Source organism: Methanoculleus sediminis, assembly GCF_001017125.1.
Taxonomy (GTDB): Archaea; Halobacteriota; Methanomicrobia; order Methanomicrobiales; family Methanoculleaceae; genus Methanoculleus; species Methanoculleus sediminis.
The window spans coordinates 116,422-203,960 of record NZ_JXOJ01000001.1 but is presented as its reverse complement, the minus strand read 5'-3'; the positions used below and the strand labels follow the sequence as shown (position 1 = coordinate 203,960).

Below are 87,539 nucleotides of genomic sequence, written 5' to 3'. Positions count from 1 at the left end.
TCGCACCTGCGGTGCTCGAACTCCTGTCGTCCCGACAGTCGCGAGTCGCACCTGCGGTGCTCCCGCTCCGTTCCTATCGGAACGTCGCGTCGTGCACACAAACACTTTGTCCCCCAACAACAAACGGTACACCAGAGTGCTGAATATGAGGGATACGAGGTGAAAGAAGTCACCGGCAGTTATAACCCGCGCGAGGTCGAAGCGGGAGTCCAGGACTACTGGAAACGGGAGAACACCTACGCACGCGTCCAGGAACTTCGGAAGGATGGAAAAGCGTTCTTTTTCGTCGACGGGCCGCCGTACACCACCGGCCACATCCATCTCGGCACCGCCTGGAACAAGATCATAAAAGACGCCATCCTCCGCTACCACCGGATGGGGGGCAGAAACATCGTCGAGCGGGCCGGCTACGACATGCACGGCCTCCCTATCGAGGTGAAGGTCGAGCACCAGCTCGGGTTCACCTCCAAGAAGGACATCGAAGATTACGGGATCGCCGCGTTCATCGAGCAGTGCCGGACGTTCGCCGTGACGCACATGGAGATCATGAGCGACCAGTTCCGGCAGCTCGGCATCTGGCTCGACTTCGACGACCCCTACCAGACGATCAAGGAGGAGTACATCGAGTCCGCGTGGTGGGCGCTCCAGCGGGCGGAAGAGCGCGGGCTGCTCGAGCGCGGCCACCGGGTCGTGAACTGGTGCCCCCGGTGCGAGACGGCGATCGCCGACTCGGAGGTGGAATACTGGGACGAGACCGACCCCTCCATCTTCGTCAAATTCCCGATTACCGGGCGTGAGAACGAGTACCTGGTGATCTGGACGACCACGCCGTGGACGCTCCCCGCGAACGTCGCGGTGGCGGTCAACACCGGGTTCACCTACGCGCGGGTGGCGGCGAAGAAGGACGGCCGCGAGGAGATCCTCTGGATCGCCGACGAACTCGTCGAGTCCGTCCTGAAGATGGGCCGCTACCAGGACTACACCGTCCTTGAGCGGGCGAGCGGCAGCGACCTCGTCGGAACGGAGTACACGTCGCCGCTCGCCGGCCAGGTCCCCCGCCAGGCGGAGATCCGGCACCGGGTCGTCGCGGCGGACTACGTCGCACTCGAGAACACCGGTCTCGTTCACATCGCTCCCGGGCACGGGTGGGACGACTACCTGGTCGGCATCCAGGAAGGGCTCGAGGTCTTCTGCCCGGTCGACGCCGGCGGGTGCTTCACCCAGGAGGCCGGGGCGTTCGCCGATATGTACGTCCGGGACGCAAATGATCTCGTCATCGACGCGCTCGGCGACTATCTCCTCGCCCGGCGGACGATCACCCACCGCTACGGCCACTGCTGGCGGTGCAAGACCCCCATCATCTACCGCGCGACCGCGCAGTGGTTCCTGAAGGCCACCGAGATCCGCGAACCGATGCTACAGGAGATCGCGAAGGTGAAGTGGTACCCCGAGTGGGCGGGAAGCGCCCGGTTCCACGACTTCGTCAGGGACTCCCGCGACTGGTGCATCTCCCGGCAACGCTACTGGGGCATCCCCATCCCCATCTGGCAGTGCGAACGGTGCGGCGAGCGAACCGTCATCGGCACCGTCGCCGAACTCGAGGAGCGGTCGGGCGTAAAGGTTCCCGACCCACACCGGCCCTACGTGGACGAGATCGTCATCCCGTGCTCCTGCGGCGGGGAGATGCGCCGGGTCGCCGACATCTTCGACGTCTGGTTCGACTCGGCGGTCGCGTCGTGGGCGACCCTCGGGTTCCCCAGGGAGCGCGAGGCCTTCGACCGCCTCTGGCCGGCGGACTTCATCACCGAAGGCCAGGATCAGACCCGGGGCTGGTTCTACTCCCAGCTCGGGGCGAGCACCGTGGCGTTCGGCCGCGCCCCCTACAAGAGCGTCCTGATGCACGGGTTCGCTCTCGACGCCGACGGGCGCAAGATGAGCAAGAGTTTCGGCAACGTGGTGACGCCCGAAGAGGTGGTGAACCAGTTCGGCGTCGACGTTCTGCGGTTCTACGTCCTCTGGGCGAACGCTCCCTGGGACGACCTGAAGTTCAACTGGGACAGCGTAAAGACCATCCACCGGACGCTCAACATCCTCTGGAACGTCTACCGGTTCCCGCTCCCCTACATGGTTCTCGACTCGTTCGAGCCCGCGGCAGGCGACGGCGGCCTCTGGGACGACTCGTTCGTCCGGGCCAATATCAACGGTATGCCCCAGGAAGACCGCTGGATAATCTCCCGGCTAAACTCGCTCGCCCGGACCATGGCCGAGGACATGCGGGAGTACCACCTCCATAAGGTGACGCGGACGCTCGCCGCCTTCATCCTCGAGGATCTCTCCCGCTGGTACGTCCAGCTCGTCCGGCCGAGGATGTGGCTCGAGGAGGATTCGCCGGAGAAGCGGTACGCCTACGAGACGGTATACTACGTCATGCGTCGCCTGACCGCGCTCCTTGCGCCGTTCACGCCCCACATCGCCGAGGAGATCTACGGCAACCTCCGCCTTGCGGGCGACCCGAAGAGTGTCCATATGCTCGACTGGCCGGAGGCGGACGATCTCCTGATCGCGCCCGACCTCGAGAGCGCCATGGAGGTCATCCGGTCGTTCGACGACGCGGTCGCCACCGCCCGGCAGAACGGGAGACGCAAACTCCGCTGGCCGGTCTCCGAGACCGTCGTGGTCACCGGGAGCGACGGGGTGAAGACGGCTCTCGAAAACCTGAACGAACTCGCCCTGAACCGGGCAAATTCCCGGGCGGTCAGGGTCGTTACCGGAAGGTGGGACCGGATCCTCTGGCAGGCCGAGCCGGTGATGCGGGCGATCGGCCCGGAGTTCGGCAAGGAGGGCCCGAAGGTCAAGGCGCTGATAGAGAGCGCGGACGGCACCGCCCTGAAAACCGCCATCGAGCGGGACGGAAAGGCTCAACTCGACGGCTACGAGATCGCCGAACGCCACGTCACCTTCGCGGAAGCCCTTCCCGAGGGCGTCTTTGCCGCGCCCATGAAGGACGCGACGGTCTACGTCGACGTCACCCTCACCCCGGCGCTGGAGGCCGAGGGATACGCCCGCGAGGTGATCCGGCGGATCCAGGAGATGCGCCGCCAGCTCGACCTGAACGTCGACGACTTCATCGTCGCGGCCGTGGACGTCGCCGACGATCGGGTGGCCTCGCTCATCGCAGAAGAGGAGTGGCAGAAGGAGATTGCCGGGGAGGTGCGGGCGGCAGCCCTCACCGTCGGCCGCAACGGGGAGAAGCCGGCGGAGCCCTTTGCGCTCGAAAAGGACTGGGACGTGGAAGGCGTGCAGATGCAGATCGGCATCTCACGCGCCGGTGAGTGACCGTATCAGGGCCGCGCCCTCCTCCGTGGAGAAGAGGGGCGTCTCCTCCGGTTCCCGGATGCAGGCCCGTACGGCCTCGACGGTCTCCCCCGTCACGGGGTTATACCCCTCTTTTATGCACTCGTCCCGGTAGAGGAGCGTTCCCCGCCGCTGCCACGCCGGCGTTGCCGCGAGGTTGACGCCCCGCTCGAACATCATCTCGTGCATGGCTTCAGACTGCATCCCCCGGAGCGCCGCGGCGGCCTCCCGGGCGGTCATCCCCTCCTCGACGAGGGCGTTCTGGCAGTAGGCGTTGATGTGGTTGCGCCACGCCTCGTTCTGGCGCGAGACCAGATACTCGATCGCAAACTCCCCCGCCGCGGGGATCGTCCGGGCGTCGAACGCAAGGGGCTCCGTGCACCTAAGTTCGATCGTGAGTTTGCTCGCCGCAGCCGCGGCGATCACGGAGTCGAGCTTCTCCACCCGCCCGGAGAACGGCAGCGTCGAGAAGTAAAGGCTGATCTCGTCGGAGAAGGTGTAGGCAAACGCGGGAGAGAGGCCGCTTCCGGTGAGGAGGTAGCGGCAGACCGCACGCATGCTCTCGTTGAAGGCGGGATCGAACGGCTTTTTGAGATGAAGCGCACGTGCCAGGCGGTGGAAGGCACGGCCGTCGAGCCGGACAAAAACAGGGGGGAATATCGTGAGGGTCGAGAATATCTCACGGTCTTTCATATCCATATTCTATCGTCAGGGAGCCCCGGAAAGAGCGGGCATCGCGCTCAGTCGTCTTTTGCCGGCAATTTGAAGAGCCCGGGGATGTGGCGGACGATGACGATATCCCCGACGCTCTTTACGACGCGGAAGGGGATCTGCAACCCGGTGTAACCCTTTACCTCTCCGATCTCGGGGTTGAGCTCGCCGACTGCAAGGGCGTCGACCTTTTTCTGGTCCACATCAAGCACGACATCGTCAACGTTCCCGATAAAGACAGCTCTGTCGGTATAGACGCGTAATCCGAACATCTCTGTGATCTGTGTTCTCATCGGTATCCTCTGAAGGTATATTACTATAAATGATAAAAAGATACTCCTTTTCATGGAAGCGTCGCTACAGATTGGAACCCTGGCCGGGATTCCGGTCAAACTGCACTGGAGTTTTCTTCTGGTGATCCCCCTCTTCGCATGGATCATCGGGAGCCAGATTCTGCTCACGACCGGGTTGATCGAGGTCCTCTTCGGCGTTCCAATCGACACGACACTGATTACGGAGGGGTTCAACCCCTACATCCTCGGAATCGTCGTGGCGCTCGGCCTCTTCTTCGGCGTCTTCATCCACGAGATGGCCCACTCGCTCATCGCGAAAGCGAAAGGAATTGAGATCCACAGCATCACGCTCCTCATTCTCGGCGGCGTCTCCCAGATGGAGGAGACGATGCCGGACCCGAAGATCGAACTGCCCATGGCGCTCGCGGGGCCGCTGACGAGCCTTGCGGTCGGCATCGTCTCCGCCGCCCTCGTCTACGTCGTTGCGGCGATCAATCTGGATCCGGGAGTCGCCGGCGTCCTGATCTTCACCTTCGGCTACCTCGGGCTCCTGAACGTCCTGCTCTTCGGGTTCAACCTCCTCCCGGCGTTTCCCATGGACGGCGGGCGCGTGCTGCGGGCATGGCTCGCCCGCCGGATGCCGCTCTCCCGTGCGACCCGGATCGCCGCCGACGTCGGGAAAGGGTTCGCCGTCCTCTTCGGGATCGTCGGGCTCCTGCTCCTGAATCCTATCCTGATCATCATCGCCTTCTTCATCTACATCGGAGCGAACCAGGAGGCCACGTTCCTCCGCTACAACGTCCTGCTGCAGGACGTCACCGTAGCTGACGCGATGAGCAGCCCCGTCGTCACTGTGGAACCGACGATGCCGCTGCCCCGGGTGGTGGACATGATGTACGAAACGAAGCACCTCGGATTCCCGGTGGTGGAGAGGGGATCGCTCGTCGGGATCATCGCCCTCGCCGACGTTCACAAGATCTCGCCGATCGACCGGGAGGCGATGCAGGTGCGCGACGTCATGACCCGGGACCCGACCACCCTCCTGCCGTCGGCGCCGCTCATCGACGCGCTCCGGATCATAACAGGTCAGGAGATCGGGAGGATTCCCGTCGTCGAGGACGACACCCTGGTCGGGATCGTGACCCGGACGGACGTTCTGCGGGTGATGGAACTGCGGGAAGAAGAGTAGCATAGGAGATGTGAAGGGAGAGTCGGCCTTACGCGAAGTACGAGTCGCCAAGGGGAAGTCGTCAGCACCCGTCTACCGAACTTCGCGTTCTTCGCGGCTTCGCGCGAGGGATCGGCTACTCCATACGCTGCTAACTCGCGCGAAGCCGCGAAGGCCGCGAAGAGAGCACTCTAAAACACCATCACGTCCTCGATCCCCGTCTCCCCGGCGACCTCCCGGAACTCTTCGGGGCTGCTAAAAGGCCGGCGGGCGGCGATCGTCGCGGCCCTCTTCTTGCCCACCCCCGGGATCCACCGGAGCGCCGCGACCGGCAGGGTGTTGACCTCCACCGGGCAGGGGAGGGCCGTCACCGACCGCATCCCCCAGTCGACCACGACGGCGTCGAGCACCGTCCTTTCCGCGAGGTCGAGGGGGATCCCGACGAGGATGGGGTATGAGCCCATCTGCCGGCCGAACGATGGTTTTCCAGGAAGTTCGACGACGACCTCCGGAAGGACGGTGCCGACGGGGAAGACACGGCGGAGCATCGGCTCGTCGAACTCCTTCCGCGCCCACTCCTTGAAGGAGCGGAACCGGGCGTCGTGCTTCCCGAGGGTGTTCTCATCGTAGGCCTCTGTTCCCTCGAACGGCATCAACTGCCGGATGTTCACCCGCCGGACGAGAAGACCGGCGTCGAGCACCCGGCGGAGGAACGCCTCGTTTGCGTCGAACGTCACCGGCGTCTCCCCCGCGAGGCCGACGATGAAGTTCAGGCCAGGAAGGAGCTCGGGGACGCCCTTCGTCCGCTTCCCCCCGACCTCGTTCACGACCTCGATCGCGCGGAAGACATCGTCCGGCATGGCCTTGAGGTTGTTCGCCGCGACAACCGCCGGATCGGCGGTCTCCATCCCGAACGCCGCGGTATCGCCGGGGGTGTGGCCGGCGACGATCGCCTCGAGCGCCGCCCGTGCCGCGTCCTCGTGCCGGGCGATGGTGCCCGGATTGATGTTGTCGATGTGCAGGGTTTTGAGGTCAGGGGCGTTCTCCCGGACGGCCGAGAAGAGTTCTTCGAGTGCTCCGGGGCGCGGAACCGGGAACTCCCCGCCGCCGTTGCTGTTGTAGGCGAGGAGATCCGGCTGCCGGCCGAGCCTGAAGTGGCGGGCGCCAGCGGTATGGAGCGCCGCAACCTCCTCTGCTATCCCCTCGATGCTCCGGTAGCGCGGGAGCCCGTAGAACGGCTCGGTGCAGAACGAGCACCCTCCGACCGTCGCCCGCGAGCACCCGGTCGCGGTCTCGAGTTCGCACATTACGTAGGGGAATGCCGGGTGCTGCGATATGATACCGGCACCCGCTGCAGCCCAGGGATCGGTCAGGGAGTAATCCCCCGTGCCGGAAGGTTCCCCGCCCGAGAGCCAGTTATCCAGCGCGACCGCGGGTGAGCCCGAGAGCGTGACGCCGAACCCGGCGATCGCCTGCCGGATCGCCCTCTTCCCGCCTCCCGGAGCGTAGCCGAAGGCGATCGGCCCGCCGATCGCCGTGGTCGGCTGCCGGAGCAGGATCCCGAGCTGCTGGATCTCCGTCAGGGTCGCGGGTTTCCCGCCGATGTATGCCCCCGGCACCGTCAGGCCGGCGATCATCACCACGAGGTCGCCGCGTCCGTAGCCGGCGGCGAGGGTGGGATCGGCCCGGATCTGGTCGATGGTGACGTAGCGGGCCGCGTATCCGTGCCCGGCAAGGGCACCGGCGACCTCGCGGATGTACGGGGAGATATAGGGCGCGACGCCGAGGCACGCAGGCTCGTCGACGTAGCCGTCGATGATGAGGGCGTTAGTTGACTCTGGCATGTGTTATCTCACTCCTCCCGGTAGCATTTGAACCGTTGCCTCACGCGAAGAGCGCGAAGCCGCGAAGACCATGTGACTGAACCCCCTTGTCCCTTCCCTTCGCGTCCTTCGCGGCTTCGCGTGAGTCTAGATCAATGGTTTACTGGAGGTCATACCCGATCAGGCGCAGGAGTTCCCCCGCCCAGTAGAGTTTCCCCCGCTTGAGGGGATCGACATTTCTGTCGGCGAGATCGAACCCGACGATCCGGACGCTCGCCGCCCCGAGTTCGTCGGCGGCAAAGACCGCCCGGTCGCCGTCGGTGAACCCGCCGAAGTTGTGGACGTGAGGGAGCGGTGCCGCCTGCGTGGTCGCGACGAGCGGCCCCGGGATACGCGGAACCCAGTGGCGGAGGAGCGGGACGTTGTCGCCGTGGGCGTGCACGACCATCACCGTCCCCTGCTCCGAGAGGTCGATGAAGACGTCCGTCGCCCCGTCGAGGTCGGTGAAGACCGCGTCCGGCCGGATACCGTGATCCGCGAGCACCTCCGCCGCCGCATCGGCGGCAAGCACCGTCCCCTCGATCCGGTCGAGTTCCCCGGGGAGGGATGGGGCGTTCCCGCAGACCGTCACCGGCCTCCCCCGGAGGAGCGTTTCAAGCAGCCCGACGTCGTCGCGGTCGGCAAGATCCGCGAGCACCCGGGCGGCCGCCTCGTCCGCCTCGCGCTCGAACCCGAAATACGCTAAAATTGCAGTGTAGTGAGGCTCCCAGTCTGAAAACCTCATTGTCCGTCCTCGTCGTCCAGGCCGACGATGCTCGAGAACCTCTTCAGGATCGGATCGATGATCAGCTCGAGCAGACCCTCCTTCTCCTTCGCCATGGAGAAGTAGTTGAGCGGAATCAGGGCGGCCGCCATCGTGGCGTGCCCGCCGGCCTCGCCGATAGGCCCGAACGCCTCGGCCATCACGTTGCCGAGATGGAGCCTGATATCCTTGTTCCGCGCCGAGATGATGATGTTCTGGTCGCTGATGCCGTAGACCAGCGCCGTGTTCACGCCCTCGAGATGGATCAGCATATCGGCCGCCTGCGGGAGAGCGTCGCGGTTCCTGATGTAGCCGACGTTCGAGAAGAGGTAGCCGCTCTTGAGCCGGCGGTTCCGGATGGCGTTCCCGATGATCTCCAGTGTCTCGAGCGACATGGAGGGAGAGGTGATCTTGTCGAGAAGGTCCGAGTCGGTCAGGGGAAGGAGGAACGCCGCGTAGTTGAGGTCCTGGGGGGTGACGTTCCGCTTGAAGTCGCGGGTGTCGGCCCGGATACCGTACAGGAGTGCGGTTGCCACCGACTTGTTCACCGGGATATCAAGCTCCATCAGGTACTGGGTCATGATGCTCGCCGTGGCGCCGACTCCCGGCCGGATGTCGATGAAGTCGGCGACGGTGGACGGATGCTCGCCGTTCTTATGGTGGTCGATGATGATGTTGACCCGGGTCGACCTGGGGAGCTCGTTGTTCACGCCGGGCCCGGACGAATCGACCAGGGCGATGTAGTCACACTCCTCGAGTATCTGGGGGGTGAGCCGCTCCAGTTTGATATCGAGAAGATTGATGAACGCCCGGTTCTCCTGGTGCCCGATGTCCCCTTCGTAGACGATGCGGCAGTTGAGCTTGTTGCGGCTCGCGTGCCGTGCAATCATCGAGAGCGCCATGGCGCTCGATATCGAGTCGGGATCGGGGTTCAGGTGAGTGACGATGCAGAGCGTCCCCTCCCAGGAGGCGAGCATGTCGTAGAGCCGCAGGGCGAGCCGTGACGAGTGCAGTTTCCGGATATGGTGGATGGCGGTTCTCGCGACCACTTCCTGCGGGTAGAGGACGATATCGGCGCCTTCCTGCTGGAGGAGGTCGACGCTGACCGGGTCTGTGGCGCGTGCGATGACGTAAGTCGCCGGATACCGGTTCTTGACGGTCTTGAGCGCGGTCAGGTTGGCTTCCCGATCGTTCGCGAGGATGAACGCGACCTCCGGCACGGGCAGCCCTTCCATGAAGTTCGGGTCACGGAGGTCGCGGACGAGCGCTTCGTACTTCTGATCGCGAAGATCCTCCACCCGCTTCTCGTCCTTATCGACGATGATGAGATCTTCGTTCTCCTGCTCGAGCTCCTCGGCGACATTGTAGCCGGTGCTCCCGCACCCAAGAATGATGTATTTGATACGTTCTTTCGAAACGTTCTGGACCGCCTCAGGCATGCGTACAATGGTGTAACTTCTCATGGTATTAAGGGATTCCATTTCGGCGATTTTCGGGGAGATTCCATAAAGTTTATACCGCTTCCCATGCAACACTATTAGGTCAGATACATGGGCCTGTAGCTTAGTTCGGCAGAGCGACGGACTCTTAATCCGTAGGCCAAGGGTTCAAATCCCTTCAGGCCCGTCGAACACCCGATTCTTTCCATCCTTTGTACCCGAGATCGATTCTTTGTTTACTTCAGGTTGCGACCGTCCGGTTCGCGCGATCATGCTCCGCAGAGCGGTTTCTCCATTGCGGTCGGGACGCCCCGCCGTCCGGTCAACCCCCACCGGCCTCCGCCCGCGCCGGAGTTTCTCACGGAAGGCCGGTCGTTGCAACGGAAACGGGATCGTGAAGGCACATATATGCCGCTGCTATATAAATCCTGCCCCGGCGGAAAACCCGCAAGAGCGTTGCGCGGGGAGGGGAGACCCGGAGACACCCCGTTCCATACCGCTCCCGCAGTTAAGGCGGCAGGGTCAAAAAAGAGCGGATTCCCGATACGCTGTGCCCGTAGAAAAGGGGCCGGGCTTACCGCCCGATCTTCAGGAGCATCTCCTCGAGCGTCGGGTAATGCGACTCGATCCGCTCGATCGTCGCACCGTCGGCCGCAAGCGCCGCGGTCGTCCGGTTCAACTCCTCTACGGAACGCGCCTCGGCAAGGTACCGGCCGTCGGAGGCCGAGTAGCCGACCGATGTCGCGAACGCCGCCGGGTCGGGAACCCGGAAGAAGACCTGGTAGGTGAGCGACCCGAAGGTCTCCCGGAGTTCGGGCATGGTGCCTTTCGCCACCACCTTCCCCCGGCGCAGGATCAGGACGAGATCGCAGGCCTCCTCCACCTGGAAGAGGTTGTGGGCGGAGAAGATCACCGTCTTGCCCCGGGCGCGGAGATCCTTGACGTAGTCGAGCACCGACCGCGAGGTCATGGGGTCGAGGCCGGAGGTGGGCTCGTCGTAGATGAGCAGCCCCGGGTCGTGCATCAGCGATCGCGCAATCGCGACCTTCCGCTTCATCCCCTTCGAGAGTTCCCCGATCTTCTTTCCATCCGCATCGAGCGCGAGCGAATCGAGGAGTTCGTCGCGCCGCTCCCGGATGGCCGGTTTTGAGAGACCGTAGATCTCCCCGAAGAACGCGAGATACGCGTCCGTGGTCATCGTCTCGTAGAGCCGCGACTCTTCGGGGAGGTACCCCAGGTTCTGTTTCAGGTCGAGCGGCCTTCTGACAACGTCAACCCCGTCGACGACGAGGCAACCCGACGTCGGCGAGATAAGGCCGGCCATGATCTTCAAGAGCGTCGTCTTCCCGGCGCCGTTATGCCCGATAACCCCGAGTATCCGTGCATCGTCGAGGTCGAACGTGACGCCGTCCAGCGCCGGGAAGTCGCCGTAATGCTTGACGAGAGAGCGGGCCGTGATCATCCGGTATCCCTTATGTCTCCGATGCCTACTAATAGGTTGCTGCACAGAGATATGGTTCTCCGAAGCCTTCAGGGATTACCATGAGTCTCGCCTCCTCCATCCGGACGATTGCCGCCTGGGAGATGAACCGATCGATGACCACGATGGGGAGAAGCGTCCTCCCGCTTGCGGCGGGGCTTCTCGTCCTCCTGGTGCTGGTGACGGCATTTGCCGCCCAGAGCGGCGTCCATATGCAGGACGGCATGTACCGCATCGGCATCGACGACCCCGAGATCGCCCGGATCGTCGCTCCCGACAGCCGTTTTACTACATATCTCGATAGCGGGGCGGCCCTCTGGGAGAGCCGGTTCGCGTACGACATCGTCGTCCTGCAGGGCGAGGTCTACGCCGCCGATACGGACAAAGGGCGAGCGGCCTTAAAGACGCTCGAACGCGACTACGAGAGTTACGTCTCCCGCGTGGCCGCCGGAGAACCCGACCTCTTCGCCGCCTACCCGCTCTGGATCGACCTCCAATACGTGAAGAGCGAGATCGACTTCCTGGCGACCCAGAGCGGGCAGCAGGTCGGCGCCCCGGCGGACGCCGGAAGACCGCCGGTCCCCTCGGGCCCGGTCGAAGCGGTGACACCGCCGGCGTCGGCAATGCCCATCTCCGAGGAGACCCTCCGGGAGCACCTCGCCGACACGGGGAGCGGGCATCCCCTCGAGCGCTACACCGGTGTCATCTCGGGCGGTTCCGCCATGGAGCAGTTCAGGACGCCCTCGGAACTCTCCCCACCGCTCCCGTTCGATGCAATCATCCTGGTATTCGTCTTCATCTTCCCGCTCTACTTCACCTCGCAGTTCTTCATGATGAGCGTGATGAACGAGCGGGTGGGAAGGGCCGGGGAGGCCCTCCTCTCCACCCCCGTCCGGCCGGCCGCAATCGTCGTCGGCAAAGCGCTCCCCTACTTCACGATCATGATCCTCATCTCGGCCGTGATCACCCTCTCTGCCGGGGCGCCGATGACCATCCTCCTCCCGCTCGTCCCGGTCATCCTCTTCTTCCTCGCAAACGCCCTGATCATCGGGATGGCCTCACGGAGTTTCAAGGAACTCTCGTTCGTCTCGATCTTCTTCTCGACCCTCGCCACGTCGTACCTCTTCTTCCCGACGGTCTTTGCGAACACCCACGTCATAAGCATCATCTCGCCCCTCACCCTGGTCGTCCTCGATATCCAAGGCGACGGGTTCACCGCCATGCAGTATGTCTACTCGACCGTGCTCTTCTTTGCGACGAGCATCATCCTCTTCTACGTCGGCATCACGAACTTCCGCGAGGAGCGGCTCTTCTCGCAGAAGCCGCTCGCTTCAAGGCTCGCGGACTTCGTCTCGGCCGGGATAAGCCGGGATCACCCGCACCTCTCGCTCTTCCTGCTCGCCGGCTTCACGATACCGTTCGTCTTCATGGCCCAGATGCTGACGCTCGTCCTCTTCTTCAACATCCCGATGCCGCTCTCCCTTGTTCTCCTGACCGTCTCCGCGGCGTTCATCGAGGAGTTCGCGAAGTCGATCGGGCTTTACGCGGTGGCACGGGAGCGGCCCGGGTTCCTGACGCCGAAGAACCTGCTCATCGGTGCGGTCGCGATCGGCTTCGGGTTCCTGGCCGGTGAAAAACTCCTCCTCTTCGCCACGCTCGCCCAGATCACCGAGTCGATCTTCGGGAGCGTCCTCTTCCTCTCCCTCCAGGTGCTCTGGATGCCGCTCCTCCTCCACATCGCGGGCGTGCTCGTCACCGGCGGTTTCCTCCTGCTCTGGGGGCGGCAGGGTTACGGGCCGGGGCTCATCGCGGCGTGCATGGTGCACAGCCTCTACAACCTCTACTTCCTGATGGGGGCGCTCCTGTGAAGACACGAAATATCGGCCTTATCGCGAAGAAAGAACTCCTGGGACTCTCGTCGGAGAAGACGATCGTCTTTGCGATCCTCCTGCAGGTCTTCATCGCGATGTTCTCGTCGTTCCTGATGGTGGGGCTCACCGCCATGTACGACCCGGAGGCGATCGAGGGCTACTCGACGACCACCTACGGCGTCGGCTACGCCGGAGCAGACTCACCCCTCATCGACGAGTTCGAGAAGCGAGACGACCTCATCCTCCACAGGATGGATCTCAGTCAGGCGCTTGCGGCGCTCCGCGAACGAAAGATCTCTGCGGTGGTCTACGTCCCGGACACCCCGCCCGACGCAGAGAAGCCGGTCACGGTCACGCTCTACCTCATCCAGAACGACCTGCAGTCGAGCGTAATCAACGTCAAGGTAAAAGAGGTGCTCCAGGGTTACGAGAAGGAACTCCGGGAGGTCCGGGCCGACCGGATGACCGCCTTCCCGGTCTCGCTGAACTTCCCCGAGTCCGGCGGCGGCGAGAACTTCTTCGAGTTCGTCTACGGCCTCCTCATCCCGCTGCTCGTCCTCCTCCCGGCGATCGTCTCGGCTGCCCTGATCATCGACCTCATCACCGAGGAGTACCAGCGCCAGACGCTCGAGACGCTCATGTCGACACCGGTCACGTTCGCGGAGATGGTCTGGGGGAAGGTTGCCGCCTGCGAGGTTCTGGTTCCGGTTCAGGCCGGAGCCTGGCTCCTCCTCCTCGGGTTCAACGGCATCGCGGTCGATAACGCCGCCGCAATCCTCCTCCACGCCTCGGCGGGTGGGCTCTTCCTCATCCTGCTCGGGGCTCTCGTCGCGCTCCATTACCGCGAACGGACGAGCGCCCAGTTCATCTTCTCGACCGCACTCGTCGTGGTCTTCCTCCTCGTCATGGCCGTCCCATACAACCCCTTAAACCTCATGGTCAGGCTCGCGGTGGACACCGCCGGTCCCGTTCACTGGCTGATCCTCGCGCTGGTCGCGGGCGCGACGGTGCTCCTCGGGTGGGCCGTAACGGCCTACGCCCGCCGGGTCGGGGAGGCAGCCCCCCTGGCCCGGTGAGCGGGAGGGGGTTACGGCGTAGCCGTCATCTCGCCGCATTCTATCGTGGGCAAAATATATATCGGAGGATATGCAATTCAGCCCATCGATGACCCACCTCCGTCACCTCAATACCACCTGTGCAGTCTGCGGCGAGGCCTGCCGGTTCACCATTCCCGAGGCCACGGGCTGCGTCGGGTCGCGCGACCTCGATACCCGTCCCGCCGAACCGCTGCGGTCCACTATCTACGCATGGGTGAAACGGTGCCCGTCCTGCGGCTACTGCGCACCCGATCCGGGCAAGGCCCCAAAAGGAGCAGCCGACGTGGTGAAACTCCCGCGCTACCGGTGGCAACTCGACGCCCGGAAGTTTCCGAATATTGCAAACACCTTCCTCTGCTGGTCGATAATCCAGGAAGATCTCGGTCTTTTGGCCCAGGCTGCATGGGCATCCCTCCACGCTGCATGGGTCTGCGACGACGAGGGGAAGGATGTGCCCGCCCGGATCTGCCGAAAACGTGCCGCCGACCTCCTGCGGCGGGCGAGGGAGAAGGGCGAGCGGCTGGCCACCCTGGAAGGGGCGGACGAAGCCGTCCTCGTCGACCTGCTCCGCAGGGCAGGAAGGCTCCGGGAGGCCCGCGCCGTTGTCGCGGAGACGCTGGAGAAGAACCCGCTACCCATCATCGCCGACATCATGCGGCTCCAGGCCAGGCTGATCGCCGCCTCGGACCGGGGCGCCCATACCGTTGCCGAGGCCCGGCGGTTCAGGCGGCCCGTGCCGCTCTGACCGGCAGATCCCCACCTTTTGTATACTGTTCCGGCGATACTGTATCATGGAGATCACGATCCTCTCCCCCGGCATCTACACCTACGGCGCCATGCTGATCGGCGGTGTCCTCCGTGACGCGGGTCATCGGGTGACGCTCACCCGGGCACCCGCCGTGCCGGCCAATCCGGTCCTGCTCATGAGCCTCTTCTCGACCCAGCACCTCCTCGACCCCGCGATCCGGGATCTGATCCGGACTCACCGCGAGCGCGGAGGGGTGGTCTACGTCGGGGGGCCGGTCTCGGCCGCACCGGAGATGGTGCTCGGGGAGCTCGCCCCCGACGCGGTGGTCGTCGGCGAGGGCGAGGAGACGGTGGTCAGGCTCGTCGAGGAGGGGGTCTCGCCCGATCTTTCGGGGATCGCGTTCCTCGACGCCGGCCGGCCGGTCGTGATGCCCCCTGCCCCTCCGGCGTCGATGGATCGTCCGCTCCCCCTGATCCCGGACGACATCGGGAGCCAGAGCGTCAGGGGGGCGAGCGCCTACATCGAGACCCACCGGGGGTGCATCGGGGGATGCACCTTCTGCCAGGTGCCCCGGTTCTTCGGAAGGACGATCCGGAGCCGGCCGCTTGATCGCATCGTCGAGGAGGTGAAGGCCTTTGCGGCGCACGGGGCGACAAGGCTCTCGGTCTCCGGGGGGACCGGATCGCTCTACGGCTCCACCGGTGGTGAGATGAACCCGGAGGCCTTCATCGCCCTCCTCCGTTCGATGGCGGAGGTGATGGGGCAGAAGAACGTCTCCTCCCCCGACATCCGCGTCGACTGCATCACCGACGAGATCCTGGATGCCGTCCGGCAGTACACCATCGGGTGGGTCTTCTTCGGGATCGAGTCGGGGAGCGAGCGGGTGCTCCGGATGATGGGCAAGGGCGCGACCGTCCGGCAGGTCGAGGAGGCGGTGGAGCGGTGCCGGGCGCACGGCCTTCGGGTTGCAGGAAGTTTCATCGTCGGCTACCCCGGGGAGACGGAGCGGGACTACGAGGCGACGAAGGACCTCATCGCCGCACTCTCCCTCGACGACGTCTTCGTGAGCAGCGCCGAGCCCATCCCGGCGACACCGCTCGCCGACCTCGCGGTCAGGACGCCACGCGATAAGAATCCGGCGTTCGTACCGCATACCGGGGAATACCGGGCGCTCGATCTGACCGAGAGCGAGGCCCGGTGCTTCGACCTGATGATGCATGCCGATCTCTTCCGCCCGCAACTGCGGCTCGTGACCGACGAGGTCTACAACACCTACCTCGCCGAGGCAAGGAAGCAGGGGCGGGACATCAGGGCGGCGACCGAACTCATCCTCCGATACGCCCGGGCGTAAGGTTCGGGCCGGCATCCTCTCCCTTTCTTCTTTTTACCGCCGGACACCGCCCGGTCTACGCGAGCCGGAAACCCTTAAGTATCCTCGAACATCTACTCCCCCGCCTTGAAGGGATAACCTCTTCGAGAAAAACGAGTTGGAGGGAGATACGATGGCTGAACAACAGATGGGATCGGTGCTGGAGACCCGGCCGGGACGGGAAGAGACGGTGAACCTGATGCGTGCGCACGACATCCGGGACATCAAGGTGCGAAACCCGGAAGGAGAGAACCTCGGCGATATCAGCGATGTCGCGATAGACCGCGACAGCGGCTGCATAGCGTACGCCGTACTCTCCTACGGCGGAATCCTCGGATTCGGCGAGAAACATTTCGCCATTCCCTGGGAGGCTGTTCGCACCCGCACCGGGGAGAGAAGCGTTGTCGTGGATGCGGATAAGCGGACGCTGGATAGTTCTCCGGGGTTCTCCCGGGACAGGATGCCGCGCGAGGCGAACTGGAATCTGGTCAGGACATCGCCCCCGGCACGTGCGGCAGCGGAGCCCGCGGCCCCGGTAACGGAGAGGGAGGTTCCGCCGTCACGAGGGGTGGGCACGGCTGCAGCAGCGGCCACCGGCGCAGCAGTGGCAGGCGCAACGAGACCGGTGGAGACCACGTCCCCTGCCGGAGAGAGGGTCGTTCCGACGCCGCCGCCCGTTCAGACGGTCGCACGCGGCTGGGGAGAGCAGCCGACGACGCAGCCCGTCGAGGAGCGGCCGGTGACAACGGAGGCCCCGCCCCCCCGGGAGTCCGGGGTCAAGCCGGTTCACAGGGAGCGCATAGTCGAGACCGCGCCCCGCGAGACCGTCGTCGAGGAGGTCAGGAGGGAGCCGCCGGCCGCGATGGAGACCCGGCCGGTGACGGAGGCCGAACGGTCGCTTATGACACCGGGACCTTCCGCCGGGCGCCTCTCGGCCGCCGGCCTGCAGACCTATCTTGCGGGAATGAACTATCCGGCAGGCAAACAGGATCTCGTTTCCCGTGCCCGGCAGAGCAATGCGCCGCAGAGCGTGATCACGGAACTTGAGAACTTCAACGACCGTACATACCGTTCGGCCGCCGACGTGAGCGCGGAGTTCGGCAGCGAGGCCCGCACCCGGCAGCCGACCGGGATCGAGACGCCTGCAAGAGAGGTTCGCGAAACCACCGTGGAAGAGGCATACGAGACTACTGCCATGAAGGAAGTACGCGAAGAGGCACCCGCGACCCGGAGGACGGTGCCGCCTCGCATCCGCCTTTCCGCCGCCGACCTGCAGGTCTACCTCAAGGGCATGGACTACCCGTCAGGGAGGCAGGATCTCATCACCCATGCCCGGAAGAACAACGCTCCGGATGACGTGATGACGGCAATCGAGGGCTTCTCCGACCGGACGTATCAGTCCGCCGCTGATGTGAGCACGGAGTTCGGCAGGGAGACCCGTGGCGAGCAGCCGACCGGGATGGAGACGCGGCGGGAGGAGACGATCCGGCCTGAAACCGTCACCGAGGAGGTTCGAAGAGAGACCATCGTCGAGGAGCGGCCCGAGACCCGGACGAGAGCGCCTTCCCTCACCCGTCTCTCCGCCGCCGACCTGCAGGTCTACCTCAAGGGCATGGACTACCCGGCGGGCAAACATGAGATCGTCGCCCAGGCACGGAAGAATAACGCCCCACAGGACGTGATCACGACGATCGAGGGGTTCTCCGACCGGACGTATCAGTCCGCCGCAGATGTGAGCTCGGAGTTCGGAAAGATCAGGTGACGGGGAACCCGCCTGCGGGTGGGAGCCGGGAAACACCCCTCCCGGCCTCCCCCGCATGCCCATTTTACGCCGGATAACGCTTCGCCGGTACCCCGGTGCCGGAACCGGGGAACTGTTAAATAGTCACAACACGCATCGCCCGCTCTGCGCGAAGGTGAAGATCGCCTTCGGATGCACGCCAGGGATATGGTGGTTGCAATGGCTGAAACGATTCTGGAGCAGCAGGTGCGAAGGACGGAGGGGCAGGATTTCTTCTCATCCGAAGACGTCGTAGGGAAGCGGGTGAAGAACCCGGAAGGTTATGATCTCGGCGAGATCTCGAGCCTGCGGGTCGGCCTGCCCACGGGAAGAGTGGCGTACGCGGTGCTCAGGACGGGCGGCATGTTCGGCCTCGGAGCGAAGCACTTCGCGATCCCCATCGAGGCCATGGTCTACCGGCCGGGGGACGATGTCTTCGTGGCGAACATCAGCAAGTACCGGCTCGACAACGAACCCGGGTTCTCGGAGGGGGATTGGCCGAGAGAAGCGAATTGGAGCCTGATCGAGTCGAGACGTCCCATGGGCCCCCCGAGCCAGGAGGAGGCCCGGGCCGTGACCCGAACGGAGCCGCCGCCCCGCGAGGTCGTCACGACGGAGCGGGTGGAGGTGCGGGAGCGGGCACCCCGGGAGGAGATGCCGATACGGGCCGAGGAGGTGGAAGAGACCCGGGCACGGACGGCGGTGCCCGTAACGACGGCCCCGTCCCGCGAGACCGTCGTCGAGGAGGTGGAGACCCGGCCGGTGACGGAGGCGCATGCGCCGACGCTCGAGTCCATGATGAAGGCCGAGGACGTGGAGAAGGGCAGGGTCGAGACGGTGGTGCCCGGTGCCGGGACCGCGCCCCGCGAGACCGTCGTCGAAGAGGTGGAGACCCGGCCGGTGACGGAGGCCGAACGGCCCACGACGACGGGGGCGGCTCCCGGACACCTCTCGGCCGCCGGCCTGCAGGTCTACCTCAAGGGCATGGACTACCCCGCAGGAAAGCAGGATCTCGTAACCCACGCCCGGAAGAACGATGCCCCGGAGAGCGTGCTCACGACGCTCGAAGGGTTTCCCGACCGGACCTACCGTTCGGCTGCCGACGTGAGCGCGGAGTTCGGCGGCGAGGCACGCACCCGGCAGCCGACCGGGATCGAGACGCCTGCCGGGGATGTTCGCAAGACCGGGACGGCGGCACCGTCGCTTACGCACATCTCGGCCGCCGATCTGCAGGTCTACCTCAAGGGCATGGACTACCCGGCGGGAAGGCAGGACCTCATAACCCATGCCCGGAAGAACGACGCGCCGGAGGGCGTGATCGCGGCACTCGAGCTGTTTGAGGACCGGAGTTATCGGTCGGCCGCAGACGTGAGCACCGAATTCGGGAAGGTCAGATAACCCCACTATTTTTCAAGAAACCGAACGGGCAGTTACGGGAAGAGTTTCGTCTGGATAGTGTCCCGGTCGCCGAACGTGAGGTGGCGCGCGGCGGCCTTCCCCCGGACACCGGCACGCGCAAGGTCGGCCGGGGAGGCGAACGGCCGCACTCTTCGCAGGCCGAGGATCCGGTCCGCGGCCTTCGGCCCGATCCCGGGGACGCGGAGGAGGTCGCGGCGCGGGGCGAGGTTGACGTTCACCGGCATCCTCCCGGCCGCAAGAACAACTTTCGGGTCGCGGTTTGCGAAGAAACCCCTCTCGTCGAGAGCAGCCCGGAGCTCGTCGGCCGTGATCCCGTAGTCCCGGAGCAGGAAGTCGGCCTGGTACCACCGCTGCGCCCGCCATGCCGGCGTATCGGGGTGCGTTGCGAGGGGAGTCCGGGGGAGGGAGCGGAACGCCGAGAAGTAGACCCGGGAAGGCCGGACACGTCGGTACTGGTCGGCAAGGCAGGAGAGGATCTCCGCATCGGTCTCGTCCGCAGCCCCGACAACGAGCTGCGTGGTGTGGCCGCCGGGCTTCTCCTCCGCCACCCATGACTGGCGCTTCAGGATATCCTGCCGGTAGTCCTTCACCCCGGCGATGCCCCCGAGGCGGTCGGGCGACGTCGTCTCCAGGTTGATGCTGATCCGGTCGGCCACGCGAGCGGCGTCGTGGATATCCGCCCGGGTTGCGCCGGGAAGGATCTTCAGGTGGAGATACCCGCCGTAACCCCGGCGGCGCAGGGTCTCCCCCGTCTCCACGAGGTCGTGCATCACGTAGTCGACGTCCCGGGGGATGCCGGAGCTCAAAAAGAGCCCTTCGACGAGCCCGTCCTGCCAGAGGCGGAGGAAAGTGTCGGCGAACTCCCGGGGAGAGTAACTCACCGGCTCCCGCTGGGTACGGACGGGGCAATAGGCGCAGTCGTAAGCGCAGGTGCCGTTGAGAAGCATCTTGAGCATCCGCCCGCACCCCCCCGTCCGGCGGTTGTAGGAGATATAGGGGGCGACCGTTCGCGGAGCGGGAGCCTGAGAAACTTCCCGGGTCCCGGTTGCGGCCGTGCGGGAGGTGGAAACCGGGGGATCCGGTATTTCCTGCGAGTTGCGGAAATTTTCGAGCGGAACAGGCAGAATTTCCGGAGCGGAAGAGGCCTTTCGGGTCTCGACTGCGACCGGGAGAAGTTGAAGGCACTCGCCCGGGCTGCAGATATCGAACCGCCCGGCAGCGGTGAGATAGGCAAGTTTCTGCTCCGCAACGGACATACGGGTAGCATCGGCCTGCGAGTAAAAGAGCCTGCTCCGCGGAGTGTGAAAGTGTCCGGGGGGCGGTCTCCACTCCCGGGGGAAAGAGATATGGTCTGCGCCGGAATCTATCACCGCAAGGAGAGAGGAGATGAAGGGTCGGCCCGAATACGATGCGGTGGTCGTCGGCGGCGGGCCCGCCGGGAGCACCGCCGCCTGCCTGCTCGGGGAGTCCGGGCACAGCGTGGCGCTCCTCGAGCGGCGGGCGTATCCGCGGAACAAGGTCTGCGGGGGCTGCCTCAGCCAGAAAACCGTCCGATTTCTCGACCGGGCTTTTTCTCTCCCGGTCGCTGCTCTCCGGCGGGAAGGGCTGCTCGACTTCGCCGGGACGGGGTACGCACTCTACATCGGGAGCAGGCGCATCCTCGCCGAAGACCTTGATGAGCCGGTCTACTTCACCGGCAGGGAACGCTACGACGCTTTTCTTGCAAAGATGGCGGCACGGGCAGGGGCGGAAGTCCACACCGGCGCGGAAGCGGCAGAGATCGACCACGCCCGCCGGACCGTCACGACATCGGACGGCGACCGGTATTCAGCCCGGGTCATCATCGGGGCGGACGGAGTTCACAGCCGGGTCAGACGCACCCTCCCACAGAGCGTCGTCGACAGGAAGCGATGGCACAACAACCTCGGGTGGACACTGGAACTTGTAATCCCCCGCAGGGAGGCAGAGGCGCTCGTAAACCAGGACGGCCCGATCCGCCTGGATAACGGCCTCGCGACGCCCCACCTGGCCCTCGGCGCCTGCCGGTGGGGCTACGGGTGGGTCTTCCCGAACAGGGAGGCGATCATCGTGGGGATCGGGGGGCTGCTATCGGTGAACAGGAACGGTCTCCGCAGGGAACTCGAAGCGTTCCTGAAGTCAGTCGGGCTCTCCGCGTTCGCTGACCGGAAACCAGCGGGATACCTCCTGCCGCTCGGGAACTGCATCCCCTCCCCGGCGCACGGGGAGACGGTTCTCGTCGGCGACGCGGGCGGGTTTACGGGCCCGCTCCTCGGGGAGGGGATCTTCTACGCCCACCGGACGGCGGAACTCGCCGCCCACGCCGCCGACCGCCACCTTACCGCCGGAGCACCGCTCGCCGCGACCTATACCGCCCTCCTCCGCCGGCGCCTCATCCCCGAACTGCGGGCGGAGACAGCGCTCCGGAACTTCGTCTACCGCTGCCTCGACGCCCGGATGCACGCGCCGCTCGCGGCGTTCATGCGGGCGACGAACACCCTGGTCATCGACGCGGTGCAGGGCACCCGGTCGTTTCGGGGGTTTTTCCGTGACGACGACCTCCACTCCGGTGTGTGGTGAAAACGACGGGCCGCAGGGCCGGAGTTCGAGAAAACGCTTCGCGTTTTCGAAGGACGACTCCCCCGCAGGGTGCGACGGGCCGCAGGGCCGGAGCGTGAGCACCGCCAGGTGCGAGCAGCGACCTCCCCACAGGAGCGAAGTCCGGCGGATACCATTATCCATCCATACGTTCAGAACGCCGCAGTCATGAACACCCCACGCCACCCCGCCCTCTACGAGGTCAACGCCCGCGTCCTGCTCCGCCGCCTCGGCAGAGAGGCCGGGCGCCGCCTCACGCTCGACGACATCCCCGATTCCCGGCTCGCGGAACTGGCCGGGTGCGGCTTCTCCCGGGTCTACCTCATGGGGGCCTGGGAGACCGGGGAGGCCGGGCTCCGGGTCTCCCGCTCGAACGAGCAGTGGCTCGCCGGGTACCGGTGCCTGCTCCCCGATCTCGACGAGGAGGACATCTGCGGCTCCCCCTTCGCCATATCAGGCTATCTCCTCCACCCCGAACTCGGGGAGCCGGAGGCACTCCCCCGGTTCCGCGACCGCCTGCACCGGCACGGAATCCTCCTCTTGCTCGACTTCGTCCCGAACCACACCGCTCCAGACCACCCCTGGGTGCGGAATCACCCGGATTACTACGTTCACGGCACGGAGGAGGAACTCGCCCGCCGGCCGCAGGAGTTCACCCGGGTGAATCTTCCCGACGGCCCGGCCGTCTTCGCCCACGGCCGGGACCCCTACTCCGGCGGCTGGCCCGACACCCTGCAGCTCGATTACGGCAATCCGGCCTTGCAGGAGGCGATGATCGCCGAACTGCAGAGGATTGCGGGGCAGTGCGACGGTCTCCGGTGCGATATGGCGATGCTCGTCCTCCCGGTGGTCTTCCGCCGGACCTGGGGGCGGGAGATGGAACCCTTCTGGCCCCGGGCGATCGAAGGCGTCCACAGAGAGCACCCGGGCTTTCTCTTCATGGCGGAGGTCTACTGGGATCTCGAGTGGACGCTCCAGCAGCAGGGGTTCGACTACACCTACGACAAACGGCTCTACGACCGGCTCCGGAACGGAGCGGCAAGGCCGGTGCGGGAGCATTTTTGGGCTGACCCGGAGTATCAACGGAGATCCGTCCGGTTCCTCGAGAACCACGACGAGAACCGGGCGGCGGCGGTCTTTCCACCCGACCGCCATCGGGCCGCCGCCGTCCTCGCCTTCCTCTGCCCCGGCCTGCGGTTCTTTCACCGGGGGCAGCTCTCCGGGCGGCACAAGAAGATCCCCGTCCACCTCTGCCGGGAACCAAGGGAGCCGGCCGACCGGGCCATAGAAGAGTTCTACCGGGGGCTCTTGACCTGCCTGCGCCTGCCGGTATTCCGGGACGGGGAGTGGCGGCTCCTCGACTGCAATCCCGCCTGGGAAGGCAACCCCTCCCACGACGGGTATGTCGCCTTCGCCTGGGAACACAGAGGAGAGCGCTCTCTCGTCGCCGTCAACTACGCTCCCGACCGGGGGCAGTGCTACGTCCCGTTCCCATGGGCGGACCTCGCGGGGAAGGCGGTCCGGCTCCGGGACCTCATGGGGCCGGCGCAGTACAACCGGGAAGGGGGAAGCCTCCTCTCGCCCGGCCTTTTCCTCGACATCCCCGGGTGGGGCTGCCACGTCTTCGAGGTCACGGGAGAGTGACCGCTCCCTTCAGGGAGACGGGGGAAGGTCTTCCACCGGGAACTGGACCTCGGTCAGGAGGTCCTCCTCTGGCACCTCGGCAGGGTCGTTGAGGTAGAGTTCCCGCGAGGGGCCGGCCAACGCCAGGCGGCGCTCGCCCATGTAGCCAAAGAGTCGCTCGTAAGCCTTCCCCACCCCGGGGTAGGGGCCCGTGTGGAGCACCGAGACGAACCGGCCGCCCGGAAGGGTCACGACCCCGGCGGCCGTCCCCTCGAGGTTGACCGACCCGGTGATCGGGATCGCCACCTCGATATCCGCGTCCGTCTCCCGGTACTCCTCGTCGTGACAGATGAACATGATCGGCCCGGCAATCCTTGCAGCCGGCTGCCGTCCTCCCTCAGGACAGACGTAACCGAATAGTTCCCCGATCATTCTCGGGATCGCCTCCTGGTAAACACCCCGCTCCCTGAGGCTGAGCGCCCGCACGGCGGGGATATCCTTGATAACAGGTTCGGTAATCGACATACTGAATCCTCCGTTGAACGGGTCCTGCTGCTGTTTGCGCAGGGCCTCTGCAATCGCATGCAGCCGGCCGGCCTCCCGCTCGGTTGCGGCGAGACGCCGTGCGAAGTGCTCCCGGATCGTTGCGGCATCGCCGCGTTCCCGCGCCTCGAGGATGGCTTCCACCTCGGAGAGGCCGAACCCGAGCCAGAGCAGGTTTCGGATACGGATGCCCCGCTCGACCTGGGGGCAGGTGTAGTAGCGGTATCCCGTGCAGATGTCTCTCGCCGCAGGGGCGAGGAGCCCCCGCTCGTCGTAGAGGCGGAGCGCTTTCTGCGAGAGATGGGTGATACGCGAGAAGGTGCCTATGGGAATCTGATCGACCGGCATGGATTACATCCACCTGTTGGCGTCGCCGGGTAATAGACGGTCGGAGTCTCCCCCGGGGGAGAGTTCCCGGCGCCGCGACTCATGGTTGGACGGCCCTCACCACTTCTGGATGAGGGAGAGGAGCATCTTTCGGACCTGTCCGGTCAGTTCGCAGGAGGGATTTATCTCGAGCGCCTTGTCGGCGCACGCAAGCGCGTGCCGGTACATCCCGAGGTGGTAGAGGACACTGCACTTCATGCTCCACCCGGCGGCATACTTCGGGTCGATCGAGAGGACCTGATCGAAGCATTCGAGCGATTTGCGGTACTCCCCGAGCGCGTAGAGGGCGCCGCCCTTCAGGCTCCAGACCCGAACGCTTCCGGGATCGTCGGCGATGGCGCGATCGTAGCAGGCGATTGCCTCCTCGTGCCGGTGCCCGAGGAAGTGAGCGTAGCCGAGATCCGTCCAGGCCGCCACGAAGTGGGGGTCGATCGCGAGAACGCGCTCGTAACAGGCGACCGCATCGTCCAGGCGGTGCATCGCGACGAAGACGCCGCTCCGGTTGTACCAGGCGACCGTGGAGTCCGGATTGAGCTCCACCGCCCGGTTGTAGCAGGCGAGCGCCTCCTCGAGCCGGTTGCGGCGCCGGTGCAGCATCCCCCGGGAGACCCAGGCGGGAGCAAAACCCGGGTCGATCGAGAGCGCCTTCTCCCAGCAGTCCAGAGCATCCTGGTCTCGCCCCAGAAGGTCGAGAAAGACTCCTTTGTTGTTCCACATCTTCACGTTCGCCGGGTCAGTTTCGAGCACCCGGTCGAAACAATCGATCGCCTCGCGAAACCGCCCTTGCTGCGCAAGGGAGACGGCTTTTCTGCTCACTGTGGTATCGGTGCAGGCGCCTTCCCGGTCTCCGGGTTCGCTCCTGCCGAAGAGCCTCTCTGTAATGCTCACGCCGGACATTCCCCCCATGGTCACGCAACTGGTAGCGCGCATATAATATAACCGTTACCCCCGCAACCGGACCCGGCAGGTAGACCTGTCGGGTTTCGGGAGGGTCCTGCCGGGTGTGTCACTCCAAACGACACCGTGCTACCGGAAGCACCCGCGCCACCCGTCCGATCCCTCCCTCGCGGCGGAGCTCGGTATGCACCCGGGCATGGCAGATGCCGCAGAGCGTGATGAGGTTTGACGGATCATCGTTCGTGGGATCGCGGTCGATATGGTGGATATGGAGGTCCTCTCCCCCGCCGCAGACGGTGCACCGGTTCCCGTCGCGCTCAAGCACGGCGTTGCGAATCTCTTTCCACCCCGAAAGACCGTACTTCTCCCGCGCCCGGATGGGAGTCTCGAAGCGTTCGCAGTAGATGAGGCCGCCGCTCCTCACGGCAAAAGCGCACCGGCAGCAGAGCCGGCGAAACCCGTTCCGGGCGGGATCGTCCCCGCAAAGAGGGGGGCGCGAACGATCAAACGCATCCAGGCAGAGTTGAATCTCGGTGCTCACGATCTAAAGAAGGTGGGTCGTGGAACGGGATAAGTGGTTGTCCACCCATCCCGCGGATCACGGCGGCGTCGGGACGGGCGTCGCGGGGGCCACGGACGTCCGGCTCTGGTGCAAAATGTCGCCTGCAGTGTTCCGGATCTCGATCTCAAGCGCTACGCGGTCAAGGGGATCCTCGCGCGGGATGACGATCTCGATGGGGTTCGCACGGGAGATACCCTCATATCGCACGTTCTCCCGGGTCTCGATGGTGGTGCCCCATGAGACGTCACGCTCGATCGTGCAGGTTGCGCTGTAGGTTCCCGGATCATCGGAGTCCGGGACGAACCGGAACTCCACACGGTCGTCGTAACCGGAGGTCTCGCTCCGGAACTCCGTGACTGCCTGCCCCATGGAAGACTGCTCTTCTCCGGTGCACCCGGCGGAGAGGAGCACCGCCGCTATAAACAGGCAAGCGAGAATCAGGCGCATCGTCGTTGTAGTCGTCATTAACTGCCTCCTGTCCGGCACGGCCGCGGACTGCGGCGCGGACAGAGAAGTGTTGGCATCGGGACATAGAAATTGCTTTTGCGAGGGATGCGGCAAGACGTCACCCCTTCTTCTCTTCGCGGTAGGGGATCGGGACGTAGGCGACCGACGGACGGCGGGGCATCGCCTGGGGGAAGAGGTCCATCAGCCGGTAGATACCGGCGGGCATGCCTGAAGTGACGGGGAGCCCGAGTTCCCGGGCCTGCTCGAAGGTGATCGGGTAGTCGTGCGTCCACGTCCCCCCCGAGAGCAGACGCGCGAGGCTGTCCGCCCGTCCGGCGTCCATCTTTTCCCGGAGGAGATCGGCCACGAACTCCCGCATCTGGGTCTGGGCCTTGGCCGCGATGTCGACCAGGATGAACGTCTCGTCGTCGATCTCCTCCGGGGGTTTCAGACGCGGAACACGCAGGAGCGAAGCCGCCGGGTACTCCCCGATCCGGGGGTCGACCGGGCCGAGCACGGCGTTCTCGTCCATCGCCACCTCGTCCGCCGCGAGGCAGATGAGCGTCCCGCCCGACATGGCGTAGTGCGGGACAAAGACCGTCACCTTTCCCTTGTGGCGCCGGAGGGCCATCGCGATCTGCTCCGACGAGAGGACCAGGCCGCCGGGGGTGTGGACGATGAGGTCGATCGGCATCTCAGGTGAGGTGAGCCGGATCGCCCGGAGAACCTCTTCGGAGTCGTTGATGTCGATGTAGCGGAAGAGCGGGATGCCGAGAAACCCGATCCGCTCCTGCCGGTGGATGAGGGCGACGACCCGGGTATGCCGCTCGGCTTCGAGATCCCGGATCGCCCGCAGGCGGCGGGCACGGGTCACCTGCTGCTGGACGACCGGCACCGCGAAGAGGAGAATGACGACGGCGACCAGCAGCACCGTCCAGATATCGGGCATACCGGCACCATGGTGCGCACCCCCGATAAAGAACGTTCGCTTCGCAGGATGGTTCAGGAGAGAAACTCGTCGATCGACGCCTGCCGGGTGCGCCCGCCCTCGAGCGCCGAGAGCCTGACCCCGATAAGGCGGACGGGCTCGCCGTTGAGAAACGGCAGGAGAAGGCCGGATGCGGCCCGCCGGATCGTCCCCGGATCGCTGGTGAACCGCGGGAGCGTCCGCGACCGGGTATGCGTCTGAAAGCCGCGGTACCGGACCTTGACGGTGACGGTCCGGCACCGGAGGCTCTCGGCACGGAGCGTCCCGGCGACGTCGTCCGCAAGTTCGGCGAGGGTTTCCGCGAGGACGGGTGGATCGGCGGTGTCCGCTTCAAACGTCGTCTCCCGGGAGATGGATTTGCACCCCTCCCGGCCCTGAACCTCGCCGTCGTCGATCCCCCGGGCGAGGCGGTGTACCCGGACGCCAGGTCTCCCCATCCGGGCGATGACCTCCTGGACGTCGCGGCGTGCAAGGTCGCCGACGGTCAGGATGCCCATCTGCCGGAGATCCTCGCCGGTCTTCTTCCCGATCCCGGGGATTTTTTCCACCGGCAGGGGGGCGAGGAACCCGGCGACCTCGTCCGGACGGACGACCGTCAGCCCGTCGGGTTTGTCATAGTCGGAGGCGATCTTCGCCACCGCCTTGCCCGGGGCGACGCCCACCGAGCAGGTGAGCCCCGTCTCTTGCCGGATCTCCTCCTTGATCCGGGCGGCGAGCGCTTCCGCTGCCGGGAAACTGCCGGCACCGCCGACATCGAGGTAAGCCTCGTCGATGCTCACCTGCTCGATGCGTCCGGTGTGCCGGGAGAGGATCGCCATGATCTCTTCCGAAACTCTGACATAGAACGGGCGATCCACCGGGAGGTAGACGCCGTGCGGGCAGAGGTCGTATGCCCGCGAGATCGGCATGCCGGAGTGCACCCCGTAGCGGCGGGCTTCGTAGGAACAGGTGCTCACGACCCCGCGGCCCGCACCTCCCTTCGGGTCGGCACCGACGATCACCGGCCTCCCGGCAAGGGACGGGTCGCGGCGGACCTCGACGGAGGCGAAGAAACTATCCATATCCACGTGCAGGACGATCCTGCCGCCGGTTGTCACTCTTTGAAGTCCTCCCGGTTTCTTACGGGAGTGTTGGGAGTCCGGTGGTATAGGGGTTTGGTGGCGCGGGGCGAAAGTGCAGGGGTGAGAGAGGGTCTGCATGGGTGCCGGATATGGGACGGGAGCGGCTTTCCTGGATCATCACAATGGCTATATAAAAACCCGAAAACGGCTCCCTACAACAACCGGGCACGTTAGATCCGTGGAAATACTCCATGCACTGGACCGTGGGGGTATCGCCACGCACTGCCCCCGCCCCCTGGAGCGGGGTGCGACGGGCCATGGGCCGGAGCATGAGCACCGAAGAACGATGTTCCATCAGGAACGGAGTTCGAGCACCGCAGGTGCGAAGGTGCGGGGGAGGAGGCCGGAGGCCGGGCGGGGTGCGACGGACGGGACGTCTGGAGTTTGAGAAGACCGAAGGTCTTCGAGTGGGGTCAAAGGTAGAGCCTTACGGGGTAGAGACAGGGGAGGGGGGATGCTCCCCCTTCGCACCTGGCGGTGCTCAAACTCGCTTCGCTCGCACTCCCCGTCAGCCCCACCCCAATGGCGATATCCCTTGGAAGCCGTTTTCCGGCTTTAGTCTCCGATTCTCAAACTTGCCCGGATCCCCAGGCACCCCCGAGTATAGAGCATCTCTGCAACAGGGATTTCACCCACCAACACCACGCGCCCCGCCCCAACCCCCGCGCGCCTCCCGCCGGCCGGGGCGGGCATCATGGCGACCGGAATGACCGGTAGTGCGAACAAATTACTAAAAACAAGCAGACTTCGTGATATGAATGTGTGGGCTCATAATACGTGGGCGAGTGAGAACCACTCGCTCCACCTTCTCCAGCTGATCGGCAGGAATGTTTGCGATCGCGGATTATGAGGACGTGCAAATAAAAGGGGTTATGGAGTTGTTTACCGCGCCGGGATGATGAGCGAGCGCTCGCCGGCGGGCATGAACTCGCGGATGGCACCCTTCGCGAACTCGCGGCGGGGCTCGGCGAAGTCGAACCTCAGGCTCGGGTCGGCGAAGCAGACCTTCACGAGCGGGCTGTAGCAGAACGCGTCGCCGCGCCCGTAGTGGGAACCACCGACGATAGCGGCGTACTCGCCCTGGTGTCCGACGTTCATCGCGTAGTTCGGGTAGTTCGGGCCACGCAGTTCTCCCATCAGACCGCGGTCGGACTCCATGGAGAGGGAGTTCGCGGAACCGCACTGGTCCTGGAGGTCGTAGCCGAAGAAGCCGAGACGCGACCATCCGTCCTTGTGCAGGAGCATGGAGAGGTACCATCCGTTCAGACCGGCGTTCGAGTTGCCGGTACCGATGGAACAGGTCAGACCGGATGCGGCGGCGATGACACCGGCACGCTGGGAACCGCCGAAGTGGTCCTCCATCATGGTCGGGAACTGTTCGTACTGCTCCATGGCGTTGAGGGTAACCTCGGTTGCGAGGTCGTTGACGATCTCCTGGGTCGGCTTGATCTTGTCCTTCGCGCCCGGGTTGCGCCAGTCGACCTTGTACTTGTCCTTGATGTAGTCCATACCGTAGTAGGTGAACTCGTCGAGGATGTTGTCGGTGTAGGCCGCGGTTGCGTACTGCGTGAATCCGACACCGCCGGACATGTAGGAGCCGAGCCAGATCTGGTCGTAGAGCATGGTTCCGGCGCCGACGACCTCAAGGGCAGCCTTCGCGGGGTCGTTGGGGTACTTGCGGTTTGCCTGGACGATATCCGAGAAGACACCGAACTTGATACCGCCGGGCTCGTTCGGGCCACGGGCACGCCGGGCGGGCAGGACGGAACCCATGTTGACGACGCCTGCGTGCTTCGCAGCGTAGGAGAGGTCGGCGACGGCTGCTTCGCCGGCGCACATGCGGTAGGCAGCGATGAAGGACATACCGATCTGCATCGCAGACCACCGGGAGGTCGTTCCACCGTCGCAGGTCCTCGAGACCGCGGTCGGGATGTGGATTGCCTGGTACATGCTCTTGCCGACTTCGGCCTTGAGTTCCTCGGCCTGCTTTGCGGGGAAGAGCTTCTCGATGTTCAGGAGGAACTGGGGCTCGATGTCGTCTGCGAGCTCCTGGTCGCCGGTGAAGACCTTGACGTAACAGTCGTCGACGAGGCCGGGGTGGGTCTCGACCATGTGTTCCTGGACGACGGCGCCGCCGGGCATCGCGTGGTTCAGGATGTGGAGGTACTCGTTGATCGTCTCGGGAGTGACCTCTTTACCCAGACGCTTCTGCAGGGTCTGGTGAGCAAGGTCCATTCCGACGATGACGGTCCTGCGGATATCGTCCCACATCTGCTGCATCGCAGAGTTGTTGACGAAGTGCAGGTCGTCACCCTCCACAAAGACGCCGGTGCCGGAGACCTCGTAGGTCATCAGCTGGCGCTGGCCCATCGGGATACCGCCAAGGTGGCAGCGCTCGGGGTCGTACATGGCGATGCCACGGTCCATCTCGACGGCGCGGCTCGCCTTCATGAACTCCATCTTACGGGGAGACTGGCGGACACCGTTGAACTTGTAGAACTCGGCGGTCTCAGACTCGACGTCCTGGCCCTGGAACTTCTCCTTGAGAGCCTTCAGGAAGAGCTTCTGGGATCTTTCAATCTTTGCCATTGTAATCACTCCTCTTTCGGCATGAAGCCGTATTTCGTTCTCAGCGAGTGGATGCGCTGGACGTATTCGATGTACTCGGTGTCGTCACGGTAGGGGGTTCCTACGAGCGAGTGGTAGATCGTCGTGTGCGCCTTGAGCCACTTCTGGTCCATGGGCTTGCCGACGGCAACCGCACGGTCGAGAGGCTCGCCGATCTGGTTCTTGACGTACTTGACGATGCCGTCATCGCCGAGGACGTTCCTCTGGAGCATGTCGAACATCATGCCGTCTTCGGCGAGACGGAGCGAGTGGCCGTGCACGGTCGCACCGCGGATGCCGACGAGGGCAGGGTCGAACATCTCGGTCTCGATGAGTTCCTTGGAGTACTTCTCCAGGTCACGCTCGCGGCACTCGACGATCTGACGGCCGGAGAGCGTACCGGGGTCGATACCACGGAAGCGGTACATCTCGGTGTAGGTCCGCTGGTAGGGCTGCGAGGGAGCGTTGAACATCGAGTCCGCGAACTGGATGTAGCGGACGCGGTCGCCGGCCTTGGCACCCTCGGTGGGCTTGACGAGCTTGCGCATGGGGCAGTTGGGCTCCTGCTGCTCGGCGAGCGGGGGGTGAGCCGTCGGGTATGCCGATCCGGGAGCCCTGTGGCCGAGGATCAGCACGATGTCCTCATCCGTTACGGAACGAACCTTCTCAAGCTTCTGGTTGGGGTTCATCTGTTTGCGCCGGTTCTCGGCGACAACCGATGTCCCGGGACCGTACTGGGGCTTGTATGCCATTTTCATTCACCTCAAAGTGATTGATATCTTATCCATTTCCTGTCTTGAATGAGTTACAGCCATATTTCCGGATTTTATGCGCCTCGTGTCACTGTTCCGTCCGGATAACCACCGGTTTCTCCCCATTCCGGGGATCCGTGAGACCGACGAGCGATGTATCGGCGTCCGGCCCATACTTCGCGTAGTCCACGAGCGTCGGGGCGGTCTTCATGAACCTGCCTTCCTGGAGCAGGTAGGGGAACTCCACAAAGAAATCGTCGCAGAGCGATCGAATCTCCTCGATAGCGGAGGCGTCCTCGACTTCCAGGATGACCGTGCCCACCTGGACGCGCAGCGCAATCTCAGCGTCGGCGACGCGGATCGCTTTGCGGTCGGAGTGAGGGTTCGGGCTTCCCCGTGCCGGCCCGTACGGGACTTTCTTCGGGAGGCCGGGCCCGTGGATCATCATCCGGCGGATACCGGCGATGCCGGCAAGCATATTGAGCAGGCGTTCTGCGGTCGCGGGCTTGAGCATCCGTATGGGCACAATCCGGACCTGCGGAAATGCGGCGTTCGTCATTCGAATCTCTGCTCGCTCAGGCTCCGTTTGCGATCTGGTCGATCGGCTTGTTGAAGACGTCGATCTTACCGTAGGTGTCGGCAAAGAGCTTGGAGGTGCTCTCGGGCGAGAACATCTGGGTTCCGGCGTCGAGTGCCGCCGCAGCGACCACACACGGGATAGCCACGCCGTTGGCGTGCCGGGTCACGACGTGGTTGCCGTTGAAGATACCGGGGCCGCCACCACCGTAGATCGAGTGGCTGAAGAACGAGAACCCGACGGCGGTACCCATGACACGGCCGTAGTCGGTGCTCGGGAGACCGGTCTCGTGCTCGAGCAGGTCGTTGAAGTAGAGGAGCGTCGCGGAGACCGCCTGGGCGAACCGTCCGGCACCACAGTTGACGATGGTGGCTGCCATGGTTCCTGCGGCTGCGTAGGCGTTCCAGAGCATGGGGTCCTTCGTGTCGTAGAACTGGAAGTACCCGCCCTTCTTGCCCGGAGCGATGACCTTGTCCTCGATGGCGCGCTCGACCAGGCTCTGGACGACCGTACCAACGGTTCCCGTCTGGCCGTTTGCCTTGACGAGATCATAGACCATGTTGTTCGCGTTCAGGCCCTGGTAGGCGTAGGCGAGCAGCTGGGCGCGCTCGAACGGCCCGACAGCGGATCCCATCTCGAAGATACCGGCGGTCTCGAGGGTGGACGAGAGTGCTGCACCCTGCAGAGCGTTCCTGCCGGTCATCATGACCGTGTGGTTGACGGGGATGTTCCGGAGCGCGTAGCCGATACCCTCGTTGTTCTGGGGGATCGTCAGGATCGACGTGACAAGCGCACCTTCCATGTCCTGCGTGTGGGGGTAGCCGCCCCAGCAGGCCGCCTTGACGGTGGATGCATTGAAGGCGTCGATGTTGAACTGGTCGACGATCGAGAAGGTGGTCGCGGCTGCAACCGAGGTGATCGCGGCGTCGTAGGTGGACGCGTTGACCAGGCGCTTCGTCGGAACCTGGACAAGCAGAAGCTTTCCACCGTTGAACTCCATGATCTCGGTGTCGTCACCCTCCTCGACCTGGATCATCTCCTTGATCTTGGCGACGATCGCGTCCTTGTTCTCCATGATGGGGAGGTCGAGTTCTCTTCCCTTGATCTTGCCCTTTCCAAGCTTGCCAACCTTGAGTGCATCCTGGATGCCGCCGAGGTTTACGCTGATTGTCCTCTTGGTCAGGTCGATGATCTTACCTGTGGCCGGGTTAACCAGCGGGCTGATTCTGTCGAGGGTGACGCCGCTCTTGAGCAGCTTCCCGTCATCAGAATAGAGATCGATTGTTTCCGTGTATTTAGCCATAGTATTTCATCCTTTTACCCTTGTTCAATACGTTCCGTTCATGCAAGGGATCATGACAGTCATCTGTTTTAGATCCCTGAAGGCCGCTACTGCACGTCCCAAAAGGGACTATAAGAGTAGAAGGAGAGCTATTAATAAAATTTGCGAAATAAGGCGGATTTTTTTGCAAAAAGTAATATTAATATCAAATATATTCCCAATTGGATATTTTAAAATCGGGATTCAATAGTTCAAATAATTGAACTCAATCATTAAAAAGGGTTTCTCTCCGCTGCCCGTCAGGAGTTGTCCCCCGGGAAAGAAGGGCTGCAAAAGAGACATATTAAATATTACATAGAACAACACTAATAGCAATAATTAAAGTTACCAGTCCTGAAAAGTATTCAACTGTACCTGATTACCTAGGTAGGACGTAAAAATATATAATCCTACCCTTCTCCGGGGGGGATTTCCGGAGAACCAGATATCCAGACAGTCTTTTCTTAAATATCCATACCAGCGACCAGAAGGAAAAAGGATGTAATTATATACCTCCCCCACAATCAGGCCTATCCAGGACGATGAGAAGGGCATTCCACTTTCCCGCCTCTCTGGGGCTTCCATCCTGCGGTTCCCGCACCACCGACCGGCAGCGCCCTGTGCAGCGACCATTCCGCAATATATCGCGGATCAACCCACCCGGTAAAAAATAACCGGTTTCAAACACCCCGATGTAAAGCCTGTAATCTTTAGTTGCTTACAAATTCGGAATGGTTAAATACAAAACATTACAAGTTATGACAAAACGATCCGCCCGGTGCTCCGCCCGGATGTTTCGTTTCCTCGGGCGAGCAGATCCGCACCATGCCGGAAGGTTCTGCTCGCCGGGCACGGAGAATCCCGGCAGATCCTCCCAGAACGGAGTACCCGATAACGGGCGTTGCCGGGGTTCCCGCACCCTCTGCGGCCGGTCTCCCGAAAACCCGGAAGGCCGGCCTTTCCAACTACATCGAGGCAAAACCATGGCGAACAGGATTACATTGAACATGATCACCCAGCGCTCCATCGAAGAAGGCGTTGCGATGGAAAAGGGCAAAACGACCCCGGAATACTTCGAGGCCTGCTCCATCATCGAGATGCACGACGACGACGTCAGGGCGCTCGGCCTGGTTCCGAACCAGCTGGTACGGGTGACGAGCGAGTGCGGAAGCGTGGTCGTCAAGGCCGTCAGGGGGCGTCAGTCGCTTTACCCCGGCCTTGCATTCATCCCGCAGGGCGTCTGGGCAAACCAGGTGGTACCTCCCCGGACCCAGGCCACCGGGGAGCCGCAGTACAGCGGTTTTCCCGTGACGGTCGAGCCGGTGAACGGCGAGCGGCGCAAGAGTGCGCTCGAGCTCGTCCAGGGGGCTGTCGGCCTGTGGAGAGGTGATCAGTAATGCCAAAGAAGATTGAGAACGTCGGATGCCCCTACTGCGGCGTCTGCTGCGACGACCTTGTCGTGACCGTATCGGACGATGGAAAACAGATCCTCGAGGTGGAGAACGCCTGCGCCATCGGCAACCAGATCTTCCACCACGCGACAGGCAGCGAGAGAGTCAGGCTCCCCCGTCTCCGCCAGCCGGACGGTACCTACAAGGATATCTCCTACGACGAGGCGGTCGACTACGCGGCGAAAGTGCTCCACAATGCAAAGAAGCCCCTGATCTACGGGTTCGGATCGACCAACTGCGAGGGCATGGCCGCCGCGGCCAAGGTCGCCGAGAAGGCAGGGGCCGTGCTCGACAACTGCGCGTCCATCTGCCACGGAAGCTCGTTCCTGGCCATATTCGACAACGGCTACCCGAGCTGCACCCTCGGCGAGACGAAGAACCGGGCGGACGTCATCGTCTACTGGGGCGCAAACCCGGCCCACGCCCACCCGCGGCACATGTCCCGCTACTCGATCTTCCCCCGCGGTTTCTTTACCGGCAAGGGTCACAAGAGCCGCAAGATCATCGTCATCGACCCGCGGCACACCGATACCGCCCAGGTGGCGGACATCTACCTGCAGGTGAAGCAGGGGCACGACTACGACCTCTTCGACGCGTTCCGCACCGCCGCCCGGGGCCACGAGATCCCCGAGGAAGTCGCCGGGATCAAGCGCGAGAGGATCCTCGAGGTTGTCGAGATCATGAAGAAGGCCCGGTTCGGCACCATCTTCTACGGCATGGGCCTCTGTCACTCCGATGGCCGGAACCACAACGTGGACATCGCCATCAGCCTGACCCGTGACCTCAACGACTTCACCAAGTGGACGATCATGGCGATGCGGGGCCACTACAACATCACCGGGCCGGGCGCTGTCTGGTCATGGCAGTACGGGTTCCCCTACTGTCTCGACCTGACGAAGAGGGATATAGCCCACATGAACCCCGGCGAGACGAGCTCCGTCGACCTTGCCATGCGCGACGAGGTCGACGCCTTCTTCAACGTGGGAACCGACGCGGGCGCCCACTTCCCGATCGAGGCGGTCAAGCACCTCAAGAAGCACCCCTGGATCACCGTCGACCCGAACATCTGCATGGCCAGCGAGATCTCCGACCTCCACATCCCGGTTGGGGTCGTCGGGGTCGAGGTTCCGGGCATCGTCTATCGGATGGACAACGTCCCGATCCAGTACCGCAAGGTCATCGACCCGCCCGAGGGCGTCATCAGCGACGAGGAGCTCTTCGAGCGCATCCACAAGAGGCTCTGCGAGCTGGAAGCCGAAGAGGCTGCGAAAGGACCTGCAAAGGCCACGCCGGCCGGTGTCCGCGCGGAGGAGTGAAGCATGAGCGAACTACTGATCAGGAACGGATTCGTCTTCGACCCCCTGCAGGGGATCAAGGGCGACCGCATGGATATCGGAGTCAAGGACGGCAAAATCGTCGAACCGGGCACTCTCAAGAACGCGAAGACGATCGACGCGGCCGGCATGACCGTGATGGCGGGCGGCGTCGATATCCACTCCCACGTGGTCGGGCCGAAGGTGAACGTCGGCCGGCTCTTCCGGCCGGAGGACAAACTCTTCAAGAGCCCCTACAAATCCCCTACGTGCAGCCGCATGGAGATGGGCTCCTCCGTCCCCTCCACGTTCAAGACCGGCTACGACTATGCGCGGATGGGCTACGTCTTCGTCAACGAGGCGGCGATGCCCCCGCTCCATTCCCCGCACGTCCACGAAGAGATCCGCGATACCCCGATCATCGACAACGCCGCGATGCCGGTCTTCGGGAACAACTGGTTCACCCTTGAATACCTCAAGAACAACGAGATCGAGAACAACGCAGCATATACCGCCTGGCTTCTGCGGGCAACCCGCGGGTTCGGCATCAAGGTCGTCAACCCCGGCGGCTCCGAAGCCTGGGGATGGGGACTGAACTGCGTGAACATCCACGACCCGGTCCCCTACTTCGACATCACGCCGGCGGAGATCGTGAAAGGCCTCATCGAGACGAACGAGTTCCTCGGCCTGCCCCACTCGGTGCACCTGCACTGCAACAACCTCGGGAACCCCGGCAACTACGTCGACACGATCGAGTCGCTCAAACTCGCCGAGGGCTACGCCCCGAAGAACGACTTCGGCCGTGAGCAGGTGCTGCACCTCACGCACCTCCAGTTCCACTCCTACGGCGGCGACTCCTGGGGCAACTTCGAGTCCCGGGCAAAAGACGTGATGGACTACGTCAACGCCCACGACAACCTCACCTTCGATATGGGCCAGGTGACCCTCGACGAGACCACCACGATGACCGCCGACGGGCCGTTCGAGCACCACCTCTGCTCCCTCAACCACCTGAAGTGGGCGAACGTGGACGTGGAACTCGAGACCGCTGCGGGCGTCGTGCCCTACATCTACAGCCCGAAGGTCAAGGTCTGCACCATCCAGTGGGCCGTCGGCCTGGAGCTGGCCCTCTTCTCGAAGGACATGATGCGGACGTTCATCACGACCGATCACCCGAACGCGGGGCCGTTCACCCGCTACCCGCAGGTCATCACCTGGCTGATGAGCAGGGCTGCGCGTGACGAGACGATGAAGACGTTCAAGTGGCTTGACAAGACGATCGACGCCACCTCCATCGACAGCATCGACCGCGAACTCGATCTTTACGAGATCGCGCAGATGACCCGTGCAGGGCCGGCAAAGGCGCTCGGCATCAGCAACACCTATGGCGGGCTTGCCCCCGGCATGGATGCCGATATCGCCGTCTACGCCCTCAACCCCGAGAATATGCCCTCCGACCCGACGGATATCGAGAAGGCTTTCTCGCGGTGCGCCTGGCTCGTCAAGGACGGCATCGTGACCGTCCGGGACGGCGAAGTCATCGCGGAGCCCGCGAAGCGGACGGTCTGGGTCGACGTCAAGGTCCCGGAGAACGCGCAGGTGCAGAGAGATATCTACGAGCACTTCCTCCGGCACTACAGCGTGAAACTCGACAACTACTCGCTCTTCGACGAGCACCTCCACAACCCGCGGGTGATCGAGGTCGATACGACACAATGAGGTGATGAGAAGCATGAAGACAGTAACCCTCACCCTGACCAACTCCCCCGAGCTCATGCTTGAGGGGCAGAACATCACTCCGGACAACTTCGCAGGCAAGAAAGCCGCCGAGATAGCTGCCCTCGATGTCTGGGAAGGCAAACAGAAGAGCCCGCTCGGGAAGTACTTCACCGTTGAAGGCGACGGTGCAGCGACGGCTGAAGAGACGAAGATCGTTCTCCGGGGAGACTGCACCCGCGTAAAAAGGATCGGGCAGCAGATGACCGCCGGCGAGATCGTCATCGAAGGCAACGCCGATATGTACATCGGCGGCTGGATGAAGGGCGGGAAGATCCACGTCAAAGGGGACGTCGACTCGTTCTGCGGCATCGGGATGGAAGGCGGCGAACTCGTCGTCGACGGAAACGCCAAGAGCCACCTGGGCTCATCCCCCCGCGGCGAGTGGCGCGGCATGCAGGGCGGGCTGATCCGGGTCGCCGGAAGCGTCGCGAACGATACCGCCACGTTCATCAACGGCGGGACGATCGTCATCGGCGGCGACGCGGACATCCATGTCTCCACCCACGGCGAAGGTGGCACCGTCATCATCAAGGGCAACGCTAAAGGCCGTGTCGGCGGACAGATGGTGAAAGGCGACATCTACGTCTACGGAACGATCGAGAACCCGCTCCCGGGATTCCAGATGGTCGGCGAGGTCGAGCAGGAGGTCGACGGCGAGACCGCCCGATTCGCCCACTACATCGGGGACCTCGGCGAACGCCATCCGGTCTCCAAGGGCAAGACGGTGTATGCGAACCTCTACACCCGAATCTAACTTTTTTTACAGGAACTGCCGGCGCCGCCGGGAAGAGACGATGATATGGGCGTAACGTTATGGTGAGACGGCGCCTCGCGTCAAAACCGCTTGCACAGGTCAGGGAGCTGCTGCGTTCGGCCTTTCCGTGCCCCGACGGGACTGTCACCCTCCCGGTTGCCGGGGCGGCCGGACGGGTGACGGCGAAACCCGTCTGCTCGCTGCTGACCGTTCCGGAAACAGATATCGCCGCCAGAGACGGTTTCGCCGTCGAGAGCGGCGCGACACCCGGGACGGGCGGCGGAAGCCCCGTCCCGCTCAAAAACCCGCACCGGGTGAACACCGGGAACGCAATCCCCACCGGCTACGATGCGGTCGTCATGATCGAGGACGTCGTCGAAAAGGACGGGAACTGGTATACCGACAACCCGGTGCTCCCCGGAGAGCATATCCATCCGGCCGGCTCGGAGATCCGGCGGGGTGAGCTGATCCTCCCGGCCGAACACCGGATACGCCCCTGCGATATCGGGGCGCTCCTCTCCTGCGGGATCGCCATGGTGGACGTGCGGGAGGTGAAGGTCGGCCTCATCCCGACGGGGAGCGAACTGGTACCGGCAGGCGAGTGCCCGGGGCCGGGAGGGGCCGTCGAGAGCAACACCGCCGCTAGCGCGGCACTGCTCGGAGAGGCCGGCGCCACCTGCACCCGCCACGCAATCGTCCACGACGATCCCGTACTGCTCCGGCAGGCCATCACTGACGGCATCCGGGAAAACGATCTCCTCCTGATCTCCGCCGGGTCGTCGGCAGGCACCCGGGATTTTACTGCCGCCATCATCGGCGACCTCGGCGAGGTGCTCGTCCACGGCATCGCGATTAAACCGGGTGAACCGGCCATTATCGGCCGTGTCGACGGCAAACCGATCATCGGGCTCCCGGGATACCCGATCGCCGCCCTGACAGCCGTACGGGAGCTCGCCCTCCCCCTGCTCGCGGCGTGGGGATTTCACCCCCGGCCGGCGGAGCGCCTCCGCGCCCGGCTCGACAGGACGATCACGGCAGATCCCGGCTACGACGAGTTCGTTCTCCTCACCGTCTCGCGGGCAGGCGATCGCTACACCGCGACTCCCCTGCGCCGGGGAGGCGGCACGCAGATGGCATTGGTGCGTGCAAACGCTTACCTGCACGTCCCCGCAGGCACCAGCAGCATCTGCGAAGGCACGGTGATCGAAGCCCTGCTGACCGGGCCGTACCGGGAGGCGGACGAAGCCTTCGAACCCGCGCCGGAGTGTTCGGTGCGGAGAACGGCACTTCCGGTGAAGGACTGCCAGTAACGGGACTCCCGCGCTCAGGTTCCCGCCGTACCGTCGGTCGCGTTTCCGGCCGAACCGTTCCGGCAGCCCCCCTCCTCGCTCTCGCAGGTCTCCGTGAGGGTGCGGATGCGCTCTTCGAGATGCGGGAGATTCTCCTGGAACTCCCGTGCGAGCAGGAACGTCCGGACGGCGTCGCCCATCCCCCGGTGGGCGGCGAGGAGGTGGCGGTACTCCCGCGGGACGGGATACCGGAAGTGCGTCGAGGCGACGGTGGAGTCGTCGGCGGAAAAATCGATGAGCCGGGCGAGGCGGTCGAGGGAGAGGACCTGTTTCATCTGGAAGCGTCGCCGGATCTCCCGCTGGAGGTCGACCAGCACGCACCCGTCGAGCGAGAAATCTGCGGCCCGGAAGGCTCGCTTCTCCATATCCGCAGCAAAAACGACTATCGCCGGGGCATCCCCAGACGAGACGATCGAATCCATGAAGAGCCGAAGATCGGCAAACGCTTTTTTTGCCGTCGTCTTTGCCGCGGGCACCCCGTCGCCCGGGATCCGGTAGGAGTGATCGTAGGGCATCCCGTACTCGCCGCGCCCCATGTTTGCCACGGTCGTCGCGACACCGACGGTCTTGCCGCACTCGTCGGTCACTTTCTTCCATATCTCGACGTCGATATCATAGCGGAACTGCTCGCCGACGTAGCGGACGCTATCTTCCCCTGACCGGTGAACGACCGCACCGATCTCGATCGGCATCATGACCTCCCGACAGGTGCCGTAGACGTACCCGAACTCGATGTCCAGATAGACACGCCTGCCCGCCTCGTCCGCTGCCGGCTGCACCACGAATAAGATCTCTCCGGCGGCAACGAAAAGGTTTCCCGGATGTTCCGTCTCCGGCAAAGGTTTATCCGGCAGGACATAAGCCATTCTATAGAGAAGAGCAGCAGGACGTCCTGCACCCGACGGACATGAAACTCTCCACCATCTGGACCAGATTTCGTATCGGCAGCCTTTGCAGGAGAAGGCTCCCCCGGCGCCCGGAGCCCGGCGCCCTCGACCGGGAGGCGGAAGTGCGTGCGCTCCTCGCCCGCCCCCCGTTCGGGATCACCGACGTCGCGGACGCCGCCCTTTCCCTCTACGACCGGGCGCTGACCCACCGGTCGTACGCGAACCGCGGGGAGTACCCGGCAGCGACGTTCGAGGACAACGAACGACTCGAGTTTCTGGGGAACTACGTCCTCGACTTCGTCATAGCCGACCACCTCTACGGCGAGTACGATCTCCCGCCGGGCGAGATGAACCGGAGGCTCCAGGTGACCAGGAACACGAAACTCGCCGAGATCGTCCGGCGGCAGGGCCTCGGCATCGACGGCGCCGTCAGGCGGCGCGGGCAGCCGCCGACCGACTCGATCGTCGCCGATGCCTTCGAAGCCCTGATCGGCGCGATCTACCTCGACCGCGGCCTCGACGTCGCCCGGGATGTGGTGCTCGCGATCTTCGAAGAAGAGATCGCGGAGTGCGACACCCACAGGAACTATCGCGGAAGGCTCCAGGAGTACGTCGCACGGGAGAACCTCGGCGACCTCGAGTACGCCTTCCGGCAGACCGGCCCCGGGAACTGCCCGGTCTGGGCCGCCCGGGTGACGGTCGGGGGAATTCCGTTCGGAGAGGGCGAGGCAAGAACCAAACAGGGCGCGGCGATGCTCGCGGCAAAAGAGGCGCTCGGCCGCATCGGGAGGGGATGAGATGCGGCCGGCCGGCCGGGACGCGACGGTCGCGGTCGCCCGGTGCGACGACTACGCGCCGGGGAAGGTCGATGCGGCCGTCCGCCGTGCGGTCGACCTCGTCGGTGGCATCGGGAGGTTTGTGTCGCCGGGAGAGAGCGTCCTCCTCAAGCCGAACCTCCTGCAGGGGCAGGAACCGGAACGGTGCGTCACCACGCACCCGGCGGTCGTCGCTGCCGTCGCCCGGCTTCTTACGGAGCACGGATGCCGGGTCGTCATCGCCGACAGCCCCGGGGCGGGGATCGTCTACAGCGAGGCGAACCTGCGGCGGGCATACGCGCGGTCGGGGTTTGCCGCGGTGGCCGAAGAGACCGGCACCGCCCTGAACTACGACACCGGCTCGCAGATAGTACCGTTCTCGGAAGGCGAGGTGATGAAACAGTTCTCCATCATCACCCCCGCCGTAGAGGCCGACGCGATCGTGGTCGTCTCGAAAGCCAAGACCCACATGTGGACGCGGATGACCGGTGCCGCAAAGAACCTCTTCGGGATCATCCCGGGACTCGAGAAACCGGTCTTCCACTTCCGGTTCCAGGACGAGTACGCCTTCGGCCGAATGCTCGTCGACCTCAACGAATGCGTGAAACCCCGGCTCCAGATCGTGGACGCGGTCATGGGGATGGAGGGGGACGGCCCCCAGGCGGGCAGCCCGCGAACGATCGGGGTCATCCTTGCCGGGAGCGATTACGCGGCCGTGGACACCGTCCTCGCGCGGCTCATCGGCATGGACCCGCTCGAGATCGGAAGCACGAGAATCGCGGCCGAGCGCGGGCTTCTCGATCCCGGGACCGTCAGGACGATCGGCGACGACCCGGCGGAGTTCGCGGTCCCGGACTTCCGGAAACCCTCGACCTATACCGGGGGCAGGGCGGGCGTCTGGCGGCGGGTGATGCTCGCCGTCGTCCAGCGGTTCGGGCGAACCTACGCCCCCCGGCCCGGCGTGATCGCGTCTTCGTGCATCGGCTGTGGGAAGTGCGAGCGGATATGCCCCGTGCACGCGATCACCGTCGCCGAAGGTAAGGCGACGATCGATCTGTCGCGCTGCATCCGGTGTTACTGCTGTCACGAGATGTGCACCGAGCGCGCCATCGCCCTCTCCCGGGGCCTCACCGGGAAACTCCTCGCCCGCCTGCTCGGGTGAAGACACCCCCGCCAAAACACTCATGGCCGATCGGAGAAAGAGCAGGGGCCATGTCATGCCCGTTCTGCAACCCGGCCCCCGAGGATATTGTTGCCGCTAACGACCTCTGCTACGCCCGCTACGACATCCACCCGGTGAACCCCGGCCATCTGCTCGTGATCCCCTTCCGGCACGTCGGGAGTTACTTCGATACGACCGATGAAGAGAGGACGGCCCTCGCCCGGCTCATCGACGACTGCAGGAGGATCACCGACCGCGACCGTCACCCCGACGGCTACAACATCGGCGTCAACGTCGGGGAGGCCGCGGGCCAGAACGTCATGCACGTCCACATCCACTTCATCCCGCGCTACCGGGGCGATGCCAGCACGGAGGAGGCGTTCGGGGCGTGATACCGTGCGAACCGGAGTAGCGGCGATCCCCGATATCCGGGCATGGTTTCCGGGGATGTCGTCGTGTCCCCGTGCCCGGCATAGCGGCAGCAGGCATGCACCGGCCGATGCCCCGGGTGCTCATTTGGAATGATTAATTATGCAAGTAGGGCATAGGTACCCTACGAGGGACAATAGTGCAGACGCTGCTCTTCCTAATATTATTCCCCATCCTCGTCGCGTGCCTTTTATTGTTCGTGAAGCGGACGACGCTGCGCTACGCGGTGGTCGCCCTCTCGGCTCTCGCTATCGGCGGGGCTTCGATATACCTGCTTATGCGGTATGCGCTCGAGGGCGCGGTCTATTTCGCCGCGCCGTCGGAGACGGTCAGCCTCGCCATGGTAGCCATCGAGATGGGTCTCGCGCTCTTCATCATCTACATGGGCGCCAAGTTCAGGAATTACCCGGCAATCGCGCTGGCCGTCATCCAGGCGGCGCTGGTGGTATACCTCGAGGCCACGTTCTCGGGGAGCCTTCATGCGGTCAACAACCTCTTCATCGACCAGTTCTCCATCATCATGGCCCTGATCATCGGGATCATCGGGAGCCTCATAGCCGTATACGCGGTCAGGTACATGGAGACCTATCACCACCACCACCCGGAGGTGCGTAACCGGCAGAAGATGTTCTTCTTCGTCATCTTCGTCTTCCTTGCCGCGATGTTCGGCCTGGTCTTCTCGAACAACCTCATGTGGGTCTTCTTCTTCTGGGAGATCACCACAATCACATCGTTCCTGCTGATCGGCTACTCGGAGACCGAAGAAGCGACGAATAACGCCTTCCGCGCGCTGGTGATGAACCTTCTCGGCGGGGTCGCGTTCGTCGTCGCGCTCATCATCCTCGCCGCAACCGAGGCGACGAGCGGCGGCATCGATCTCGCCCGGGTGCTCGCCTCCAGTGATGCGGCCATCATCCTGCTTCCGGCCGCCCTGATCGGGTTTGCCGGGATAACGAAAGCCGCGCTGATGCCCTTCTCCTCCTGGCTTCTCGGGGCGATGGTGGCCCCGACCCCGGTCTCGGCCCTGCTCCACTCGAGCACCATGGTCAAGGCCGGCGTCTACATCCTGGTCAGGTTCTCGCCGGTCTTTGCCGGGACGCTTGCCGGGTTCTCCATCGGCCTCGTCGGCGCCGTGACCTTCGTCGTCGCATCCGCTATCGCGATATCGCAGAACAACGCAAAACTGGTTCTCGCCTACTCGACGATAGCGAACCTCGGCCTGATAGCCGCCTGTGCGGGTGTCGGAACCTACATGCTCGTCTGGGCCGCCATTCTCCTGATCATCTTCCACGCCGTCGCGAAGGCGCTTCTCTTCCTCGGGACAGGGGCGATCGAGCACCGGATCGGGAGCCGGGACATCGAGGATATGGAGGGCCTGATCGTCCGGATGCCCAGGATGGCGGTGATGATGTTCATCGGGATCGCCGGCATGTTCCTTGCGCCCTTCGGTATGCTGATCTCCAAGTGGGCGGCGATCGAGGCGTTCGTCCAGGTCCAGGCTCCCTTCGGCCTGATCTTCATCGCGCTCCTCGCCTACGGGAGCGCCATCACGGTCTTTTTCTGGGCTAAATGGATGGGCAAACTCGTCGCGGTCACCAGGAACCAGGAGCGGGTGGAGAAAGGGTTCTTCGAGGAGTCCTGGGGCCCCCTCTATATCATCACCGGCCTCGTGATAGCGGCCGTTCTCCTCTTCCCGGTCATCTCCTCGATACTGATCGAGCCGTACGTCCTTGCCATCTACGGGGTTACGGCGCTCATGGCGCAGGCGAACGTCGCCATCATGCTCCTGATGATGGCCCTCCTGCTGATCCTCCCGGTCTCGTTCCTCCTCTTCAGGAGAAGCGCGAAGCGCCTCCCGGCCTACATGGGCGGGAGGCCGGCGACGCCGGATCTGCACTTCGCCGGATCGCTCGGCCTGACCCGGGAGGCACAGACCCGGAACTACTACCTCGCCGAGTACTTCGGCGAGGCAAAACTCTTCCTCCCGGGAGCAGTGGTCTGCACCGTCCTGATCCTGGCATCGTGGGTTCTCGCGGGGGTGGCGCTATGACCTGGACCTGGCTGATAGGAGCGGTACTCTTCCTCGTCCTCGCCCCCGTCGTCGGCGGCCTCATCGCGGGAGTCGACAGAAAGATCACCGCACGGATGCAGGGGAGGGTCGGGCCGCCGCTCCTGCAGCCCTTCTACGACGTAGGGAAACTCTTCGAGAAGGAGAGTGTCGTCGTCACGACGGCGCAGAACTTCTACGTTCTCGCCTACCTGATCTTCATCGCCCTCTCCGGCGCGCTCTTCTTCGCGGGAGGGGACCTCTTACTGATCATCTTCGCCTTCACGCTCGCCCACGTCTTCCTGGTGCTCGGGGCCTACGCGGTTCACTCGCCCTACAGCCACATCGGGGCGGAGCGCGAACTGATCCAGCTGATGGCCTACGAACCGATGATCATCCTCGCGGCCGTCGGGCTCTACATGATCACGAACAGTTTCTACGTCGCCGATATCGCCGTGACGACCATACCGGCCATCCTCTACCTGCCCGGCGTCTTCCTCGGCTTCGCGACCATCCTCACGATCAAACTCAGGAAGTCGCCCTTCGACATCTCGACGTCGCACCACGCGCACCAGGAGATCGTCAAGGGCATCACGACGGAGTTCTCGGGATCGACGCTCGCCCAGGTCGAGATCGCCCACTGGTACGAGAACGTCTTCCTGCTCGGGTTCGTCTACCTCTTCTTTGCCTGGAACCCCGTGATCGGGATCATCGCGGTCGTGGTGACGTATCTCGCCGAGATCTTCATCGACAACGTCACCGCACGGGTTCGGTGGCAGGCGGCGCTGAAGAGCGGGTGGTTCGCCGCAGTGATCGGCATCGTGAACCTGGCGATCCTCGCCTATATCCTCGGATATATGATGACTGGAGGTGCATGAGTACCATGGCATTCCTGAAGCGATCACCCTGGATCCTTCACTACGATGCATCAAGCTGCAACGGGTGCGACATCGAGGTGCTTGCGTGCCTCACACCGCTCTACGACGTGGAGCGGTTCGGCATCATCAACACCGGAAACCCGAAGCATGCCGATATCCTGCTGATCACCGGCGGGATCAACGCGCAGAACCGGGAGGTGGTCGAGAACATCTACGAGCAGATCCCCGAGCCCAAAGTCGTCGTTGCGGTCGGCGCCTGCGCCGCAACCGGCGGCGTGTTCCGGGAGTGCTACAACATCGTCGGCGGCATCGACAAGGTTATCCCCGTCGACGTCTATGTCCCGGGATGCGCGGCAAGGCCGGAACAGATCATCGACGGCGTCGTAACCGCGCTCTCGATTCTCGAGGAGAAACGGGCGAAGATGACCGGGGCGGCGCGGATAAAAGAGGATGCGCGGCACGCGGAACAGGCAGGTGAGAGCACATGACAGTAAAAGAGGAGCAGACAATCATCGACGTCGCGCTGGAGAACCTCACGTCAGAGGTCGAAAGGGTTCATGCCGACGGGTACCGCCTCGTCCAGATCGGGTGCACGGACATCGACGGGTCGTACGAGGTCAACTACTCGTTCGATAAGGGCTACCAGTTCAAGAACCTCCGCCTGACGATCGGACCGGAGACGGAGGTGCCGAGCATCTCCGGGATCTACTGGGGAGCGTTCGTCTACGAGAACGAGATGCATGACCTCTTCGGAATCCCGGTCACTGGGATCAACATCGACTTCAAAGGAACGTTCATCAAGACGGCGGAGAAGTATCCGTTCAGCGTCACGAGAGCAGGAGGCGACCGATGCCGGAACGTATAATTGTACCGTTCGGACCGCAGCACCCGGTGCTGCCGGAACCGATCCACGTCGACCTCGTCCTCGAGGACGAGAAGGTGGTGGAGGCGATCCCCTCGATCGGTTACATCCACCGGGGGCTCGAGCAGCTCGTGCAGAAGCGCGAGTACACCGAGTACGTCTACGTGGCGGAACGGATCTGCGGGATCTGCAGTTTCATCCACGCGCTCTGCTACAGCCAGGGCATCGAACATATCATGGGGGTCGAGGTCCCGGACAGGGCACGCTACCTCCGGACGATCTGGTCGGAGTGCTCGCGTCTTCACTCGCACCTTCTCTGGCTCGGGCTCTTTGCGGACTCCATGGGCTTTGAGAACCTCTTCATGAGGTCCTGGCAGCTCCGGGAGAGCGTGCTCGACGTGCTCGAGGACACCACGGGCGGCCGGGTCATCCAGGGCACCTGCAAGGTCGGCGGGGTCAGGCGCGACATCGGGCAGGAGAAACTCGACGAGATGCACCGTGCGCTCGATCCCTTCGAGCAGAACTGTCGGGATCTCGGCGACGTCTTCTTAAACGACGATACGGTGAAATACCGCCTCCAGGGGCTCGGGGTCATCACCAAGGACGAGGCCTACGATCTTGGTGCGGCCGGGCCGACCGCCAGGGGGAGCGGGGTCGCGATGGATCACCGCGAAACAGGCTACGCCGCCTACGGCGATCTCGGCTTCAAGCCGGTCGTCGAGACGGCCGGCGACTGCTACGCCCGGTGCGCCGTCCGGGTCAAGGAGGTCTACGCTTCCATCGACCTGATCCGCCGGGCGATCGAGGAGATGCCCGGAGGACCCATCGACGTGAAGGTCAAGGGAACGCCCGACGGCGAGTACTTCTCCCGCGCCGAGCAGCCGCGGGGGGAGGTCGTCCACTACCTCAAGGGCGACGGGAGCAAGCACCTTGCCCGGGCCAGGATAAGGACGCCGACGCTCGCGAACATCCCGCCGCTCGTGAAGATGCTCCCCGGCGCCCAGCTCGCGGACGTCCCGGTCGTCGTCCTCTCGATCGATCCCTGCATCAGCTGCACGGAGAGGTGAAGTGGGAATGGGCATATTTCAGATGACAAAGACGGTTATCCGGAACCTTCTCGGGGGCCCGGCCACCCGGCAGTATCCGGCGGTGCCGGCGCGGACATCCCCTCTCACCCGGGGGCACGTCGCCTTCGACCCGTCCACCTGCCGCTCCTGCAGCCTCTGCTCGAAGCGGTGCCCGTGCGAGGCGATCCGTCTCGACAAGGAGGCGAAGGTCTGGGAGATCGACCGGATGCGGTGCATCGCCTGCGGCGACTGCGTCGAAGGCTGCCCGTTCGGAAGCCTCACGATGGAGCAGGCCTACCTCCCGCCGGTGGTGGAGCACGTGGTGGAGCGCTACACCATCACCTACGTGAAACCCGAGAAGCCGGCGAAGAAACCGGCCGAAGAGAGCGCCGGCGCGTGAAGTGGGGGGCCGGGACCCGAACCCCCCGGCAAGAACTTTTTTCGAACGCCAATTACAGATCACTCACGCGAAGACGCGAAGGCGCGAAGTCCAAGATAAACTTCTTTCTCCCTTCGCGTTCTTCGCGCCTTCGCGTGAGGCCGTATCACTGTCCCCTACAACCAGCTCTCACGCGAAGTGTGCATCAAGCATTCCATCGGTTTCGTGTCCGGGCATGGATCTGGATGGCACGAAGATGATGCCTCACTTCCTCACCAGCGGATGCACCATGTGGATGATGTCGTAGGTGTTGCTCGGGTAGGCCCACGGAATCGCATCGAGCGTCAGATCGTCCACCGTCAGGCCGTGTTTGATCGCGAGAGCGAAGATGTTGATCACCTCCTCGACGTGCGGCCCGATGAGGTGGGCGCCGAGAACCCGGCGGGAGTCTTCGTCGACCAGGAGTTTGTAGCCGGCGTGCTTCTGGCCGACGCCCCGATTCGTGAACCGCCCGGAGAGGTCGCCGGCGTTGGCGATGTAGGAGATCCCCCGCTCCTTCGCCTTCTCCTCCGTGAGCCCGACGGAGGCGATGGGCGGATTCGTGAAGACGGCGCTCGGGACGACGGTGTAGTCCGCGACGCGGGCGTCGCCGCCCAGGATGTTGTCGACGACGATGTGAGCGTCCGCCACCGCCACCGGCGTCAGCTGCGGGCTTCTCGGGTTCGCATCCCCGGCAACGTAGACCGCGGGATTCGAGACGCTCCGGAGACGGTCGTCGACGACGATCCCCCGGCGGTCGGTCTCGACGTTCCCGGCGGCGGGGTCGAGTTCCCCGACCGCAGAAACCCTGCCGGCGCCGTGGACGACCATATCGGCACCGAAGGTCTTCTCCTCCCCGCTCTTTCCGGCCCGCACGCGGAGGGCGGCGGCGCCCCTCTCGACAGAGACGAGCGGCATGTTCATCTGCACGTCGATCCCCGCCTCGACAGAAGCCAGCAGCAGCCGGTCGACGATATCGGGATCGAATCCTGAGAGAACCCGGCCGCTCCGCTGCAGGATGGTCACCGCCGACCCGGCAGCGGCGGCGACGTGGGCGAATTCAAACGAGATGTAGCCCCCGCCGACGAAGACGATCCGTTCGGGGAGCGCTTCAAGGTAGAAGAAGTCGTCGCTCGACGTCATCAGATCCTCGCCCGGGACGCCGATCGGCCGGGCACGCGCACCGGCGGCGACCACGATGTAGCGGGCGACGAGCGTATCGTCGCCGACCGCCACCCGGTCCGGGCCGGCAAAGCGGGCAACCCCGTGGTAGGTATGGATCCCCGCCCCCCGGAAGCCTTCCTCCTTCCGCCGGGGAATGGGATCGGTGAAGGTCCTCTCAAAGGCAACGAGCTGCGGCCAGTCGATCGCGACCGCGCCCCGGATACCGTTCCCCTGCTGGTCACGGACACGGGAAACCACTTCCGCGGCACCGGCAAGCACCCTTTTGGGGACACAGCCCCGCAGGGCGCACGTCCCCCCGTATTCCCGGGAATCAACGATCGCTACTTCCATCCCGGTCTTTCTGCAATGCCAGGCGATGTCGGAACCGGCAACCCCCGTCCCGATAACGACGACATCGTAATCCCGCTCCATGGTGAGGCTACGGTTGCTGCAGGGCGTCATAAAGGTTTACCCCGGGCGCGAGAAAGGCGCGAGATCAGAAGTAGAGAAGAGAGACGACGCCGACGGCGATGAGGATGAAGACGATCGTCATGACGCTCCCGGGCACGATGTAATCCCGGGTCCGGTAGTTCCCCGGACCCATCAGGAGGGCGTTCACCGGGTGCGTCGGGAGGAGGAAGGAGTTGGAGGTGCAGATCCCGACGAGAAGCGCAAGGCCGCGGGGATCGAGCCCGAACGAACCCGCCATAACCAGCGCCAGCGGGACCAGAAGGACGGTGGCGGCGATATTCGACATGACAAGCGAGAAGGCGGTCGCGAGGACCGCAACCGCGACGAGGATGAGGGGCGTCGGGTATCCGGCGACCAGGCCGGCCGTCTGGTCGGCGATGAATCTGGCTGTCCCGGTCGTCTCCATGGCGATGCCGAGGGGAAGAAGCCCGGCAATCAGCGTGAGCGTTCGCCAGTCTATCGCCCGGTAGACCTCGCCGATCGGGACGACCCGGAGGAGGATCATCGCGAGCACTCCCGAAAGAAGGCTCGTCGCGATCGAGAGCCCGGTGTAGGTGAGGCCGACGGCAGCAAGAAAGCAGATGACGGCGACGGGCGCGCCGCGCTCGCGAACCCCCGCACGCCCCTCGACGGGAGTCACCATGACAAAGTCCCGGTTCGTGGCGAGCGCCCGGAGCCGTTCCCACCGCCCTAAAACGACCATCGCGTCCCCCGCCTGCAGCGGGCGGTCGGCAAGGTTCTGCCGCTGCTCCTCGGTTCCGGAGAGGAGGATCAGCACCTCGACGCCGTAGGTCACCCGGAACTCGAGGTCGCGAAGTGTTTTGCCGACGATCTCTCCATACGGGCGGACAATCACCTCCGCAAAACCCACATTCGGGTCGGCCATCACGTTCGCGGTGCTCTCCCCCGCCCGAACCCACTCGAGCCTGAAATCTTCTATGAACCCCCTGACATCCTCATCCTGTCCGAGAATGCCGAGTTCCTGCCCGGCGGCGAACCGGGTGTAGCGCCATGGGGTGTAGACGACTTCGCCCCGCTCGGCGAGGGAGATGAGATGGAGGTTGTAGCGCGAGATCATGTGCGCCGCCTCCCGTGTCATCCCTACGAGCGGGCTTCCCGCCGGAACCCGCAGATAGAATATCAGGCAGGGGGGGCACCAGGTCCGGATGAGTTCCTCCTGTGGGCTCAGCCGCGCCTTCTCGCGCCGGGGGAGGACCCGGTCGCCGAAGAAGCAGAAGAAGGCGATACCGGCAAGCAGGAGCGGCACGCCGACGGGCGTGACGGCAAAGAGCCCGAAGGGGGCATACCCCTGCTGGGAGAGGAGATCGTTGAGGATGATGAGGGTGCCCGCCCCCACCATGCTGATGGTGCCCCCGAGGATCGCGGCATAGCCGACGGGCAGGAGAAGCCGCGACGCCGGAACCCCGGAAAGCGACGATACCCGCAGGAGCGAGGGGAGGAAGACGGCGGTCGCTCCGACACTCTGCATGAACGCCGAGAGCGAGCCGGCGACGATGGATGCGGCGGCGATGAGCCGACGCTCGCCGGTCCCGGCTAACCCTACGATCGCGCGGGCAATGCGGATCGTCACCCCGGTCCGGTCGAGCCCGCGGCCGAGCACCATCACCGAGAGCATCGCGATGACCGCGCTGCTCGAAAACCCGGAGAGGGCCTGTGCCGGCGTGACGAGCCCGAGCCACGCGAGTGCGAGAGTCACGAGCACGGCGGCGACGTCGACCCTGACGGCGCCGGAGATGAAGAGGACGGCAGTGCCGGCCACCACCAGCAGGGTGAGGAGGACCTCGGTCTCCATCGGGCACCCGGGGGTGAGCGGAGCAGAAAAAGGTGCGGGCGAACGGTCTCGAAACCGGCCGGAGCGTTACTGCCCGTACACGTCGCGGGTGACCCGGTGCGGCTCAAACCGCCCGCGGTGGAAGACCCGGACCTCGACCTCCGCACCCTTCCTGAAGTCCCGCATCAGGAGGTCGTACGTCCGCCGGACGTAGCGGAGGCCCTCCCGGGCAAAGAGGTCGCGGAGAGCCTGCCGGAACCGGATCTCCTGCTCGAGAAACGCCGCCTCGTAAGCCCGGGTCTCCCGGACAATCCGGGCGCACTCGGCATCGTCGATCGGGTTGTTGTAGGACCCGTGCTTGTTCAGACCGCCGATCTGCCGCCAGTCGACGGTGCCCTTCTCGTCGGCCTCCCGGTGGAGCATGTAGGGGTAGACCCGGCAGATGGCGAACCGCCGGTCATAAATGCTGCACCTGCCGCCCTCGAGGAAAATGCAGGAACCGTCCGGTTTCGTCCGGAGGGCGTATCCCGAGACGTAGAACCTCTCCTCCTGATCGCAGGCATCGAACGCGGGCGCCGGGACGACGGCGTCCGGCAGGATCGAGCGGACGCTGTCGGTATCCTCCTCCAGCAGAAAGACGTGGCCGTTGAACTCCCGCGTGCAGCACCGGCCGCAGCAGTCGCAGGAGAACCCCACCTCCCGGATGATCGCGATGAACTCGTCTTCCGGGAACCTGATAAGCCTCTCCCGTTCCGCTTCAAGGGCAGCAATCTGTTCGTCGAACGTGAACGTAACCGGCAGCCTCCATTGTCCCCCCGGCACGAAGGCCGGGACGCTTGTTCAGGTGTTGGACGGGAAGGGGGATATGTACTTCGGCACCCGCCGGTTCACGGTTTTTTCCCGACGGTCGCAACGTAGATCAGGAACTGGCGTTCGCCGTCGATGTCGAGCAGCAGGTTCATCGCCGCGTCGTCGAAGGCGGCGATCGCACAGACCCCGCACCCGACGCCCGATGCCGCGAGGTAGAGGTTCTGGCAGACGTGGCCGGCGTCGAGATGGAGGTAGCGGTAGCCGCGCTCGCCGTAGCGCCACGTCATCCGATCCGGGACGGCAGTCCAGAGGAGGGTGACGGCGCTCTCGAGCACATGCGGCTGGTTCAGGCACCCCGCCGCAATCTGCCGCGCGACGCCGGGATCGCGCGACTCTTCGGCAAGGCGGTGCTCCAGCGCGAGGTAGCGGTAGAGACCCGGCGGGACACCCTCGACCCGGTTGACCAGCAGGTAGGTCTCGAGCGCGTGCCGTGCGCCCGCGGACGGGACGGTGCGGAGGGTGAACGTTCCGTCGACGGCGCGCCTGACCCCCTGGGTGCACCAGAGGAGGAACGCAGTCTCCGCAAGCGTGAGCGGTTCCGCCGCGTAGTTCCTGACGCTCTCCCGCTGCTCGATCGCGTCCCGGAGATCGACGGCAGGAATGACGATATCGTCGGGCGCAGGCAGCGGAACGACCGTCTTCGCCTTCGTGTACGGGACCTCGAGAGGAGGAGGCGGACGGCCGAGCATCTGATCCGACGGCGGCTGGTTCCCGAACTCCGTCCTCTGCATGAACTCTCTTCCCGCTCCGTGCAGGAACCTGGCTCCCGGGGTGAACATGGCGGTTCGGTGGATCATGAGAGAGATAACCCTTTGCCCGGCACACCGCTCGGATTCGGAAACGTATTAGCAGACCGCATCCAACGTAGATCACCACTTCCGAGGCATCTTCGTGATCGTGACCATTCTGATACTCGCCGTCGGCATAGCTCTCCTCGTCAAAGGGGCCGACCTCTTTGTAGGCGGCGGAAGCGGCCTGGCACTGCGGTACAGCATCTCCCCGGCCCTGATCGGGTCCACGATCATCGCGTTCGGCACCTCGCTCCCGGAACTCGTCGTCAGCACGAACGCCGCAGCCACGGGGAACTCCGAAATTGCGCTTGGAAACGTCATCGGGAGCAACATCGCGAACATCGCTCTCGTACTCGCTCTCTGCACCTTCATACGGCCCGGCATGGTCGCCGCATCCGGGGCGTCGCGCTCATCGCTCGTCCGGCACACCATGCTGATGCTCGCCGCGACGGCAGCCTTCGCTCTCTTTGCAATAAGAGGCACGCTCGACATCGTCGCCGGAACGGTCTTCCTCCTCCTCTTCGTAGCAATCCTCGTCATTCTCCTGCGGGAAAGGCGCGAGGAGGGGGAGGTCGAGATCAGGTCCCACGGCTGGGCCGACGCCCTCTACATCGGCCTCGGGCTCGTCGCCGTCATCGTCGGGGCGCAGCTGGTCGTCGACGGCGCCGTCACGCTCGCGGAGGCGTTCGGGATCCCGGCGTTCGTCATCGGCGTATCGGTCGTCGCCGTCGGCACGTCGCTTCCGGAGCTCGCGACCTCGTTCGTGGCCGCCGTGAGAGACGAGGGCTCCATCTCCATCGGCAACATCCTCGGGAGCAACATCTTCAACCTCCTCCTGGTCCTCGGGATTAGCCTCCTCCTCGCCCCGGCCACCATCGGGTCGCCCGTCGACATCATCGTCGTCGTCCTCTTCTCGGTCGCGATCCTCCCCCTGCTCTTTGCCCGTCCCTCCGTCGTCCGGGGCTGGTCGGCCCTCCTGCTCCTCGCCTACGCCGCCTACATCGCCTGGAGCTTCGGGGCGGTGCCGATCGGGTGAGAGGATGTTCAGAACCGTCGTTCTTCGCGTGAGCACCGAAGGTGCGAAGGGGGGTTACAGGTAATTAGGCCAAACTTCGCGTCCTTCGCGGCTTCGCGTGAGTGAATTGGGGGATATCGACAGAACTTCACGCGAAGAACGCGAAGCCGCGAAGGGGAATTTTTCACCTTTCTACCGAATTTCGCGTTCTTCGCACCTGCGGTGCTCACGTTCCTGCCCACGCATCTCGCACCTCCGGTGCTCGAACTCCGTTCCCATGGAACGTCGTTCCTACCGGCGCTCAAGCTCCCTCCCCGCAGGGGAGGTCGCACTTCGCATCACCCGAAGACTTCGAAAATATTCGTAGGTTACGCAAACCTGAAGCATAGGGACGTGCATCTCCCTCTATCGGAAGGTGAACGGATATGTGGAACCGAAAAGCGGTGCTGGTCGTCGTCCTCGGGTGTCTCGTGATCGCCGCGATCATCGGGACCGCCCTCGCGTCGGAGGACGCCGGGAACGAGACCCTGGGAGATCTGCAGAAGTTTTCATCGAAAGAAGAGATCGAGGCGTTCTTAAAGGAACACGCGCAGGGAGTGGAGCACGGTAACGGCTACTCCTGGCTGCCGGGGTCCGGCGGACAGGAGACCGCCATGGACGCGCCTGCACCGACGAGCGCACCGCCCGCCCCGACGGCCGCCCGCGATTACTCAACCACGAACGTGCAGGTAGAGGGCGTGGACGAGGCCGACTTCCTGAAGAACGACGGAAAGTACATCTACGTCATATCGGGCGAGACACTTGCGATTCTCGAAGCGTTCCCGGCAGAGGAAGGAAAGATCGTATCCGAGACCCGGATCGACGGCATCCCGACGGCGCTCTTCCTTGCCGGCGACCGCCTGGTGGTCTTTGCCTCCGGAACGGAAGAGAGCATGACCACCGTGAAAGGGAGCATAACACCCGTTCCCATCCAGCGGACGGTGACGCATGCATACATCTACGATATCGCCGACCGGAGCGAGCCCGACCTGGTCCGGACCCAGACGTTCACCGGCAGTTACTACGACGCCCGGATGATCGGCGACGACGTCTACGTCCTCACGCGGGAGGCCCCCGTCTGGATACGGGACGAGATCGTCCTCCCCGAGGTGCGGACGGACGGCGGCGAGCCCATCCTGCCCGACGTCTACCGCCCCGGAACCCCGCTGCAGAACTACGTCTTCTACACCGCAAGCGCCTTCTCCGTCAAGAACGACAGGGACACCCCCGACGCCGAGACGTTCCTCCTCGGCTACGACACCACCCTCTTTGCATCGCAGAAGAACCTCTACATCGGCTACCGCTACATGGGAACCGCCTATTCCGGCCCGGTCGCCGCAACGATGCCCGACTACGCCGGCAGCCGGGAGGAGACGATCGTCCACCGGTTCGCGATCGGTGACGGAAGGATCGACTACAGGGCTATGGGCAGGGTTCCCGGGCACCTCTTGAACCAGTTCTCGCTCGACGAATACGGAGAGAACCTCCGGGTGGCGACGACCGTCGAGGGCTGGACACGTGAGGGGTCGGTCCAGTACAACAACGTCTACGTCCTCGACCCCGCGATGGAGACCATCGGGACGCTCGAGCATATCGCGCCGGACGAGCGGATATACGCCGCACGGTTCATCGGCGACCGGCTGTATCTCGTGACGTTCAAGCGGATCGATCCTCTCTTCGTCATCGATCTCTCGGACCCGAAACACCCGGGCATCCTCGGGAAACTCAAGATCCCCGGCTACTCCGATTACCTCCACCCCTATGACGCCGACCACATCATCGGCATCGGCAAAGAGACGAGCGAGAACGATTGGGGCGGCGTCTCGGTGGAAGGCCTCAAGATCGCGCTCTTCGACGTCTCGAACGTGAATAATCCGATCCTGATCGACAGCATCGTGATCGGGGAGCCCGGAACCGACTCGGAGGCTCTCCGCGACCACAAGGCCTTCCTCTTTGCGAAAGAGAAGAACCTCCTCGTCATCCCGGTGAGCGAGATAAAGCGGGTGGAGAACCCCGAATCGAAGTATCCCGGCTCCTACGGCACCACGACCTGGCAGGGCGCCTACGTCTACTCGGTGACCCCGGAGGAGGGGCTCACCCTGAAAGGCACGGTCGCCCACGCGGAGAAGGGATCCCCCTACACCTGGGACTCGCCCGAGGCCGTGCGCCGGTCGCTCTTCATGGAAGACACCCTCTACACCGTCTCGGCAAGGAGCGTCGTCATGACCGATCTCGCCGACGGCAGCCGGGTGAACGAGGTCTTCCTCCCCTACCGGTGGGGGGTCTCCCCGCCCCCCTACCCGGTCCGGTGACCGGGAGGACGGTGTCTCCGGACCGCCTTGAAGATCTCCATCACGACCACAACCGACGAGGCGAGGGCGAGCAGTACGAGCCACTCGACCAGGGAGACGGGCTGCAGCTGGAGGACGTCCTGGAGGAAGGGGACGTAGAGCGCGAGGATGTGGATGCCCTGCGCGGCAATGACGCCGGCAATCAGGAAGTAGTTGCGGCTGATGGGGACACGGAACGCGGAGAGGTACTCCGACCGGCAGTTGAAGACGTGGAAGTTCTCGAAGAGTACCACCAGCAGGACGACCAGGTTCCGGGCCGCGAACTCGTCCCACCCGTTTGAGAGAAGCCAGTACCAGGTCCCGAGCGCAACCAGCGCGATGACCGTGCCCGAGATCACCGTCTCCTCGATCATCAGCCGGTTGAAGATCCCCTCCTCCGGCCGTCGCGGCGGCCGGTTCATGACGCGGGGGTCTCCGCCCTCGAACGCCAGCGCCACGTCCTGGATGCCGTTCGTCACCAGGTTCAGCCAGAGGAGCTGGACCGCGAGAAGAGGGAGCGGCAGGCCTATCAGGAGGGCAATCAGGAAGAGGAGGACCTCCGCAAACCCGGTCGAGACCAGGAGGTAGACGACTTTGCGGACGTTGTCGTAGGCATACCGGCCCTCCTCGATCCCGGCGACGATCGAGGCGAAGTCGTCGTCGGTGACGATCAGCGACGCCGTATCCTTGGCGACGTCGGTCCCGGAACCCATCGCGACCCCGATGTTCGCGCTCCGGAGCGCCGGCGCGTCGTTGACCCCATCCCCGGTGACCGCGACGTATGCCCCGCTCTCCCGGTAGGCCTCGACGATCCGGAGTTTCTGCAGCGGCGTCACCCGCGCAAAGACCCGGGCGCCCTGCACCCGGTCGATGAACTCCGAGAACGTCGGGATCTCGTCGTCGCCCAGTTCCGCGCCGGTGACAACTTCGTCGGGGGAGTCGGTGATCTCGAGCTCCCGCGCGATGGCGAGCGCCGTTGCGGGGTGATCCCCCGTCACCATCACCACGTCGACCCCGGCATCGCGGCACCGCCGCACGGCGTCGGGCACGTCGGGCCGGATCGGGTCGATGAATCCGACCAGGCCGAGGAGTTCGAGAGGAGGGAGCTCTGGGTTCTCCGCGGAAACCTCTCCTTCCGCCCGACCGTGAGCCACGGCAAGAACCCGATAGCCACGGGAGGTGAGGCTGTCGAGGTCCTCCTGCACCCGGTCCGGGTCGAGCGGCACCTCCCTCCCCTCTCCCGCGGTCATGGTCCGGCAGAACGGGAGAACGGTCTCGACGGCCCCCTTGACCGCCACCAGAGTCTCCTCGCCCTCCCGATACCAGACGGCGGCATACCGCCGCTCGGACTCGAAAGGAATCTCGGCGACGGCGGGCGCCCTCTCGCGAATACCGGCGGGGTCGAGCCCCAGCTTGTAGGTGAGCGCGAGGAACGCCACGTCGATCGCGTCGCCCCGGTGCGTCCAGTCCCCTTCATCGGTCCGCTCCAGGGCAGCCTCGTTGCTGATCGTCGCGGCCCGGGCCAGGTGCTCCAGCCGGCTGCGGGCGGGACCGGATATGGGGCTCCCCTCCTCGCTAACAACCTCTCCCTCGCCCGCGTACCCGGCCCCGGTGACCGAGAACATTTCGCCCGTGGGCAGGGCGACGACCCGGGCGGTCTGCTGGTTCACCGTGAGGGTGCCGGTCTTGTCGCTCGCGATCAGCGTGCAGCTCCCGAGACTCTCCACGGCCGCGAGGAACCGGACGATGACGTTCCGTCCGGCCATCCGTGACGTCGCGATCGAGAGGGCGACGGTCAGGGCGACAGGCAGGCCCTCGGGGATCGCCGAGACCGCGAGCGCGACGGCGAGGAAGAAGACTTCGAGCGGGGGCACCCCCTGGCCGAGGACGATGATCGCAAGCACCCCGGTGGCGACAAGGACGGCGATGCTGATCTTTTTGGAGAAATCTTCCATGCGCAGGACGAGCGGGGGTTTGCCCATCTCGGAAGCCGTGACCGTCTCGGCGATCTGCCCGATCTCGGTGTTCCGGCCGGTCGCGACCACGACTCCCGTGGTCCGGCCGCTCATGATAGTGCTGCCGGCATAGAGCATATTCAGACGGTCGGCCAGGGGCAGCGAGGCATCGAGGGCATCCGGACGCTTTTGAATCGCATGCGATTCACCGGTCAGGAGCGACTCGTCGACGGCGAGCGATTGCGCCCTGACGATGCGGACGTCGGCAGGAACCCGGTCGCCCGACTCCAGGACGACGCGGTCGCCGGGGACCAGATCCTCCGCCGGGACAGTCGCCTCCCGGCCGTCCCGCCTCACCCGTGCATAGATCTTGAGCATCTGCTGCAGTGCCGTTGCGCTCCGTTCCGCTTTCACCTCCTGGAATGTCCCGATGACGGCGTTAATCAGGATGACGATGAAGATGAAGACCGCGTCAGTGAAGTCGGCGAAGAGGATGGAGATGATCCCCGCAGCAAGGAGGACGTAGATGAGCGGGCTCGTGAACTGGCGGAGGAAGACCTCGAGCACCGTCGGAGGCCGTTTCTGCGGGAGGGCGTTCTCCCCGAAGATCCCGCGCCGCCGGGCGACCTCCGCGTCCATAAGGCCACCGTCCGGCGAGGCGAGCTTTTCGGCCGCATCCTCCGCCTGTAGGGCGTGCCATGCCGTCGTCCGCGACTCTTCGGGGGAGAGGGATGTATCCATACGATCATCTCACGGATCTGCGGTGCAGGGTGCCCCGGAAGAACGGATATGCCCGGCTATGCCGGACGATTCATATCAGCACTGGATGACCGGATGGTGAAGTCTTCCCGTTCGGCGGGGTCTGGAATGCCGTCAACACCGATCTCCCGGAACCTACCGGGGAGGGGATCCGTCGCCCGCATATAAAAACATGCAGACCTGTTTTGAGAGCAGCCTTCTTCCCGGGGATCATGCATGGATCATCGTCAGCATCATCTTGAACCGGGTGACGGCGTGAACCGCATGGGGGATCGTTGCCGGCATGATGATCAGGTTGCCGGCCGTCACGGAGTACTCCTTGCCCGCGATGGTGACGAGGGCCTCCCCGTCGATGACCTGGAGGACGGCATCGTAAGGCGCGGTGTGCTCCGAGAGGCCCTCGCCCTCGTCGAAGGCGAAGATCGTGATGGTGCCGGACTTCGTGTAGGCGAGCATCCGGCTGACAATCGAGCCCGGCTGGTAGGCGACGAGGTCGCGCGGGTCGATGACCTGCTCGGCGAGGCTCTCTTTCTTTGCTTCAGGCATAGGAGTCCGTTCTCACTGCACGGTATTCTGTCTTGCGGCCCGGGGAGAGGCCACATCCTCACCTTTTTTTCATCCGGCCCACAAAATAGTAAGAGACCCTCTGTGTATTACCACCTCATCCTGACCGACAACTGCAACCTCTGCTGCACCTACTGCCGCGGAAAGGCGTTCACCGTCGAACCGCCGGAACAACCCGATATCGCCGTCGACGAAAACCTCCCGATCGACCTCGATATCGATCTCGCCGACCTCTACCGGTTCCTTGAAAAGGACCCCGAGGCCGTGCTGACCTTCTACGGCGGGGAGCCCCTGCTCGCCGCCGACCTCGTCCGCGAGATCGCCCGCGACGCCCCGGTATCGGCGCTGATCCTGCACACCAACGGCACGCTCCTCGACCGTCTCGAACCGGCGACCGCGAACCGGTTCGACACGATCCTGGTCTCGATCGACGGACCGGAGGAACTTACCGACGCTCACCGCGGAGAGGGGACGTTTCGCCGGATCACGAAAAACCTCGACGGCCTCGCGGTGGGGGGGTTTGCGGGCGAACTGATCGCCCGGATGACCGTGACCGAAGACACCGATATCGTAAAGGCCGTCCGCTACCTCACGGCGAACGAGCGGTTCGCCTTCCCGGCCGTTCACTGGCAGATGGATGCAAACTTCTGGAGCGACTACCGCCTCCGCGATTACGCCGCATGGGTGGAGGAGAGTTACAACCCCGGCATCCGGTCGCTCGTCGCGTTCTGGGTCGAGACGATGCGGGCCGAAGGCCGGGTGCTCCGGTGGTATCCCTTCATCGACCCGGTGGAGGATATGCTGTTATCGCGTCCAACCATGCTCCGGTGCGGGTGCGGCCACGCGAACTACAGCATCATGACCGACGGGCATATCGCCCCCTGCCCGATCATGGTCGGGATGAAGGACTACTACGCCGGGCACATCGCCACCGCAGACCCCCTCCGCCTCCCGGTGACGGAGATCGGGGGCGCCTGCACGGCGTGCGATATCCGCGACTTCTGCGGCGGCCGGTGCCTCTACTCGAACATCACCCGCCCCTGGCCGGAGGAAGGCCGGCGAATCGTCTGCGGGACTGTCAGGAACCTCTATTCGGCGCTCTCGGCGGCGCTCCCGGAGGTCAGGACCCTCATCCGGGACGGAACAATCCGGATGGAGGACTTCGCCCACCGGAAGTACAACAGCTGCGAGATTATACCCTGAAAAAAGGTTCTGGAGAGAGCGAGACTTATTCGGCGGCGTCAAGGAGTTCCCGGGCGCCGTCCACCATGGCACGGGCGGCTTTCGCCTTTGCCTTCACGATGGCGTGGTTGCCGTCGTCGAGCGCCGCTTCCGCCTCCAGGTAGAGGGTCTCGGCCCGGTCCGTCCGCGTCCGGGGCTTTTTGACGTCCTGTCCCTCGGCGGCCGCGAGCTCGATCTCCTCCTGGACGGCGAGGAGGTCGCCGTAGAGTTCTTCGAGATGTTCGCGCAACTCTTCGGTCCGGGCCTCATCGTCCTCCCGCTTCTGCCGGCCGCGCTCGCGGAGAGCCTCGCGAGCCGCCTCCTGCCCTTCGATGATCGACTGGAGTTCGTCCTCGACGTCTTTGACCGCCTGCGCGAGCACCTCGGCGAACGCGGTCCTGTCCTCGCGGGAGGACTCGTAGCCGTCATAGGCACCGTACGCCCCGCCGGCCGCCGCGCCCCCGAGGGCACCGCCGATGATGTCGCCGACGTCCCGGTCGCCCCGGATGATGCCGCCGAGGAGACCGCCGAGGCCCGCCCCGGCGACGGCTCCCGCGATCCCCTTCCTGACCTCTTTGCGCTCCCGGTCGACGGTGTAGCTCACCCGGACGTTCTCGCGGTCGACCGTGATCTCCATGTGCCCCTCTTCGCCGGTATGCCGGACGTCCATCCGCGAAGACGCATCCCCGATATTCTGGTGCGTGATCTCGGTGCCTCTGAGCGCGAGCTGCGACATCAGCCGTTCCACAAAATCGCCGTAAAGAGACGATACTCCCTGCCCATAGTAGATAAACGCCATAAAATCACCCGTTACGGTTTCCGATTGTAGAAGATCGTTTTGTATCCAATAAAAACCTTCGCGGACGTCCCTGAAGAGAACGCCGGCACAGTTGTGGCTCACGAAAAGGAGAAGCCAACATTCATCCGTCCGAAGGAAGATTATCTGCAGAGACCCATGACGGCCATCGGACAGATCCTCTGCAGAATCGGGCTCCACCGGTGGGGTAGGAAGCGGGGATACGACGAATACTCCTCGAACGTCATCGAGTGGGAGCAGCGGTGCGAACGGTGCGGTAAGAGAAAGCGGTGGGTCGAGGTGAAACGGGACCGCCGGCGGTGACGGGGCGGCCCTTCCGGAAAAAATTATTTTTTGAACTCTTTGCCCGCAGAGAAGGCCTTCGCGAGGACCTTCCCGAACCCATAGTATTCCTGCCGCATCGAGTCGTAGGCGAACGGCCGGATCTTCTCGATATCGGGCTTGCCGTCCTCACCGAGGACGCTCTCTTCCACCTTCACGTCCAGGATCTCCCCGATGAACTGGGTATGCACCCCGATCTCGACCGTCTGGAGGAGCCGGCACTCGAGGACGACCGGGAACTCCCCGACGTACGGAGCGTTCACCAGGTCGCTCTTCACCGGCGTCAGGTTGGTCGCGGCGAACTTATCCTCGTCACGGCCGGAGACGATACCGAAGTAGTCCGCCTCGCGGACATACTCCGTCGAGGGGACGCTGATCGTGAACTCGCGCTGCCCCACCAGGTTCGTGTAGGTCTGCCGGGCCTTCTGCACCGAGACCGCCACCGACGGCGGACGGGACGAGCAGATGCCGCCCCACGCTGCGGCCATGGCGTCCGGACGGCCGGAAGCGTCATAGGTTCCGATGATCAGGTCCGGATGAGGGTAGAGGAGGGTTCGGGGACCGATTGAACGTTTTGTCATGGCCGTATAGTTCGTCTCCATACCCGGATAACCTTTTCGAACCACGAAGCCGGCACGAGAGAGGACGCCGGGAGCCCGGGGGCCCGGTTACGCGGCGCCCGCCGGCCCCGTCTTCTGCTCCTGCACCGAGCGGTAGAGGAAGTAGCCGACGATGGCGAACGTCGCTATCGGCGAGAGCCAGGCGGGGATGTGGAACCCGAAACTGTCCGCCAGCATGATCGTCCCGAGCACCAGGATGGAGTACATCGCCCCGTTCTTGAGGAAGCAGTAACTCCGGATCCGGTCGACGCCGCGGACGGTCAGCTCCCTGACCACGACCGCCCCGATGCCGTTGCCTATCAGGATGAGCGGAACCGAGAGGGTGAAGGCGAACGCACCGATGACGCCGTCGATCGAGAAGGTCGCGTCGAGGACTTCGAGATAGGCGATCTTCGAGAGGTCCGACATACCGGGTTTCCGGAGCCGGGCCTCCTGCACCTCGGCGTTCTGCCTGAACCCGTGGACGATGAAGAAGGCGGTCGAACCGAGCACGGCCGCGAACCCCATCAGGACGTTGATCTGCAGGGCGAACCAGACAAGGATCGCAAGCAGGATCGAGACGACAGCGTAGAACCAGACGCTCTGCCGGGAGAAGAACCGTTCGCTCCGGAGCCCGCAGGTCTTCTCCTCCACGAAGAGCCAGTGGAAGAAGAGGAAGACGAGGAACGTCCCTCCGAAGATCAGGAGGATCGGGGCCGACTCCTCGATCGCCTCGGTGACCGCGGGATCGCTTGAGAACGTCGCGAGCAGCGCATCGACAGGACCGAGCGACGGGTTCGTCGCCCAGACGATCAGCCACGGCAGGAGCCCGCGGACGACGAAGACCGCTGCGATCAGGCCCCAGAGGAGGAACCACCTGCGGGCCTTCTCTCCCATCGTCGCGAGAACGTCGGCGTTGATGATGGCATTATCGATGCTTGAGACGATCTCGAAGACCGAGAGACCCGCTACGGTGAGAACAATCAGCAGCCAGTCCATTTTGTGTGGTGTATGCTCTGTCGCCGATTGTATATAAGGTGAGAAGACCGGGCCGGCGGATCCGGGTTACGTTCATATACCATACCGGCATGAGTCAGTCGTCGCAACGGAGGAAACGTATATGGGACTTGTGAAGTGCTGCCGCGAGCAGGTGGTCGCCGTCTCGCCGGACACGCCGGCGGTGGAGGTGGCGAGGATCATGGGGGAGAAGAACGTCGGAAGCGTCGTCGTCGTTACGGGAGACAACCGGCCCACCGGCATACTTACCGACCGTGACCTTGCAATCAGGGTCATGGCGCAGGAGAAGAACCCGGGCGAGGTGCGGGCGGGGGATGTCCTGACCCGGGACGTGATCACGTTCCAGGACAGCATGGGTATCTACGAGGCCATCCAGAAGATGACCAACGAGGGTATCCGGAGGATGCCGATCATCGATGACGCCGGGAAACTGATCGGGATCGTCACGATGGACGATATCGTCCGGATGCTCGGGGAGGAGATGGCCGCAATTGCAAAGAATATCGAGAAACAAAGCCCCCCCATGCAGGAAGCAGGCGCTCCCATACCCATGTAGGGGGGCCGACACCCCCTTTTTGGTGCAGGCCGCAGGTTCGGCCCCCTATCCCATGGCGAAGACTACGGCCTCCCCGGACTGGTTCAGCGACCCGTTCATCGCCCGGACCATCTCCTCCCAGGTCGCCCCGGGCGCGAGCGCAAGATCGAGGTCGAGCGCGTAGACCCTGAAAAGGTAGGCTTCGGCCCTTCCGGCCTCCGGGCAGGGCCCCCGGTAACCGAGGGTGCCGAAATCGTTTGTGCCCTGTACGGCGTGGAGCGGCGACTCCACCGTTCCTCCTTCCGGGAACCCCTCGGGGATCAGGGAGACGGCGGGAAGATTCCAGAGAACCCACGCGACTTTTGACGGCCCCTCCTCGGGGCTCGTCGTCGCGAGGATCGCGAGCGATTTGATATTCGGGAGAATCCCTTCGACCCGGATAGCAGGCGACCGGTTCGCTCCCCTGCAGGTGTAATCCTCCGGGAACTCTTCGAAATCCAGGTTGACTACCAGTTTTTGCGTCATGCCAGGCTCCGTCGACACTCATCTTCGAAAATCATGGTATAAAAATGGTGCGTGCGGTCACCGGGAGTACATGGCGACGGTCTCGCCGAACCCGAGGACGTGGCCCCGCATCGCATCGATGAGGTCGTGCTTGCCTGCGCCGGGCGCGAGATCGAGCATGGCATCGAGCCCGTAGACCTTGAAGAGGCAGCGGTGCGTCTCGCCCGGAGGAGGGCAGGGGCCGCGCCACCCGGTGGACCCGTAATCGTTCGTCCCCTGGACGGCATTCACCGGAGCCGTCACGACATCCTGCGGCGGGATACCCTCCGGGACCAGGGGCGACGGCGAGAGGTTCCAGATGATCCAGGTCGTGAAGGAGCACCCGGGTTCGAAGGGGTTCAGCGCAAAGACCGCCATCGAACGCATCTCATCCGTTAGACCGCGGATCCTCAGCTCCGGCGAGAGATCGGGGCCGTCGCAGGTGCTCCAGACAGGAAGTTCCGCCGAACGGAGGGATACGATCAGGTTTGCAATGCCGGGGTTCATGCGAGGGTTTTCGGCGCAGGGCAATAAAAAAGTATCACCGTTAAGCGCTCCACCGCCATACCGCGACTCTCAGAAGAGTCCCATGTCCCGGGCCTGGACCAGCAGTTCCTGCACTTCCCGGTCGGCGATATCGTGCCACCGCTCGTATGCCTGCGCCACCGCAAAGGTGCGGCTGGTTCTGACGTTCAAGCAGACGACGAGATCCGCCTTCCGGGCTATGAAGGTGACGGCGTGGAGAGAGCCGGTGGGAACCGCTACAATGATCTCGCGGGGGGACACTGCCCGGGCAGCCTCGATTGCGGCGAACATCGTATACCCGGTTGCGAGGCCGTCGTCGATCAGGATCGCCGTCCGGTCCTTGATCCCCGGCTCTTCCCGGCCGCCGGCGAATCTCGCTATCCGCTCTTCCACGTTCTTTTTAGCCTTCGCGACGGCAGCGTTCACTTCGGCTTCCGAGAGATCGAGAGCGTTCATGAGAGACTGATTCAAAAAGACTCGCCCGTTCCAGGTCACGGCACCGAACCCGGCCTCCGGATCCCAGGGAACCTGCACCTTCCGCACCACCGCCATCCGGAGCGGGGCCTTCAAGGCCCGCGCCACCTCAAGCCCCGGGGGAACCCCTCCGGCAGGGATGGCGCAGATCACCGGTTCGGCGGCCATCTCCAGCGACGAGAGGGGCGCCGCAAGTTGCCTCCCGGCATCGGTCCGGTTCTCGAAAACGCTCAACCTGTCGCGCATCGCTCTATCCTCAATGATCCGGCCCGAATCCAGCATGGGCCCGCCTTTACTGCGCCAGGATATTAACCTTTTGCGGTGGACGGGCCGCCTGCTCCGGGGAACGATACCAATAACTCTCAAAAGATCGATGATCAACCGAAAGATGATGTGGAGAGAGACAGACCGGAGGGGGCTTCGGTGACAAAAACCGATGCGGTGACGCTGTATACCGACGGTGCTTCACGGGGTAATCCTGGAGACGCCGCCTGGGCATACGTGATCGTGCGGGACGACTCCGTCGTGGCCGGCCGTTCCGGCTACATCGGAACCGCGACCAACAACGTGGCCGAGTACCATGCCGTCATAAACGGTCTTGACGCCGCACGGGAGTTCACGAGCGGCAGGCTCACTGTCAGATCGGACTCGGAACTGGTCGTGCGCCAGCTCACCGGCCGGTACCGCATCACCAAAGAGCACCTTGCCGATCTCGCAGAGGAGGTGCGGCGGCGTATGCGCCATTTCGCGGAGATCGGGTTCGAGAGCGTCCCGCGGGAGCACCCCTGCATCCGGGTCGCGGATCGCCTCTGCAACGAGACGCTCGATGCAAAGAGACGGGGGAGGCGATAGCGGCATGGCTGCGATCGAGTGCATCCCCATCGGCGTCGTCCGGTCACCCTACCGGGATCGGGGCGACGCCCCCCGGCAGGGCCGCCTCGCGGATACCGTCGCGGAGATCCACGTCCTCGACGCCTACGTCCCGGGGCTCGAAGGCGTGGAGCGGAGCAGCCACCTCATCATCCTCTACTGGCTCGACCGGGCGGAGCGCGGGCTGCTCTTCGCGAAACCGCCGGGCGAGACACGGGAGAGAGGAGTCTTCTCCACCCGCTCGCCCGCCCGGCCGAACCCGATCGGCCTCGGGATCGTCGACCTCGTCCGCCGGGAGGAAAACGTCCTGGTGGTCAGGGGGCTCGACGCCCTGGACGGGACGCCGGTGCTGGACATCAAACCCTACTCCCCGGAGATCGACTGCATCCCCGAAGCGACGGGCGGGTGGCACATCAAAAAGTAGGCAGCCCGGCATCTCCGGATCCGGCGACGGCGTTCACCCCCGCCGGCGGGGCGGGCCTCATGCCCGAAAAAGGTTTCCCGGTGGCGGAACGGGATTATTTGCCACCACCTATATCTTTTTGTGGCATTTAACGTTAATATATAGTAGCTCTAGATCCTTCTCTAGAAGGATACTATACCGCAGAGGATACTTCTCATGACTCAGACAAACGAACCCGATAAGGAAACCTGCACCGGGAACTGCTCCAGCTGCCCGTCTACGACCAAGTGCGACGACCCGAGAAACGCCGACGCCCAAAAGGGCCTCCCACCGAAGGCCGATGTCAGCGTCAAGCATGTCGTCCTCGTCCTCTCCGGGAAAGGCGGCGTCGGGAAGAGCACGGTCTCGGCAAACCTCGCCTACGCCCTCGCCAACCGCGGCTTTAATACGGGGCTCATCGACCTCGACATCCACGGCCCGGACATCCCGAAGATGCTCGGGATCGAGGAAGCCCGCCTCCAGTCCTACGACGGGAAGATCATCGAACCGGTCAAGGTCACCGGCAACCTCGCGGTCATCTCCATGGCGTTCCTCCTCCCGGAGCGCAACACCCCCGTGATCTGGCGCGGACCGATGAAGATGACGGTCATCCGGCAGTTCCTCGAGGACGTCAACTGGGGCGATCTCGACTACCTGATCGTCGATCTTCCGCCCGGCACCGGCGACGAGGCGCTCACCGTCGCGCAGCTCGCCCCGAACATCGCCGGCGCGGTCATCGTCACCACCCCGCAGGACGTCGCGGTCCTCGACTCGAGCAAGGCGGCCGAATTCATCAAGAAACTCGAACTCCGGGTGCTCGGGATCGTCGAGAACATGAGCGGCTTCATCTGCCCCCACTGCAAGGAAGAGATCGATATCTTCGGCAGGGGCGGCGGCAAGAAAGAGGCGGAGCAACTCGGGGTGCCCTTCCTCGGCTCCATTCCGCTCGATCCGGAGATGCGCAAGGCAGCGGACGAAGGAAGGCCGTTCATCATCCGCAAGGCCGGAGCCGAAGAGAGCCCGACCTGGAAGAGTTTCGACGCCATCATGCAGGCCCTGGTGGATCAGATCGAGGAATAATATGGATTACTCGAGGATTCTTGCCGGCCGGGGGGAGGGCCTCCCGGTCTTCGCGCGGGTCGTCGAGGCACTCGAGGAGTTCGAGGAGTTCCCCTTCCTGCTCGAACCCATCTACCGCGAGGCCTCGGAACTCGAGGACGACGATCTCGACCGCCTCCGGTTCGGCCTCGTCCGCCTGCAGGTCTACGCCGACATCCACCGCTACGAGGACATGGAGGCGGCGCAGCGGATGAAGTACGTGGCTGCGACGATCGAGCGGGTGCTCTTCGGCAAACTCCTCCTCGAAGGAGAAGAGGCCGGCGGCAAGCAGTGCTGCTGAGGCCGGACATTCCGGAGCTGTCCTTCCCCGGGGCATTCAGGTTCGCGACAGCGTCGTGAGCCGGCCGGTCATTCGCGCTTCGGAACCTCAAACGATGGAGAGTTTCGGACAACCACCCCATCCGGAGTAATTCACCATCTCCAATCAACCCTTTTCCTATGGGCACGTTCACCGATCCTCCCGCTCGCGCGGGTTATGCCACGCTGCCCAGGATGCCTTTCATCCCCGACTTCCAGTAATGTTCCAGCATATGACTGATAATTAATTTCAACCCCCCTTCCGCCGTAAGACGAATACATCTTAAAGGAATGGACGAGTGGCCCGGTTCGTCATATGTTATGGGCGCGTGGGGGTGATCGCCAGCCGCACGCGGAGGCCGCGAAGGGGACTATACTGTCCAGCAACCAAACTGCGTGAGACCCTGGTGCACTTACTGCCCTGGCACTCTGATTCAACGGGAGGGGAATGTGAGAGAAATGCCCGGCCCGAACTCTTACCCGGACACGTCGGTTTCAGAGGGTCCGACCGAATTATGTTGAGCAAAAACTCCACGGCGAGAGCGTTTCCATTATCGGTTGTTGCATAGAGCACTACCGAACCCGGACTATAATAACCAATAGTAATATTTATTGCATGACAGACGGACTTTTTGATAAAAGTAACCGACATCATGACCGATGCTACAAATTAACCCAGAATAAAGAGATTAAAAGGTCAATATGGATTTAAAGGGGGCTGATGTGACAGGTCGGCAGAACAACACACCTTCTGCAGAACGGTCATTGCCGGTTCCGCACAATTACAAGGGTTAAAAATGGCTCAACTGGAACATATCGAAGCAATCGAAAAACGGCTCTGGAACGCGGCAGATACATTGCGGGCGAACTCGAACTACGCGAGCAACGAATACTTCCTGCCCGTCATGGGCCTGATCTTTCTGCGGCACGCATACAGCCGGTTCCTGACGGTGAAAGAGAACGTTGAAGCCAACCTTCCCACGCGTGGCGGGAAGACCCGGGTGCTGACCAAGGAAGACTTCTCCCAGAAGAGCGCCATCTTTCTGCAGCCGAAGGCACAGTTCGACCATCTTGTTTCCCTCACCGACAGCGACGATCGTGCCAGAGCCATCATCGAGGCGATGGAGTCTATCGAGGGCGACTACGCCAGCCTCCGGGGAGTTCTCCCCAAGAGCGAATACCAGGAACTGAACAACGGTGTGCTCGGTCAGCTCCTCCGCACGCTCAACCCTGATGAACTCAAGCATGTCTCCGGGGATGTGTTCGGCCGCATCTACGAGTACTTCCTCACCCAGTTCGCCGACCAGAAAGCCCACGATGCCGGGGAGTTCTTCACGCCGGTCTCGCTGGTTTCGTTCATCGCCAACGTGCTCGAACCCGAAGGCGGTACCGTCCTGGATCCGGCCTGCGGCTCGGGCGGCATGTTCGTCCAGAGCGCCCGCTTCGTCGAGCGCAAGAACGAGAACCCGGTCGATAAGCTCACCTTCTACGGGATGGAGAAGAACGCCACCACCATCCGCCTGGCGAAGATGAACCTGGCCGTCCACGGCCTTGAGGGCGATATCCAGAAGGCCATCACTTACTACGAGGACCCTCACGAGTTGCCGGGCAAGGCCGACTTTGTGATGGCCAATCCACCGTTCAACGTCGATGAGATCGACGCGGACAAGGTCAAGAAAGACCCGCGCCTTCCTTTCGGCCTGCCGGGGGTTAACCAGAAGGGCAAGGTCTCCAACGGTAACTATGTCTGGATCAGTTACTTCTACAGTTACCTGAACGAGCACGGGCGGGCAGGCTTCGTCATGTCCTCCCAGGCTTCCAGCGCCGGGCATGCAGAAGCCGGCGTCCGGCAGAAACTGATCGAGACGGGCGATGTGGACATCATGGTTGCCATCCGCTCCAACTTCTTCTATACCCGCTCCGTGCCGTGCGAACTCTGGTTCCTCAACCGCGACAAGCCAGACGAGTATCGTGATGCGGTGCTGATGATCGACGCCCGGAACATCTACCGCAAGGTCACCCGCAAGATTTACGACTTTTCCCCTGAGCAGGAGCAGAACCTCCTCGCCATCGTCTGGCTCTACCGCGGCCGCACCGACAGATACCTCAATCTCGTGGCCGGCTACTGCCGGCGCATGCTGGACGAAGGGGAGGGGTGTTTCACGGCCCGAAACGGTGACGGCGAGATCGAGCCGCTCCCGTCTTTCATTACCTCACTGGATGCACTGCGAGAGGCGGTGCGGCCGTTCCTCTCGACCCTGCCCGGCGACGCTCCCCACGCCGGGGCACTCAAGGAACTCGAAGATGCGATGCCTGCGTTCAAGGGCGACGTGGAGAGGTTCCAAAAAGCGGTCTCCGGGCAGCGGACGGCGTGGCATGGGCAGAAGACCACCAACGGCGAGCTCAAGAAGGCGGTCGACCGTCTCGCCCCGCTGGCCGAGTGCAGCCGCGACCTGATCAAGCAGAGCGATCTCCTCTACAAACTCGCCTGCCGCCTCATCGAGACCTGCGAGAACGAGTGCAACGCCCGGAACAGCGACGCGTGGGTAGGCCGCGAGATCACCCGCGCCCGGAAGGCTGCCGACGAGGCACGGCAGGTGGCCGTCGAACAGCTCAAGCAGGTGCGCTATTTCTGGCGGCAGGCGCACTGGCTGACCGAACGGTTCCCCGAAGCGAAACTCTGCGATGTCGCAGGGCTGGTCAGACTGGTGGACAGGACCGAGATCGAGGCTAACGATTGGTCGCTGACACCCGGCCGCTACGTCGGCGTCGCCCCCGAGGAGGAGGACGAGAACTTCGACTTCGAGGAGGCCCTCCGCGAGATCCATGTGGAACTGGAAGACCTCAACACCGAAGCGGTGCGGCTGGCGGCGACGATCAAGAAGAACTTCGAGGAACTGGGGATATGACGGTCTCGAACCTGCCGGAGGATTATGGCTCGCTGCTTCTCGAAGTCAAAGAGCGCATTCGCGCCGGCCAGTACCAGGCGCTCAGGGCGATCAACAGGGAACTGATCGGCCTGTACTGGGATATTGGCAGGATGATCGTGGAGCGGCAGGCCGGCGACACCTGGGGAAAGTCAATTGTCCAACAGCTGTCTGGAGATCTGCAAAAGGAGTTCCCCGGCATCGGTGGCTTTTCTGCCTCCAACCTCTGGCGCATGAAGTCATTTTTTGAGGCATATGCCAGCTCTGAAAAACTCGCACAACTTGTGCGAGAAATTGGCTGGGGTCACAACCTGGTTATTCTGCAACGGTACCCGGACTCGCCGGGCCGGCAGGTTCGCCTGATCGGAAAGGATGTCGAGGTGCCTGCCGTATGAAGACGGAGCCGAATGATCGGGGCTCTGACGGCGAGAGGAAGGCACGAGGACGGATAAGGGAGAGCGCTTCTTTTCCGGTCCCCGTAGGCAGAAGTGATCTGCCTGCAGACTATGCCGCAGTACTCGGAGACATCAAAGAACGAATTCAGTCGGAGCACCTGCGGATCACCCTTGCGGCAAACGCGGCCATGATCCTGCTGTACTGGGATATTGGAAAGATTATCCTGGATCGCCAGAAAAGCGAAGGTTGGGGCGCAAAGGTGATTGATCGCCTGGCACACGACCTGAAACTCGCCTTTCCCGATATGACCGGCTTCTCCCCTCGCAACCTGAAGTATATGCGTACCTTCTCCAGGTCCTGGCCTGACCGAGAATTCGTGCAACGCACCATTGCACAAATTCCGTGGCGCAGCAATATTGCCTTGCTCGCCAAGTTGAAAGACCCGGGTCTGCGCGTATGGTATGCCCGGAAAATCATTGAGCAGGGCTGGAGCCGTGAGATACTCGATATTCAGATCGAAAAGCGTCTGCACGAGCGGCAGGGCAGGGCACTGAACAACTTTGAGCAGGCTCTCCCTCCTGCCGATTCGGATATGGCCGCACAGGCATTCAAAGACCCATATCTCTTCGACTTTCTAGGAACTGCCGATCCAAGGAAGGAACGTGAGGTTGAGCAGGCTCTGGTGGATCACGTTCAGCGTTTTCTTCTTGAGATGGGAACTGGGTTTGCCTTTGTCGGGAGGCAGGTCCCTCTGGAAGTCGGTGAACGCGACTTTTCTCTCGACCTGCTTTTCTACCATCTCAAACTGCGCTGTTTCGTAGTGGTCGAACTGAAAGCAGTGCCGTTCGATCCGGCTTTTGTCGGGCAACTGAACCTGTATCTCTCTGCCGTCGACGACCTGCTGCGGCATCCCGACGATAAGAGGACCATCGGGCTGCTGCTCTGCAAGAGCAAGGACACCCTGGTTGTCGAGTACGCTCTCCGGGGACTGACCAGTCCGGTGGGTGTGGCGGATTGGGAGACTGAATTAACCAAGCGCCTGCCGGACGATCTGAAGGGCAGCCTCCCCTCCATCAAGGAGATTGAGGCGGAACTGGGGGATGTGGAGTGAGTCTGAACGAGTGCGGGGAACTCGATAGGTGCAACCGCACCGTCGTCGAGTACGCCCTGCAGTCCTCCATATCACCCATCGGCGTCGCCACCTACCGGACGGTCAGGGAGTTGCCCAGGGAACTCCGGGATCAACTCCCCGGCCCGGAGGAGATCGCGAGGCTGCTGGAGGATGGGGAATGAGGGGTATTTGCAGCTGGACGGATGCGCCTGCTCTTTTTGAGGTGTGGCCTCGCCGGGAGTTTGTGCAACGGTGCGTTGCACAGATTCAGGGGGGCGGCGGTGGTGGCCGGGTCGCTGTCAATGTCGGAGCGGAGGAAACCGATGAACGAGCGGTGCGGGCGGAGGCGGCCGGTATGAGGGACGTTGCGGGGGTGAGGGTTTGAGTTGGAGCGAAACCGAATTCGAGAACTTGTATTCAGCCTCCTCCAAAAATGGCCTTACCAGACCGGCTCGTGTCCGTGGAAGTGGGTACAAAATGATCAACATGGGCGAGCTCTTCGCCAATGATCGTATTGGCGATATTTGTATGGAACTCGTGCCCATGAATGAGAAAGAACTGTCAACGATGCTTGTGGAACCTGGCGACCTCCTTTTCGCGAGGCAGTCGCTGGTCTTGTCGGGTGCCGGCAAATGCTCAATCGTTCAGAGTGCTAACGAGCCCACGACTTTTGAGTCCCATATCATCCGGGTGCGCCTTAATCGACAGATTGCCGATCCGGCATTTTATTACTACTATTTTAGATCCCCAATCTGTCGCATCCGATCGATAGTCACCCAGGGAGTGCAGGCAGGAATCAGAGCGAATGATCTCAAGAAACTGATAGTTCACGTACCTGACATTGCTAGCCAGCAACGTATCGCCTCCATCCTCTCCGCCTACGACGACCTGATCGAGAACAACCGGCGGCGGATTCAACTGCTGGAAGAGGCGGCGCGGCTGCTCTACCGGGAATGGTTCATCCACCTCCGCTTTCCCGGCCACGAGCACGCTGCGATCAACGACGGCGTGCCGGAGGGATGGGAGAAGAAGACGCTGGGCGATGTCGCTCCACTGAATTATGGCAAGGCTTTGAAGCAGGATGACCGCGTGTCCGGCCCCTTCCCGGTCTATGGGTCAAGCGGTATCGTGGGAACTCATGTAAAGGCGTTGGTCCCAGGCCCGACAATCATCGTTGGGCGAAAGGGAAACGTCGGTAGTGTCTATCGGTCTTCCGAAGATTGTCACCCAATTGACACGGTATACTACATCGATTCAAGCCGCTGTTCTTTCCACCTGTACTATGCGCTACAGCACATGTCCTTTATCAACACAGATGTTGCCGTGCCCGGACTGAACCGGAACTTTGCGCACAGCCGTTCAATCCTTATCCCTGAACAGAAGATCTACCGATTATTCGAGGATACAGTCGCACCAATGCATTTACAGATCGATCTCCTGTGCAAAGAGAATGTCGCACTCACGCAGGCCCGCGATCTCCTCCTCCCCCGCCTGATGAACGGAGAGATCGCCGTATGAACCCCTACACCGAGGACACCCTCGTCCAGCAGACCACGGCCGAATACCTGGAGCAGCACCTCGGGTGGGACTCGGTGTACGCCTATAACAACGAAGACTTCGGGCCGGAGAGCCTCCTCGGCCGCTCATCCGACCGGGAAGTCGTCCTGACGCGCTACCTCCGGGAAAGACTGGTCGAGCTGAACCCCGGCCTCCCCCGCGAGGCCTACGACGACGCCGTCCGGCAGATCGTCGCGACATCGGGCACACAGTCGATGGCGGCGACGAACCGCGAGAAGTACGACCTTGTCCGCGACGGTGTCCAGGTCACGTCCCGTAACGTACAGGGCGAGCGGGTGCGGCAGCGCCTCCGGGTCTTCGACTTCGCCGAACCGGAGAAGAACCACTTCCTCTGCGTGCGGGAGTTCTGGGTCCGCGGCGACCTCTACCGCCGGCGGGCCGACATCGTCGGGTTCGTCAACGGCCTGCCGCTGCTCTTCATGGAGTTGAAGAACGTCCACCGGGATATCCGGGCGGCCTACGAGCAGAACTTCAAGGACTACAAGGACACGGTGCCGCACCTCTTCCACCACAACGCCTTCGTCGTGCTCGCGAACGGCGTAGACGCGAAGATCGGATCGGTGACCGGCCGTTTCGAGCACTTTCACGAGTGGAAACGTCTCGCAGAGGACGAACCGGGCGTGGTGGACATGGAGACCCTGCTCAAGGGGGTCTGCGAGAAGAAGAACTTCATGGACCTCTTCGAGAACTTCATCCTCTTCGACGACCCCCTCGGCGAACCGAAGAAGATTCTCGCCCGCAACCATCAGTTCCTCGGCGTCAACCGCGCCATCGAGGCGGTAAAGGACCGCAGGGACCGCCAGGGCAAACTCGGCGTCTTCTGGCACACCCAGGGGGCGGGCAAGAGTTACTCGATGGTGATGTTCACGCGCAAGGTCCACCGCAAACTCGGCGGGAACTACACGTTCCTCGTGCTGACCGACCGCGAAGACCTGGACACGCAGATCTACAAGACGTTTGCCAGGTGCGGCGTCGTGGATAACGACCGCGACCCGTGCCGGGCGGCGAGCGGCGACCACCTCGGCCGCCTGCTCGCGGAGCACAAGTCGCACATCTTCTCGCTCGTCCAGAAGTTCAACCGGGAAGTCGAACCGGAGCAGCCCTACAGCCCGCGGGACGACATCATTGTCATCACGGACGAGGCGCACCGGACGCAATACGGGACCCTGGCGCTGAACATGCGTAACGCCCTCCCCAACGCCAGTTACATCGGGTTCACGGGAACCCCGCTGATGAAAGACGACGAGATCACGCGGCGGGTATTCGGAGACTACGTCTCGACGTATGACTTCCAGCGGGCTGTCGATGATAAGGCCACGGTTCCGCTGTATTACGACGCCCGGGGCGACAAACTCGGCGTGGCCGTAGGCGACCTGAACGAGCGGATCGCCGGGGTGCTCGAAGAACTGGAGACGAATGACATCGACGTGGAGCAGCGGCTGGAGCGGGAACTCAAGCGGGACTACCACATCATCACCGCCGAGAGAAGGCTCGACCAGGTGGCCCGCGACTTCGTGAAACACTATTCGACGGCCTGGGAAACCGGCAAGGCGATGCTGGTCTGCATCGACAAGGTGACCTGCGTGCGGATGCACGGCCTCATCAGCACCTACTGGAAGAAACGCATCGCCGATCTGGAGACCGAGATCGCCCGGACAGCCGACGAGCAGGAGGAGATCTACCTGCGGCGGCAGATCGAATGGATGCGCGAGACCCGTATGGCGGTCGTGATAAGCGAAGAGCAGGGCGAGGTAGACACGTTCCGCAGGTGGAACCTGGACATCACACCACACCGCCGCCTGATCAAGGACGGGATCGACCTGCCGGAGTTCATGCGAAAGCAGCCTCAGTTCCGCAACATGCAGAGAATGTCGCTGGACGACGCTTTCAAGGAGGGAGAGCATCCGTTCCGGATCGCGATCGTCTGCGCGATGTGGCTGACGGGATTCGACGTCCCGAGCCTCTCCACCCTCTATCTCGATAAGCCGCTCAAGGCGCACACACTGATGCAGGCCATCGCCCGGGCCAACCGCGTGAACGAGGGCAAGAACAACGGCCTGATCGTGGACTACTGCGGCATCCTCAAGAGTCTGCGCAAAGCCCTGGCGACGTTTGCAGGAACCGGGGAGGGGAGAGAGATCGAACCCGCGAGGCCCGACGGAGAACTGCTGGCCGATCTCACCGGGGCGATCGGGCTTATCCGGACGTTCCTCGCCGGGCGCGGCGCACCGCTCGACAACATCATCTCATGGACGGGCTTTGCGCGGAACGCGGCCATCCTTGCCGCCAAGGAAGCGGTCAATGAGAACGACAAGACGCGTAAACGGTTCGAGATTATGTGCCGGGCGGTCTTCACGAAGTTCAAGGCATGCATCAACGTAGAGGGGATCAACGCTCATCGAAGTGATTACGACGCAATCGTTATTGTTTACCGGAGCCTGCAGCAGGACCGCGACAGGGCGGATATCTCCGAGATCATTCGCCGGCTGCACGAGATGGTCGATGAAGCGATTGAAACTCGGTCGGGTAGTATTACCGAAGAGACCGTACCGTATGACATCAGCAAGATCGACTTCGACCGGCTCCGGCAGGAGTTCGAACGGAGCCCGGCAAAACGTACAACCGTGCAGGATCTCAAACAGGCCATCGATAAACGACTCCTGCGACTCCTGCAGCAAAACCCGTTACGCACGGATTTTCAACGACACTACGAAGAGATCGTAGCCGGATACAACCAGGAGAAAGATCGAGTAACCATCGAGAAGACATTCGAGGCCCTGGTGCAATTCATAAACCAGATGGGAGAGGAAGAAAGCAGGGCTGTGCGCGAAGGGCTTGACGAGGAGTCACTGGCCATCTTCGACCTCTTAAAGAAACCGGATCTCTCACCCACCGAGATCCGGCGCATCAAGAACGTGGCCGTCGAACTGCTCAAAACCCTCAAAGTAGAGAAACTTCGTATCGATCACTGGCGTGACAAGGAAGCCACCCGCGACGCCGTCCGGCTTGCCATACGCGATTTCTTGTGGAGCGACTCGACCGGTCTGCCTGTGGACTGCTACACTGAAGACGACGTAGAAGCCAGAGCGGATGATGTGTACCGCCATATATACCGTGCTTATCCTGCGCTCCCGTCGCCATTCTACGAAAAGGAAGCAACGGCGTGAACCAGGGAAAAACACTGCGCGGATCGGACTGACCCGGCAGAGAAGAGGCCCGGAAGAACAGACTATCCTCCCAGAAGTTCTGCAAAAAAGAGGTCAGTAGGTCGCCAGGTACCGGTCGAGTTCCCAGGGGTGGACGGTCGTCCGGTACGCTTCCCACTCGGCCTCGGCAACGCTCGTGAGTGCCTCCACGACATGGGGGCCGAACGCCCTGCAGATGAGATCGTCGGCGAGCAGGGCCTGGTTCGCCTCGTAAAGGTCTCCGGGCAGCGTCTCGATCCCGGCGCCTTTCCGCTCCTCGATGGACATATGGTAGACATTCGTATCGACACCGGTCGGCGGTTCGATCTTCTCCCGGACGCCCTCCATCCCGGCGGTGAGCATCGCGGCGAAGGCGAGGTAGGGGTTGCAGGTCGGGTCGGGGCTGCGGAACTCGACCCGGGTGCTGTTGCCGCGGGGCGACGGAACCCGGACCAGGGCCGACCGGTTGCCGGCGCTCCAGCTGACGTAGCAGGGCGCTTCATAGCCGGGGACGAGCCGTTTGTAAGAGTTGACCGTTGGGTTCGCGACCCGGGTGATGGCCTTTGCGTGGCGGAGCAGTCCGCCGATGAAGTGCATGCACGTCTTCGAGAGCTGCAACGGGGCGTCCGGATCATAGAACGCGTTTTTTCCGTCTTTTGCAAGCGAACAGTTGGTGTGCATCCCGCTCCCGCAGATGCCGTAGATGGGCTTTGCCATGAAGGATGCATGCAGGCCGCGCATCAGCGCAATCGTCTTCGCGGCGAACTTGAAGGAGATGACGTTATCCGCGGTATGAAGAGCGTCGCTGTACTTGAAGTCGATCTCGTGCTGGCTCTCGGCGACCTCGTGATGCGACGCCTCGATCTCGAACCCCATCTCGGTGAGGGCGAGGATGATCTCGCGCCGGACGTCTTCCGCGAGATCGGTCGGCGCGAGGTCGAAGTAGCCGCCGACGTCCTGGAACTGCGTGGTCGGCCGCCCCTCGTGCATCCGGAAGAGGAAGAACTCAAGTTCCGGGCCGGTGTTGAAGACATAGCCGTCCTTCGCGGCGTCCTCCATCGCCCGCCGGAGCACGTAGCGCGGGTCGCCCTCGAACGGGCTGCCGCTGGCCTTGTAGACATCGCAGACGAAACGCGCCTCCGCGTATTCCCCCGACCGCCAGGGCAGGAGGGTGTAGGTCGAGAGGTCGGGTTTGAGCACCATGTCGGACTCCTCGATCCGGACGAACCCCTCGATCGACGACCCATCGAACCCGATGCCGCTGGTCAGTGCCTTCTCGGCCTGCTTCACCGGGATCGCGACGTTTTTGGGCATGCCCAGGAGGTCGGTAAACTGAAGGCGAAGGAATCGGACGTTATCCTGTTCGATGCGCTCGAGCATTGCAGAAGTGGCATCACGGGACATGTGGAAGTCTACTTCTATCCAATGAAATAAATATCTATTGACACAAATATTCCCGGGCAGAGTTCTAGAAAACGGCAACAGAACAGACTCACCGAGGTTACCATGTGCGGCATTTTTGGTGTAATGGATAAGAGGCGCCAGATGATGGACGGTTCCGGCATCCGGGAAGCCCTCTCCATGATGAACGAGCGCGGCAGCGGCGAGGGGGCGGGGTACGTCGCCTACGGCATCTACCCGGACTACCGGGACTGCTACGCGCTTCACGTCTTCTTCGACAAAGCGTGCGAGAGCAAAGCGGTCGTCGATGCAACACTGGAGCAGTGGGGAACGATCGAATGCGACGAGGCGATCCCCACCTGCGACCAGCCGAATCTCAAGGCAAACTGTACCCCCTGGCGTTACTTCTTCAGGCCCGACGCTTCCCTTGCTCCGGGAAGCGCATCGCCGGAGAAGGACGTCGTCACGAATCTCGTGATGCAGATCAACGCGGGTGCGAACGGAGCCGAGATCGTCTCGTCCGGCAAGAACGTCGGCGTCTTCAAGGCCAGTGGCTGGCCCGAAGACGTGGCGGACTACTACCGGATCGAGGACTACGAGGGCTACATCTGGCTCGCGCACAACCGCTACGCGACGAGCAACCCGGATCTGTGGGAACGGCCCGACCCGTTCAACCTGCACGACTGGAGTGTCGTGGAGAACGGAAAGACCACCACTTACGGGGCCAACCGGCGCTACGTTGAGAGTTTCGGCTACAACTGCTCGACCGGCACCGACAGCGAGGTCATCGCCTACTTAATCGACCTTCTGACGCGCAAGCACGGCCTTGAGATCGACCTCGCCATCCGTGCGCTCGCCCCGTCATACTGGGACGAGATCGACCGGATGCCCGAGGCCGAGCAGAAACTGAACCGGGCTCTCCGGTTCGCCTACGGCTCCGCGACGATGAACGGGCCGTTCACCGTCGTGGCCGCGAACCCCGACATGATGATCGGGTTCACCGACCGGGGCAAACTCCGGCCGATGGTCGTCGGCGAATGCGGCGACCGCCTCTACATCGCAAGCGAAGAGACGGCGATCCGGGCGATGGAGCCCTGCGTCGAGTCGATCACGAGACCGGCTGCAGGAGAGCCGGTTATCGGGAGGGTTGCCCCATGAGCAGCAACTTCGGAAGCATGCCGCTCCGCTACCGGATCAGCATCGACCGGGAGCAGTGCATGGAATGCGGGCGCTGCGTCGAGAACTGTCCCTACGGCGTCTTCCGGTGGGACGGCAACCGGATCCTCATCAACTCCCGGAACTGCACCGCCTGTCACCGGTGCGTCACCTACTGCCCCCGGGACGCCATCATGCTCCAGGAGCAGCCCTGCGATTACCGGAGCCACCCGGTCTGGACCAGGTCGGTCAGGGAGTCGATCTACAACCAGGCCCGGACGGGTAAGATCATCCTCGCCGGGATGGGCAGCGTCTCGAACCTTCCGATCATCTTCGACCACCTGATGCTGGACGCCTGCCAGGTCACCACGCCCCCGACCGACCCGCTCCGCGAGCCCGTCGAGCTCCGGACCTACCTCGGGAAGAAGCCGTCGAAGCTGGAGTTCCGGCAGAAGCCGAACGGCGACGTCGAACTCTCCACGGAGCTCACCCCGAACCTCATGCTCGAGACGCCGATCATGCTCGGCCACATGAGCTACGGTGCGCTCAGCCTCAACGCCCACGTGGCGATGGCCCGGGCGGCAAAGGAGACCGGCACCTACATGGGTACCGGCGAGGGCGGACTGCATCCCGGCCTCTACCCCTACCAGGACCGGATGATCGTCCAGGTCGCGTCCGGCCGGTTCGGCGTGAACATCGATTACCTGGAGCGCGGCGCCGCGATCGAACTCAAACTCGGGCAGGGCGCAAAACCCGGCATCGGCGGGCACCTCCCGGGAGAGAAGGTGAGTGCGGACGTCTCCAGGACAAGGATGATCCCGCAGGGCAGCGACGCGATCAGCCCTGCACCGCACCACGACATCTACGGCATCGAGGATCTCCCCCAGCTCGTCAACTCCGTCAAGGAAGCGACGGAGTACAAGAAACCGATCTTCGCGAAGATCGCGGCCGTCAACAATAATGCCGAGAACGTGGCGGCCGTCGCCCGTTCCGGGGTGGACGCCATCGCCATCGACGGGTTCCGCGGCGGCACCGGCGCGGCACCGCGGGTCTTCCGCGACCACGTCGGTATCCCGATCGAGGTCGCCATCGCGACCGCCGACAAGGAGCTCCGCAAGCAGGGCCTCAGGAACGAGGTCTCTCTCATCGCCTGCGGCAGCATCCGGGAAAGCACCGATGTCATAAAGGCAATCGCCCTCGGCGCCGATGCGGTCTACATCGCCACTGCTGCGCTCGCAGCGATGGGCTGCCGGGTCTGCGGGAACTGTTACCAGGGCCTCTGCTCCTGGGGAATCGCCACCCAGCGCCCGGACCTCGTGGCGCGCCTGGACCCGGACGTGGCATCGAAGCAGGTGGCGAACCTGATCCACGCCTGGACGCTCGAGATCACCGAACTGATGGGCGCGGCCGGTATCAACAGCATCGAGAGCCTGCGCGGCAACCGCGACCGGCTCCGGGGCTACATGCTTGACGAGGGGCTTCTCGAAATTCTCGACGTCAAGTCGGTGGGAGCGTGAGCAAAATGGCAAAACAGGTCAAGATCGACGCGAAGGGAGTGCATTACACCCCCTTGAACCAGCAGATCCGGAAGGCTATCGAGGACGGAGCCGACGAGATCGTCGTCGACAACGTCCTCGGACAGCGGTTCATCGGCAACGGTCTCCGCGGGAACGCCACCATCCGGGTTAAGGGCGTCGCTGGCGGGGATCTCGCCATGTTCATGAGCGGGCCGACCGTCATCGTCGACGGCAACGCGGAGCACGCGCCCGGCAACACGATGGATTCCGGGAAGGTGGTGATCCACGGGAGCGCCGGCGACGCGGTGGCGCACAGCATGCGGGGCGGCAAGGTCTTCGTCCGCGGAGACATCGGCTACCGGGGCGGGATCCACATGAAGCAGTACGAGACGCAGCGGCCGATACTGGTCGTCGGAGGGTCGGCACAGATGTTCCTCGGCGAGTACATGGCAGGCGGTCTCCTGCTCGTTCTCGGTCTCGACGGGGCCGTGAAAGCCCGGGAGATCGGGAGCGGGATCCACGGCGGTGAGATCGTCATCCGCGGAGACGTGGACGACGCCTGCCTCGCTGCAGGGGCAAAGAAACTGCCGCTCACCGATGAGGACAGGGCACGAATCGCCCCGGTCATCCGGGAGTTTGCGGCCGACTTCGGGCTCGATGCGGAGCCGCTCGTAAAGGCAAACTACACCCGGATCGTCCCTGCGAGCGCAAGGCCCTTTGCCGGGAAGTATACGTGGGAGTGATAGGCATGGAGATGAAGACATTCAAGGACCTGAAGGCGGAGGTCTGGGATACGGAACTCTGCTCCGGGTGCGGGGCGTGCGTGGCGGTCTGCCCGGCGGATGCCCTCCGGTTCGAGCCGGGGAACACCGATACGCCGGTGAACATCGGCTACTGCAAGGCCGAGAACGACGGCGTTCCCTGCGGGGCGTGTTACGCAGCCTGCCCGCGGATCGACCTCGCGGGGCAGGGGAAGATGCTCGGGCCCTACCAGGATATCGTCGCGGCCCGGGCGGTCTTCCCGGTTGAGCGCAAGCAGAGCGGCGGCGCGGTGACGGCGATCCTCGTCAACGCGCTCGATGAAGGGCTTCTCGATGCGGTCGTCACCGTGACGAGAGACCCCTGGACAATGAAACCCTCGTCTGCGGTGATCACCTCCTCGGAGGAACTCGTCCAGCACGCCGGGAGCCGCTACTCCTGGTGGGTGCCGCTCCTTGCGTCCCTCAAGGAAGCCGTGGTCACCCGGAAGTACCGGCGCATCGCCGTCGTGGGCGTGCCCTGCGTGGCGCGGGCGACCCAGGCGATCCGGGCGAGCGACCACGAACTCCTCCGGCCCTACGCGAAGGCGATCCGGCTCGTGATCGGCCTCTTCTGCACGGAGACCTTCGACTACGCGAAACTGGTCGAGGGGAAACTGCAGTCCGAGCGCAAGATCGAGCCCTGGGAGATCCGCCACCTGGACATCAAGGGCAAACTGGACGTTTACCTGCAGGACGAGCGGCACATCTCCATCCCGCTCGCCGAACTGGAGGAGTCCGTCCGCCCCGGGTGCCGGGTCTGCACCGATTTTACGGCGGTGAATGCGGACGTCTCCGCGGGTGCCGTCGGGTCGCCGGACGGTTACACGACCCTTGTTATCCGTAACGACATCGGGAGAGGGTTCGTCGATCGTGCGGTCTGGCAGGGGAGACTCGCGACCGGCAGCGCCGTCGACCTCCCCATCATCGAGCAGCTGGCGGCGCGGAAGGCGCAGCGCCGGCAGGAATAACACTTTTTTTACCGCGCCCAAAATCACGGGCAGTTCGGCTTCCGCCCATCCGACACGATACCGGCAGGTAACGGCGCTTCCAGGCTGTGCACGATCAGGGGGTTCATATAGTATGAAAAATCATACTTGTGTGAATTGTTTGATTTGTGAGGCGAGAGCGTTGCAACAACTTCACAAAGATATACCGGAGCCCGGAGCGGGGAGCGAAACGGCGCGTAACACGGAGCAGGCGGACCGGGTGCCGGATCTCTACTTCCGGCTGATGGCGTTTACCATCCGCATCAGAGATCGCTTCGGGTATCCGGCAGGACTGCTTGCGCGGATCGGGGTCCGGGATGGCATGACCGTCGTGGATTACGGCTGCGGCCCGGGGAGTTACGTCAAAGAGGCGTCCGGACTCGTCGGCGTGACCGGCACCGTTTACGCGGTGGACGTCCACGAACTTGCCGTCGAGGCCGTCTCCCACCGGAGCCGCAAGGAAGAGCTCGCAAACGTCATCCCCGTCCTTGCGAAGGGCTACGACTCGACCCTCACTGATGCGGTTGCCGATCTCGTCTATGCCCTCGACATGTTCCACATGGTCGAGAACCAAAAGGCGTTCCTCGCGGAACTCCGGCGAATCATGAAACCTGACGGCACCCTGATCCTGGACGACGGGCACCAGCCGCGGGAGAAGACGCGCCGGGCGATCCTGGGTTCGGGGTTATGGTCGATCGAAGAGGAGACCGGCGAATACCTGCGATGCCGGCCCCTATAGGCCGTAAACCGAGAACACACCGATGAGGTGACAGAAATTATGTTCCACGATCACCACCGCTGCCACGACCATGGCAGCAGAAAACACATCTTCGGGACGGTCAAGGTCGGCGAACGCGGCCAGATCGTCATCCCGAAAGAGGCCCGGGAGATATTCGATATCAAGCCCGGCGATACGCTGATGATCCTCGGCGACGAGGGTCGCGGGCTTGCCATCGTCAAAGCAGATAAATTCCGCCGGATAGCAGAGGAGATGCTCCGGATATTCGAAATCGAACCGGAGGAGCCTCCGGAGGAGTGAAGAATGGGCTGCTCGAACGCACCACATCAGAAAACCCTATGTCGGCCATAGACGCACGCAACCTGACAAAATCCTTCGGCGATCTCGTCGCTGTCGACGGTATCTCGTTTTCCATCGAGAGCGGCGAGATCTTCGGGCTCCTCGGCCCGAACGGAGCGGGAAAGACCACGACCATCTCCATGCTCTCGACGATGCAGAAACCCACCTCGGGCACGGCGACGGTCAACGGCCATGATGTCGTGACGGAGGAAGACGACGTCCGCAAGTCCATCGGGATCGTCTTCCAGGACCAGAGCCTGGACGAAGAACTGACGGCGTACGAGAACATGGACTTTCACGGCCGCCTCTACCGGATCGGCGCCGAAGAGCGAAGGCGGCGTATCGGTGAACTCCTGACGCTCGTCGGGCTTGCCGACCGGAAAGACGACCTCGTCAAGACCTACTCGGGCGGCATGCGCCGGCGGCTCGAGATCGCCCGGGGACTGCTCCACGAACCGAAGGTGCTCTTCCTGGACGAGCCCACCCTCGGCCTCGACCCGCAGACGCGAAACCACCTCTGGGAGTATATCGCGCGGTTGAACGACGAGAAGGGCATCACCATCATCCTCACCACCCACTACATGGAGGAGGCCGACCGTCTCTGCGACCGCATAGCGATCATCGACCGCGGGACGATCGTCGCGCTCGATACCGCGGAGAACCTGAAAAGCTCAATCGGCGGCGACGTCGTCACCATAGCCTCGTCCGACCCCGATAAAATCGCCGATCTCCTGACTGCCCCGTGGATCTCGGGGATCGAGCGGCACGACGGCTCGGTGACCATCCGGCTGCAGGAGGCCGACCGGCACATCCCCGGGATCGTGACCGCCGTCCACCAGAGCGGCATCGGCATCAACTCCCTCTCGGTGAGGAAACCGACGCTCGAGGACGTCTTCCTGCACTATACGGGGAGGATGATCCGGGATGAGGAGGCGGACGGCAAAGAGACGATACGCATGTTCCACCGGGCAAGGAGGCACTAAGCATGGATATCGTCTATACCATTTGGCTGCGGAACGTCAAGCGCTACCTCCGCTCAAAGAGCAGGATCGTCGGCAGCCTCGGGATGCCCGTCTTCTTCATGCTGGTGCTCGGGTTCGGGCTGAATTCGATCGTCAGCATTCCCGGCATGGAAGAGGGATACCTGGAGTTCATCATCCCCGGCATCGTGGCGATGAGCGTCCTCTTCACCTCGGTCTTTTCAGGGATCCAGATCATCTGGGACAAACAGTTCGGGTTTCTGAAAGAGACCCTCGTCGCCCCGGTCTCGCGGCTCGAGATCATGGTAGGCCAGACGCTCGGGGGAGCGACGACGGCGGTCATCCAGGGGCTGATCCTGATGGTGTTCGCGCTCTTCATCGGTCTCCAGCCCGCCGGCATCGCCGGGTTCCTGGTCGCCGTCGGATTCATGGCGCTGATCGGCGTGACCTTCACCGCGTTCGGGATCGCCATTGCATCGAGGATGGAGGACATGCACGGCTTCCAGCTCGTCATGAACTTCGTGATCTTCCCGATCTTCGGGCTTTCCGGGGCGCTCTTTCCTATCAACAGCCTGCCCGACTGGATCCGGCCGCTGACGCTTGCCGACCCCCTGACCTACGGCGTCGAGGGGATCCGTTATGGCCTCTCGGGCACCGCCCAGGTCCACCCGCTCGCAAGCCTCGCCGTCATGGCCGCCTGCGCCGTGCTCATGACCGTCGCCGGGGCATACCTCTTTCGGAAGATCCGGTCCTGATAAGCGGGTTTGGGGAGATTATCCCCACTCGAAACCCTTCGGGTTTCTCATGCTCCGGCCCTTCGGCCCGTCGCAACTCGAAGACCTTCGGGTTTCTCATGCTCCGGCCCTTCGGCCCGTCGCAACTCGAAGAC

The 87,539-nt window shown here is 63.6% G+C and carries 78 protein-coding genes and 1 tRNA gene; 48 read left to right on the top strand and 31 right to left on the bottom strand.

The annotated features are described in order from the left end of the window. The first annotated feature begins 159 nt into the window (after positions 1 to 159). On the top strand, positions 160 to 3,336 hold the full coding sequence (ileS, locus tag SZ63_RS01005) for an isoleucine--tRNA ligase (RefSeq protein WP_048179725.1): 3,177 nt from the start codon (positions 160 to 162) through the stop codon (positions 3,334 to 3,336). Here ileS and SZ63_RS01000 read toward each other — a convergent pair. Then, complete coding sequence (locus SZ63_RS01000) at positions 3,319 to 4,053, bottom strand: tRNA(His) guanylyltransferase Thg1 family protein (protein WP_082122596.1); 735 nt, start codon at positions 4,051 to 4,053, stop codon at positions 3,319 to 3,321. The genes ileS and SZ63_RS01000 overlap by 18 nt on opposite strands. 41 nt (positions 4,054 to 4,094) lie before the next feature. Beyond that, positions 4,095 to 4,358 (bottom strand): PRC-barrel domain-containing protein, encoded by a 264-nt coding sequence (locus tag SZ63_RS00995; protein ID WP_048179723.1) that lies wholly within the window; start codon positions 4,356 to 4,358, stop codon positions 4,095 to 4,097. A gap of 52 nt (positions 4,359 to 4,410) precedes the next feature. Here SZ63_RS00995 and SZ63_RS00990 point away from each other — a divergent pair, with 52 nt between their 5' ends. Continuing rightward, positions 4,411 to 5,547, top strand: coding sequence for a CBS domain-containing protein (locus tag SZ63_RS00990; protein ID WP_048179720.1), 1,137 nt, complete (start codon positions 4,411 to 4,413; stop codon positions 5,545 to 5,547). 170 nt (positions 5,548 to 5,717) lie between these two features. Here SZ63_RS00990 and SZ63_RS00985 read toward each other — a convergent pair whose 3' ends face one another. The 3 genes from SZ63_RS00985 to SZ63_RS00975 all read right to left on the bottom strand — a co-directional run bounded on the left by SZ63_RS00985 (position 5,718) and on the right by SZ63_RS00975 (position 9,590). Further along, positions 5,718 to 7,370 carry a radical SAM protein gene (locus SZ63_RS00985; protein ID WP_048179718.1) on the bottom strand — a complete coding sequence of 551 codons (1,653 nt, stop codon included), beginning with the start codon at positions 7,368 to 7,370 and terminating at the stop codon, positions 5,718 to 5,720. Between the two features lie 139 nt (positions 7,371 to 7,509). Further along, entirely contained in the window at positions 7,510 to 8,133 is a 624-nt protein-coding gene (locus SZ63_RS00980) for a 6-hydroxymethylpterin diphosphokinase MptE-like protein (RefSeq protein ID WP_048179715.1), read from the bottom strand. Beyond that, the gene (locus tag SZ63_RS00975; RefSeq protein WP_048179714.1) at positions 8,130 to 9,590 is read right to left on the bottom strand and encodes a DHH family phosphoesterase; all 1,461 of its coding nucleotides are present in this window, start codon (positions 9,588 to 9,590) and stop codon (positions 8,130 to 8,132) included. The genes SZ63_RS00980 and SZ63_RS00975 overlap by 4 nt, the downstream gene beginning before the upstream one ends. A 113-nt stretch (positions 9,591 to 9,703) precedes the next feature. On the opposite strand from SZ63_RS00975, the gene SZ63_RS00970 reads away from it, so the two are divergent. Then, positions 9,704 to 9,777: transfer RNA gene (locus SZ63_RS00970), tRNA-Lys, on the top strand. 387 nt (positions 9,778 to 10,164) lie between these two features. Here the strand turns inward: SZ63_RS00970 and SZ63_RS00965 are convergent. After that, on the bottom strand, positions 10,165 to 11,052 hold the full coding sequence (locus SZ63_RS00965; protein WP_048179711.1) for an ABC transporter ATP-binding protein: 888 nt from the start codon (positions 11,050 to 11,052) through the stop codon (positions 10,165 to 10,167). Between the two features lie 80 nt (positions 11,053 to 11,132). On the opposite strand from SZ63_RS00965, the gene SZ63_RS00960 reads away from it, so the two are divergent. The 6 genes from SZ63_RS00960 to SZ63_RS13135 all read left to right on the top strand — a co-directional run bounded on the left by SZ63_RS00960 (position 11,133) and on the right by SZ63_RS13135 (position 19,333). Further along, a complete protein-coding gene (locus SZ63_RS00960) occupies positions 11,133 to 12,938 on the top strand; it encodes an ABC transporter (RefSeq protein ID WP_048179710.1) in 1,806 nt (601 codons plus the stop codon). Further along, complete coding sequence (locus SZ63_RS00955) at positions 12,935 to 14,017, top strand: ABC transporter permease (RefSeq protein ID WP_048179706.1); 1,083 nt, start codon at positions 12,935 to 12,937, stop codon at positions 14,015 to 14,017. The genes SZ63_RS00960 and SZ63_RS00955 overlap by 4 nt, the downstream gene beginning before the upstream one ends. 88 nt (positions 14,018 to 14,105) lie before the next feature. Further along, positions 14,106 to 14,783 carry a hypothetical protein gene (locus tag SZ63_RS00950; protein ID WP_048179703.1) on the top strand — a complete coding sequence of 226 codons (678 nt, stop codon included), beginning with the start codon at positions 14,106 to 14,108 and terminating at the stop codon, positions 14,781 to 14,783. 46 nt (positions 14,784 to 14,829) lie between these two features. Further along, positions 14,830 to 16,137 (top strand): methyl-coenzyme M reductase glutamine C-methyltransferase, encoded by a 1,308-nt coding sequence (locus SZ63_RS00945; RefSeq protein ID WP_048179700.1) that lies wholly within the window; start codon positions 14,830 to 14,832, stop codon positions 16,135 to 16,137. Positions 16,138 to 16,288: 151 nt separating this feature from the next. Continuing rightward, a complete protein-coding gene (locus SZ63_RS13140; protein WP_241481212.1) occupies positions 16,289 to 17,917 on the top strand; it encodes a DUF2795 domain-containing protein in 1,629 nt (542 codons plus the stop codon). Between the two features lie 198 nt (positions 17,918 to 18,115). Continuing rightward, positions 18,116 to 19,333, top strand: coding sequence for a DUF2795 domain-containing protein (locus SZ63_RS13135; RefSeq protein ID WP_241481211.1), 1,218 nt, complete (start codon positions 18,116 to 18,118; stop codon positions 19,331 to 19,333). Between the two features lie 32 nt (positions 19,334 to 19,365). Here SZ63_RS13135 and SZ63_RS00920 read toward each other — a convergent pair whose 3' ends face one another. After that, complete coding sequence (locus SZ63_RS00920; RefSeq protein ID WP_241481210.1) at positions 19,366 to 20,310, bottom strand: radical SAM protein; 945 nt, start codon at positions 20,308 to 20,310, stop codon at positions 19,366 to 19,368. 430 nt (positions 20,311 to 20,740) lie between these two features. Here SZ63_RS00920 and SZ63_RS00915 point away from each other — a divergent pair, with 430 nt between their 5' ends. Beyond that, positions 20,741 to 21,952, top strand: coding sequence for a geranylgeranyl reductase family protein (locus SZ63_RS00915; RefSeq protein WP_048179694.1), 1,212 nt, complete (start codon positions 20,741 to 20,743; stop codon positions 21,950 to 21,952). 186 nt (positions 21,953 to 22,138) lie between these two features. Further along, positions 22,139 to 23,614 carry an alpha-amylase family glycosyl hydrolase gene (locus SZ63_RS00910; RefSeq protein WP_048179692.1) on the top strand — a complete coding sequence of 492 codons (1,476 nt, stop codon included), beginning with the start codon at positions 22,139 to 22,141 and terminating at the stop codon, positions 23,612 to 23,614. 9 nt (positions 23,615 to 23,623) lie between these two features. Here the strand turns inward: SZ63_RS00910 and SZ63_RS00905 are convergent, their stop codons facing one another. The 10 genes from SZ63_RS00905 to mcrB form a co-directional block, all read right to left on the bottom strand. After that, positions 23,624 to 24,484 carry a MerR family transcriptional regulator gene (locus tag SZ63_RS00905; protein WP_048179689.1) on the bottom strand — a complete coding sequence of 287 codons (861 nt, stop codon included), beginning with the start codon at positions 24,482 to 24,484 and terminating at the stop codon, positions 23,624 to 23,626. Positions 24,485 to 24,580: 96 nt separating this feature from the next. Beyond that, complete coding sequence (locus tag SZ63_RS00900) at positions 24,581 to 25,453, bottom strand: tetratricopeptide repeat protein (RefSeq protein ID WP_241481209.1); 873 nt, start codon at positions 25,451 to 25,453, stop codon at positions 24,581 to 24,583. Between the two features lie 76 nt (positions 25,454 to 25,529). Next, the gene (locus tag SZ63_RS00895) at positions 25,530 to 25,961 is read right to left on the bottom strand and encodes an HNH endonuclease (protein WP_048179684.1); all 432 of its coding nucleotides are present in this window, start codon (positions 25,959 to 25,961) and stop codon (positions 25,530 to 25,532) included. Positions 25,962 to 26,018: 57 nt separating this feature from the next. Continuing rightward, positions 26,019 to 26,447, bottom strand: coding sequence for a hypothetical protein (locus tag SZ63_RS00890; RefSeq protein WP_156168323.1), 429 nt, complete (start codon positions 26,445 to 26,447; stop codon positions 26,019 to 26,021). A gap of 100 nt (positions 26,448 to 26,547) precedes the next feature. After that, a complete protein-coding gene (locus tag SZ63_RS00885; RefSeq protein ID WP_052959025.1) occupies positions 26,548 to 27,378 on the bottom strand; it encodes an SDH family Clp fold serine proteinase in 831 nt (276 codons plus the stop codon). A 53-nt stretch (positions 27,379 to 27,431) separates the two neighbouring features. Further along, positions 27,432 to 28,514 (bottom strand): DNA polymerase IV, encoded by a 1,083-nt coding sequence (dinB, locus tag SZ63_RS00880; RefSeq protein ID WP_048179679.1) that lies wholly within the window; start codon positions 28,512 to 28,514, stop codon positions 27,432 to 27,434. Between the two features lie 906 nt (positions 28,515 to 29,420). Further along, positions 29,421 to 31,127 (bottom strand): coenzyme-B sulfoethylthiotransferase subunit alpha, encoded by a 1,707-nt coding sequence (mcrA, locus tag SZ63_RS00875; protein ID WP_048179676.1) that lies wholly within the window; start codon positions 31,125 to 31,127, stop codon positions 29,421 to 29,423. A 5-nt stretch (positions 31,128 to 31,132) separates the two neighbouring features. Continuing rightward, positions 31,133 to 31,897 (bottom strand): coenzyme-B sulfoethylthiotransferase subunit gamma, encoded by a 765-nt coding sequence (gene mcrG, locus SZ63_RS00870; protein WP_048180729.1) that lies wholly within the window; start codon positions 31,895 to 31,897, stop codon positions 31,133 to 31,135. Positions 31,898 to 31,985: 88 nt separating this feature from the next. Then, positions 31,986 to 32,456, bottom strand: coding sequence for a methyl-coenzyme M reductase operon protein D (mcrD, locus tag SZ63_RS00865; RefSeq protein ID WP_048179673.1), 471 nt, complete (start codon positions 32,454 to 32,456; stop codon positions 31,986 to 31,988). A 16-nt stretch (positions 32,457 to 32,472) separates the two neighbouring features. Continuing rightward, a complete protein-coding gene (gene mcrB, locus SZ63_RS00860) occupies positions 32,473 to 33,777 on the bottom strand; it encodes a coenzyme-B sulfoethylthiotransferase subunit beta (RefSeq protein WP_048179672.1) in 1,305 nt (434 codons plus the stop codon). A gap of 1,001 nt (positions 33,778 to 34,778) precedes the next feature. Here mcrB and SZ63_RS00855 point away from each other — a divergent pair. Genes SZ63_RS00855 through SZ63_RS00835 form a run of 5 tightly spaced genes read left to right on the top strand, consistent with a single transcriptional unit; the run spans position 34,779 to position 40,402 of the window. Next, positions 34,779 to 35,192 carry a molybdopterin dinucleotide binding domain-containing protein gene (locus tag SZ63_RS00855; RefSeq protein ID WP_048179669.1) on the top strand — a complete coding sequence of 138 codons (414 nt, stop codon included), beginning with the start codon at positions 34,779 to 34,781 and terminating at the stop codon, positions 35,190 to 35,192. Then, a complete protein-coding gene (locus SZ63_RS00850; RefSeq protein WP_048179667.1) occupies positions 35,192 to 36,562 on the top strand; it encodes a formylmethanofuran dehydrogenase subunit B in 1,371 nt (456 codons plus the stop codon). Before SZ63_RS00855 ends, SZ63_RS00850 begins: the two co-directional genes overlap by 1 nt. Before the next feature lie 3 nt (positions 36,563 to 36,565). Continuing rightward, positions 36,566 to 38,278, top strand: coding sequence for a formylmethanofuran dehydrogenase subunit A (locus SZ63_RS00845; protein ID WP_048179665.1), 1,713 nt, complete (start codon positions 36,566 to 36,568; stop codon positions 38,276 to 38,278). A 13-nt stretch (positions 38,279 to 38,291) separates the two neighbouring features. Beyond that, positions 38,292 to 39,092: a formylmethanofuran dehydrogenase subunit C gene (locus SZ63_RS00840; protein WP_048179662.1), complete on the top strand. Its 801-nt coding sequence runs from the start codon at positions 38,292 to 38,294 to the stop codon at positions 39,090 to 39,092. Positions 39,093 to 39,151: 59 nt separating this feature from the next. Beyond that, positions 39,152 to 40,402, top strand: a complete 1,251-nt coding sequence (locus tag SZ63_RS00835) for a molybdopterin-binding protein (RefSeq protein WP_048179659.1) — start codon at positions 39,152 to 39,154, stop codon at positions 40,400 to 40,402. 14 nt (positions 40,403 to 40,416) lie between these two features. Here SZ63_RS00835 and SZ63_RS00830 read toward each other — a convergent pair whose 3' ends face one another. Further along, on the bottom strand, positions 40,417 to 41,223 hold the full coding sequence (locus tag SZ63_RS00830; RefSeq protein WP_241481208.1) for a hypothetical protein: 807 nt from the start codon (positions 41,221 to 41,223) through the stop codon (positions 40,417 to 40,419). 125 nt (positions 41,224 to 41,348) lie between these two features. Between SZ63_RS00830 and SZ63_RS00825 the strand changes: the two genes are divergently transcribed. From SZ63_RS00825 to SZ63_RS00785, 9 genes are all read left to right on the top strand, one after another. Next, positions 41,349 to 42,125 (top strand): ribonuclease III family protein, encoded by a 777-nt coding sequence (locus SZ63_RS00825; protein WP_052959024.1) that lies wholly within the window; start codon positions 41,349 to 41,351, stop codon positions 42,123 to 42,125. A 1-nt stretch (position 42,126) separates the two neighbouring features. After that, entirely contained in the window at positions 42,127 to 43,305 is a 1,179-nt protein-coding gene (locus tag SZ63_RS00820; protein ID WP_048179653.1) for a DUF362 domain-containing protein, read from the top strand. A 50-nt stretch (positions 43,306 to 43,355) separates the two neighbouring features. Next, complete coding sequence (locus SZ63_RS00815; RefSeq protein WP_338151809.1) at positions 43,356 to 43,697, top strand: HIT family protein; 342 nt, start codon at positions 43,356 to 43,358, stop codon at positions 43,695 to 43,697. A 176-nt stretch (positions 43,698 to 43,873) separates the two neighbouring features. Next, positions 43,874 to 45,784: an NADH-quinone oxidoreductase subunit 5 family protein gene (locus tag SZ63_RS00810; RefSeq protein ID WP_048179651.1), complete on the top strand. Its 1,911-nt coding sequence runs from the start codon at positions 43,874 to 43,876 to the stop codon at positions 45,782 to 45,784. Continuing rightward, positions 45,781 to 46,659, top strand: coding sequence for a respiratory chain complex I subunit 1 family protein (locus SZ63_RS00805; protein WP_048179649.1), 879 nt, complete (start codon positions 45,781 to 45,783; stop codon positions 46,657 to 46,659). The genes SZ63_RS00810 and SZ63_RS00805 overlap by 4 nt, the downstream gene beginning before the upstream one ends. Positions 46,660 to 46,664: 5 nt before the next feature. Further along, on the top strand, positions 46,665 to 47,147 hold the full coding sequence (locus SZ63_RS00800) for an NADH-quinone oxidoreductase subunit B family protein (protein ID WP_048179646.1): 483 nt from the start codon (positions 46,665 to 46,667) through the stop codon (positions 47,145 to 47,147). Continuing rightward, positions 47,144 to 47,524: an NADH-quinone oxidoreductase subunit C gene (locus tag SZ63_RS00795; protein ID WP_048179642.1), complete on the top strand. Its 381-nt coding sequence runs from the start codon at positions 47,144 to 47,146 to the stop codon at positions 47,522 to 47,524. Before SZ63_RS00800 ends, SZ63_RS00795 begins: the two co-directional genes overlap by 4 nt. Continuing rightward, complete coding sequence (locus tag SZ63_RS00790; RefSeq protein ID WP_048179638.1) at positions 47,509 to 48,588, top strand: hydrogenase large subunit; 1,080 nt, start codon at positions 47,509 to 47,511, stop codon at positions 48,586 to 48,588. The genes SZ63_RS00795 and SZ63_RS00790 overlap by 16 nt, the downstream gene beginning before the upstream one ends. A gap of 22 nt (positions 48,589 to 48,610) precedes the next feature. Further along, entirely contained in the window at positions 48,611 to 48,988 is a 378-nt protein-coding gene (locus SZ63_RS00785) for a 4Fe-4S dicluster domain-containing protein (protein WP_338151807.1), read from the top strand. Positions 48,989 to 49,231: 243 nt separating this feature from the next. Here the strand turns inward: SZ63_RS00785 and SZ63_RS00780 are convergent, their stop codons facing one another. From SZ63_RS00780 to SZ63_RS00765, 4 genes are all read right to left on the bottom strand, one after another. Further along, a complete protein-coding gene (locus SZ63_RS00780) occupies positions 49,232 to 50,602 on the bottom strand; it encodes a dihydrolipoyl dehydrogenase family protein (protein WP_048179631.1) in 1,371 nt (456 codons plus the stop codon). 64 nt (positions 50,603 to 50,666) lie between these two features. Continuing rightward, complete coding sequence (locus SZ63_RS00775) at positions 50,667 to 52,454, bottom strand: SLC13 family permease (RefSeq protein ID WP_048179628.1); 1,788 nt, start codon at positions 52,452 to 52,454, stop codon at positions 50,667 to 50,669. 66 nt (positions 52,455 to 52,520) lie between these two features. Continuing rightward, on the bottom strand, positions 52,521 to 53,255 hold the full coding sequence (locus SZ63_RS00770; RefSeq protein ID WP_241481207.1) for a YkgJ family cysteine cluster protein: 735 nt from the start codon (positions 53,253 to 53,255) through the stop codon (positions 52,521 to 52,523). 65 nt (positions 53,256 to 53,320) lie between these two features. Continuing rightward, positions 53,321 to 54,100, bottom strand: a complete 780-nt coding sequence (locus SZ63_RS00765) for a SagB/ThcOx family dehydrogenase (protein WP_241481206.1) — start codon at positions 54,098 to 54,100, stop codon at positions 53,321 to 53,323. A 100-nt stretch (positions 54,101 to 54,200) separates the two neighbouring features. Between SZ63_RS00765 and SZ63_RS00760 the strand changes: the two genes are divergently transcribed. Both SZ63_RS00760 and SZ63_RS00755 read left to right on the top strand, forming a co-directional pair. Next, entirely contained in the window at positions 54,201 to 55,130 is a 930-nt protein-coding gene (locus tag SZ63_RS00760) for a calcium/sodium antiporter (RefSeq protein WP_241481205.1), read from the top strand. A gap of 404 nt (positions 55,131 to 55,534) precedes the next feature. Beyond that, positions 55,535 to 57,460, top strand: a complete 1,926-nt coding sequence (locus SZ63_RS00755) for a beta-propeller domain-containing protein (RefSeq protein ID WP_048179621.1) — start codon at positions 55,535 to 55,537, stop codon at positions 57,458 to 57,460. On the opposite strand, the gene SZ63_RS00750 is transcribed toward SZ63_RS00755, so the two are convergent. Then, on the bottom strand, positions 57,445 to 60,174 hold the full coding sequence (locus SZ63_RS00750; protein WP_048179619.1) for a cation-translocating P-type ATPase: 2,730 nt from the start codon (positions 60,172 to 60,174) through the stop codon (positions 57,445 to 57,447). The genes SZ63_RS00755 and SZ63_RS00750 overlap by 16 nt on opposite strands. A gap of 228 nt (positions 60,175 to 60,402) precedes the next feature. Beyond that, on the bottom strand, positions 60,403 to 60,738 hold the full coding sequence (locus SZ63_RS00745) for a cupin domain-containing protein (RefSeq protein ID WP_048179617.1): 336 nt from the start codon (positions 60,736 to 60,738) through the stop codon (positions 60,403 to 60,405). A gap of 102 nt (positions 60,739 to 60,840) precedes the next feature. On the opposite strand from SZ63_RS00745, the gene SZ63_RS00740 reads away from it, so the two are divergent. Next, a complete protein-coding gene (locus SZ63_RS00740) occupies positions 60,841 to 61,959 on the top strand; it encodes a TIGR04084 family radical SAM/SPASM domain-containing protein (RefSeq protein WP_048179613.1) in 1,119 nt (372 codons plus the stop codon). Between the two features lie 25 nt (positions 61,960 to 61,984). Here SZ63_RS00740 and SZ63_RS00735 read toward each other — a convergent pair whose 3' ends face one another. Then, on the bottom strand, positions 61,985 to 62,776 hold the full coding sequence (locus SZ63_RS00735) for a hypothetical protein (RefSeq protein ID WP_048179610.1): 792 nt from the start codon (positions 62,774 to 62,776) through the stop codon (positions 61,985 to 61,987). 156 nt (positions 62,777 to 62,932) lie between these two features. Between SZ63_RS00735 and SZ63_RS13060 the strand changes: the two genes are divergently transcribed. Further along, on the top strand, positions 62,933 to 63,097 hold the full coding sequence (locus tag SZ63_RS13060) for a hypothetical protein (protein WP_169746313.1): 165 nt from the start codon (positions 62,933 to 62,935) through the stop codon (positions 63,095 to 63,097). Between the two features lie 23 nt (positions 63,098 to 63,120). Here SZ63_RS13060 and SZ63_RS00730 read toward each other — a convergent pair whose 3' ends face one another. Together SZ63_RS00730 and SZ63_RS00725 are read right to left on the bottom strand one after the other, a co-directional pair. Next, entirely contained in the window at positions 63,121 to 63,696 is a 576-nt protein-coding gene (locus SZ63_RS00730) for a flavin reductase family protein (protein ID WP_048180717.1), read from the bottom strand. An 87-nt stretch (positions 63,697 to 63,783) separates the two neighbouring features. Then, the gene (locus tag SZ63_RS00725) at positions 63,784 to 64,713 is read right to left on the bottom strand and encodes a DUF475 domain-containing protein (protein WP_048179607.1); all 930 of its coding nucleotides are present in this window, start codon (positions 64,711 to 64,713) and stop codon (positions 63,784 to 63,786) included. A 121-nt stretch (positions 64,714 to 64,834) separates the two neighbouring features. Between SZ63_RS00725 and SZ63_RS00720 the strand changes: the two genes are divergently transcribed. Next, positions 64,835 to 65,287 carry a CBS domain-containing protein gene (locus SZ63_RS00720; RefSeq protein ID WP_048179604.1) on the top strand — a complete coding sequence of 151 codons (453 nt, stop codon included), beginning with the start codon at positions 64,835 to 64,837 and terminating at the stop codon, positions 65,285 to 65,287. Positions 65,288 to 65,332: 45 nt separating this feature from the next. On the opposite strand, the gene SZ63_RS00715 is transcribed toward SZ63_RS00720, so the two are convergent. From SZ63_RS00715 to SZ63_RS00705, 3 genes are all read right to left on the bottom strand, one after another. After that, the gene (locus tag SZ63_RS00715; RefSeq protein ID WP_048179601.1) at positions 65,333 to 65,791 is read right to left on the bottom strand and encodes a YbhB/YbcL family Raf kinase inhibitor-like protein; all 459 of its coding nucleotides are present in this window, start codon (positions 65,789 to 65,791) and stop codon (positions 65,333 to 65,335) included. Positions 65,792 to 65,848: 57 nt separating this feature from the next. Continuing rightward, entirely contained in the window at positions 65,849 to 66,316 is a 468-nt protein-coding gene (locus tag SZ63_RS00710) for a YbhB/YbcL family Raf kinase inhibitor-like protein (RefSeq protein WP_048179599.1), read from the bottom strand. Positions 66,317 to 66,385: 69 nt separating this feature from the next. Beyond that, positions 66,386 to 67,090, bottom strand: coding sequence for a phosphoribosyltransferase (locus tag SZ63_RS00705; protein ID WP_048179596.1), 705 nt, complete (start codon positions 67,088 to 67,090; stop codon positions 66,386 to 66,388). 141 nt (positions 67,091 to 67,231) lie between these two features. Here SZ63_RS00705 and SZ63_RS00700 point away from each other — a divergent pair, with 141 nt between their 5' ends. From SZ63_RS00700 to SZ63_RS00650, 10 genes are all read left to right on the top strand, one after another. Further along, positions 67,232 to 67,660: a ribonuclease HI family protein gene (locus SZ63_RS00700; protein WP_048179593.1), complete on the top strand. Its 429-nt coding sequence runs from the start codon at positions 67,232 to 67,234 to the stop codon at positions 67,658 to 67,660. A gap of 4 nt (positions 67,661 to 67,664) precedes the next feature. Beyond that, positions 67,665 to 68,102, top strand: a complete 438-nt coding sequence (tsaA, locus tag SZ63_RS00695; protein WP_048179590.1) for a tRNA (N6-threonylcarbamoyladenosine(37)-N6)-methyltransferase TrmO — start codon at positions 67,665 to 67,667, stop codon at positions 68,100 to 68,102. A 195-nt stretch (positions 68,103 to 68,297) separates the two neighbouring features. Then, positions 68,298 to 69,200 carry an Mrp/NBP35 family ATP-binding protein gene (locus SZ63_RS00690; protein WP_048179586.1) on the top strand — a complete coding sequence of 301 codons (903 nt, stop codon included), beginning with the start codon at positions 68,298 to 68,300 and terminating at the stop codon, positions 69,198 to 69,200. Position 69,201: 1 nt separating this feature from the next. Then, on the top strand, positions 69,202 to 69,519 hold the full coding sequence (locus SZ63_RS00685) for a hypothetical protein (protein ID WP_048179584.1): 318 nt from the start codon (positions 69,202 to 69,204) through the stop codon (positions 69,517 to 69,519). 814 nt (positions 69,520 to 70,333) lie between these two features. Then, on the top strand, positions 70,334 to 72,445 hold the full coding sequence (locus SZ63_RS00680) for a class I SAM-dependent DNA methyltransferase (protein WP_048179581.1): 2,112 nt from the start codon (positions 70,334 to 70,336) through the stop codon (positions 72,443 to 72,445). Continuing rightward, complete coding sequence (locus SZ63_RS00675; protein WP_082122593.1) at positions 72,442 to 72,858, top strand: DUF1016 N-terminal domain-containing protein; 417 nt, start codon at positions 72,442 to 72,444, stop codon at positions 72,856 to 72,858. Before SZ63_RS00680 ends, SZ63_RS00675 begins: the two co-directional genes overlap by 4 nt. Continuing rightward, the gene (locus tag SZ63_RS00670; RefSeq protein ID WP_052959022.1) at positions 72,855 to 73,970 is read left to right on the top strand and encodes a PDDEXK nuclease domain-containing protein; all 1,116 of its coding nucleotides are present in this window, start codon (positions 72,855 to 72,857) and stop codon (positions 73,968 to 73,970) included. Before SZ63_RS00675 ends, SZ63_RS00670 begins: the two co-directional genes overlap by 4 nt. Further along, a complete protein-coding gene (locus SZ63_RS00665) occupies positions 73,967 to 74,152 on the top strand; it encodes a PDDEXK nuclease domain-containing protein (protein ID WP_048179576.1) in 186 nt (61 codons plus the stop codon). The genes SZ63_RS00670 and SZ63_RS00665 overlap by 4 nt, the downstream gene beginning before the upstream one ends. Before the next feature lie 295 nt (positions 74,153 to 74,447). Next, on the top strand, positions 74,448 to 75,488 hold the full coding sequence (locus SZ63_RS00655) for a restriction endonuclease subunit S (protein ID WP_156168321.1): 1,041 nt from the start codon (positions 74,448 to 74,450) through the stop codon (positions 75,486 to 75,488). Continuing rightward, positions 75,485 to 78,715: a type I restriction endonuclease subunit R gene (locus tag SZ63_RS00650; RefSeq protein ID WP_048179567.1), complete on the top strand. Its 3,231-nt coding sequence runs from the start codon at positions 75,485 to 75,487 to the stop codon at positions 78,713 to 78,715. Before SZ63_RS00655 ends, SZ63_RS00650 begins: the two co-directional genes overlap by 4 nt. 93 nt (positions 78,716 to 78,808) lie before the next feature. Here SZ63_RS00650 and SZ63_RS00645 read toward each other — a convergent pair whose 3' ends face one another. Then, on the bottom strand, positions 78,809 to 80,137 hold the full coding sequence (locus SZ63_RS00645) for a glutamine synthetase family protein (protein ID WP_048179562.1): 1,329 nt from the start codon (positions 80,135 to 80,137) through the stop codon (positions 78,809 to 78,811). Positions 80,138 to 80,239: 102 nt separating this feature from the next. Here SZ63_RS00645 and SZ63_RS00640 point away from each other — a divergent pair, with 102 nt between their 5' ends. The 8 genes from SZ63_RS00640 (at position 80,240) to SZ63_RS00605 (ending at position 87,405) form a co-directional block, all read left to right on the top strand. Then, positions 80,240 to 81,292, top strand: a complete 1,053-nt coding sequence (locus tag SZ63_RS00640) for a class II glutamine amidotransferase (protein WP_048179557.1) — start codon at positions 80,240 to 80,242, stop codon at positions 81,290 to 81,292. Further along, positions 81,289 to 82,806: a glutamate synthase-related protein gene (locus SZ63_RS00635; RefSeq protein WP_048179553.1), complete on the top strand. Its 1,518-nt coding sequence runs from the start codon at positions 81,289 to 81,291 to the stop codon at positions 82,804 to 82,806. Before SZ63_RS00640 ends, SZ63_RS00635 begins: the two co-directional genes overlap by 4 nt. Before the next feature lie 5 nt (positions 82,807 to 82,811). Continuing rightward, positions 82,812 to 83,549: a GltB/FmdC/FwdC-like GXGXG domain-containing protein gene (locus SZ63_RS00630; RefSeq protein WP_048179548.1), complete on the top strand. Its 738-nt coding sequence runs from the start codon at positions 82,812 to 82,814 to the stop codon at positions 83,547 to 83,549. Positions 83,550 to 83,554: 5 nt separating this feature from the next. Then, on the top strand, positions 83,555 to 84,574 hold the full coding sequence (locus SZ63_RS00625) for a Coenzyme F420 hydrogenase/dehydrogenase, beta subunit C-terminal domain (protein WP_048179544.1): 1,020 nt from the start codon (positions 83,555 to 83,557) through the stop codon (positions 84,572 to 84,574). 238 nt (positions 84,575 to 84,812) lie between these two features. Continuing rightward, positions 84,813 to 85,331 carry a class I SAM-dependent methyltransferase gene (locus SZ63_RS00620; protein WP_241481204.1) on the top strand — a complete coding sequence of 173 codons (519 nt, stop codon included), beginning with the start codon at positions 84,813 to 84,815 and terminating at the stop codon, positions 85,329 to 85,331. 39 nt (positions 85,332 to 85,370) lie between these two features. Next, the gene (locus SZ63_RS00615) at positions 85,371 to 85,631 is read left to right on the top strand and encodes an AbrB/MazE/SpoVT family DNA-binding domain-containing protein (RefSeq protein WP_048179538.1); all 261 of its coding nucleotides are present in this window, start codon (positions 85,371 to 85,373) and stop codon (positions 85,629 to 85,631) included. A gap of 38 nt (positions 85,632 to 85,669) precedes the next feature. Then, on the top strand, positions 85,670 to 86,653 hold the full coding sequence (locus SZ63_RS00610) for an ATP-binding cassette domain-containing protein (protein WP_048179534.1): 984 nt from the start codon (positions 85,670 to 85,672) through the stop codon (positions 86,651 to 86,653). A 2-nt stretch (positions 86,654 to 86,655) separates the two neighbouring features. After that, complete coding sequence (locus SZ63_RS00605; RefSeq protein WP_048179529.1) at positions 86,656 to 87,405, top strand: ABC transporter permease; 750 nt, start codon at positions 86,656 to 86,658, stop codon at positions 87,403 to 87,405. Positions 87,406 to 87,539: the final 134 nt, after the last annotated feature.

Coding starts and splice junctions, on each gene's coding strand:
- SZ63_RS00765 (WP_241481206.1), bottom strand. CDS start 54,100: ATGATCCACCGAACCGCCATGTTCACCCCGGGAGCCAGGTTCCTGCAC.
- SZ63_RS00855 (WP_048179669.1), top strand. CDS start 34,779: ATGGCGAACAGGATTACATTGAACATGATCACCCAGCGCTCCATCGAA.
- SZ63_RS00800 (WP_048179646.1), top strand. CDS start 46,665: ATGGCATTCCTGAAGCGATCACCCTGGATCCTTCACTACGATGCATCA.
- SZ63_RS00630 (WP_048179548.1), top strand. CDS start 82,812: ATGGCAAAACAGGTCAAGATCGACGCGAAGGGAGTGCATTACACCCCC.
- SZ63_RS13140 (WP_241481212.1), top strand. CDS start 16,289: ATGGCTGAACAACAGATGGGATCGGTGCTGGAGACCCGGCCGGGACGG.
- SZ63_RS00795 (WP_048179642.1), top strand. CDS start 47,144: ATGACAGTAAAAGAGGAGCAGACAATCATCGACGTCGCGCTGGAGAAC.
- SZ63_RS00680 (WP_048179581.1), top strand. CDS start 70,334: ATGGCTCAACTGGAACATATCGAAGCAATCGAAAAACGGCTCTGGAAC.
- SZ63_RS00725 (WP_048179607.1), bottom strand. CDS start 64,713: ATGGACTGGCTGCTGATTGTTCTCACCGTAGCGGGTCTCTCGGTCTTC.
- SZ63_RS13135 (WP_241481211.1), top strand. CDS start 18,116: ATGGCTGAAACGATTCTGGAGCAGCAGGTGCGAAGGACGGAGGGGCAG.
- SZ63_RS00905 (WP_048179689.1), bottom strand. CDS start 24,484: ATGCCGGTCGATCAGATTCCCATAGGCACCTTCTCGCGTATCACCCAT.
- SZ63_RS00980 (WP_048179715.1), bottom strand. CDS start 8,133: ATGAGGTTTTCAGACTGGGAGCCTCACTACACTGCAATTTTAGCGTAT.
- SZ63_RS00840 (WP_048179662.1), top strand. CDS start 38,292: ATGAAGACAGTAACCCTCACCCTGACCAACTCCCCCGAGCTCATGCTT.
- SZ63_RS00670 (WP_052959022.1), top strand. CDS start 72,855: ATGAAGACGGAGCCGAATGATCGGGGCTCTGACGGCGAGAGGAAGGCA.
- SZ63_RS00625 (WP_048179544.1), top strand. CDS start 83,555: ATGGAGATGAAGACATTCAAGGACCTGAAGGCGGAGGTCTGGGATACG.
- SZ63_RS00755 (WP_048179621.1), top strand. CDS start 55,535: ATGTGGAACCGAAAAGCGGTGCTGGTCGTCGTCCTCGGGTGTCTCGTG.
- SZ63_RS00845 (WP_048179665.1), top strand. CDS start 36,566: ATGAGCGAACTACTGATCAGGAACGGATTCGTCTTCGACCCCCTGCAG.
- SZ63_RS00960 (WP_048179710.1), top strand. CDS start 11,133: ATGAGTCTCGCCTCCTCCATCCGGACGATTGCCGCCTGGGAGATGAAC.
- SZ63_RS00685 (WP_048179584.1), top strand. CDS start 69,202: ATGGATTACTCGAGGATTCTTGCCGGCCGGGGGGAGGGCCTCCCGGTC.
- SZ63_RS00715 (WP_048179601.1), bottom strand. CDS start 65,791: ATGACGCAAAAACTGGTAGTCAACCTGGATTTCGAAGAGTTCCCGGAG.
- SZ63_RS00610 (WP_048179534.1), top strand. CDS start 85,670: ATGTCGGCCATAGACGCACGCAACCTGACAAAATCCTTCGGCGATCTC.
- SZ63_RS00690 (WP_048179586.1), top strand. CDS start 68,298: ATGACTCAGACAAACGAACCCGATAAGGAAACCTGCACCGGGAACTGC.
- SZ63_RS00785 (WP_338151807.1), top strand. CDS start 48,611: ATGACAAAGACGGTTATCCGGAACCTTCTCGGGGGCCCGGCCACCCGG.
- SZ63_RS00920 (WP_241481210.1), bottom strand. CDS start 20,310: ATGCTCAAGATGCTTCTCAACGGCACCTGCGCTTACGACTGCGCCTAT.
- SZ63_RS00900 (WP_241481209.1), bottom strand. CDS start 25,453: ATGCGCGCTACCAGTTGCGTGACCATGGGGGGAATGTCCGGCGTGAGC.
- SZ63_RS00640 (WP_048179557.1), top strand. CDS start 80,240: ATGTGCGGCATTTTTGGTGTAATGGATAAGAGGCGCCAGATGATGGAC.
- SZ63_RS00720 (WP_048179604.1), top strand. CDS start 64,835: ATGGGACTTGTGAAGTGCTGCCGCGAGCAGGTGGTCGCCGTCTCGCCG.
- mcrA (WP_048179676.1), bottom strand. CDS start 31,127: ATGGCAAAGATTGAAAGATCCCAGAAGCTCTTCCTGAAGGCTCTCAAG.
- SZ63_RS00605 (WP_048179529.1), top strand. CDS start 86,656: ATGGATATCGTCTATACCATTTGGCTGCGGAACGTCAAGCGCTACCTC.
- SZ63_RS00990 (WP_048179720.1), top strand. CDS start 4,411: ATGGAAGCGTCGCTACAGATTGGAACCCTGGCCGGGATTCCGGTCAAA.
- SZ63_RS00995 (WP_048179723.1), bottom strand. CDS start 4,358: ATGAGAACACAGATCACAGAGATGTTCGGATTACGCGTCTATACCGAC.
- SZ63_RS00885 (WP_052959025.1), bottom strand. CDS start 27,378: ATGCCCGATATCTGGACGGTGCTGCTGGTCGCCGTCGTCATTCTCCTC.
- mcrB (WP_048179672.1), bottom strand. CDS start 33,777: ATGGCTAAATACACGGAAACAATCGATCTCTATTCTGATGACGGGAAG.
- SZ63_RS00835 (WP_048179659.1), top strand. CDS start 39,152: ATGGTGAGACGGCGCCTCGCGTCAAAACCGCTTGCACAGGTCAGGGAG.
- tsaA (WP_048179590.1), top strand. CDS start 67,665: ATGGCTGCGATCGAGTGCATCCCCATCGGCGTCGTCCGGTCACCCTAC.
- SZ63_RS00975 (WP_048179714.1), bottom strand. CDS start 9,590: ATGCCTGAGGCGGTCCAGAACGTTTCGAAAGAACGTATCAAATACATC.
- SZ63_RS00780 (WP_048179631.1), bottom strand. CDS start 50,602: ATGGAGCGGGATTACGATGTCGTCGTTATCGGGACGGGGGTTGCCGGT.
- SZ63_RS00820 (WP_048179653.1), top strand. CDS start 42,127: ATGCGGCCGGCCGGCCGGGACGCGACGGTCGCGGTCGCCCGGTGCGAC.
- SZ63_RS00815 (WP_338151809.1), top strand. CDS start 43,356: ATGTCATGCCCGTTCTGCAACCCGGCCCCCGAGGATATTGTTGCCGCT.
- SZ63_RS00635 (WP_048179553.1), top strand. CDS start 81,289: ATGAGCAGCAACTTCGGAAGCATGCCGCTCCGCTACCGGATCAGCATC.
- SZ63_RS00850 (WP_048179667.1), top strand. CDS start 35,192: ATGCCAAAGAAGATTGAGAACGTCGGATGCCCCTACTGCGGCGTCTGC.
- SZ63_RS00805 (WP_048179649.1), top strand. CDS start 45,781: ATGACCTGGACCTGGCTGATAGGAGCGGTACTCTTCCTCGTCCTCGCC.
- SZ63_RS00645 (WP_048179562.1), bottom strand. CDS start 80,137: ATGTCCCGTGATGCCACTTCTGCAATGCTCGAGCGCATCGAACAGGAT.
- mcrD (WP_048179673.1), bottom strand. CDS start 32,456: ATGACGAACGCCGCATTTCCGCAGGTCCGGATTGTGCCCATACGGATG.
- mcrG (WP_048180729.1), bottom strand. CDS start 31,897: ATGGCATACAAGCCCCAGTACGGTCCCGGGACATCGGTTGTCGCCGAG.
- SZ63_RS00825 (WP_052959024.1), top strand. CDS start 41,349: ATGAAACTCTCCACCATCTGGACCAGATTTCGTATCGGCAGCCTTTGC.
- SZ63_RS00775 (WP_048179628.1), bottom strand. CDS start 52,454: ATGGAGACCGAGGTCCTCCTCACCCTGCTGGTGGTGGCCGGCACTGCC.
- SZ63_RS00910 (WP_048179692.1), top strand. CDS start 22,139: ATGAACACCCCACGCCACCCCGCCCTCTACGAGGTCAACGCCCGCGTC.
- SZ63_RS00950 (WP_048179703.1), top strand. CDS start 14,106: ATGACCCACCTCCGTCACCTCAATACCACCTGTGCAGTCTGCGGCGAG.
- SZ63_RS13060 (WP_169746313.1), top strand. CDS start 62,933: ATGACGGCCATCGGACAGATCCTCTGCAGAATCGGGCTCCACCGGTGG.
- SZ63_RS00655 (WP_156168321.1), top strand. CDS start 74,448: ATGATCAACATGGGCGAGCTCTTCGCCAATGATCGTATTGGCGATATT.
- SZ63_RS00650 (WP_048179567.1), top strand. CDS start 75,485: ATGAACCCCTACACCGAGGACACCCTCGTCCAGCAGACCACGGCCGAA.
- SZ63_RS00675 (WP_082122593.1), top strand. CDS start 72,442: ATGACGGTCTCGAACCTGCCGGAGGATTATGGCTCGCTGCTTCTCGAA.
- SZ63_RS00730 (WP_048180717.1), bottom strand. CDS start 63,696: ATGACAAAACGTTCAATCGGTCCCCGAACCCTCCTCTACCCTCATCCG.
- SZ63_RS00705 (WP_048179596.1), bottom strand. CDS start 67,090: ATGCTGGATTCGGGCCGGATCATTGAGGATAGAGCGATGCGCGACAGG.
- SZ63_RS00790 (WP_048179638.1), top strand. CDS start 47,509: ATGCCGGAACGTATAATTGTACCGTTCGGACCGCAGCACCCGGTGCTG.
- SZ63_RS00750 (WP_048179619.1), bottom strand. CDS start 60,174: ATGGATACATCCCTCTCCCCCGAAGAGTCGCGGACGACGGCATGGCAC.
- SZ63_RS00745 (WP_048179617.1), bottom strand. CDS start 60,738: ATGCCTGAAGCAAAGAAAGAGAGCCTCGCCGAGCAGGTCATCGACCCG.
- SZ63_RS00615 (WP_048179538.1), top strand. CDS start 85,371: ATGTTCCACGATCACCACCGCTGCCACGACCATGGCAGCAGAAAACAC.
- SZ63_RS00735 (WP_048179610.1), bottom strand. CDS start 62,776: ATGGCGTTTATCTACTATGGGCAGGGAGTATCGTCTCTTTACGGCGAT.
- SZ63_RS00985 (WP_048179718.1), bottom strand. CDS start 7,370: ATGCCAGAGTCAACTAACGCCCTCATCATCGACGGCTACGTCGACGAG.
- SZ63_RS00710 (WP_048179599.1), bottom strand. CDS start 66,316: ATGAACCCCGGCATTGCAAACCTGATCGTATCCCTCCGTTCGGCGGAA.
- SZ63_RS01000 (WP_082122596.1), bottom strand. CDS start 4,053: ATGGATATGAAAGACCGTGAGATATTCTCGACCCTCACGATATTCCCC.
- SZ63_RS00965 (WP_048179711.1), bottom strand. CDS start 11,052: ATGATCACGGCCCGCTCTCTCGTCAAGCATTACGGCGACTTCCCGGCG.
- SZ63_RS00945 (WP_048179700.1), top strand. CDS start 14,830: ATGGAGATCACGATCCTCTCCCCCGGCATCTACACCTACGGCGCCATG.
- SZ63_RS00890 (WP_156168323.1), bottom strand. CDS start 26,447: ATGACGACTACAACGACGATGCGCCTGATTCTCGCTTGCCTGTTTATA.
- SZ63_RS00915 (WP_048179694.1), top strand. CDS start 20,741: ATGAAGGGTCGGCCCGAATACGATGCGGTGGTCGTCGGCGGCGGGCCC.